General features: G+C 44.2%; 110 protein-coding genes, 5 pseudogenes and 1 riboswitch (2 of these 116 cut by a window edge). Of the genes and pseudogenes, 55 read left to right on the top strand and 60 right to left on the bottom strand.

Features of this window, described 5'->3' with window-relative positions; all coding sequences use genetic code 11:
- Positions 1–459: the final stretch of a GTP 3',8-cyclase MoaA gene (gene moaA, locus BBH88_RS09710; protein ID WP_006831378.1), read on the top strand. It extends 558 nt beyond the left edge of the window; only the last 459 of its 1,017 coding nucleotides appear in the window; its start codon lies beyond the left edge, outside the window; its stop codon occupies positions 457–459.
- Between the two features lie 127 nt (positions 460–586).
- Here moaA and citZ read toward each other — a convergent pair whose 3' ends face one another.
- Positions 587–1,702: a citrate synthase gene (gene citZ / locus BBH88_RS09705; RefSeq protein WP_065536876.1), complete on the bottom strand. Its 1,116-nt coding sequence runs from the start codon at positions 1,700–1,702 to the stop codon at positions 587–589.
- Between the two features lie 520 nt (positions 1,703–2,222).
- Between citZ and BBH88_RS09700 the strand changes: the two genes are divergently transcribed.
- Positions 2,223–3,518 (top strand): L-lactate MFS transporter, encoded by a 1,296-nt coding sequence (locus BBH88_RS09700; protein ID WP_006831584.1) that lies wholly within the window; start codon positions 2,223–2,225, stop codon positions 3,516–3,518.
- Positions 3,519–4,194: 676 nt separating this feature from the next.
- Here BBH88_RS09700 and pgeF read toward each other — a convergent pair.
- The 3 genes from pgeF to BBH88_RS09685 all read right to left on the bottom strand — a co-directional run bounded on the left by pgeF (position 4,195) and on the right by BBH88_RS09685 (position 7,577).
- Positions 4,195–4,953: a peptidoglycan editing factor PgeF gene (pgeF, locus tag BBH88_RS09695; RefSeq protein ID WP_065536877.1), complete on the bottom strand. Its 759-nt coding sequence runs from the start codon at positions 4,951–4,953 to the stop codon at positions 4,195–4,197.
- A 131-nt stretch (positions 4,954–5,084) separates the two neighbouring features.
- Positions 5,085–6,215, bottom strand: a complete 1,131-nt coding sequence (gene ald / locus BBH88_RS09690; RefSeq protein ID WP_006831586.1) for an alanine dehydrogenase — start codon at positions 6,213–6,215, stop codon at positions 5,085–5,087.
- 120 nt (positions 6,216–6,335) lie between these two features.
- Positions 6,336–7,577 carry a PucR family transcriptional regulator gene (locus BBH88_RS09685; protein ID WP_006831587.1) on the bottom strand — a complete coding sequence of 414 codons (1,242 nt, stop codon included), beginning with the start codon at positions 7,575–7,577 and terminating at the stop codon, positions 6,336–6,338.
- 1,704 nt (positions 7,578–9,281) lie between these two features.
- Between BBH88_RS09685 and BBH88_RS09680 the strand changes: the two genes are divergently transcribed.
- Both BBH88_RS09680 and BBH88_RS19805 read left to right on the top strand, forming a co-directional pair.
- Positions 9,282–9,881 (top strand): TetR/AcrR family transcriptional regulator, encoded by a 600-nt coding sequence (locus tag BBH88_RS09680; protein ID WP_006831588.1) that lies wholly within the window; start codon positions 9,282–9,284, stop codon positions 9,879–9,881.
- 160 nt (positions 9,882–10,041) lie between these two features.
- Positions 10,042–10,170 (top strand): hypothetical protein, encoded by a 129-nt coding sequence (locus tag BBH88_RS19805; RefSeq protein WP_269147324.1) that lies wholly within the window; start codon positions 10,042–10,044, stop codon positions 10,168–10,170.
- A gap of 56 nt (positions 10,171–10,226) precedes the next feature.
- Here BBH88_RS19805 and BBH88_RS09675 read toward each other — a convergent pair whose 3' ends face one another.
- Together BBH88_RS09675 and BBH88_RS09670 are read right to left on the bottom strand one after the other, a co-directional pair.
- Positions 10,227–10,424, bottom strand: a complete 198-nt coding sequence (locus BBH88_RS09675) for a hypothetical protein (protein ID WP_006831589.1) — start codon at positions 10,422–10,424, stop codon at positions 10,227–10,229.
- A 252-nt stretch (positions 10,425–10,676) separates the two neighbouring features.
- A complete protein-coding gene (locus BBH88_RS09670; RefSeq protein ID WP_006831590.1) occupies positions 10,677–11,339 on the bottom strand; it encodes a TetR/AcrR family transcriptional regulator in 663 nt (220 codons plus the stop codon).
- Positions 11,340–11,802: 463 nt separating this feature from the next.
- Between BBH88_RS09670 and BBH88_RS09660 the strand changes: the two genes are divergently transcribed.
- From BBH88_RS09660 to BBH88_RS19200, 7 genes are all read left to right on the top strand, one after another.
- Complete coding sequence (locus BBH88_RS09660; RefSeq protein ID WP_006831592.1) at positions 11,803–12,540, top strand: SDR family oxidoreductase; 738 nt, start codon at positions 11,803–11,805, stop codon at positions 12,538–12,540.
- A 26-nt stretch (positions 12,541–12,566) separates the two neighbouring features.
- Positions 12,567–14,039, top strand: coding sequence for an aldehyde dehydrogenase family protein (locus BBH88_RS09655; protein ID WP_065536878.1), 1,473 nt, complete (start codon positions 12,567–12,569; stop codon positions 14,037–14,039).
- Positions 14,040–14,262: 223 nt separating this feature from the next.
- A complete protein-coding gene (locus tag BBH88_RS09650) occupies positions 14,263–14,862 on the top strand; it encodes a class I SAM-dependent methyltransferase (RefSeq protein WP_006831594.1) in 600 nt (199 codons plus the stop codon).
- A gap of 47 nt (positions 14,863–14,909) precedes the next feature.
- On the top strand, positions 14,910–15,164 hold the full coding sequence (locus BBH88_RS09645) for an ATP-binding cassette domain-containing protein (RefSeq protein ID WP_050977261.1): 255 nt from the start codon (positions 14,910–14,912) through the stop codon (positions 15,162–15,164).
- Positions 15,165–15,212: 48 nt separating this feature from the next.
- Positions 15,213–15,473, top strand: coding sequence for a hypothetical protein (locus BBH88_RS19205; protein ID WP_154669146.1), 261 nt, complete (start codon positions 15,213–15,215; stop codon positions 15,471–15,473).
- 32 nt (positions 15,474–15,505) lie between these two features.
- Positions 15,506–16,000 carry a hypothetical protein gene (locus BBH88_RS09640; protein WP_154669145.1) on the top strand — a complete coding sequence of 165 codons (495 nt, stop codon included), beginning with the start codon at positions 15,506–15,508 and terminating at the stop codon, positions 15,998–16,000.
- Positions 16,001–16,135: 135 nt separating this feature from the next.
- Positions 16,136–16,282, top strand: coding sequence for a hypothetical protein (locus BBH88_RS19200; protein WP_006831595.1), 147 nt, complete (start codon positions 16,136–16,138; stop codon positions 16,280–16,282).
- Between the two features lie 237 nt (positions 16,283–16,519).
- Here the strand turns inward: BBH88_RS19200 and BBH88_RS09635 are convergent, their stop codons facing one another.
- Positions 16,520–17,380, bottom strand: coding sequence for an NmrA family NAD(P)-binding protein (locus tag BBH88_RS09635; RefSeq protein WP_006831596.1), 861 nt, complete (start codon positions 17,378–17,380; stop codon positions 16,520–16,522).
- Positions 17,381–17,614: 234 nt separating this feature from the next.
- On the opposite strand from BBH88_RS09635, the gene BBH88_RS09630 reads away from it, so the two are divergent.
- From BBH88_RS09630 to guaC, 6 genes are all read left to right on the top strand, one after another.
- A complete protein-coding gene (locus tag BBH88_RS09630; RefSeq protein WP_006831597.1) occupies positions 17,615–18,181 on the top strand; it encodes an RNA polymerase sigma factor in 567 nt (188 codons plus the stop codon).
- The gene (locus tag BBH88_RS09625; RefSeq protein WP_169314383.1) at positions 18,171–18,893 is read left to right on the top strand and encodes an anti-sigma factor; all 723 of its coding nucleotides are present in this window, start codon (positions 18,171–18,173) and stop codon (positions 18,891–18,893) included. The genes BBH88_RS09630 and BBH88_RS09625 overlap by 11 nt, the downstream gene beginning before the upstream one ends.
- Before the next feature lie 107 nt (positions 18,894–19,000).
- Positions 19,001–20,362: a copper amine oxidase gene (locus BBH88_RS09620; protein WP_065536879.1), complete on the top strand. Its 1,362-nt coding sequence runs from the start codon at positions 19,001–19,003 to the stop codon at positions 20,360–20,362.
- Positions 20,363–20,670: 308 nt separating this feature from the next.
- Positions 20,671–21,147 (top strand): gluzincin family metallopeptidase, encoded by a 477-nt coding sequence (locus BBH88_RS09615; RefSeq protein WP_154669144.1) that lies wholly within the window; start codon positions 20,671–20,673, stop codon positions 21,145–21,147.
- 581 nt (positions 21,148–21,728) lie between these two features.
- On the top strand, positions 21,729–22,340 hold the full coding sequence (locus BBH88_RS09610) for a Type 1 glutamine amidotransferase-like domain-containing protein (protein ID WP_006829620.1): 612 nt from the start codon (positions 21,729–21,731) through the stop codon (positions 22,338–22,340).
- 467 nt (positions 22,341–22,807) lie between these two features.
- Positions 22,808–23,791 (top strand): GMP reductase, encoded by a 984-nt coding sequence (guaC, locus tag BBH88_RS09605; RefSeq protein WP_006829619.1) that lies wholly within the window; start codon positions 22,808–22,810, stop codon positions 23,789–23,791.
- Between the two features lie 16 nt (positions 23,792–23,807).
- Here the strand turns inward: guaC and BBH88_RS09600 are convergent, their stop codons facing one another.
- Positions 23,808–24,365, bottom strand: a complete 558-nt coding sequence (locus BBH88_RS09600; RefSeq protein ID WP_238323298.1) for a TVP38/TMEM64 family protein — start codon at positions 24,363–24,365, stop codon at positions 23,808–23,810.
- Between the two features lie 254 nt (positions 24,366–24,619).
- On the opposite strand from BBH88_RS09600, the gene BBH88_RS09595 reads away from it, so the two are divergent.
- The 3 genes from BBH88_RS09595 (at position 24,620) to BBH88_RS09585 (ending at position 26,877) form a co-directional block, all read left to right on the top strand.
- Positions 24,620–25,690 (top strand): DmpA family aminopeptidase, encoded by a 1,071-nt coding sequence (locus BBH88_RS09595; RefSeq protein ID WP_006829617.1) that lies wholly within the window; start codon positions 24,620–24,622, stop codon positions 25,688–25,690.
- Between the two features lie 435 nt (positions 25,691–26,125).
- Positions 26,126–26,596: a hypothetical protein gene (locus BBH88_RS09590; protein WP_006829616.1), complete on the top strand. Its 471-nt coding sequence runs from the start codon at positions 26,126–26,128 to the stop codon at positions 26,594–26,596.
- A 14-nt stretch (positions 26,597–26,610) separates the two neighbouring features.
- Positions 26,611–26,877, top strand: coding sequence for a hypothetical protein (locus tag BBH88_RS09585; protein ID WP_006829615.1), 267 nt, complete (start codon positions 26,611–26,613; stop codon positions 26,875–26,877).
- A gap of 114 nt (positions 26,878–26,991) precedes the next feature.
- Here BBH88_RS09585 and BBH88_RS09580 read toward each other — a convergent pair whose 3' ends face one another.
- Complete coding sequence (locus tag BBH88_RS09580; RefSeq protein ID WP_006829614.1) at positions 26,992–28,653, bottom strand: ABC transporter substrate-binding protein; 1,662 nt, start codon at positions 28,651–28,653, stop codon at positions 26,992–26,994.
- Between the two features lie 97 nt (positions 28,654–28,750).
- On the opposite strand from BBH88_RS09580, the gene BBH88_RS09575 reads away from it, so the two are divergent.
- The 7 genes from BBH88_RS09575 (at position 28,751) to BBH88_RS09545 (ending at position 36,182) form a co-directional block, all read left to right on the top strand.
- Positions 28,751–30,013, top strand: coding sequence for an MDR family MFS transporter (locus BBH88_RS09575; protein WP_006829613.1), 1,263 nt, complete (start codon positions 28,751–28,753; stop codon positions 30,011–30,013).
- Positions 30,014–30,044: 31 nt separating this feature from the next.
- Entirely contained in the window at positions 30,045–30,533 is a 489-nt protein-coding gene (locus BBH88_RS09570) for a GNAT family N-acetyltransferase (protein ID WP_006829612.1), read from the top strand.
- A 205-nt stretch (positions 30,534–30,738) separates the two neighbouring features.
- A complete protein-coding gene (locus tag BBH88_RS09565; RefSeq protein ID WP_006829611.1) occupies positions 30,739–31,860 on the top strand; it encodes a GGDEF domain-containing protein in 1,122 nt (373 codons plus the stop codon).
- 170 nt (positions 31,861–32,030) lie between these two features.
- On the top strand, positions 32,031–32,816 hold the full coding sequence (locus tag BBH88_RS09560; protein WP_065536881.1) for a cytochrome c oxidase assembly protein: 786 nt from the start codon (positions 32,031–32,033) through the stop codon (positions 32,814–32,816).
- Between the two features lie 496 nt (positions 32,817–33,312).
- Positions 33,313–34,266 (top strand): HNH endonuclease, encoded by a 954-nt coding sequence (locus BBH88_RS09555; protein ID WP_006829609.1) that lies wholly within the window; start codon positions 33,313–33,315, stop codon positions 34,264–34,266.
- A 55-nt stretch (positions 34,267–34,321) separates the two neighbouring features.
- Positions 34,322–34,520, top strand: a riboswitch (cobalamin riboswitch).
- A 172-nt stretch (positions 34,521–34,692) separates the two neighbouring features.
- Positions 34,693–35,238: a hypothetical protein gene (locus tag BBH88_RS09550; protein ID WP_006829608.1), complete on the top strand. Its 546-nt coding sequence runs from the start codon at positions 34,693–34,695 to the stop codon at positions 35,236–35,238.
- On the top strand, positions 35,238–36,182 hold the full coding sequence (locus BBH88_RS09545) for an ABC transporter substrate-binding protein (protein WP_006829607.1): 945 nt from the start codon (positions 35,238–35,240) through the stop codon (positions 36,180–36,182). Before BBH88_RS09550 ends, BBH88_RS09545 begins: the two co-directional genes overlap by 1 nt.
- A gap of 69 nt (positions 36,183–36,251) precedes the next feature.
- Here the strand turns inward: BBH88_RS09545 and BBH88_RS09540 are convergent, their stop codons facing one another.
- Positions 36,252–37,010 carry an arylamine N-acetyltransferase family protein gene (locus BBH88_RS09540; RefSeq protein ID WP_065536882.1) on the bottom strand — a complete coding sequence of 253 codons (759 nt, stop codon included), beginning with the start codon at positions 37,008–37,010 and terminating at the stop codon, positions 36,252–36,254.
- A gap of 192 nt (positions 37,011–37,202) precedes the next feature.
- Between BBH88_RS09540 and BBH88_RS09535 the strand changes: the two genes are divergently transcribed.
- The gene (locus tag BBH88_RS09535) at positions 37,203–38,207 is read left to right on the top strand and encodes a LacI family DNA-binding transcriptional regulator (protein ID WP_006829605.1); all 1,005 of its coding nucleotides are present in this window, start codon (positions 37,203–37,205) and stop codon (positions 38,205–38,207) included.
- A 138-nt stretch (positions 38,208–38,345) separates the two neighbouring features.
- On the opposite strand, the gene BBH88_RS09530 is transcribed toward BBH88_RS09535, so the two are convergent.
- The 3 genes from BBH88_RS09530 to BBH88_RS09520 all read right to left on the bottom strand — a co-directional run bounded on the left by BBH88_RS09530 (position 38,346) and on the right by BBH88_RS09520 (position 41,851).
- On the bottom strand, positions 38,346–39,080 hold the full coding sequence (locus BBH88_RS09530; RefSeq protein ID WP_006829604.1) for a YqcI/YcgG family protein: 735 nt from the start codon (positions 39,078–39,080) through the stop codon (positions 38,346–38,348).
- Between the two features lie 106 nt (positions 39,081–39,186).
- Positions 39,187–40,863 (bottom strand): DUF2207 domain-containing protein, encoded by a 1,677-nt coding sequence (locus BBH88_RS09525; protein WP_238323297.1) that lies wholly within the window; start codon positions 40,861–40,863, stop codon positions 39,187–39,189.
- 52 nt (positions 40,864–40,915) lie between these two features.
- Positions 40,916–41,851, bottom strand: coding sequence for an acetamidase/formamidase family protein (locus BBH88_RS09520; RefSeq protein WP_040852224.1), 936 nt, complete (start codon positions 41,849–41,851; stop codon positions 40,916–40,918).
- A 201-nt stretch (positions 41,852–42,052) separates the two neighbouring features.
- Between BBH88_RS09520 and BBH88_RS09515 the strand changes: the two are divergent.
- A pseudogene (locus BBH88_RS09515) lies at positions 42,053–42,622 on the top strand (YdeI/OmpD-associated family protein).
- 45 nt (positions 42,623–42,667) lie between these two features.
- On the opposite strand, the gene BBH88_RS09510 reads toward BBH88_RS09515, so the two are convergent.
- Both BBH88_RS09510 and BBH88_RS09505 read right to left on the bottom strand, forming a co-directional pair.
- Positions 42,668–43,384, bottom strand: a complete 717-nt coding sequence (locus BBH88_RS09510) for an NAD-dependent deacylase (protein WP_065536884.1) — start codon at positions 43,382–43,384, stop codon at positions 42,668–42,670.
- Between the two features lie 37 nt (positions 43,385–43,421).
- Positions 43,422–44,417, bottom strand: coding sequence for a potassium channel family protein (locus tag BBH88_RS09505; protein WP_083387771.1), 996 nt, complete (start codon positions 44,415–44,417; stop codon positions 43,422–43,424).
- A 179-nt stretch (positions 44,418–44,596) separates the two neighbouring features.
- Here BBH88_RS09505 and BBH88_RS09500 point away from each other — a divergent pair, with 179 nt between their 5' ends.
- From BBH88_RS09500 to BBH88_RS18875, 4 genes are all read left to right on the top strand, one after another.
- A complete protein-coding gene (locus BBH88_RS09500) occupies positions 44,597–45,292 on the top strand; it encodes an SGNH/GDSL hydrolase family protein (RefSeq protein ID WP_065536885.1) in 696 nt (231 codons plus the stop codon).
- A gap of 693 nt (positions 45,293–45,985) precedes the next feature.
- A complete protein-coding gene (locus BBH88_RS18885) occupies positions 45,986–46,678 on the top strand; it encodes a MarR family transcriptional regulator (protein WP_083387770.1) in 693 nt (230 codons plus the stop codon).
- Between the two features lie 103 nt (positions 46,679–46,781).
- A complete protein-coding gene (locus BBH88_RS18880; protein WP_006829597.1) occupies positions 46,782–47,012 on the top strand; it encodes a hypothetical protein in 231 nt (76 codons plus the stop codon).
- A gap of 72 nt (positions 47,013–47,084) precedes the next feature.
- Positions 47,085–47,279: a hypothetical protein gene (locus BBH88_RS18875; RefSeq protein ID WP_006829596.1), complete on the top strand. Its 195-nt coding sequence runs from the start codon at positions 47,085–47,087 to the stop codon at positions 47,277–47,279.
- A 545-nt stretch (positions 47,280–47,824) separates the two neighbouring features.
- Here the strand turns inward: BBH88_RS18875 and BBH88_RS09485 are convergent.
- Positions 47,825–48,247: a YgaP-like transmembrane domain gene (locus BBH88_RS09485; protein ID WP_006829595.1), complete on the bottom strand. Its 423-nt coding sequence runs from the start codon at positions 48,245–48,247 to the stop codon at positions 47,825–47,827.
- A 211-nt stretch (positions 48,248–48,458) separates the two neighbouring features.
- Here BBH88_RS09485 and BBH88_RS09480 point away from each other — a divergent pair, with 211 nt between their 5' ends.
- Entirely contained in the window at positions 48,459–48,923 is a 465-nt protein-coding gene (locus BBH88_RS09480; protein ID WP_006829594.1) for a low molecular weight protein-tyrosine-phosphatase, read from the top strand.
- Between the two features lie 56 nt (positions 48,924–48,979).
- Here BBH88_RS09480 and BBH88_RS09475 read toward each other — a convergent pair whose 3' ends face one another.
- Positions 48,980–49,831: an NAD(P)H-hydrate dehydratase gene (locus tag BBH88_RS09475; protein WP_006829593.1), complete on the bottom strand. Its 852-nt coding sequence runs from the start codon at positions 49,829–49,831 to the stop codon at positions 48,980–48,982.
- A gap of 714 nt (positions 49,832–50,545) precedes the next feature.
- Between BBH88_RS09475 and BBH88_RS09470 the strand changes: the two genes are divergently transcribed.
- From BBH88_RS09470 to BBH88_RS09465, 3 genes are all read left to right on the top strand, one after another.
- Positions 50,546–51,490, top strand: coding sequence for an MBL fold metallo-hydrolase (locus BBH88_RS09470; RefSeq protein WP_006829592.1), 945 nt, complete (start codon positions 50,546–50,548; stop codon positions 51,488–51,490).
- Positions 51,491–51,620: 130 nt separating this feature from the next.
- On the top strand, positions 51,621–51,791 hold the full coding sequence (locus BBH88_RS19195) for a hypothetical protein (protein WP_154669143.1): 171 nt from the start codon (positions 51,621–51,623) through the stop codon (positions 51,789–51,791).
- A 322-nt stretch (positions 51,792–52,113) separates the two neighbouring features.
- Positions 52,114–52,833 (top strand): 3-ketoacyl-ACP reductase, encoded by a 720-nt coding sequence (locus tag BBH88_RS09465; RefSeq protein ID WP_006829591.1) that lies wholly within the window; start codon positions 52,114–52,116, stop codon positions 52,831–52,833.
- 48 nt (positions 52,834–52,881) lie between these two features.
- Here the strand turns inward: BBH88_RS09465 and ptsP are convergent, their stop codons facing one another.
- Together ptsP and BBH88_RS09455 are read right to left on the bottom strand one after the other, a co-directional pair.
- On the bottom strand, positions 52,882–54,600 hold the full coding sequence (gene ptsP / locus BBH88_RS09460; protein ID WP_006829590.1) for a phosphoenolpyruvate--protein phosphotransferase: 1,719 nt from the start codon (positions 54,598–54,600) through the stop codon (positions 52,882–52,884).
- Positions 54,597–54,866, bottom strand: a complete 270-nt coding sequence (locus tag BBH88_RS09455) for a phosphocarrier protein HPr (protein ID WP_006829589.1) — start codon at positions 54,864–54,866, stop codon at positions 54,597–54,599. Before BBH88_RS09455 ends, ptsP begins: the two co-directional genes overlap by 4 nt.
- A gap of 192 nt (positions 54,867–55,058) precedes the next feature.
- Here BBH88_RS09455 and BBH88_RS09450 point away from each other — a divergent pair, with 192 nt between their 5' ends.
- From BBH88_RS09450 to BBH88_RS09430, 5 genes are all read left to right on the top strand, one after another.
- Positions 55,059–55,811, top strand: coding sequence for a DeoR/GlpR family DNA-binding transcription regulator (locus tag BBH88_RS09450; protein ID WP_065536886.1), 753 nt, complete (start codon positions 55,059–55,061; stop codon positions 55,809–55,811).
- Complete coding sequence (gene pfkB, locus BBH88_RS09445) at positions 55,808–56,740, top strand: 1-phosphofructokinase (protein WP_065536887.1); 933 nt, start codon at positions 55,808–55,810, stop codon at positions 56,738–56,740. The genes BBH88_RS09450 and pfkB overlap by 4 nt, the downstream gene beginning before the upstream one ends.
- Positions 56,737–58,644 (top strand): PTS fructose transporter subunit IIABC, encoded by a 1,908-nt coding sequence (locus BBH88_RS09440; protein ID WP_065536888.1) that lies wholly within the window; start codon positions 56,737–56,739, stop codon positions 58,642–58,644. Before pfkB ends, BBH88_RS09440 begins: the two co-directional genes overlap by 4 nt.
- Before the next feature lie 345 nt (positions 58,645–58,989).
- A complete protein-coding gene (locus BBH88_RS09435; protein ID WP_154669142.1) occupies positions 58,990–59,361 on the top strand; it encodes a nuclear transport factor 2 family protein in 372 nt (123 codons plus the stop codon).
- A gap of 423 nt (positions 59,362–59,784) precedes the next feature.
- Positions 59,785–60,372, top strand: coding sequence for a histidine phosphatase family protein (locus BBH88_RS09430; protein WP_006829584.1), 588 nt, complete (start codon positions 59,785–59,787; stop codon positions 60,370–60,372).
- A gap of 47 nt (positions 60,373–60,419) precedes the next feature.
- On the opposite strand, the gene BBH88_RS09425 is transcribed toward BBH88_RS09430, so the two are convergent.
- Positions 60,420–60,608: a hypothetical protein gene (locus BBH88_RS09425; RefSeq protein ID WP_006829583.1), complete on the bottom strand. Its 189-nt coding sequence runs from the start codon at positions 60,606–60,608 to the stop codon at positions 60,420–60,422.
- A 187-nt stretch (positions 60,609–60,795) separates the two neighbouring features.
- On the opposite strand from BBH88_RS09425, the gene BBH88_RS09420 reads away from it, so the two are divergent.
- From BBH88_RS09420 to BBH88_RS09395, 6 genes are all read left to right on the top strand, one after another.
- Positions 60,796–61,248, top strand: a complete 453-nt coding sequence (locus tag BBH88_RS09420) for an SRPBCC family protein (RefSeq protein WP_006829582.1) — start codon at positions 60,796–60,798, stop codon at positions 61,246–61,248.
- Positions 61,249–61,265: 17 nt separating this feature from the next.
- On the top strand, positions 61,266–61,715 hold the full coding sequence (locus BBH88_RS09415) for an SRPBCC family protein (RefSeq protein WP_006829581.1): 450 nt from the start codon (positions 61,266–61,268) through the stop codon (positions 61,713–61,715).
- Entirely contained in the window at positions 61,712–62,080 is a 369-nt protein-coding gene (locus BBH88_RS09410; protein ID WP_006829580.1) for a shikimate kinase, read from the top strand. The genes BBH88_RS09415 and BBH88_RS09410 overlap by 4 nt, the downstream gene beginning before the upstream one ends.
- A 472-nt stretch (positions 62,081–62,552) precedes the next feature.
- Positions 62,553–63,401 carry an MBL fold metallo-hydrolase gene (locus tag BBH88_RS09405; protein ID WP_065536889.1) on the top strand — a complete coding sequence of 283 codons (849 nt, stop codon included), beginning with the start codon at positions 62,553–62,555 and terminating at the stop codon, positions 63,399–63,401.
- Positions 63,398–63,814, top strand: coding sequence for an NUDIX hydrolase (locus tag BBH88_RS09400; RefSeq protein ID WP_065536890.1), 417 nt, complete (start codon positions 63,398–63,400; stop codon positions 63,812–63,814). The genes BBH88_RS09405 and BBH88_RS09400 overlap by 4 nt, the downstream gene beginning before the upstream one ends.
- Before the next feature lie 131 nt (positions 63,815–63,945).
- Entirely contained in the window at positions 63,946–65,949 is a 2,004-nt protein-coding gene (locus BBH88_RS09395; RefSeq protein WP_065536891.1) for an ABC1 kinase family protein, read from the top strand.
- Between the two features lie 1,623 nt (positions 65,950–67,572).
- On the opposite strand, the gene BBH88_RS09385 is transcribed toward BBH88_RS09395, so the two are convergent.
- A complete protein-coding gene (locus BBH88_RS09385; RefSeq protein WP_006829576.1) occupies positions 67,573–67,959 on the bottom strand; it encodes a VOC family protein in 387 nt (128 codons plus the stop codon).
- 272 nt (positions 67,960–68,231) lie between these two features.
- On the opposite strand from BBH88_RS09385, the gene BBH88_RS09380 reads away from it, so the two are divergent.
- Positions 68,232–69,047, top strand: coding sequence for a helix-turn-helix transcriptional regulator (locus BBH88_RS09380; protein ID WP_065537380.1), 816 nt, complete (start codon positions 68,232–68,234; stop codon positions 69,045–69,047).
- Between the two features lie 182 nt (positions 69,048–69,229).
- A complete protein-coding gene (locus BBH88_RS09375) occupies positions 69,230–71,338 on the top strand; it encodes a sensor domain-containing protein (RefSeq protein WP_065536892.1) in 2,109 nt (702 codons plus the stop codon).
- A gap of 48 nt (positions 71,339–71,386) precedes the next feature.
- Here the strand turns inward: BBH88_RS09375 and BBH88_RS19645 are convergent, their stop codons facing one another.
- The 3 genes from BBH88_RS19645 to BBH88_RS09365 all read right to left on the bottom strand — a co-directional run bounded on the left by BBH88_RS19645 (position 71,387) and on the right by BBH88_RS09365 (position 73,379).
- The gene (locus BBH88_RS19645) at positions 71,387–71,833 is read right to left on the bottom strand and encodes a thiamine pyrophosphate-dependent enzyme (RefSeq protein WP_238323446.1); all 447 of its coding nucleotides are present in this window, start codon (positions 71,831–71,833) and stop codon (positions 71,387–71,389) included.
- A complete protein-coding gene (locus tag BBH88_RS09370; RefSeq protein ID WP_238323445.1) occupies positions 71,809–72,987 on the bottom strand; it encodes a thiamine pyrophosphate-binding protein in 1,179 nt (392 codons plus the stop codon). Before BBH88_RS09370 ends, BBH88_RS19645 begins: the two co-directional genes overlap by 25 nt.
- 134 nt (positions 72,988–73,121) lie before the next feature.
- On the bottom strand, positions 73,122–73,379 hold the full coding sequence (locus tag BBH88_RS09365) for a hypothetical protein (protein WP_006829571.1): 258 nt from the start codon (positions 73,377–73,379) through the stop codon (positions 73,122–73,124).
- Between the two features lie 205 nt (positions 73,380–73,584).
- On the opposite strand from BBH88_RS09365, the gene BBH88_RS09360 reads away from it, so the two are divergent.
- Positions 73,585–73,995, top strand: coding sequence for a YhfM domain-containing protein (locus BBH88_RS09360; protein WP_065536893.1), 411 nt, complete (start codon positions 73,585–73,587; stop codon positions 73,993–73,995).
- A 166-nt stretch (positions 73,996–74,161) separates the two neighbouring features.
- Here BBH88_RS09360 and BBH88_RS09355 read toward each other — a convergent pair whose 3' ends face one another.
- From BBH88_RS09355 to BBH88_RS09290, 14 genes and pseudogenes are all read right to left on the bottom strand, one after another.
- Positions 74,162–75,388, bottom strand: coding sequence for a Bcr/CflA family efflux MFS transporter (locus tag BBH88_RS09355; RefSeq protein WP_065536894.1), 1,227 nt, complete (start codon positions 75,386–75,388; stop codon positions 74,162–74,164).
- Positions 75,389–75,475: 87 nt separating this feature from the next.
- A complete protein-coding gene (locus BBH88_RS09350; protein ID WP_065536895.1) occupies positions 75,476–77,263 on the bottom strand; it encodes an SMP-30/gluconolactonase/LRE family protein in 1,788 nt (595 codons plus the stop codon).
- A 220-nt stretch (positions 77,264–77,483) separates the two neighbouring features.
- Complete coding sequence (locus tag BBH88_RS09345) at positions 77,484–77,852, bottom strand: dihydrofolate reductase family protein (protein WP_197684186.1); 369 nt, start codon at positions 77,850–77,852, stop codon at positions 77,484–77,486.
- Positions 77,853–77,872: 20 nt separating this feature from the next.
- Positions 77,873–78,262 (bottom strand): hypothetical protein, encoded by a 390-nt coding sequence (locus BBH88_RS09340; protein WP_065536896.1) that lies wholly within the window; start codon positions 78,260–78,262, stop codon positions 77,873–77,875.
- Between the two features lie 645 nt (positions 78,263–78,907).
- The gene (locus BBH88_RS09335; RefSeq protein WP_006829567.1) at positions 78,908–79,351 is read right to left on the bottom strand and encodes an ASCH domain-containing protein; all 444 of its coding nucleotides are present in this window, start codon (positions 79,349–79,351) and stop codon (positions 78,908–78,910) included.
- A gap of 68 nt (positions 79,352–79,419) precedes the next feature.
- Positions 79,420–80,016, bottom strand: a pseudogene (locus BBH88_RS09330) (DUF3885 domain-containing protein); the annotation flags it as partial.
- A gap of 371 nt (positions 80,017–80,387) precedes the next feature.
- Positions 80,388–80,946, bottom strand: a pseudogene (locus tag BBH88_RS09325) (shikimate kinase).
- A 245-nt stretch (positions 80,947–81,191) separates the two neighbouring features.
- Positions 81,192–82,659 (bottom strand): annotated as a pseudogene (locus tag BBH88_RS09320) (long-chain-fatty-acid--CoA ligase).
- Positions 82,660–82,937: 278 nt separating this feature from the next.
- Positions 82,938–84,533 (bottom strand): long-chain-fatty-acid--CoA ligase, encoded by a 1,596-nt coding sequence (locus BBH88_RS09315; RefSeq protein ID WP_065536897.1) that lies wholly within the window; start codon positions 84,531–84,533, stop codon positions 82,938–82,940.
- Between the two features lie 171 nt (positions 84,534–84,704).
- Positions 84,705–84,977, bottom strand: a complete 273-nt coding sequence (locus tag BBH88_RS09310) for an iron-sulfur cluster biosynthesis family protein (protein ID WP_006829560.1) — start codon at positions 84,975–84,977, stop codon at positions 84,705–84,707.
- A 144-nt stretch (positions 84,978–85,121) separates the two neighbouring features.
- Positions 85,122–86,894 carry an arsenical pump-driving ATPase gene (gene arsA, locus BBH88_RS09305; protein ID WP_065536898.1) on the bottom strand — a complete coding sequence of 591 codons (1,773 nt, stop codon included), beginning with the start codon at positions 86,892–86,894 and terminating at the stop codon, positions 85,122–85,124.
- Entirely contained in the window at positions 86,891–87,268 is a 378-nt protein-coding gene (gene arsD / locus BBH88_RS09300) for an arsenite efflux transporter metallochaperone ArsD (protein ID WP_065536899.1), read from the bottom strand. The genes arsA and arsD overlap by 4 nt, the downstream gene beginning before the upstream one ends.
- 20 nt (positions 87,269–87,288) lie before the next feature.
- Positions 87,289–87,708: an arsenate reductase (thioredoxin) gene (arsC, locus tag BBH88_RS09295; protein WP_065536900.1), complete on the bottom strand. Its 420-nt coding sequence runs from the start codon at positions 87,706–87,708 to the stop codon at positions 87,289–87,291.
- Positions 87,709–87,916: 208 nt separating this feature from the next.
- A complete protein-coding gene (locus BBH88_RS09290) occupies positions 87,917–88,264 on the bottom strand; it encodes an ArsR/SmtB family transcription factor (protein WP_006829556.1) in 348 nt (115 codons plus the stop codon).
- A 174-nt stretch (positions 88,265–88,438) separates the two neighbouring features.
- On the opposite strand from BBH88_RS09290, the gene BBH88_RS09285 reads away from it, so the two are divergent.
- On the top strand, positions 88,439–88,759 hold the full coding sequence (locus BBH88_RS09285; RefSeq protein WP_006829555.1) for an ArsR/SmtB family transcription factor: 321 nt from the start codon (positions 88,439–88,441) through the stop codon (positions 88,757–88,759).
- A gap of 368 nt (positions 88,760–89,127) precedes the next feature.
- Positions 89,128–90,417 carry an NAD(P)-binding domain-containing protein gene (locus BBH88_RS09280; RefSeq protein WP_065536901.1) on the top strand — a complete coding sequence of 430 codons (1,290 nt, stop codon included), beginning with the start codon at positions 89,128–89,130 and terminating at the stop codon, positions 90,415–90,417.
- A gap of 226 nt (positions 90,418–90,643) precedes the next feature.
- Here BBH88_RS09280 and BBH88_RS09275 read toward each other — a convergent pair whose 3' ends face one another.
- From BBH88_RS09275 to BBH88_RS09250, 6 genes are read right to left on the bottom strand one after another with little or no spacing between them, the layout of a single operon-like run.
- Positions 90,644–91,720, bottom strand: a complete 1,077-nt coding sequence (locus BBH88_RS09275; protein ID WP_065536902.1) for an ABC transporter ATP-binding protein — start codon at positions 91,718–91,720, stop codon at positions 90,644–90,646.
- A gap of 12 nt (positions 91,721–91,732) precedes the next feature.
- Positions 91,733–92,548: an ABC transporter permease gene (locus tag BBH88_RS09270; RefSeq protein ID WP_065536903.1), complete on the bottom strand. Its 816-nt coding sequence runs from the start codon at positions 92,546–92,548 to the stop codon at positions 91,733–91,735.
- Entirely contained in the window at positions 92,548–93,432 is an 885-nt protein-coding gene (locus BBH88_RS09265; RefSeq protein ID WP_006829551.1) for an ABC transporter permease, read from the bottom strand. The genes BBH88_RS09270 and BBH88_RS09265 overlap by 1 nt, the downstream gene beginning before the upstream one ends.
- Positions 93,416–94,663: an ABC transporter substrate-binding protein gene (locus BBH88_RS09260; protein ID WP_006829550.1), complete on the bottom strand. Its 1,248-nt coding sequence runs from the start codon at positions 94,661–94,663 to the stop codon at positions 93,416–93,418. Before BBH88_RS09260 ends, BBH88_RS09265 begins: the two co-directional genes overlap by 17 nt.
- Before the next feature lie 37 nt (positions 94,664–94,700).
- The gene (locus tag BBH88_RS09255) at positions 94,701–95,360 is read right to left on the bottom strand and encodes a TVP38/TMEM64 family protein (protein WP_065536904.1); all 660 of its coding nucleotides are present in this window, start codon (positions 95,358–95,360) and stop codon (positions 94,701–94,703) included.
- Positions 95,357–97,240: an FAD-dependent oxidoreductase gene (locus BBH88_RS09250; protein ID WP_065536905.1), complete on the bottom strand. Its 1,884-nt coding sequence runs from the start codon at positions 97,238–97,240 to the stop codon at positions 95,357–95,359. The genes BBH88_RS09255 and BBH88_RS09250 overlap by 4 nt, the downstream gene beginning before the upstream one ends.
- A gap of 193 nt (positions 97,241–97,433) precedes the next feature.
- Here BBH88_RS09250 and BBH88_RS09245 point away from each other — a divergent pair, with 193 nt between their 5' ends.
- Positions 97,434–98,015, top strand: a complete 582-nt coding sequence (locus BBH88_RS09245) for a CDP-alcohol phosphatidyltransferase family protein (RefSeq protein WP_006829547.1) — start codon at positions 97,434–97,436, stop codon at positions 98,013–98,015.
- A gap of 16 nt (positions 98,016–98,031) precedes the next feature.
- Complete coding sequence (locus tag BBH88_RS09240) at positions 98,032–99,123, top strand: FAD-dependent oxidoreductase (RefSeq protein WP_006829546.1); 1,092 nt, start codon at positions 98,032–98,034, stop codon at positions 99,121–99,123.
- A gap of 113 nt (positions 99,124–99,236) precedes the next feature.
- Here the strand turns inward: BBH88_RS09240 and BBH88_RS09235 are convergent, their stop codons facing one another.
- From BBH88_RS09235 to BBH88_RS09155, 16 genes and pseudogenes are all read right to left on the bottom strand, one after another.
- Positions 99,237–99,524, bottom strand: coding sequence for a hypothetical protein (locus BBH88_RS09235; protein WP_006829545.1), 288 nt, complete (start codon positions 99,522–99,524; stop codon positions 99,237–99,239).
- 462 nt (positions 99,525–99,986) lie between these two features.
- Positions 99,987–100,685: a ribose-5-phosphate isomerase RpiA gene (rpiA, locus tag BBH88_RS09230; protein ID WP_065536906.1), complete on the bottom strand. Its 699-nt coding sequence runs from the start codon at positions 100,683–100,685 to the stop codon at positions 99,987–99,989.
- A gap of 13 nt (positions 100,686–100,698) precedes the next feature.
- Positions 100,699–100,965 carry an HPr family phosphocarrier protein gene (locus BBH88_RS09225; RefSeq protein ID WP_006829543.1) on the bottom strand — a complete coding sequence of 89 codons (267 nt, stop codon included), beginning with the start codon at positions 100,963–100,965 and terminating at the stop codon, positions 100,699–100,701.
- A gap of 17 nt (positions 100,966–100,982) precedes the next feature.
- Positions 100,983–101,978, bottom strand: a complete 996-nt coding sequence (locus BBH88_RS09220) for a C-terminal binding protein (RefSeq protein WP_065536907.1) — start codon at positions 101,976–101,978, stop codon at positions 100,983–100,985.
- 37 nt (positions 101,979–102,015) lie between these two features.
- Positions 102,016–103,164: a galactonate dehydratase gene (gene dgoD / locus BBH88_RS09215; protein WP_006829541.1), complete on the bottom strand. Its 1,149-nt coding sequence runs from the start codon at positions 103,162–103,164 to the stop codon at positions 102,016–102,018.
- 349 nt (positions 103,165–103,513) lie between these two features.
- Positions 103,514–104,158 (bottom strand): bifunctional 4-hydroxy-2-oxoglutarate aldolase/2-dehydro-3-deoxy-phosphogluconate aldolase, encoded by a 645-nt coding sequence (locus tag BBH88_RS09210; RefSeq protein WP_006829540.1) that lies wholly within the window; start codon positions 104,156–104,158, stop codon positions 103,514–103,516.
- An 18-nt stretch (positions 104,159–104,176) separates the two neighbouring features.
- The gene (locus BBH88_RS09205) at positions 104,177–105,142 is read right to left on the bottom strand and encodes a sugar kinase (RefSeq protein WP_006829539.1); all 966 of its coding nucleotides are present in this window, start codon (positions 105,140–105,142) and stop codon (positions 104,177–104,179) included.
- Between the two features lie 36 nt (positions 105,143–105,178).
- Positions 105,179–106,453, bottom strand: a complete 1,275-nt coding sequence (locus BBH88_RS09200) for a TRAP transporter large permease (RefSeq protein ID WP_006829538.1) — start codon at positions 106,451–106,453, stop codon at positions 105,179–105,181.
- A 32-nt stretch (positions 106,454–106,485) separates the two neighbouring features.
- Positions 106,486–106,995, bottom strand: coding sequence for a TRAP transporter small permease (locus tag BBH88_RS09195; protein ID WP_006829537.1), 510 nt, complete (start codon positions 106,993–106,995; stop codon positions 106,486–106,488).
- Positions 106,996–107,304: 309 nt separating this feature from the next.
- Positions 107,305–108,360, bottom strand: a complete 1,056-nt coding sequence (locus tag BBH88_RS09190) for a TRAP transporter substrate-binding protein (RefSeq protein WP_065536908.1) — start codon at positions 108,358–108,360, stop codon at positions 107,305–107,307.
- 80 nt (positions 108,361–108,440) lie between these two features.
- A complete protein-coding gene (gnd, locus tag BBH88_RS09185) occupies positions 108,441–109,337 on the bottom strand; it encodes a phosphogluconate dehydrogenase (NAD(+)-dependent, decarboxylating) (RefSeq protein WP_065536909.1) in 897 nt (298 codons plus the stop codon).
- Positions 109,338–109,447: 110 nt separating this feature from the next.
- On the bottom strand, positions 109,448–110,254 hold the full coding sequence (kduD, locus tag BBH88_RS09180; RefSeq protein ID WP_083387769.1) for a 2-dehydro-3-deoxy-D-gluconate 5-dehydrogenase KduD: 807 nt from the start codon (positions 110,252–110,254) through the stop codon (positions 109,448–109,450).
- Between the two features lie 405 nt (positions 110,255–110,659).
- The gene (gene spoIIP, locus BBH88_RS09175) at positions 110,660–111,736 is read right to left on the bottom strand and encodes a stage II sporulation protein P (protein ID WP_006829533.1); all 1,077 of its coding nucleotides are present in this window, start codon (positions 111,734–111,736) and stop codon (positions 110,660–110,662) included.
- Between the two features lie 75 nt (positions 111,737–111,811).
- Positions 111,812–113,191 carry a murein hydrolase activator EnvC family protein gene (locus BBH88_RS09170; RefSeq protein ID WP_006829532.1) on the bottom strand — a complete coding sequence of 460 codons (1,380 nt, stop codon included), beginning with the start codon at positions 113,189–113,191 and terminating at the stop codon, positions 111,812–111,814.
- 275 nt (positions 113,192–113,466) lie between these two features.
- Positions 113,467–114,153 (bottom strand): annotated as a pseudogene (locus BBH88_RS18870) (HAD-IC family P-type ATPase); the annotation flags it as partial.
- A gap of 773 nt (positions 114,154–114,926) precedes the next feature.
- A protein-coding gene (locus BBH88_RS09155; protein ID WP_006829531.1) for a glycosyltransferase family 2 protein crosses the window boundary here: on the bottom strand, positions 114,927–115,343 show its end. Its footprint extends 558 nt past the window's final position; 417 of the gene's 975 nt are visible here — the last part of the coding sequence; its start codon lies off the right edge, out of view — the gene reads right to left on this strand; its stop codon occupies positions 114,927–114,929.

Here is a 115,343-nt window from a genome sequence, read left to right as displayed (position 1 = left end):
GAGCGTGGCATCACGTTGCGTTTTATCGAATTCATGGATGTTGGCAATGACAACGGCTGGAGCTTTAAAAAAGTAGTAACGAAAAAGCAGATTCTTGAAAAGCTGCAAACCGTCTACAAACTAGAGCCTGTCGACAAAGATTATTACGGTGAAGTGGCGAAACGCTACCGCTTTGAAGAAGGAGAGGCGCAAGTTGGATTTATCACGTCTGTGTCAGAATCTTTCTGTTCATCTTGTACGCGTGCCCGTTTGTCTTCGGACGGAAAATTCTATACTTGCTTGTTTGCAACAAATCATTTTGATATTCGCGAACTGATTCGGAGCGGGTCGAGCGACCAAGAATTAGTAGAGAAAATTTCTGCCGTTTGGGAGCATCGAGATGATCGCTACTCAGATGAACGAACTGAATTGACAGCTAAAAACCGTAATAAAATCGGCATGTCGTATATCGGTGGCTAATACCTCTTAAGGACAGACAAAAAGACGTTTCCTATTTTTACAGGAAACGTCTTTTTGTCTGTTTATTTTAAGCTGGGAGACACTGACAGTCTGAATTGAAAGATGTGACAGATATCCTAGTTGTCGTTTATCTATCTTCAACCGGCACATACGTTTGCATGCCAGGCCCGATGTATTCCGCGCGTGGGCGGATCAAGCGGTTGTCTGAGTATTGCTCTAAGATATGAGCCAACCAACCCGATGTGCGGGAAACCGCAAAAATCGGTGTGAACAAATCATGCTCGATGTTCAAGCTGTGGTAGACCGATGCCGAGTAGAAATCCACGTTCGGTGGCAGGTTTTTCTGGCCGGAAACGATGTCATCGATTTTTACGGACATCTCGTACCATTTCTCTTCGCCGCGGATCTTCGTCAATTTCTGGGACATGTCACGCAAATGCTTCGCGCGTGGGTCGCCTTTACGATAGACACGGTGTCCGAAGCCCATGATTTTTTCTTTGTTTTCCAGTTTGTCATTGATGACTTTTTCGACGTTATCGACCGAGCCGATTTCTGTCAACATCTTCATCACTTGTTCGTTTGCGCCGCCGTGAAGTGGACCTTTTAAGGCACCGATTGCAGCGGTTACACCTGAATAAACGTCAGACAGTGTCGCAACTGCCACACGTGCCGTGAACGTTGATGCGTTCAACTCGTGGTCGGCGTGAAGAACCAACGCTTTGTTAAACGCTTCTTCTTCAATAGCTTCTGGCAATTCACCAGACAACATGTACAGGAAGTTTGCGGCAAAGCTTAAGTCCGTTTTGGGTGCAACGGGTTCTTGTCCGTTGCGGATGCGACCGAAAGCGGTCACCAATGTCGAGATTTTCGCTTGGATTTTGATGGCTTTGCGGTAGTTTGCTTCCGGTTCCATGACTTCGGCTTCTTCGTCGAATAAGCCGAGCATCGAAACCGCTGTACGAAGCGCGGCCATCGGGTGGACATGCTTGATGTCGTACGTTTTGAAATGGTCCAGCACGGCTTGAGGAACCGCCATGTTGTCCGCTAATTGCTGCTTGAGTTCCGCCAATTCGTCTGCTTTTGGCAAACGCTGGTGCCACAACAAGTAAATCACTTCTTCAAAGCTTGCGTTGACGGCCAAGTCGTCAATATCGTAGCCGACGTATGTAAGTGTGTCATCAATGATCGAGCTGATGGCGGATTGTGTTGCTACTACACCTTCTAAACCTTTTGACGATGTCATTTAAATCGCTCCTTTTAACGTATTTAGCTTCCGTTTCGGCTGAATCACTAGGCGATAAAGTTATACGTAAGCAGGCAGTAAAGCGTTTACATTTTAATTCTTCAGAAATCGTCGAATTCGGGCCAACCCGAAAGTTTGGTTTAATTGTGACTATTTGGTGCTATTTAGTTACTTTAACGTACTTCCATGAACTCTCTTCTTAAAATGACTGCAATTGTATTTATTTTGACTAAAGCAGCAGAATCGATGTCTGAACGAGAGGTTTTAATTTTTTTTGAAAAACATTAGCTGAAGAGAAAAAAGAAAACAAAAAAAGAAAGAATTATTTTGGGGATATTTATAATAATATTTTTTTCGTGGAGCTTTTCCTTACTGCCAGCTGGTTTTCTAGGCTGAATAATAAGCTGTTACTATTTTTATTTTTAAAAAGTATTTGTTTTATTTTGAATAAGGATGTATTGTCTGAAGAATCGCTTCTGAAACAATGAGGTGAATTTTTTACGTAAAAGGAGGATATTTGATGGGAAAAACAAAAAACAGATGGCTGATCGCGCTGTCAGCGATTGCTATCCAATTATCAATCGGGGCGGCTTATGCCTATAGTGTCTATACGACGCCAATCAGCAGCGAAATGGGCTGGGCACCTAAAGAAATCACTTATGCTTTCACAATTATGATGGCACTTGGTGGGATCTCGGCTGCATTCTTCGGCGGATTTGTCGAAAAGAATGGACCCCGAAAATCAGCAATTGTAGCAGCATTCTTATTCGGTTTCGGACAAGCCGGTGCAGGGTTTGCCATCCAAATTGATTCGCTGGTATTATTTCTTCTTACATACGGTTTCTTAAGTGGTCTTGGACTGGGAGTAGGCTATATTGCACCGATTTCGACTCTGGTCAAATGGTTCCCGGACCGCAGAGGACTGGCTACCGGAATGGCGGTCATGGGCTTTGGAGCTGGTGCATTGATTACCGCGCCGGTTGCAGCTAATTTGATCGGTTCATATGGTGTCAGCACGACATTCTATATTCTCGGAATCAGCTATTTTATCTTGATTTTGCTTGGTGCCTCATACATTGCACCGCCGCCGAAAGAATGGATGCCGCAGGGGCTGCAGCAGGCAATCGACTCAGGGAAAAAAGTGATGAAAAAAGATTTGGCGCAGTTGACTGCTAAAGAAGCAGTGAAAACTCGCCGCTTCTGGATGGTTTGGTCAATGATGCTGATCAATGTCAGTGCTGGTATCATGATCATCTCTGTTGCGTCACCGATGTCACAGGAAATGATTGGACTGTCTGCAGCCGGTGCTGCCACTTTAGTCGGCATCATGGGCATTTTCAACGGTGGAGGCAGACTCGGATGGGCTGCAATTTCCGATTACATCGGACGCCCAACCGTCTTCACAATTTTCTTTGTGCTGCAGATAGTGGCATTCACAATGCTTCCGAACGTCGCCAATATATTGGTGTTTCAGGCTTTAATATTGGTCATTGTCAGCTGCTACGGCGGTGGATTCTCCAATCTTCCGGCATTTATCGGCGATCTTTTTGGAACCAAGCAATTGGGCGCAATCCATGGCTACTTATTGACGACCTGGTCAATGGGTGGCATCATTGGACCAGCAATCGTTTCGCAAATTCGCGAGCGGACAGACAGCTATGTGCCAGTATTCTACGTCTTCATTGTTTTGGTTTCCATTGCTTTCCTGATTTCGCTGTTGATCCGCTGGGACATCAAGCGAATTGAAGGGCATCAGGATTCACAGAAGACAGCATCTGCTTCAAAAGGACTCAATCTTCAAGAAGGCAATAACTGATTTAACTAGATAAGTTGAATGAAAAAAGTATCCTATTTAAAATCGCTTCGGTCGCTTTGAGCTTGGCGCCCGCGGCAAGAGGAGCTGTTTTGCGGAATATCGATTATGAATATTCACTAGTTCAATTTATATAGGTCTATTATCTCTATCGGTAAGAGTTTGAAAGGTTATAAAGTAGTATTTCTTGAAACCTTGAATTTCTTACAAGCTCATAAACTAAACAAAAAAGTCGATTCCAAAAACCATCAAGGTTTGAGGAATCGACTTTTTTTAGTGAGAATAGCGAATATTCATAAGCCATATTCAAGCTTGGTAGAATTGATGAGACAGGTGTATATACCACGAAAAGTGAATTTTATCGATTTTTTCTACATCGCTAACTCAACTTGCTTTATTGTATAAGTTGAATTTGAGAATCCTCTTTTTTCCTCCGTTTTGAGTAACGTATAAACAATTGCTACTGCGCAAACTCATCGCCAAGGAGGACCCGGGATTTCTCGCTCTCTCTGTGGCTTTCGCCAAGATCCGAGAGACTACTCATCTTATTGCTTTACCTAACCCTTGGATTCACCAGAGCTAACTTGGCTCATTGGAAATAAGAAACTCAAAAGCCTGATGCTATCTTTCGGGGGATAAGCAGATAAGAATCATCAGTTCAACATACAAGAATCGATCCTCATTTTTTCATTGCGAATATCAAATGTCTGCCACTTTTTCTGTCCTGACGGTAAGAGAAGCCATCCGGGCTTAAAAACGTACAAGTCGGATCAATATGAATCTGTCCGGAAGGGACGCCTACCAGTTCGCATTGTCTTTTGACTGTGGCTTGATTGTCGATATGGTATTTCTTGGTCATGTTATTGAAATACATAAACTCACTGGCATAGCCAAGAGAATCTAACTTCGAATAAACGTCTTGATCCACTTCGAATTGCTGTTGGCTGATGGCTGCGCCAATCTGTATGTCCAAATCAACCGGATCGCATTGTTCGAGGTCGATTAGCTGCTGAAGCAGTTTAGACATGATTTCTTTGATCGTGCCTTGCCATCCGGAATGGACAACCCCAATCAGACCCGTTTTTCTGTCATGAATGATGACCGGTACACAATCAGCCGCAAAACTGCATAACACAACTCTGGAATCATAGGTATACAGTGCATCCGTATCGGAAAAGGCATCCTCCGTGTCATATGCTCCGCGTCCTTTATCTTTTGCCGATACTCTCCGGAAGTTGGCGCTATGCGTTTGCTGTGCACAGATAAAACTAGACACTGGAGCACTGATGAAGTCGGCCAATTTTTTACGGTTCGCCAAAACTGATTGTGGATTTTCACAGGCATGTAGCGCCATATTATTGCTTTCAGGTTCAGCAAGATCTTTCAGAGTCATGCCTGAGACATATTGTCCATCGTTTACATAGAGTTTTGCTTTCATTTTTATCACCTTTTCTACATATAAAACAACTTATAACAGATGTACAGGATAGAGAGAGAGTGAATCTGATTGTATATAAAAGCCCCGCCACTGCATAATGCACTGACGGGGTATTTATTATGGATTGGTTCTTACACCAATGATGTCGGTTTAGCTAGAGCTTCATCAACGGATACAAAATCAAAGCCAAGATCTTTAGCTACCGCTTCATAAGTGACGCTGCCGTTTGCCGTGTTGACGCCAAGCTTCAATGCCGCATTTTCAGCAACCGCTTGTTGAACTCCTTTGTTGGCCATTTGCAGTGCATAGCCGACAGTAACATTCGTCAATGCGATGGTCGATGTGCGTGGCACAGCTCCAGGCATGTTGGCAACTGCATAATGGACAACTTCATGTTTTACATAAGTTGGATCATCATGCGTACTGATGCGATCTGCCGTTTCAAAAATTCCGCCTTGGTCGATAGCAATATCTACAATAACAGACCCTGGATTCATGGCTTGCACCATTTCTTCCGTCACCAATTTAGGTGCTTTTGATCCTGGGATTAACACAGCGCCGATGACCAAATCAGACTCTTTAACTGCTTGTGCGATATTGAATGGGTTGGAAATCAATGTCGTTACATCAGTTCCAAAGATATCATCCAATTGGCGGAGACGTTCCGGGCTCAAATCGATGATCGTTACTTGTGCGCCAAGGCCAATTGCCATTTTCGCCGCATTTGTTCCTGCGACGCCACCGCCGATGATCGTCACTTTGCCGCGTTGTACACCTGGTACACCGGACAGGAGGATGCCTTTGCCGCCATAAATTTTTTCGAGGAATTGAGCACCGACTTGAGCAGCCATTCTTCCAGCCACTTCACTCATTGGTGTCAACAGTGGAAGTGTACGATTAACCGATACCGTTTCATAAGCAACCGCAGTCACTTTGCTATCCACTAATGCATGCGTCAAGGCAGGTTCAGCTGCAAGATGCAGGTAAGTAAACAATAATAGATCTTCACGGAAGTATTGATATTCAGTAACAACAGGTTCTTTTACTTTCATGACCATTTCAGCAGTCCAAGCTTCCTGTGCTGTTCCGACCATTTTTGCACCAGTTGCAGTGTAATCTTCATCTGTAAAGCTGCTGCCAAGACCAGCTCCTGCTTCGATGATGACTTGATGTCCAGCTCTTACAAAAGCATCGACACCAGCAGGAGTAATCGCCACGCGGTTTTCGTTGTTCTTGATTTCTTTTGGAATTCCAATAATCATTTTTCTTCCCCCTATAAAACGAATGGTGTATATATCCATAAGTATAGCGTGAAGTCTGTCGTTCTTCATTGTATAAAAAAAAGAAAAAAAGCGGTTTCTTTTGTGAAATTTCACAAAGACCTATTTCCCATCTATTTTTCTTGCTTTTAAATCAAGATAAATCCCGATTTTTTCATGCGTATTGTTTAGACGGATACCGCCGATTTCAGATATTCGCTTGATTCGGTAATGGAGTGTATTGGTATGAACAAATAGCTTTTTAGCTGCATCGTTCATATTGCTGTCTTGTTGGATAAAGACTTCAAGAGTCTTTAGCAAGTTGGATTTATGGAGACTGTCGTATTCTTCAAGCTTGGCGATAGCTGGATGCTCGTAATGTTTGACCCGCTGTTCTTTTGGGATAAGATCCAAATACCTAAATGCGCCAAGCTTGCGGAAATGATGGATGTTTTTCAACTCCTCAGGAAAACGCTCTTTCATCTCCAATACTTTTATCGCTTCTTGATAGCTCGATTGCGCCTTGTCAAAATTATTATAACTAGCCCCGGCACTTCCTTTGATCTCGTGGATAGAAAAGCGATTGGCCATTTCAGAGATGAAAAACGAAATAAAATCGTCGAAAGCTTTGTCATCGAGTTGTGAGGAGTGGGGAGAAGCGATTAAGATCAATTCTTCATCCATGACTACCAGAAAATGATTGGTGATTTTTTGGCTGGTTGTAATTAAATAAGAAATCTGTTCCTCTATTTTCCGCGATATATCCTGTTCAAAACGGAAAGCAAGTACAGAAAAACTGTCTGGCATCTTTAGGTTTAGATCATAGAATTTGTCATGAATTTCTTGCAAGGTCTTATGTTGGCCATTCAGCAACTGCCATAGGAAATCCTGGTAGTTCTCCTCTTTTCGCTTACGGTTCTGATGAAGCTTATCCATTAAAGGCATAGCTGCAACGGCTGCATCCTTTAGTAAATCCAATTGGGTATCATTTAGTTTCGTGTGTCCTTCGACTACCCAAATATAGCCCAGGATTTCATTGTTTTTTCGAATGGAGATCGCCACACGGTCGCGAAGTCCGATGTCTTCAATGTGGGGGATGCGTAAAGCGGAATCCGATTGCATCAATTTCGGGATAACGCCCACTTTCCATAGGCGATTGATAACTTTTTCAGGAACGCGCTGTGAGATGATGGTGCCAATTCGAGCGGAATCAGTGTCATCTTCATGGGAGCTGTAGGCATGTAAACGGTGATTGGTATCTTCAATCGTTGCTGGGCACAGCAAATTTTCTTGAATGCCGTCGACCAGTTCCTTCAGGTCAAAAAATGTTTTTTTAAATGGGTTCTTCTGGTGCATTTCGTGCATGGAGCAACTCCTTTTGCGGTGCTTTCTTACAAAGCCGCATTCATTAATACCTATAGTCTAGTATAACGAAAAAAGACGGTTTACTCTAGGGCAGTCAAGGAGACTATGAATTATTTGGTGACACACGGAAGGTGCAGGGAGCCGCTTTTTATTTTTTTTGGCAAGGTTTAAGGTTAAGAAAAGTTTTGGATTTTCTAATGTTGTTCGACCAATAATCTGTCCGTCCTTTGTAAAATCAGAAAATGAGCAAAAGTTGCAATTCCGATAAGGGAATGACTTCTTGTTAAAGGGAATAGAATTTATATTTCTGAAGATAAGTGGCAGTCGATTGTAGCTAACTGAAGGCCATATTCGATATCGACTGTAATTTCTAGCGAACAGGAATAGAGTCGGAAATAGTGGATGGACAACTACGATTCGGAAACTTTGATGAAGCAGATCTGAAAATATCTATTAATCGATAAGTACTAGTATTCCTTTGTTTTTTGAGACTGTCAATCTCGATCAGGTTATTTGAAATTCCCCGAAAAGACTCTCCTTCTTCAATCGCGTTTAGGGCAAAGTCCGAAGGTAAGGGAGGAAGTAGCGGCTAGTTCAAAAAAGTCGATCGATTTGCAAAAGAAATGTAAGCTGCGGGTTATCTGAGGAAACACAAGAAATATTGAGAAGCTTTATAAAAAAAACAGCTAATAATTTCTTACAGTGATTGACGAGTAGGAAGCCTTTTACGCTTTGTGACGGGATTCATTTTTGTTGAAGAGTTGATGTGAAAAAAAGCAGAATTTTATATTTTTGAATGAGTTTTGTCTGTGAAAAGAACCTGCTGTTTTACTTGTGAATGTCTTGAGCTCTGACATGACTGGTATCAGCCTTTTTTTTTGAATAAAAACTGAAGAGGGGAGGGGACTTTTATGAAGAAATAACCGAAAATAGATATCTCAGGTTCAGTCTTTAAGAGATTTCTGAATTCTGTCTTAGGGCTGTTCTTTTATTCGATGCTCTTGTTTGTGGTTGTTCAACATGGTGGGTTGCCAGACCAAGTGCCGCGACATTATAACGGAGCAGAGGAAGTTGATCGATGAGGAGAAAAAAAGAACTTTTCCTTTTTTCGATAATCGGAGCTGGGTTACGGATCGTCAAGACAGTACTTGAAAAGTATCCGCACACTTACACCTACCTAAACCTAACGAAGGAAAATGCAAAGGTTCACTATAAAAAACGGACGGTTGGTTATGCATATAGTGAAAAATGAGATGGTGGTTTTGTTCAGCTTTATTACTGTCCAAAACATCAGGGTGGCTTCTGGAGCTGCGGAAGTACCTATATAAGTTGAACTAGTGAATATTCATAATCGATATTTCACAAATTGCCGCTGGCGAGAGCCATACAATGCGACCGAAGCCATTTTCAATAGGATACTTCTTTCGTTCAACTTATATAGTGTTTTTTTATGCCCATTTTATTGCTCGCTGTGTTCGGTACGATAGTGTTTTTCGTAGCCGCATGCTCTGTAATTAGGTAGCTCGCATCCAGCGTGGGCTGTGCAGACAGTTACAAACAGATAAGGATGGTTATCCACAAAGACTGAAAGTTGTTAAATTTATGACAATACAATCGTATTGCCAAAATGGTGGGCCTATAATATGTATGGTACAGTCGTGTTAAATAAATTGAAAATTATTATTATTCTGATAGTATTGAGCTATGCCAAAACTAATTGATCCTATCGAACGAAAACAGTCGATTGCACAAGCCACTTGGAACATCATACTGCAACAAGGTATCGAAGGCGTTTCTGCAAGAAATATTGCAAAGGAGGCCAGTTTGTCTTTAGGTGCATTGCGTTATTATTTTTCATCACAGGAAGAACTAATGCTTTACGCAGAAGCGCTGGTTTTTGAACGGCTGACAGACAAAACGAACGAGATCTTCCAAGAAGACCAACCCCCATTGGAGAAAATTATTGGCGTGCTACTGGCCTTTTTGCCTGTCAATGATGAATCAGCAACGGAAGCCGAGGTGAGGCTGATTTTCAAGCTGCATAGACGCCAGAGCAGAATGACTTATTCCGAAGTACAGGATGTGGCCTTGCAGGCAGTCAAGAATATCATTTCGAATTTAATTTTGTTGAATCTGCTAAAAAAAGGACTGGATGTTTCGCTTGAAACAGACAGGTTGATTCATTTGCTAGACGGCATGGTTTTGGACGCGATGGTTAGGCCGGAGCGGTATAACAAGGAACAGCAGCGGATAATGATTGTCCGTCACTTGAATGCCATCTGTAAAGAAGACGTAGATTGTTGAAATAACGCGGTGAGAGAGTTCAGAATTTGCTACTCAGCTTCCACAAGTCAGTCCAGCGGAAGCAAGGTATAATTTTTTTGAGAATTTCTCATTTGGTAATAGTTTGTTCATATTTAATCTGTATACTAAGATTATCTAAAATCTTTGGAGGTTGAAGGAAATGAGCGGAATCTTATTTTGTGCAAGCCCAAAAGTGAAAAAAGCCAGTGACATCGTAAAAAAATTGAATTTGCAGGGAATCAATGCGGAGTTATGCAAAAAAGTGGCGAACTTACAAGAAAACTATTAAAAAACCTCGCAGGCCAGATAGGCCTGCGAGGTTTTTTTGCTTTATTTCAAAGCTGTTTAATAGCTCAACGCTTTTTCATACATCCATCTCTTTAAATTGCCAATCGATTGAAAAGAGATGGCTTCTCCTGTTTCCTTATGCTCCGCTCTGATGATGACGTCGAATTCATTAGGAGTAAATAACCAGCCGTCTTCTCCTAATGCACGCGCCATCTTCACGATCATACTTGAGCCTTTAATTGAGTCTAAGTTCATTTTAACCATCTCCTTTTTAAGTAGTTGCTAATCAGTATAGTCTATTTATCAGAATTTTTAAACTATATTTTCGAGAATAGAAAAATATCCTTAACTTGTTTTAATCCATTCCCAGTGCTCAGAGAATCCAAACTACTTTGCCTGGTTCAAATGCAGAGGAAAAAGGCTTTGTCACAATTCTGTGACAAAGCCTTTTTTAGGTGACCAAACCGAAATAGGAGAGCAGTCCAGTCTGGTTGAATATGCCATTCATTATTTTTTCTTCAACTGGCTGACGATGACTTCTACCACATTTTTGATGTAAGGATCTTGTCCGCGTTTCATGGAGGCAGGAGTAAATGTGCGATGCTTCATAATCTCATAATAACCGTACATACCATCTTCCAAAGACAGGCCCACATCTGTTAAAAACGAAGAGTTCAAGATTTTCCGTAAAGCAGCCTCGTCCTGGGCAACGATCAGTGCAGGGTGAAGTGGATTGAAGTCACCGTCAATGATACCGTTTTCATAAAATGTATGAAGAATGGCTATTCGTTCATTGGCCAATTTTAACTTCCGATCGTAGAACGCAGGGTAGACAGACCTTAATTCACTCAAATAAATTTCCGACGCATAGACAGCTGAAAAAGCAGACTGTTCAAAAACGGTCGGCAATCGTTGAACATAAGAAAAGCGAGAGTTGTTAATGAATTGATTGGTTTTTTTCAAGTAATCGATATAAATTTCCGTAACTTCCAGGATGATGTCTTCTTTTGATGCGAAAAAATTATATAAGGAAGCTCTGCTGATACCCATTAAACAAGCCAAATCTTGAATCGTCAATGTGATGAATCCTTCTGTACTGACAGTCTCCATAATTTTTTCGGCATAGGAGCGGCGCATAATCTGGCGTTCCTTCAGTGAAATTTTCCGCATGAAAACACCCCCGTCTTTGTGAAAATTATAACACAAGAGAGTTAGTTAAAGATTCTTAATTGAAGGTTTACCGAAAGAAGTTACTTTCTTCAGGCGTGTGCAGAGCAACAGCTATTTCATTGTTCGAAAGGGTATTTTCCTATGAGTGGAATCTTTTCATACGTCTGTAATCGAAATTGGAACGCCGCTCCCAACCTCAAGAAAATGAAGAACAGATGTTGGCTTTGTCGTAACGCAACAATGCATAGAACAATGAGAGAGCTCAATCAATTTTCTTTTGCTACTGAAGGCGGCGACAAGTTGAAAATGCTCTATTTTAAGAAGAGGCTAGAGCTTATGTAGTGGACAGTTCACTGGAGTTTGTTTAAATGATGAGGCATGGTGGGTAAAGAGGTAAGACGCATATAATAATAGACTGTTTTTCAAAAAAACATCTAAAATGTGGAAACGGAGATGAATCGATATGACAAAAGGCAAAACTGCAATCATCACGGGAGCCAGTAGCGGGATAGGTCAGGCGACAGCAAAAGAATTGGCGGCAAAAGGCTATCACGTTCTTCTCGCTGCACGACGTGAAGATCGTTTAGTGGAATTAAAAAAAGAAATTGAAGCAGCAGGAGGAACGGCGGATTATAAAGTAACAGATGTGACATCTGCGGACCAAATGAAAGCACTAGCAGAAGCAGGGCTTGAGAAAAACGGGACAATTGATGTGCTGGTAAATAATGCCGGACTAATGCCACTTTCTTTCATGAACAAACTGAAAGTCGACGAATGGGACAAAATGATCGACGTCAATATTAAAGGCGTCCTTTATGGGATTGCCGCCGTTTTGCCGATTATGGAAAAGCAGAAATCTGGACATATTTTAAATATTTCTTCAGTGGCAGGCCACACCATCTTTAAAGGAAGTGCGGTTTACAGCGGCACCAAATTTGCTGTTCGAGCCATTTCAGATGGGCTGCGTCAGGAAATTGATCCGTCAGATGAAATCCGCGTGACGATCGTTTCACCAGGTGCGGTCGAAACAGAATTGACCAACACGATCACAGATGAAGATATAATGACTGCCTTTAAAGAAGGCAAACCGATGGAAATGCTTAAAGCACAGGACATCGCAAATGCCATTTCCTATGCAGTAGAACAACCGGCACATGTCGACGTCAATGAAATTCTGATCAGACCTAGACAACAGCCGTAAATCGAAAAAGAATGGAGAAGATCAAAATGAAAACCGACTATTCAAAGATTTATATAAATGGTGAATGGATTTCAGGTTCGAGTGATAGCCAGATGAAAAATACTAATCCGTTTACAGGTGAAGAGTTGGTAACGACTCAGGTTGCCGATAAGAGTGATTTAGATGCTGCCTATAAAGCCGCTGCTGAAGCGCAAGTTGAATGGGCAAAAGAATTGCCTCAGAACAAGCGGGCAGTCATTGAAAAAGCGTTGGAAGTCATGCAGGAAAACAAAGAGTTGATTATCGACTGGCTTGTCAAAGAAGCAGGAAGTACCGTCACTAAAGCAACAGTCGAGTTCGGAGCATCGATGAACATCTTGAAAGAAGCGGCAACATTCCCTTACCGCATGGAAGGCAAGATTCTTCCTTCACAGCAAGCAGGCAAGGAAAACCGGGTCTACCGCAATGCATTGGGTGTCATCGGTATCATTAGCCCTTGGAATTTCCCGTTCCACTTGGCAATTCGTTCCATTGCACCAGCACTCGCAACAGGCAACGCTGTAGTCATTAAACCAGCAACAGACACACCGGTAACTGGCGGATTACTGTTCGCCAGCATTTTCGAAGCAGCTGGATTGCCTAAAGGTTTATTAAATGTAGTCGTCGGACGCGGCTCTGAAATTGGCGATGATATCGTCACGCATCCTACACCTCGTTTGATTTCCTTTACCGGCTCAACACCTGTGGGTAAGCATATCGGAGAACTAGCTGGTGGCGCTTTGAAAAAAACGGCATTAGAACTGGGCGGTAATAATAATTTCATCGTGCTAGAAGACGCCAATGTTGATCAAGCTGTAGATTCTGCATTATTTGGTAAATTTTATCATCAAGGACAAATTTGTATGTCGATCAATCGCATTTTTGTTCATCAGGATATTTACGATAAATTCGCTGAGCAGTTCATCGCTCGTGCAGGCAAATTAAAATTTGGTAATCCAGCTGAAAAAGATACGCAAGTCGGTCCGTTGATCAACCGTGATCAAGTGGACCGGATCCTCAAAGAAATCGACGCTAGCGTCGAACAAGGTGCAAAAGTTCGCCTTGGCGGCAAGGCTGACGGCAATTTAATGGAACCTACCGTGTTGACAGGAGTTACCAACAACATGCCGCTTGCTGAAAATGAAATCTTCGGTCCTGTAGCGATTTTAATTCCGTTCGCTAGTGATGAAGAAGTAGTGGAAATGGCGAATGCTTATCCATACGGACTGAGCGGAGCCGTCCATTCGGCAAATATTGAGCATGGCACGAATATTGCACATCAAATCCATACGGGCATGATTCATGTCAATGATCAGCCGGTTAATGACGAAGCGCATATGCCGTTTGGTGGAGAGAAAGATTCAGGTCTTGGCCGCTTTAATGGAGAATGGGTACTAGAAGAATTTACTACTTTAAAATGGCTCTCGGTTCAGCAGCAACGCCGTGAATACGGACCATTTGTCAATAATACAAAAAAGTAAAAGAACGCTGCGACGGCAGCCTCAGCATTGAGGTTGCCGTCATTTTTGTGTATAAAAAAGGGGTCGTTCAATGACATTAGTCCAGCTGTTTTGTTTTTATGGAAGTTAGATCCGTAGGGGATAAAAGCTTGCCAGAGCATTTCGATCCACAACAAGGGAAATGGGAAAGAAGAGTCGAATTCTACACCAAACAGATATAATAGAGAACAGGAGTTGAGCTATAATGGCTGGATTGTTTCCACATATATACGACACCGCAATGAAACCGCTGGAAAAAATGCGTTTCGAAAAGATTCGTGCGGGCCTTGTCCGTAAAGCACAAGGAAAGGTTTTGGAAATCGGTTTTGGAACAGGCGCCAACTTTCGCTACTACCAAAACGTCGAACGGGTCGATGCCATTGAACCGAATCCGGCAATGGGCCACCAGGCAGTCAAACGCATTAAAAAATTAAGAATCCCTATGTATCTTTATCAAGCAAAAGCAGAACAGCTACCGTTTGTCGACAATAGCTTTGACAGTGTGGTCGCGACTTTGGTTTTTTGCACGATTCCGGATCCGGAGCTGGCACTTCAGGAAATCCGTAGGGTCAGCAAGCCAGGCGCAAAGTTTTTATTGTTTGAACATGTCAAAATGGATCAAAAAATGATGGGGAAAACCCAAGAGGCATTGACACCTATCTGGAAAAAGCTCTGTGACGGATGTCATTTGAACCGTGATACCCTTGGACTAGTGAAACAATCAGGCTGGGACATACAGAAAGTGACTTCCCATTATGATGGGCTTTTTTTGACAATTGAATGCCAAAACCCTCGTGTTTTTTAGCTGCTCACCATACAATAGATAGCTATTGGAGAAAGAAAACGCTGCATGTGACTGGCTTTATTCGCATTGGAGGAGCTTTTGAAAATAACTTAAAAAATGTTGCTGTCGCGATTCCGAAACAGCAATTCGTGATGATTACGGGTTCTTCAGGATCAGGGAAATCGACGTTGGTATTGGATATCATTCAACAGGAAAACCAGCGTCAGTACATGGAATTGAACGGCTTGACCACTCACTTCATCAATAAACCCAAAATGAAATCAATTAGGGGACTGTCTTCATCCATCGGCACCGGCCGGTAACAGACCAGCAGCCGCAATCCCCGGTCTGCTGTTGGGACAGTGACAGATATGTATACCTATTTACGGGTTATTTATAAAAAAATGGGTGTGCGGCGGTGTCCAAATTGTCACCAAGTGATCAGAAAGCCGCGAGAACTGGATGAGAGAAGTGAAACGATCCCTTGTTCAGCTTATGGTTTTGAAGTGAACAACTCAAAGAAAGATCATTTTTCATTTAATACGATTGAAGGGGCTTGCAGAGCCTGCTCCGAACTCGAAAAAAGGCTGGAGATCCGGATAGATGGGGTGGTGGATGTTGAAGAAATTTAAATGATGGAGCAGTGGCCATCTGGAATGTCGCAATGAACGATTATTATAGCAATTCCGTCGTCGCATCGGCCAAATACTATGGCTTTTTTGTCGATAAAAGTCTGGCAGTGAAAGACTGGAAAGCTGTACAAAAGGATTTGCTGTTTTATGGAGTGGAAAGCGAAAGATTTATAATACATTCTTCCAAAACCCAGCCTCCTAAAACTGTTGCCAAAGGAAAATTTGAAGGTGTTTTGACGGGTATGCGGAGACGGTATCAAGAAAAATGCGGAAACTCAGGAGAAGCGGATTTCTTCTTCCAAGAGACCTGCCCAGAATGCCGAGGGACCAAACTGAAAGAAGAAAGTCGCCAAGTCAAAGTCGCCGAAAAATCAAATTCTGACGTTTCCTATATTCCGCTGGATGTATTGAGGGAAAATCAAAGAACTTTGAAGCGTACGACAAGTCAGTATCTTTATCCCTCGTTTATGAACTGGCTGAAAAAATCAAACGGATCATCCGTGTCTGTATTGGCTACTTGTCTATAGAGCGGCAATCCGGGCGGTGAAGCACAGCGCCTTCGTCTGGTAACCATACTGGGTTCCAGTTTGACGGGAGTCTTGTATATATTAGATGAACCAACTGCCGGATTGGATCCGTAAGATACTAAGGGGTTGGTCGATGTGTTGAAGCAATTGCATGACTTGGGAAATTCAGTCCTCGTCATTGAAGACGTAGACGTCATGAAACAAGCAGACTGGATTATCGACCTCGGTCTAGGCGCCGGAATAAATGGCGGGCAAATTGTCGGTAAAGTCACGTTGGACTAACTGATTGACCAGAAAGATTCGGTAACAGGTGCTTATCAGAAGGAACAAGAACAGCCTGTTAAAAATGCGCCGGACTGGCAATGGAAACCAGATAACTATTCACGACGCCTATAAGAATAGGTTGAAAAACATCAGTGTTTCACTTCTATTAGATTGCTGGATTTTAATCGATTTAATTTAGGGAATATAGTTGGAAAAACCGAAAAGCCAAATTAGCTTTTCGATTTTTTGATTCGATTAAAACAAGTTCCGATATTCGCGTTCCATATAAACGGACAAATCTTCCGCTTTTTCTCCTGTAATACGCTCAAAATCTTCGGTAACTTCTCCCATCATGCCTTTAGAAGCCGCTTCATACAACGAGACAAGTACCGGTCCAAAGCCCTTGGGTTCGTCATAGAGCTCTGAGAACTGTTCCTTGCTAAGAGGATCATAGACGATTGGTGAACCGCTGATTCGGCTCATCAGTTCTGCAAGCTCATTCATTGACCATGCTTTGGGTCCGGTCAGCGTATACTCTTTGCCGTGTAACTGTTCTCTAACGGCAATTTGTACTATGGCTTTTGCCAAGTCCTTTCTGGAAATAAAGGAAATCCGTTGATCCGCTACCGGATAAAGAACTTTTCCTTGCCTGGCTAATTCCGGCAGATAAGGCGGCAAAGGGTCGGAATACATGCCGTTTCGAATATAGGTGTATGGAACACTTCCAGACGCTAGTCTGCGCTGGACATAGCCAAAAAAAGGGCTCATCTTAAAAGGGTTATTCCCGTGGTCTGCCATAAATCCTATAAAAATAAATTGTTTGATACGTGTTTTTTCTGCAGCCATTACGGCATTTTCGAATTCCATGATTCGCGCGATGCTTGGAAACGTTAGACTTGGAATGTAGATGAGAACATCCGTGCCGCTGAAAGCTGCGGCTAGTGCTTCTTCAGATCGATAATTTGCTTGTTTTAAACCGATGCCTTTCTGGAAATGAGCAGCTTTATCCAGGTTACGCACGGTCAACACCAGGTTTTCAGGAGCGACATAATCTAAAAACTGTTCCACGATTTTGACGCCAAGATTTCCAGTAGCAGCGGTAATATTATAAATCATACGGACTCCTCCAGTCACTCTATCCCTTTCCACAATTATAATCCCATTTTTACGTAAAAGTGAACTATTTGGCAGGTTTACACGTATTGTATGTAAGAGGAATGAAAGAAATAGCTGCACTACATTTCTCGAAATATTTTTCATATCAGTACATTCTATTAAAAGAAAAGATTTTCCTGTAGCGGGAAGTATAGTAAGCTAGAAAGATGAAATACGTAATAAAGGAGACAGGGGATGGAAAAAAGTACCGATACAAGCTTATACTTGCGTGTCAGTAAACAGGATAAAGCTGCGCTGGAACAATTATACGACCGCTATGAAAAAATCCTTTTTTCATTTCTATATAAGATGCTGGAGGATCGTGGTCTGGCAGAGGAAGCGCTGCAAGAAGTATTTATCAAAATTTGGCGCGGCAAAGGGGTGTACGACGAAAGTAAAGGAAAATTTACTTCCTGGCTTTTCAGAATGGCTCAAAACACGGCTATTGACTTGATACGGAAACGTAAAAAACCTAGCGTGCCGATCGAAGAGGCTGCTCAAATGGTCAGCAATGACAAACCTGTGGACCAGCAAATGGAGTGGTCGGAAAAGCAGGAGCAGATCCAAACGGCTGTTCAGCATCTTTCAGCTGAACAACAAAAAATGATCAACTTGTTTTATTTTAAAGGCCATACGCATGAAGCAATCGCTGAGATGTGCGACATTCCACTTGGAACTGTCAAGAGCCGAATCCGGCTGGCTTTAAAGAAATTAAAAACATCGCTGCACGGGATGCAGGAAAGGGGGGCTTATGATGACTAATATGGATTGTGACCGTTTAGTAGATTATCTGAATGGAACGCTGTCGGCAGATGAAATCCAGCAATTTGAACAACATTTGAAAACATGCACAGAATGTCAGGAAATGATAGAAGTGACTGGCGAGCTCCCTTATCTTGCAGATCCAGTGGAACCGCCAGCAGATATGAAAGTACGGATCCTGTCCAATGTCTTTGAAGAAATACCGGAACAGAACAATCCGCCCGCAGCATTAAAACCAACAATGTCACCGATACCGTTGCACAAAAAGAAAAGTAAGGCGAATATCTGGAAACCGCTTATTGCGGCTGTGCTCCTGGTGTCGCTCTTGGGCAATGGCTACGCTTTCCAGCAATTGTCAGATCAAGACGATGCACTGGAAACGGCCATTAAATCATTCGAACTGCAGCCGAACGAAACATTTTCAGGAACTGCTACTGCAGCGCTGATAGAAGAGGAAGGTTTGTTGAATCTGGTCGTACAAGCTGATCAATTGGCCGAACTAGATGCCAGCCAAGTTTATCAGGTATGGCTGATCAAGGACGGCCAACCGATACCAGCAGGCGCATTTTCGCCCAATCCGAACGGTGAAGGGGCAAGCTATTATCAGCTGGAAGAAAATACAGAGGAATGGGATACGATCGCCATTACGCTGGAGCCCGAGACAGGGAATGAAACGCCTGAAGGAGAAATTGTATTGAGTTCTGAGATTTAACTGGCCGCTGTTGCGGTCAGTTTTTTTTTTTTTTAAAAAATTATTGTGATCTAAATGAGAGCGCTCTCCGTTATGTCTATAGAATCTAAAAAAAAGGAGAGATTGAAATGAAATTAAACAAAGTTCTTTTAGCCTTACCACTCAGCCTATCTCTACTCGTACCAACGGCGGCACTGGCAGACAGCCACGGCCACTCAACGCCAACAAGCGAATCTGCTATGGAAGCAAGCACGATGACACCTGCTGCAGAACTGCGCATCGCACTCGATACGACCTTAACCGAACATGCCTTCTTGGCAGTCGAAGCGATGAGAAAAGGCGTCGATGGCGCGGAAGATTTTGACCAAGCGTCGGGTGCATTATTGGCCAACGCCGATGACCTGTCAGCTGCCGTCGGTTCCGTTTACGGCGACGAAGGCGCTGCACAGTTTGACGAAATATGGAAATCACACATTGGGTATTTCGTGGATTATGTCACAGCGACCGCTGAAGACAACCAAGAAGGCAAAGACCAAGCTCTAGCCGAATTGGAAGAATACAAAGTGGAACAGTCGAAGTTCTTTGATACGGCCACGGACGGACTATTGCCAGCCGCAGCGGTTCAAGAAGGTTTGGACGTGCACGTGGATCAATTAATTATGGCGTTTGATGCCTATGTTGCGGGTGATTTTGAACAAGCGTACTCGCTTGAACGGGAATCGATTCAACACATGAGCATGTTTGCAGAAAGCTTGTCGATTGCCATCACGACACAGTTCCCAGAGAAGTTCGAAAATACCAATCCCGATACACCTGCCATTGATTTGCGTGCGACACTGAACACGACGTTCACGGAGCATGCAGGACTTGCCGCAATGGCGATGCAAGACGGTGCCGATGGCGCTGAAAGTTTTGACCAAGCATCCGCCGCGTTGCTGGCCAATGCCGATGACTTGTCGGCCGCTGTTGGTTCGGTCTACGGCGAAGAAGCCGGTGCCCAATTTGAAGAAACCTGGAAGTCGCACATTGGCTACTTTGTCGATTACGTAGTGGCGACCGGTGAAGAAAATGCAGAAGGGCAAGAACAAGCACGTGCGGAACTGGATCAGTACATCCTAGACCAGGCGGCCTTCTTGGATTCAGCGACAGAAGGACGCGTTCCGGCTGATGCCTTAGAAGAAGGCTTAACGGCACATGTGGAACAGCTACTGACGGCATTTGACTCATATGTTGCAGGCGATTACGAAACCGCGTATAGTTCGATTCGTGAAGCGTATGCCCACATGCAAATGCCGGCAGCGGGCTTATCCGCCGCGATCGTAGACCAATTCCCAGAAGAATTTGGCGCAACGGAAATGCCATCTGAAATGCCGAAAACAGGCATGGGTGGAACAGCAGACACCGGATCATTCCCATTCATGTGGGTATTGGCTGGTTTGATGCTTGCAGCGCTTACGACTGTTGTTGCGGTTCGTACACGTAAACAGTAATTAAAGTGAGTTTACGAAACAACGATAAATGAAATTAAAAAGGATTGCCTTTAAAAGTCATGAAACAGGACTTTAGGGCAGTCCTTTTTTTGCATCAATATTGAAGAATGTCTGTCATCCAGCACAAGCGTTAAAGTTCGTTGGAAAATAAGCTGATTACTGTTAAAAGACTATTTATTGAATTAATAAACCGCTTGATAATGTCTGTTTTTCTTTCCCTACCAAACTTATCGGAGTTTTAAATGAAAGGTCCAGTTAAATAATTTTTCTTACTTGCTGTACACTCATATCTGATATAGTTCCTCATATTGAATCGAGGGTTTATTATCGGGCCGATGATTTTTGGGATGTTCCATTTGGTTCCGACAGATGGAAATTGGAAGATGATCTTGGTGCATGAAAATTCCCGTTATCAAAGTCATATTTTCTCCAATCAGCACAGCTTGTTGATCACACGAATGCCTTCCTGGTTTGAAGAAGGCATTGCCGATTACTTTACCAGTGAATCCAGTGGGTGGTATAACTTGGGAGACATTAGACTAATCGATTTCCATGACCTCGACAGCCAGCAGGACTTTGACACTTCTGCTACAGATGTATATGATTCTTATGCGCAAAGCTTTTTGACTGTAGAATCTCTGGTGGAGGCACATGGACAGGACATAATCCCGGACTTATTGATGTCCAGATCAACAAACATATACTGTAAAAAAACGGAATATTCGATTTGCATAGGAATTGAGGAATACAAGGCAACTTTCCTTGAACAAATGATTGTGCAATAAGATCAGCTGCATGACTGGTTTAACCAAGCTTATGAGCAGTTGGATAAGAAAAACTATGCAGCAGCCAAAAAACAAAAGTGGCTATAAAAAAGCAGGAGACATTTACGATGGAGACGCCGCCGAATGGATACTGGTGGATGCTCAATTGGCTTAAGGGAAATTCGGATAAGCGGAAGATTTGCTGAACAAGAAAATTGCGGAAGGCACGGAAGAATTTCTCATTGAAGATTTATTGCTTCTTGCTGAAGTTTACCTGTTCATCGATCCTAAGGTTTCGCTGTAGGAAAGTGAATTCGATCATGTTGAAGAAGACCTCGTTACCCATTACGAGAAAATCAAATCTGATGAGCCGCTGGCAGGATATCGTCAATTATTGAGTGAGAGGAACGGGTGTATAATCTATACATGCTGGAAAGCCTAAAAGACAAATTGAAAAAGCAATATTCCGAAGCGTTCTAAAAAAGTGCGGAGGCATTTTTCATGTTTTGTCTTTTGTTCCAGTTCTAAAGCAGGCATGCAGAAGATATGTTTAGCCTGGCATGGCTTTGCGAAACAATATAGTAGAAAAGAGGAGACTATCCATGTGCAGAATCTTGCTGACTTCTAACGGATTTGGGACTGAACAAATAAAACAAAAGTTTTTAATGCTTTTGCCCAAACCTGCATCAGCGATTAAAGCAGTAATCATTACAACCGCATCTCCAGAGAAAGAAGCAAGCAAATCTGCGGTCAAAGCAAAACAGGATTTGATTGAAATGGGAGTTGTCCATGTTACCTTTTTTGATTTCGAATACGAAAGTCCAAAAGCTCTTGGTAGTTATGATGCCGTTTTTCTCAATGGAGGAAATCCCTTTCAACTGCTTTATTGGCTAAAGAAAAGCGGCGGCTCCGAAATCATGAACGAACTCGCTCAACAGAAAACAGTATTTGTCGGCGCCAGTGCTGGTGCAATGGTTCTTGGGGGGTCTATAGAAGTTGCAGGTTTTTTCAAACCGGAATTGAATACGTTGAAACTGGCCGATTTTAATGCTTTAGGCCTCACGGAAAAGCTGCTGTTTCCCCATTATGATCGGGAAGATTTATTTCCGGATGGGATAGGAAGAACGATAGAACAACGGATAAAAAGATTTGAATTAGACAAAAATGAAACAGTAGTAAGACTGAAAGATCATGAATATTTGTCGATAAACTAATACTAAAATCATAACTTGGAGGGTCTTAGGAATCATCCTTTATCTTACGGTGAACCAACAGGCAAGAATTAGTAGTTAAACATATACAGTAAGGTCATCCGACTACTGGAATCGAATAAGGGCTAGCTTAAAGAATCGGACAGATTGGTGCTGACAATGCCCAGCTGATTCTACAAAAGCCTATGTCGAAACCTTTTTGGGCAGAGCGGAAATTTCTACGCTCAAGAATCATTAGTTGAAACAGTCCTACATCATGAACATGATTAATGGAAAAGTTTGATCGAACCAGTGTTTGAAAACACAGTCTCAAAAGTCAGTAAAAGATCTCTTAGCTTCCTGTTAAGCGGGTGAAACAGATGGTATGAATTTTGCTCTTTGACATCTCATCTGAAATAAAGTACATTATCATATGGACGAACAATTATGAAAATATATAGATATATCATTCGTGTATAGGGGTGTAATTTATGGAAAATGTATTTGATTACGAAGATATTCAGTTGGTTCCTGCAAAAGCGGTGGTAGATAGCCGTTCAGAATGCGATACGTCGATTGAGTTTGGCGGACGGACTTTTAAATTGCCAGTCGTTCCTGCAAATATGCAGACCATTATAGATGAAAAAATTGCCGGATTTCTGGCTGAAAATAATTATTTTTATATTATGCACCGCTTTGAACCTGAAAAACGGTTGGCGTTTGCAAAAGACATGCAGCAACGCGGCCTATACGCTTCCATCAGTGTCGGCGTAAAACCGGAAGATTATGAGTTTGTGCAGCTATTGGCAGATGAAAAGATTACGCCGGAATACATTACCATCGATGTGGCTCATGGTCATTCCAATGCTGTCATCAACATGATTCAGCACATAAAGAAATTGCTTCCAGAAAGCTTTCTGATCGCTGGAAATGTCGGTACGCCGGAAGCAGTACGTGAATTGGAACACGCTGGAGCGGATGCAACGAAAGTTGGCATCGGGCCCGGAAAAGTATGCATTACCAAAATCAAGACCGGCTTTGGAACGGGCGGCTGGCAGCTGGCAGCACTTCGCTGGTGTGGAAAGGCAGCAAGTAAGCCCATCATCGCAGACGGTGGCATCCGGACACATGGCGACATTGCCAAATCGGTTCGCTTTGGTGCTTCGATGGTTATGATTGGTTCTCTTTTTGCGGGACATGAAGAATCACCTGGACAAACGATCAATCAGGACGGCAAGCTGCTAAAAGAGTATTTCGGATCAGCCTCAGAATTCCAAAAAGGTGAAAAGAAAAACGTCGAAGGCAAGAAGATGTTCGTGGAATATAAAGGAATGTTAAAGCACACCTTAGTAGAAATGGAACAGGATCTTCAATCTGCCATTTCATACGCCGGAGGAGACAAGTTGCTGGCGATCCGCAATGTGGATTATGTTATCGTTAAAAACTCCATTTTCAACGGCGACAAAGTCTATTAAACTTCGCAAAAAGCCCTCAATCAGCTGATTGAGGGCTTTTTTTTTGTTTGGCGGTTTTAATCCGTTCTAGCTGCCACAGCGCTATAGAAACAACCAAGATGATGCCAAACAAGAAGAGTTGAATGTTTACCGGTACAAATTGTACAACTCCATAAACGGCAGCCAGTTCCAGAACGACAGCTGGAATTTTGCCGATGGTGCTGGCGATCCAAAACAATTTCCCGCTTATATTCGTAAGTGCTGCACCTGCTGTAACGAAGCCGGACGGCATAAAAGGCAGCACGCGAAGAAGAATCACCAAGCTAAAAACACGTTTTGTCGATTGATGCTGAAATTTCTGCCAAAAAGGATGACGCAGCCATTTCGGATTTGCTTTTGAAAATCCAAAGCGGTATAAATAAAATCCGAGTAAAGCACCAACTATTTCACCTATAAATGTTAAAGCTGAGCCGCCATAAAGGCCGAAAGACTGAATATTGACGGCAGTCAAGACAACACTCGGAATAAATCCCACGGCTCCGACTACTAAATTGACGAAAAGGAGAAACAAAAATTCCATTGAAGCAGGTAACAATTCGATATACGACACCTCTTTTTCTATAAACTGAATTTTTATCGTAACAGCTGGAAGAGTCAAAAATTCTGCAGAGAGCAAGCATTGCTTTACTTCATCATAACAGCAACCGGGAGTTATGAAAATTCAGTTGACAGCTGAAAGAGGCTTTCGTTAAACAACACTTTAACTGTATGATGGACAGAGGGGGTTATGGTCATTCCTGCGAGATGAATCGACAGCGAGCCATAATAAAATGATTAGGGGGTGGGCATTTGCACAATCAGAAAAGAATTCGAGATTACGGTGTAGAAATCGGCAGTATGAAGCCGGGTTCGCTAAATGCCATAACAGATGTGTCAGGTGTCACAGTGGGCCATGTCACATTGAGTAATGGCAATATGCAGACCGGAGTAACGGCCATCTTGCCGCATCAAGGAAATGTATTTCACGAAAAACTGATTGCCTCAAGTCATGTTATCAATGGCTTCGGGAAAACAATGGGGACCATTCAGTTGGCAGAACTCGGTACGCTTGAAACACCAATTATTCTGACCAATACATTAAATGTCGGCACAGCAGCCAATGCTGTCATCGACTATATGCTGGAGAAAAATGCCGACATCGGCAACACAACTGGTACGGTAAATCCGGTCATCGGCGAATGCAACGATATGTTTCTGAATGATGTACGGGGCCGTTTTGTCAAAGAAGAACATGTGCGGCAAGCGCTGGACCATACCGGTGTGGAATTTGAAGAAGGTGCAGTTGGCGCGGGTAGAGGAATGCTGTGCTATTCGCTGAAAGGCGGAATCGGCTCCGCTTCGCGCGTTCTGGCGCTCGGACACGGAGAGTATACGATCGGCGTTTTGGTGCTATCGAATTTTGGGATACTGAGCGATTTGACAGTTAGCAACAAGCCAATCGGCAAAGAATTGAAGAACAACATTCTACAATCCTATCAGGAAGAAGACAAAGGCTCGGTCATGGTCATCGTGGCCACTGATCTTCCTTTATCCGAACGGCAATTGAACCGTATCCTGAAACGAGCGGTCACGGGCCTTTCCCGCACCGGCTCCATTATCACCAATGGCAGCGGAGAAATTGTACTCGGCTTTACGACGGCCAATAAAATTCCACATGTCAAACCATCGCAATGCTTAGCAATCGAAACCATCCATGAAGAAGACATGGACGAGGCATTCAGAGCCGTCGGCGAAGCGGCAGAAGAAGCGGTGTTGAATTCATTGATTACTGCCGAAGCCGTGGTCGGACGGGACGGCAATGAAAGGCCAACGTTAAAAGACTTGCTTGAAAAATTCGCTTTATCACTTAAGAATCCTTAAAGGATTCTTTTTTTTTTTTGAGAGTAAAGCAAAAAATACGTTAATTATGAAGTTTCTAAAGCGTAAAGTGAATAATTACATTCTAGAGGAAGAGCTGTTTGATGGGCGAACTTTCTAGCTATGTAAACAATCTAAGATGAATTTACTTTGAACAAAAGATATATAAAGATAGAAGGATTATCAGCAATAATACCAAAAAAATATTGTTGCTGCATTTCAAATGCAAAAAAATGATAAAATAATGTTAATCTATTTACAATTTGCATAATTCATTGTAGTCTAATAGTATTGTTGAATGTACACTATTTCAAATTATTAGTAAAAAATATAGGTTATAAGACTTTTCTTCTAAAAAGATTAGAAATATATTAATGATGCTCTTTAACATTTTTTTATTGTGTTAGCTGACAATGAATATCTGAAGGGATGAAGGAAATGATACTAGCAGACCCGATTAAAGAGATGACGATGATTCTGGAGAAAGCGTTGGATGCTGAAGTAGAAGTGATCGGCAATCTCTTTTCAGTAAAAAAGTTTCGAACTTTAGTCATTCAGTCTGATGATGCTAAATTCTCATTCGAGATGGGTTGCGATATTACATTCCAGACAATGCTACAGTCAAAAATGACAATTAATAAAGCAGAAATTCTACTGCTGCCATCAGAGCTTTCTGTATTTTTATCCGCTTTGATTAGCCAGGTGAACCCCTTGCCAAACAATTATTCACAACGTCTAGTGGTGGAACTGAGTGTTTATTGCCTATACCTGGAAACACAAGAACTTCCTGAACCCTTTGCCAAGCGTCTAGCGGCATCTCTGAAGGCGATCGATGGATTGCCTTTCCCTAGTGAACAGCCTTTCTGTTTTTCTTTGCCATGGACTTGCGCCAAAGCCAACGAACAGTAAAAGGTGGTTTTCTTATGTATAAGAAATGCTTTTCATGGATCTCGGCAGGTCTGTTGCTTTTGACCATGCTGCCGCTGACGTTGGCGGCGATTCATTGGTTTCACAAACCACTTGAACTTCTGCTTGTCTTTCATCTTCATTTTCCCTGTGTTCTAAGCGGATTAGGAGTTGTGGCGGCGCTGATCGGGGCAAAAGGCGACATAAAATTCAATCTTGTCTTATTTAACTTGCTGACATTGTGCTTATACCTGATTTTCTCAACAGGGTTACACTTCTTATAATTTATCACACTCATCAATATTAGTGGTTTGCGATTTGATGTGACCGACCAACTATTCACATTCCAATTAAGAATGGGATACAGCCTATACACATGCTGTATCCCATTTTTCTATTTAATCCCTTTTGACCGGACGCACCCAGAGCTTTGAAAAGTCGACATAGCCAAAATGGCTGATAGAAATATTCATCAAGTCCACTGAAAAAGGAATTTGCCGTTTTTCGTAGTACAAGGGAAGCATGATGGACGATTCGATTAATTCCCGCTCGATTTTCAGGTTCAACGCTGTCCAATTTTCAAAAGGCGCAGTTGCGTATTGCTGCATATAGTTGCCGAACTTTGGCTGGGATTTCATAATGGTGGCTAGTGGCGAATAGCCATTGGATAGAAAGTAAAAAAACGAGAAATTCTGATTCATTTCAAACACTTCTCCGTGAACAAACAAATCGGCTGTTTGGTCTTCTTTTGTATCCATCATCTTGTCCCGGAAAGACAACCACTGGATTTCAACAGGAATGCCTTCACTTTCAAGCGCTCCTTTCAGCCAACGAGTGGCTCCATTCGTGTAATTGGCTGCCTTGATGATCAGAGGCTGTTCCAGATGAGGTTTCTTGGGCGCAGGCAGCGAATACGGTTGTTCCTGGCCAATCAGGCAGCTCTGGTGATTCGCCATCGCTCGCGGATGAAACAGGCCAATTTTATGACGATGTTTGGCGATCGCATAATGGACATAATCACGCACTTCTTGTCGGTTGATGGGGGAATCCCGAAATGCATTCAAAACGACGACGCCAAACCCCGAATCGCTTTCCACTTGAAATGTCTCTTCCGTTTTATCATTCGCTGAAGTACGGTAAGCAAAGTCAAAATCTTCAGGCACTTGGATAAACTCTACAGTATCGAGCAATGGCCGTTCTTTAAAATAATCCCCAAATGCAGTCAACGTGGTTTTCAGTTCGTGATTTTCTTCGACAAAAAAGCTGCCAGAACCGATTGGTTGCACAGCCGTTTCTTTGTAAATGCTGGCATTTATCATGCCAAGCATCTGTAGGCAATAGCTGCAGCCGCCGGGAAAAGAAATCTCCAAAATATGTGGTGAAATCGTCTTGATGGTGGTGATCGGCTTCCACAAATCCACATAGGAAGCATGCGTTCGCAACCGGCCCAGGCATTCCACTACGTCTTCTACAGTCAGAAACGAACCATTGTGGAAGTGGACTTCTTTTCGTAGATAAAGGCGGAGGCTAGTTGAGGTCAAATCCCAGCTATGTGCTAGTTCCGGAGAAACGTCGCCTTGCTCATTGACTGAAACCAAACGGCTATAGACAGCAGCGACCATATTGACACTATGAACATCTGCAGCGTAGAGTGGATGGAGCGTCAGTAACGGATATTTCCTGGGGATGATTAGCTTGTCGTTGTCGCTTTTACTGTTTTGAACGTAGCCGAAATTTGAACGAAATTTATGCATCAAACGCTGTTTAAGTTCGGGTGACCAGTCGAATAGAAGATATTTGCTGGCAGCTTCGACAGTCTGTTCTTCAATCAATTTCACAAGTTGCTGTTCGTATATATCTTCTACATTTTTATGCCACTCTAAATGGGAAGTGTTTCCTCTGCCGCGTCCTGAAGTAAAAGTGAACCAGCCTTCGTCGGACCATTTGCGCAGAAGGCGCGTCGTCTGCTTGCTGCTTAAGCCGAGCAAGTCAGCCACCTGAGTTTGCTTGATGTTGCCGGATGGGACAGTCTGCCATAAAGCCAAAAGAGTTTTTTCCATGATGCCTCCTTTTAAAAGTGGACATGATTTTAAAAATTGTCTATTTTTAGTATCTTTCGTCTAGTTTAATATACATAAGACGAAGGAGGCTGACAAGATGAAATGGACAGACTATCCACAAAATATTAAAGTACGTTTAATTACTTCTTTTTTTAACCGGGCTGTTACTTCAGCTGTCATGCCGTTCATGGCCTTGTTTTTCGCACAGGAAATGAGTAAGGTTTGGGCAGGTTCCTTTCTGATTATCACGGTGTTTATCGGTTTTTTTGTCAATTTGATCGGTGGTTATATCTCCGATCGTTTTTCGAGAAAAAAAGTACTGGTGTTGACTTCTTCACTTAGCGCTGTCATGTTCCTGCTGATGGCACTCAGTCTGTTGCCGAGTGACAAATGGATCGGCTTGTTTGCACTAGCGTATGTAATTTTTATCATTACCAGTAGCTTAGGCAGGCCGGCGATGCATGCTATTATTATCGATTCAACGACTCCTGAAAACCGCAAAGCAATTTATGCCATCGATTACTGGATGGTCAATCTGTCAATGGCGATCGGCGCTGCACTGGGCGGCTTACTGTATCTCAATCATCAGATCGAACTGTTCGTTCTCTTGACTGTGACATCTGCCAGCCTGCCGATTGCCTACCAGATTTGGCTGACAGACGAACGCGTCCAGAGTTTGAAAAAACAGCATAACAATGTCCTGATCGATTTGCTGCAAAATTACAAAGTCGCATTTCAAGATCGCCCTTTTGTTAAAGTGGTGATCGGCTCCATGTTCATCTTTTCGGCTGAGTTTTCATTAAACAGCTATATCGGCGTCCGGCTTGCTGAAAGTTTTGAGACGTTCGCCATCGCAGATTTTAACGTCGCAGGAGTTCACATGTTGAGTTTGTTGAATATCCAAAACATGCTGCTAGTCGTCTGCTTGACTTTCATGATCAATAAATTTACGGACCGTTTTTCCAAACAGCACGTCCTGTTGACCGGGCTATTGCTTTACAGCGTCGGCTATATTACCATTACCTCTGCGAACAGCTGGTACTTATTGATCTTGTTCAACTTGATCGGCACCATCGGCGAATTGATTTATTCACCGGTCCGCAATGCAGAAATGGCGAATATGATTCCGGAAGACAAGCGGGGCTCTTATTCTGCTTTCTCAAATTTTTCTTTTAGCGGAGCAGATTTGCTGGCTCGTTCAACCATTATCTTGGGTGCCTTTCTGATTCCGACTATGATGTCCGTCTATATGGGCGTGTTGTTGATGATTGGTACGCTGCTGGTCTACACGGGATTGTTTGTTAGCAAAGCTAAGAACGATCAATTGACTAAGCGGGAAATTGTCCAAAAAATAGGATGAATAAAATACAATAAATGCCAGGAGGAAAATCATGAAGATTAGACAAGCGGTTCCAGCCGATGCCCAGCAATTAGCAGATTTAATGAAGCGTGTGGAAAAATCAGGTTTTATGCTGTTTGAGCCGGGAGAGCGAAAAACCACGTCCGAGCAGCTACAGAAACGGCTATTTTCCATGGACCATAAATCGATCGTTTTAGTAGCAGATGAAAAGATTGAGTTGAAAGGCTATTTGTTTGCAATGAATGAAGGCGTCAAACGCAAACAGCATTGCGTTCATGTAGCGATAGGTGTGCAGCAAGGAGAGCGGGGTAAAGGAATAGGGACACAACTGTTTCTGGCCTTGGAACAATGGGCAAAAGATTTGGAACTTCATCGCATTGAACTGACTGTACTAGAGCATAACCAATCCGCGATTGCTTTGTATAAAAAAATGGGGTTCGCAGTGGAAGGGCTAAAGCGAGATTCGCTACTGATAGACAGCAAGTATGTCAACGAGTTGTACATGTCGAAACTGCTATAATGTTTTAACTCTATTAAAGCTCTTCAACCAGTCTGGAAAGATAGCTGGTGGAGAGCTTTTTTTGTTCAAAGGAAAATACTCGTTGGAAATAACTAATTACTGTTGCATTCTATACATAAATTTGGCTAATATTGTAGTTTATCTGTATTTCGAGATGTAAAAAATGTAAACTGTTAAAGGAAAGCTTTTATTAGGAGATGCATCAATGAATTCATTACTTTTTTTCTTTCTTGAGAATATGGCATTAATCATTGCTTTATTGTATTTAGCTTTAAAGGTAAAAGAAGTGCTATTTCCTGATTTGACTGAATCGAAAATGTTAGTGGCATTGAGTGTATTATTTGTTAGTTTTATGACTTTTTCGGTGATGTACAATCCGTTTTTCTATAATGGCATGAGATTGGATCTGCGGGAAGTTCCGCTTTATTTCATTTCCTTTGTCGGTGGATGGAAGGTCGGGGTCCTGTCTGCGATTTTCCCTTCCTTCTACCGTTTTTCTTTTGGAGGACCCACTGTAATTGAAGGGATTCTACAGACGATAATATTCCCGGTCATTCTGGGCAGTCTGTTCCGGGACAAAAAAACAGCTAACAAATTTTTTACTTTACTAGATGTCAAAAGGATGATGGTTGGTTGGTTGATTTTCGAACTTTTGAAATCAGTATGGATGTTGACTACAACACCCGCCACATTGTTCATCACTATTACGATGGCTGTTTTCGCAGGAATTGCTGTTCTGTCAATGGGCTTGATCGCCAATGGAGAAAATCATCACATTCTCCTCCGGAAAGAACTGGAGTCTTTTTCGAATCAGGATCCTTTGACGCAATTGCCCAATATGCGCTATTTTAGGAACAAAGTTCAGACCTTGGTCGCGCAACACGTCCCAGTATCCATCGTCATGCTAGATGTAGATTACTTCAAATCTTATAATGATCACCACGGGCATCAAAAAGGAGATGTTGTGCTGCGGTCGATTGGTCAATTAATGCAAGACAATACGCGCAATAAAGATTATGTGGCGCGGTACGGTGGTGAAGAATTCATCTTCTGTATTACCGATCCGTCTGACAACTCTGAAGCAATGGCAATTGCTGAAAAAGTGCGTATTGGAATCGAACAACATCATTTTGACGGCGAAGAGCTCCAGCCTGAAGGTAAGCTGACGGTATCGATGGGGGTCAGCCTGGATTCCTACCATAAATCTCTTGATCAGTTGATTGATGAAGCAGACCAAGCTTTATACCAATCCAAACGGAGCGGTAGAAATCAAGTATCAGCTTTTGCTGCAACAGAGGATAGGGAAGTTCTCAAAGCGCAAGCTTGAAAAACCAACTAAAGCAAGACAGCCGCTTTTTCAGTAAAGTGGCTGTCTTTTCTTATTGAAATCGACTGCTCGTACATAGCATGCAGCCAATTCGGGTAGAGTAGATAAAGAGAAAGTTAAATCAGAGTGAAATGGACCGAGATAATGGAACGAAGGATAGGGGATGTCGAATGGAGCATAATTTGCAACCAGGAATAGCAAGTCTGGAGGCAGCGGTTGTCGTTTTGCTTTTCACGGCATTTCTGCTGTATCCACTGGCTGCTGTATTGACGAGTCTGCGGTATAAAGCGTGGCCTCTGTACCGCATTTTTTTATGGAGTTTTGGAATTTTTACCATTGCCATTACCTTTACAGGGCCCTTAGCAGATTTTGCACAGGCCCATTTTGTTGGTCATATGTGGACGCATTTGCTGCTCGGTATGCTGGCACCTTTATTGCTGTTGCTAGCGATGCCCATGACTTTACTGTTGAGGTCGCTACCTGTCCGAGTGGCGAGAAACGTGTCGTTCATTTTAAAAAGTCGGCCCTTCATGCTATTGAGCAATCCGGCTGTTGCTTTGGTTCTCAATACTGGTGGCTTGTACATTCTGTATCTATCCAACTTGTTCGGATGGATGCATCAGTCATTGATTGTTTATGCCATTGTCCATCTCCATGTCTTTTTAGCTGGCTACCTGTTTACCGCTTCCATTATTTATATCGATGTGACAGCACATCGCCTAAGCTACCTGTTTCGTTCGATTGTTCTTATTCTGTCTTTGGCAGCACACAAAATCCTGTCGAAAATTATTTACGCCAATCCTCCTGCAAATGTTCCACGGGCACAGGCGGAAGCGGGGGGCATGGTCATGTATTATGGTGGCGACTTTATCGAGCTGGCCATTATCGTCATCCTTTGCTATCAATGGTATAAAGCTACCACTCCTCGGAAGACAGCTTCGATTGGAGAGATATAAAGAAAAGGTTAGGATTGGGAATAGAGTTATGGATTATTGCGGTGTTAAACGGGCACTTTCGCTTTTCAATGTCCAGGCTTCAGCGCCCAGCTCTTTGGGTCATAAGAGCTACACGGGCACTTCCGCTTTTCGTTGTCCAGGCTCCAGCAGCCAGATTCTAGGGTCATAAGCCACGCCGGCTGTGCGGCTGAAGAACGACGCTTCGCCGGCGCGTCTTATGCCCGTCGAATCTAAACGGCTGCTTCCGCTTTTCGTTGTCTAGGCTTCAGCAGCCAGCCCCTCGAGTCGCTTAAGCCTTACCAGCGATGGTAAAAAACACCATCACCGGTAAGGCTTCCAGCGCTTGTCGGGTCTAAACGGCTGCTTTCGCTTTTCGTTAACCCGGCAAATGCTTTTGATTTGGGTTAAACTAGAGATAAGCGTTTAGATTCGAATAATCTGTTTTACTACATAGAATTGAATGGATTTGAGCATCAACATCATTAGGAGGATATTCATGAATAGTTTTATTGTTATGCAAGGGGAGACCTATCAGGGAGAACAGAGTGCCGGGGTTCTTTGGACGCCACAGATCGACAAGTCAGGCATGGTGCCGCATTCTTGGTACCGGATGCAGGAGTTGAAGAAAGGCGATATCGTATTTCATTATGTAAAAGGATTTTTGGTAGCAATCAGCCATGTACGAGAAGATTGCAGAAATGGGACAAAACCAAAAAATACGGATGAGCAGCAGGACGGTACTGAAGATGCATTTATCGCACGGGCCGTTTATCGCGAATTGGAAAACCCGTTATCGGTCAAGGAGTTTTTCCGGGAAATTGAGCCTTTGTTGCCAGTAAAATACGCGGCATTTCAAGAAGATGCTAGTGGAAATTCAGGCTATTTATATCCGTGCAATGAAGAACTGGCGATGAAGTTTTTAGAACTGATCAGTTCGTTAAATATTTTTACTTTGGAAGTAGAACAGCTAGAATTATCAATGGAAGTCGTCAAAAAAACTGAGCATGACCCATTACTCAGCTTGATTGCTGAAGCAGAATTGGAAATTAAAACGAAAATGCGTAGAGGAAAAGAACAATTTAGGGAAAGCTTATTGCCGCTTTGGAATGGCGAATGTCCACTTTGTGGAATTGCCATTGTCGATGTGTTGAAAGCGACTCACGCGAAGCCTTGGAAAGACAGCTCAGCTGAAGATCGGCTAGATCCTTTTAATGGCGTCTTACTTTGTGCCAACCATTCCGCTTTATATTCAGCCGGGTTCATCGCTTTTACCGGGGGAGGACGTCTCCATGTCTCGAGTCAAATTCCAGAAGAGGATTACTCGATCTACCGATTGAAAAAAGGTGTGAAAATACCCGTATCACCAGAGCATGCTCCTTATTTACGTTGGCATAAACGAATCGTTTTTGCTGAACCAAGAAAAGTGAAACTGCTGACAAATCAAGAATAATCGTTTTTTAAGTACGTCTTTTCTCGTAAAGAATATGCTACACTTGGATTAAGTGAATAATCATGCAGAAAAAAGGTGCTGATTTGTCAGCATAACAGGGAACCCGGTTAAATTCCGGTGCTGTTTCCGCAACTGTAAGTGCGTATGAAATAAGAAAATGCCACTGTCTAGATGATTTAAATCATCTAGACGGGAAGGTTCTTAGAGTAAATCGATGCACAAGCCAGGAGACCTACCTTTTTTTGAACGTATTTTTACTCTTCGGAAGATAAGGGAATCATACGGCAAAATGTCTATTTTTGACTACTGAAGTATGTCTCTGAATAGCTATGCCGCCGCCCTTTTTTGAGGGCGGCTTTTTGTTGTTTTACGAGAGCGTTCAATGCAGTGATTTTCACCAAACCAAACCAGAGTGAGGTGAAATTGATGAAAAAAGACATGCGTTATCTTTGCTATCCATTTATGCGGGAATCCGCAGCCACTGTGGATTTTGAAATTAGGACTGATTCGTTAACCACCCGAATCGGAGAAGCCTTGTCATTGACCCAAGATGTAGAAGCTGTACAACGAGATCTGCGGATTCTACAACCTATGGCTTATCATTTAAACGGCTCTGTTCGCGGTAAAATAGCCGTTCATGAGGAAGATCTGATCGAGCTAAGTGACATGTATGATTATTATGTAAACTTCACAAGGGACAAAATCGGCAATTTTGTTTTGCCGCAAGGAACTCAAGCTGCCTGTGTGTTACACGTATGCCGCAGCGAGGCAAAAAAATCAGTACGTGCCTTACATAAAGTGAGTTTGGAACGTGAAGTGCCTGAAATCCTCTTTGATTATGCCAATCTTTTAGCGAATGTCCTATTTACGATGGCTGTTTATGTCAATCAGCATCATGACGTGCAAGAAATCCCGTTTGTCAGCAAATCTTATCCAACAAAACCCAAAAAGAAAGAAGTGGCTAACAACTAATGAAAACAACCCTATTCAAGTACGTATCCATCGGAGCAGTGGCTTTAGCTCTAGGAGCATGCCAATCCAATACTACTGAAACAGAATCTCCTGAAATAGCAACTGAATCCGAAGAGCAGTCAAGTTATTCAGTAACTGATGACTTGGACAAGGAACTGACATTTGAAGAAGTTCCAGCAACTGTCGTGTCGTTAATCCCAAGCAATACCGAAATTCTTTATGAAATTGGAGCAGGAAATCAAATTGTCGGCGTGACAGATTATGACAATTACCCGGCTGAAGCATCTGAAGTGGAGCGTGTTTCCGATTCCGTGGCGTTTAACGCAGAACGCATCATTGAAATGGAGCCTGATGTTGTCATCGGCTATTCTACAGGGGCACCAACTGGCTATGAGGATTTAGAAGCAGCAGGAATCCAAGTGTTTGTCATTGAGTCAGCCCAATCCTTTGAGGATGTATATGGGGACATCGAACAAATTTCCACTGTCATGGGACTTGAAGATAAGGGCGAGGAACTGATTGGCTCTATCCAACAGCAAATTGAAGGCGTTGAGGAAAAACTGGCTTCAGTAGAAGAAAAAAAACAGCTCTATTTCGAAATTAGTCCTTCGCCGGAAATCTATACTGCCGGCCAAAAAACTTTCCAGCAGGAGATATTAAACCATGCTAATGTAGAAAATTTGTTTGGTGATCTTGAAGGGTGGCCGCAGATTTCTGAAGAAGAAGTTATCGATCGGAATCCAAAAATCATTGCCACAACAGTTTCTTATGTAGAAAATCCTATTGACGACATCAAAGCTCGTGAAGGCTGGAACGACATCGAAGCCATTCAGAACGATCAGGTCTATTTCCTGGATTCAGACATTACTTCACGCCCGGGACCGAGAATTGGAGATGCCGTTAAATTAGTAGCTGAAACTGTGTACCCGGAAGCATTTGAATAAAATCGGCAAAAATCCCCGCTGTAAAAAGCGGGGATTCTCTATGTCAATAAGTATTCTTTGTTAGAGTACTTATTTTCCGAGGGCATCCCAGTCAATGCCAAATTCTTCTTTCAATACACGTTTTTTATCGGCTGAAGAGAGTTCGATTTTTTCTTTATTGCCATTTTCTGAACGTGTCAACTGATGGCCAGATAACGTGATACGGCCATCCGCAGTTGTCCGCGTGATTAGATCATCATGGGTGAATGGAGAATTTTTTGAAACCTGATTGAAAACACAGCCTTCATGAAAATCAGCCAACTGTTTTTCTGTTGTTGCGAACCTGTAAAGCAGCTTTTCAGTGTCGTCTTTTTCTCTGATCAGATCGTAAAAAAGTTCATCCGCTTTTTCGACACGGTATGTACCGCTGTGATCGGTATGACGTTCACCGCCAATTGGAATTGGACTGATGGTGGAATCACCAAATCCGGCGTCGACAAGATAGAGAGTATCAAGCTTTACCAGGATTGCAGCGTGTGTATCGGCTTTTGACCAAGTGCCATCAGGTTTTTGGACAGTGGCAGAAATCAGTTTTGCATCAAAATTCAGTTGCTTCAGCAACCAGTGGAACAAGCCATTCAACTCATAGCAATAGCCGCCGCGGTGATGGTTAACGATTTTGTCATAAATATTTTCGATATTCAAATAAATCGGCGTCTTGCGGATGACATCTAAATTTTCAAAAGGGATATTCTGCATATGCAAAGATTGGAGCTCAGCCAAATTCTGCAAGAAATTCTCCTGAATAAGGGCAGCGTTGAATCGTTCAAGGTATTTTTCTTTATTCATGAATTTTATTCATCCCCTTCTTCTTGATGTTTGAATAATTATTAACTATTCAAATGTAGTTTATGGTACGATTTTTATTTTTTACATGTGTAGATTACGCATTGGCGTGGTATAATGAATAAGTAAATAAAATTGTAATGACTCGGAAAATGAATGGTTGGGTAAGGTGGACAAATAAAAGAAAGCAGGGTGATGAATTTGGTATCAACTACTGATGTAGCAAAGCGTGCAGGTGTTTCACAGACAACTGTTTCACGTGTACTGAACAAACCGGATCAAGTGAAAAAAGATACGTATGACAAAGTGATGGCTGCCGTCAATGAATTGAACTATTCGGCAACAGGTACTGAAGATACGGTGCCTGTAGCCAGAACCATCAAAACAATCAGCCTGATCGCAGGACCTTTGGATGATCCAATCTTCATTGGTTCTGCTCCTTCGATTATAAGCCTTGCAAAACAACAAGGCTACCAAGTCAACGTTCATTTTGTTACGAAAGAAAATGAACTTGAAACCTATGACACTGTGCTTTCAAGTAAAGCAGATGGTTTAATTTTGACGTCGGTTCAACTTAATGAGGCGGTTTATGAAAGGATGCTTCAGTCAAAAATTCCTTTCATCCTACTCAATTCAAGCTATCCCGGCAGCCAGCACTCAATTGGGCTAAATAATGTGGAGGCTGGCTATGTTGCAGCAAGCCATCTGCTCGGCAGCAATCATCAGGAAATCGCCTGGGTCGGCGGACCGTTAAATAACCCCACTTACAAAGAGCGCTTCCAGGGATTTATCCATGCACTTCAGGAAGTTAAAAGTAAAATACGTAAAAAGCGGCTGGTAATTGCTGATACAGATAAAGCTTCTCTGTTGAACGTGTTCGAGGACCTTCAGGTTTTAAAGAAAAAACCGACCGGTATTGTAGCTGCTACAGACGAAATCGCCATCCAGCTGATGGATTTCTACCAAGAAGCAGGCTATCAAATTCCTGAAGACGTCAGCATCATCGGCATTGGTAACACAGAAATGGGACAGCATTCAGCCTTGAGCTTAACTTCTGTCGGCACGGCGGACAGCCTTGCCAATCTCGGGATAGAAGCCATAACAAGGCTGTTGGATATTTTGACACTCGATCAAGACGAAGCATTCAATGTGAGCAGGGAAGTTCTTCTGTATGAGCGGAAAACGACTGCATCTCTTTAACAAATCCCAAAAACCTAAAGGCTACATTATAGTCTTACCCTAGTATAGAGTATCTGTAAACCGAAAAAAGAGCTGTGCCGGAATTGCTTCCGGTACGGCTCTTTTTCAGTTAGTTAGAAAATAGTGAAGTATCGCCTATTATTTCATTTCTTTATGGGTAAATGGGCATTTTCCTTGAATCGGCTCGCTATCGTCTCCGATAAAAAATTGTTTCCATTCGTTGTGTTCCGGATCGCCAAAGTGACTGATGTCGGGATGTGTCGGCAGATGGTCCCATGCTTCCACACGTTGGCGGACTTTGTCGCGAGACATGACACCGCCTTTTTCGGTTCCTTTCAATCCCTCAAAGATGCGGCGGGGCTGGAAACCCAACACCATGGCGTTGCCAAGGTCACGTGTTTTCCGCTGCTTGTAGGCTGGTGTGTTACCAAAGATGAAGATCGGCTCGCCCTGAAAAGTAAAGTCCCATAAATAATGACCGGGATCGCGTGGGGCGTCTTTTGGCCATTCCATTTTATCCTCGTCATGCAAATATTGAAGAATGTCCCAAAATTGCTGGCGATAGGTCTCTAGTGAGCCTTCTTCCTTGACAGGTTCTACAAAAACGAATAATCCGTGGCGTTTATGCTTCGGGTCATTAAATAGTGTCAGAAACGATTCGACCGCGACGGGCAAATTGCTCCAGTCCTCCTGGGTGATATAGGTGTAGCGCAATTCTCCCTTTAACTCGCCACTCATTCCGAAATAGCAAGGGAAGGTCGTATCGGTTACAGTTTCGTGAAAAGTCTTGTATTCACCCAAAAGCCATTCCGGCAAATCGGTCCGTACTAAAAAATCCTCTTTTGTTAATAAAGGTGAGTTAGTTGTAATCATTAATCGTTCCTCCATATGAATAAAATAACGTCTTCTTTGTAGTTCCCTAAGAAATGCTGAGCAAAACAAAAACGGCTGAAATTTTTTCAGCCGTTTTGCGTATTGTTTAAAAAGCACCAGAGCCGCCGCCACCACCACCGACACCGCCGCCGGCAGACATAGAGCCTGTTCCGCTAGCCGAAGCACTGCTACTGGAATTGGCAGCAATGAAAAGTCCCGTCAGCAGGACTGGATTGTAAAACACGCCAAAGTCTGCAAATGCTGATTCACTGTAGGCATTGGTGAAACTTTGCGTTTTTAGATTTGCCGATTTTTCATCGTCTCCTAGAACGTAGGCAAAGGCACGCATTTTTTCGTCCGATGTTAATTGGGTCCATTCCGCTCCGTCTAGGTTTTCCATGGCCACGCGCAATTGTTTCCATTCTTCCCGGATTACATGGCCCTCGTAAGTGATGGGGGAGTAGAAGCAGAAAGCAATAAACAAAATACCGACTACGATAGAGAAAAACATCAACGCAAACAAGTTTAAGAGACCGAAAAAGACAGCGACTGCAAATAACGCCAGTCCAATGGATCCGACTGTCCAGCGAAACAGGGGATGTTTTTCATATAACTTGTGCTGTTTCACTTCTTCTGCGACACTTTGTTGCCATTCGCTGATGGATTCGTTGTAGGACGCATGGTTCAGTTCATTTTTTGTATAACTTTCAAGGTCTTTTGTTTCAAAAAACTCGCCGTCACCGACCTTGTCGAAAAGCAAATCGATTAACACCGCTTCATGTGCAAATTCAGTGTTGCGGTCAATCAACCGAAAGTGTTCTTCTGAAAGCTGTTCGACATTCTTTTTGCGCACCAGTTCCATCAAGGCGGCAGCCGTTGTGGCAGGGGTCAAAACGGAAGACTTGGTGAAATACAAAGTTGCCGGAATGCTCATCTTTTGCTTAGGGACGAAAAAGGCATCAGTAGCAGGTTGTGCCTGCTGTTTAATCTTCCGTGCACGATTCCAGGCCCAAGCGGTCAGTGCCAACAAGAGTGCACCGGCAGCAGGTATCAGCCCATTGCCGATAGAACTACCGGTGTCTTGTCTTGCCGCAAAAATGGCGGCTTCGTTTTCCAGCCGCTCTTTTTCAACAGCCAACTCCTCGCGGATAATGCCGTCCTGTTGAGGCAGGGCGGGGAACAATTCGGCATCAAAAATGACGCGAATATCTCCGTTGGTGCCTGCTGGTACCATACCCATTTCGAACAGGACCGCTCCGTCGTTTTGCAAGCTGTCTGTTTGGTAGGCTGCGTCATAGCCGACAAAATCTGTCTCTTCTGACGGAGCGGGAGGGCTGACCGCAATCGTCAGTTGTTCATATTCACTGTCGTTACGGTCATCAAAAAATGGCCAATAAAACTCAGCACCATCTTCGAATTTTTCGATGGATTTCTGGATTTCATAGCGCAATTCAATTGTCACGGTTTCATCTTCACCTTCACGGAAAACTTTGTATAGATCGCCATCACGCTCGACCTCCAATGCCGTGCCGTTTTCATAACCGTTAAAATTTTGAATCGAAGTTCCATCTTTTGGAGCTATTTCCCGTGTGATGCCGTTAAAATCGCCATCAAACTCGTACGTGTGGTTCTCGACTACTTGCACCGTACCATCTGCATTTACCTGCGCGTCGATTGTCACTTCGGGAATCGTATAATCGACGGCCAAAGCTTGGATGGGGAACAAAGCAACAACGAGCAACACCATAAAAATTATGAAAGATCTTTTCTTCTGCACTTTCATCACCTCTTTCTTTATGTACGGAAACGGCAAGCAAAAGTTTCAGAAATATCTTTTATCGAATCACTGCATGAGGCAAAATCGCATGGACGCCTTTAACATTATTGACGACTTGAGTGATGTGCAGATCGACTGCCACACTCGATAAGGCTGTTGCTTCAGTCCGGGAAATGCCATACAATTGCTCCATGAAAGAGACCATATCAGAAAGTGCGACGGATGCCGCTTCGTTGAGGTCCTCAGCGAATCCAAAAGTGATCCATCCGGCTGGCGTATTAGCACGCGGCATGGAAAGTGTCATATCTTCATGGAGGGTTAGCGTAATATCGGCCAAATCCATTGGGCATTCAATTGCCGTACCAGAACTTTCACCATCTCCTTGAAGTGCGTGGCCATCGCCCAATGAAAACAGCGCACCATCTACTGAAATAGGCAGAAACAGGCTGCTGCCTGGCACCAATTCCTTGCAGTCGATATTGCCGCCAAAATAGCCAGGAGGCTTTGTCGGAAAGCTACCGGCTTCGGCAGGTGCTACGCCCATTAAGCCGAGAAAAGGAGACAAGCCGACTTTGAATTCCTGACCGCTCAGTTCACAACTGCCGGTCATTCTTTCTGCATCTAGCTTCCAATCCACTTGTAGTCGTTCGCTATCGACAATGCCCAGTTTTTCATTTTGCCAGGCGTGTATTCCGCCAGCCCAGTTGCGCCCATACCAGCCGGGTATCAGCTTGTTGGTGCGAACTTCTAGCACCATGCCGGGTTTAGCGCCTGCGATTGCAATCGGGCCGATAATAGGATGGGCAAGTTTTTCTTCGTTTTCGCGTGATGTAAAGATCGTCCGTTCGTCGGTTTGGGATGCCGAATAACCCCATTGGATGTCGAGTGTTTTCAACTGAATAGTGTCTCCTGAAGCGACGGTCAGAATCGGCTTGTATTCCCGGTTAAAGGAAGAATGAAGCTGACTTGAATTGAGTGGTATAGAATGGATCACAAAAATGCCCCTTTCAACTGAATAGATTTTCATTTAGTTTCTTGATTATACCAATTAACTTGCTTAAAAGACTGAAAAATGAATTGTGGCAAGACCAGAAGAAAAGTGTCGGGATCCAAAAAGGAAATGTCCTTGATAATGAAAGAGAAAAGTAGTCCCAGTCAAAATTCAATAATGAGATCTAGAAAGGATCTGTTCAAAATAAAAATTGAGAAGTTGCTTAACGTCAAGACAAAGCAGGAGTTTAGAGACTGGCTTGAGGAAAATGCAATCACAGAAAAATTTTGTTGGATACTCGTTAGTGTGACGAAAAAACCAAGTGTCATTCAGTAGCTAGATGCAGTTGGAGAAGCCTTATGCTTTGGGTGGATTGATGGCATAATGAAGAAAAAATCAGATACTGAACTAGCTCAAAGGTTTTCTCCGAGAAAGAAAACAAGCAACTGGACAGAGCTGAATAAGGAGAGAGTAAGAAGACTGGAGAAATTAGGTTTGATGAAAGGGGAAGGAATGAAAATTCTACCTGACATGCGTCTTGAATCTTTCGTTATAGATAAAGAAATTGAAATTCGTTTAGAAGAAGACGAACAGCTATACCAAAACTTTCTTAACTTTCCTGAACTGTATAGGAGAATCAGAATTGATACTATTCAAAGTTATAGCAACGATCCTACAGTTTTTGAAAAAAGATTGAACAAGTTTATCGAAAATACGAAAGAAAATAAAATGTACGGCCAGTGGAACGACAATGGTCGCCTACTCGATTATTGATGAAATGAATAATGAAGATTAAACCACCAGCCAAATGCTGATGCTTTAATCTGTCCAAAAGCGATGCCATTCTGACAAGACATCGCCGATTTGCCGGTTGTTGATCACCAGGTCGGCATAGCTATCGAAGGGTGTCGCTTCCTGGTTGACAATGACAAGTTTAGAGCCGTTTTCTTTGGCAATGAGCGGAAATTGGTTGGCAGGCGTGACAGACAACGAAGAACCGAGAACAATGAATAAATCGGCCCGAATTGCTTCGTTAAATGCTATTTCGAAAGGTTCTTCCGGCAGCATCTCCCCAAACAGCACAACAGAAGGACGAAGGAGGCCGCTACATTCGCAGTGGTACGATTCACCGAGGAATTCTTCGCTGCTGTAAGAAGTTCCGCATGATTGACAATGAACCTTTTGCAATGTGCCGTGCAACTCGGCGACGTTTCTGTTGCCTGCCAGTTGGTGGAAGCCGTCGACGTTTTGGGTGATGATGGACTGGAGCCGTCCGTCGTTTTCCCATTCCGCTAAGATGCGATGGCCATTATGCGGTTCAAACTCCTTTACACCAAGTACACGTTTTCGGTAAAATTCGATAAATTCCTCGACGTTTGTATTCAATGCCTTGACGCTTGCTACTTGACTTGGATCTTTTTGTTGCCACAGCCCCGTGTTCGCTGAGCGGAAGTCGGGCAATCCGCTTTCAGTGGACATGCCGGCACCGGTAAACACCACCATATACTTAGCATTTGTTAGCCAATCTTTAATCATTCAGTTCACCCCTATATAAAACACCTTCTAAATCTATTCATCGTTTTGGCCATGGCCTCGCATCCGCTTCAATGACCCCCAGTAATTTTCTGCGGCGTTCTCGCAACTGTTTATAAGCTTCTTTGAACTCTTCACTCGGAACGAGAGGGATTCCAGCATTACTGAGAAATTTGAAATCCGGCAGCTCGGGTACATTTTTTGACGGCTTATAAAAGGATTTATTGAGCGTTTCCAGGTAAAGCTGCACACTGGACTGTGTTTCTTTCAACAATAGCTGATTGGGATGGCAGTCTCTTGGTACACCCATGATGCTTAGTGCTTCGTCAAGAACCACGACCGCTGTCGGCATGGACGACACATTATTTGCTGCGTGATAGTAATGCAGTACAGGATAAGCAATGTGCTGAGCCGTTAACGAGCTTAACTGCTCCGAATAAGTAGTCAGCAGTGAATCGATGTCGTGGAAATTACTGCCGTTCCATGCGCTTTCAACCAGCTCTTCCGCAGAGTGTCCCAGTCCCTGAATGCTGGCTGAGAAAGAACGTTTAACTGTTACCGCACTCAATATAGAGATTAAGTAAGTGACGCCAAAGGTGATGAACAGCATTCCTGTTCCAGTAGCGAGAACTGTGAGGATTTGCCAAACTCCTTCAGTCGGACTGAAATCGCCGTTTCCTAATGTGAAGATTAAATAACCTGCAAAATAAATGCGATCAAACCAAGAAATCGGGTCATTTCCATGAGAAGGTGAAATCGACCCTTCTAGTCCAGCAAACACCAAAGTCCATCCTGCCCACAGGATGGCGATCCACATCGTAAGAGAAGCGCTCAATACGACGGGTCCGGCTAAACTCAAAGACTTTGAATGGTCTCCTACAAATAGGCGGAAGGTTCTCCAGATGAACGATGACAAACGGTCAGTAACCGGTCCTGCTCCGCCGTCAATCCACAGCGTGGTCCAAGTAAAATCAATGATGCACAGGACAATCAATAGAATTCCAATTACTAAATAAAGTATATCCAGAAAAATCATTCCTTTCACTCAGATGAATAAGGGGGAACTATGGAAGAAGATTCATCTCCTTCCATAATAAAGCTTTTGGTGAGTATTGTATAAACTAACGATTTTCAGCCGAAAGCACGATAAGAAGAAAATGAGCTGAAATATGATAAAATAACAGAGAAAAACAGCAAGAGGGGACGTGCGGCAGAGTGATTAACATTCGATCCAGTGCCCTTTTTGGAAGAGCACCTTTTTTCGCTACCAAAAAAGTTGAAACAGCGCTTCGTATAGACAATATCGTCATCTTAAGTGACTCTGTAGCTTATGGCTATGGCACTGAAGGCGGCATTGCCAATTACTTGAAAGAAACCTTTCCTTCAAGCCACATCACCAATCTCGGCATCAACGGATTGACTAGCAGTGGACTAGTCCAGAAAATGCGAACAGACTCCTGGCTCATACCGCTTCAACAAGCCGACCTTGTACTACTGAATATTGGCGGGAATGACTTGCTTCGTGGGTTCCGGAACGGCGGAGCTAAGGGCTTGATTCGGCAATTCTCCATCTTGAAACGCATCTACCGCCAAAATTTACTTGAAATCTATTGGCATCTTCGGGAGGCTAACCAAAGAGTTATTATCGTCCAGAATAACTTATACAATTCCATGAAAAAGGAAGAGCAATATTTTGGTTTTACCAATCTACTGTTCCGCTTATGGAATACGGCCATTGGCGAAAAAGGCATTATCGTTTCTAAAACAGAGACAATGGGAAAAAATCCGTCCATTTGGTTGGATTCTATTCACCCCAACGATGAAGGTTACAAGCTTATGCATAAATTGTTGATTCAAACCTTATCGACAACCGGTTTTTCCATTCAGTCGGAAAAAAAAAGTGAGCTATAGTTGTCTGGTAAAAACGATTAAAAGAGGCTATCCCATAAGTTTTGAACCATAAAATAAATGGAGAAAAATCAAATATTTTTCTCCATTTATTTTTGCTTTCTCTCTATTTTAAGAATAGGCTAATTGGAATGGAGGCGGCGAAGAACAAAGATATGCTCTTGCATCACCCCGCTAGCTTCGCCGTCTTACACTCTTTCTTCTAAGCATCCTTGAGTAACTAATCATCAAGATACGGAGCAAACTAGCGGAGACTGTTATGAGAGTAGCGTAAGTGACATGGAAAGAAATCCACTTGGACAGCCCGAGTTCGTTCGGCGCCAGCTCTTAGCAGCTGATTGGCGGAACATTAACAGCCCGGAATCATTCGTTCAACTTATATAGTAGCGAAGTGACTTGTGCTGAATACGTTGGACTGAGCAGAGTGAGGAGACCGGAAGAGGTCTTGTCCGGGCAACTGGGCATCGCGACATCTTATCGCGCCAACTGCGTGACACACATATTACGAGCCGATAGCATCCGTTGCACCAGAAATTAGCCGATCCTTTCGAGAACGGCCAAAAGGTTGTCACCAAAGATTATTTTTTATGATCTTTTGGGACAGCTCTTTTTTCTTTTTCTCCAAAAGGATGGGTGAATGACTTTGTTATAATGATAATAGCAAGAGTTTTTTCATAAAAGGAGCGAAGGAATCGAATGAAAAAAGTTGTTATTTTTTGTACATTCCTTGTTTTTCTTGTTCTTTTTTTGCAGGCCTGCAGCAATGACAATAGCAAAGTAGAGGAGAAGAAACCATTGCCGAAAAATGAACCATTGTCGAAAATCGAAGGGAACTGGGAAGGGGCGATCCAAGTGCCCAACCAACCATTACCAATTGTAGTCGCATTTGACGGACAACAAGCTGCGATTTCCATACCTGTACAAGGGATTACAAATTTCCCTCTCACGGCCATCGACTTCAAGGATCCGGCTATTCATTTTGAAATGACCATTCAAAATCAACAGCTTGTATTTGATGGTACGCTTCAGCAAGGAACCATTACGGGTACATACATACAACAGGGACAAGCCTTTCCGTTCGAGCTGATCAAAGCGGTTACGGCTACAGAAGAAGTTGGCGCCAAGGCAGAGATTGACGTGGCAGGCAGAAGCATGACAGCGTTCATCCTAACACCACAAGGCGATGGGCCATTTCCAGTCATGCTGATGCTGTCAGGTTCTGGGCCGACTGATAAAGACGGCAATTCCCCGGTGATGGCTGGCAAAAACAATAGCTTGAAAATGGTGGCGGAAGCGCTAGCTGAAGGGGGAATCTCCACCATTCGCTACGACAAGCGCAGTTGGAGAAAATGCAGCACTGGCCAGGAACGAAGAGGATCTGCGGTTTGATGATTACGTCAAAGATGCTTCTGCTTGGATTGACTATGCAAAATCTCAAGAAAACTTTTCATCGGTAGGGGTTATCGGCCACAGTGAAGGATCGCTGATCGGTATGATAGCGGCCGAACGTCAAAAAGCCTCGTCGTTCGTTTCAATAGCGGGTCCAGGTCGTGCGATCGATGAAGTTCTGATGGAGCAGTTGTACGAGCAGCTAAACGAAAACCTACTGGCCGAGTCGGGGGAAATCATTGCCGAATTGAAAAAAGGACAGACTGTAGAGCAAGTCAGCACAGAACTGGCCAGCGTCTTTCGGCCGTCAGTTCAACCTTACTTGATTTCTTGACTAGCCTATGACCCCCAGACAGAACTGGCCAAACTCGATATTCCTGTCCTGCTTATAGGTGGGACCACTGACTTGCAGGTACCCATAAGAGATGCAGAACTGCTTCGACAGGTTAATGACAAAGCAGAAATTGTCATTATTGATAACATGAACCATGTATTGAAAAATGCCTCTGCTGATCCTGCGGAAAATATCAAGACCTACAGCAATCCCAACTTGCCACTCGCAGAAGGATTGATGGAAGGAATATTGGTATTTTTAAAATGATTATTATCGGTTTGGTCCTGACCGCCATCGTCGTTGTGCTGTTCTATGGCAAGGCCAGAGAAAACCGAAAAGAAGACATTCAAACTGTAGTCACAGTCGAATAGAAAAAAGCAGGCTCCAGTAGCCTGCTTTTTTCTATAGTAATTTTCTCTGATAAATACAGCGAAATAAAAAACTCTTTATTTATCCTGTTTTTTTGATAGAATTAGACGTTGAGATGATTAGAAGCTTTCGCAGAAAAGCCGGTCGCTCTTAAAAAAGGGAGGAACAGTCAATTTCTAATAACTGGTTATGGTTGCCGGTATTGATTTTTTCAATGAATTGCATCCGCTATACAGAAACTATGATGCATAGCGCTCTGACTTCTTACCAGGTCATTTTGTTTTCATTGAACATCATCGGTATCCTTTATTTGCTATGGGTTATTTACAAAGGAAAGTTAGTACGCAATAAACCGACCGGTAAACGACATTTCAAGATCTGAATACCGGTATAAAAACGGCTTGCCTTATCTAGATGGGACAAGCCGTTTTGTCATTTTTCAATCAAACAGGGTAATGTTCATCTTGTAATAGATTTTCCAACGCTTGTTTTTCAAGTTTGATTTCGCTTGCCGTACGGACTCCTTTTCGACGGATCAAAGAAAGTGGGGGGCACCAGCCCTGTAACGCGTGCTGCAGCATAAAGAAACTGACGGTGCTACTTAACAATGCCCATTTTTTACTAGCTGTAAGTGTCAGGACCGAAGAGGACAGTAAGAGAGTAGCCATTGTGACTTCAAGCACACGTTCCGTATCCCATTCGTGATCCAGCGCTGAAATGCGTTCCTTAATCGCTCGGGATTCTTGGCGTTTAAACGTGTTAATGCGAGCTTCAGTTTCACGTTCGATTTTTTGATTGATGTGGTCAGGTGTCGCTTTGTTAACTTTTGTCTGTGTAGACGGCAATGCCTGGATTTGTGTATCCATAATCGATTCCTGGCTTTCGCTGTATGTTCTTAGTATTCCGCACTGAGCATCCACTAAACCCATTTTCGTTCATTAGCTGGTTTAAGGATGGAAACAAAGCCCTTGCTGCTGAAATTCAGCGTAGAATGCTATAATTGCTTTTATAAAGTCGGGAGAGCTCGATGGCAAGGTGTGAACATGACTATCCGATCGATAAAAAGGAGTGCTTGATATGATTCAGGTGTTGTTTGTGTGCCTTGGGAATATTTGCAGATCTCCGATGGCAGAAGCAGTTTTGCGCGAGCAGTTATTTCAAGAAGGCTTGTCCGAAAAAGTAGCGGTGGACTCGGCCGGAACGGGAAACTGGCATATCGGCAAAAACCCGCACCCCGGGACACTAAAAATATTGAATGATTACGACATCTCGTCCGACGGCTTGACAGGGCGTCAGCTGCAAAGGAGCGATTTTGATAAATTTGACTACATCATCGGCATGGACCGAACGAATATTGACGACATCCGCTCCATGCTGGGACAGCCAGATCACCCGAAGATCTTTCGGTTCCTGGATCTGACCGATCACCTGAAAGATGTCCCGGACCCTTATTTTACTGATGACTTTCAGGAAACCTACCAACTGATTGATGAGGGCTGTGAGGCCTTGCTGGGGAAAATAATGGAAGACCATAAATTTTAATGAATGAACCAATGAAAACCGGCCAGGAAAAAATCCTGCCGGTTTTTTGATGGATTTTACGCTTCAAATCCTGCCCAAACCCCCGGCAATAGATTGGTTAATTCATGTGCTAGCAGGGTATGTGGAGAGCGATGCTTGGTCCATTCGTCGGCACAAGCTCCGTGAAGATGGACCGCGTTTAGCACCGCGTGTTTCCAATCGGTATGACAGCACAGCATGCCGAGCATCATGCCGGTCAAAGTGTCACCGGTGCCGCCTTTAGCAAGCGCGCTGTTGCCGGTCGGGTTTGCCCAAACTTCTCCATCCGGAAACGCCACGATGGTTTTTTGGCCTTTTAATACAATAGCGACGCCTAATTTCTTGGCCCAGACTTTGGCATATTGAACCCTGTTTTCCTGCAGCGTTTCCACTTCAACACCGGTGATGCGGGAAAATTCAGCAGGATGTGGCGTTAGAATGATCGGTGCTTCACGGTCGGGATAAGTGCGTTTACTTAAAGCACCAGCATCCAGAATGACCGGAAGCCCGCTTCCGAGAAGAACCTCTATGGCATCTTCCATCAAAGCGTCCGGATTGGTGCCAGGTCCGATGGCTGCTGCGCGGTAGGAATCGACCGTCACCTGCTTTTCAGCGATCTGCTGCAAGCCGTTCTGTAGGTAGGTTGCTTCCGGCAGCCGTTGGACAATCATCGCCATCGCTTGAGCTTCTGTCGCAATGACCAGTTTACCGACACCGCTTCTCATCGTGCCGAGCCCCGCAAGCAACGCAGCGCCTGGCATTTCTTTCGTTCCGGCAATCAATAAAGCGGTTCCATAGCTTCCTTTATGGCTGTCTGAGCCTCTTTGCGGAAGTGATGCTTTAACCTGCACTTTTGTCCATAGGCGTGGTGTTGCAATTGATGGGGACATTTCTGATTCCTCCTGTTCGCAAATCTATGCATCTCTTATTCCTCATAACAGTACGCATTATTTTTTCAAATTGCAAAAATTATCAGTTCATTATCTTCCGGTTAATCGGATAGTGAAATGATGCTACCTGAGTTGAATTATCGATTTTCGTCTGCTGTTGAAGGCTTGCACCGAACAAACCCGGGCGATACGCTCAAGTGGACTTTTCACGTAAACGCATTGGCTGCTGCGCTTTCCCTCGCGAGTCTTCTTTGTTTTGCCTTCTGTTTTTTGTGGGAACAGTGAAAAGACATAGGCTTTCTTCTGGCTTAATAAAATTCTCAGCGCCGGGAGCGTCCATGGGCTGGGCGGAGCGGAGCGATGAATACAAGCTGGTTTCTTTAGTCCAGCTTGTATAAGACATAGAATATACAAGCTGCACAGCCGGTAATTTCCTTTCAGTCACCATCGTGGATTTTAATGATATCCCTTCGATGTGCACCCTGACAGAGGCGATGCTAGTCAAGCCCGACAACTGGCTCGAATATCCTATGTCTGCTAGCTGAATGACTAGGGCCGAAGCAGCTTGTGAAGAATGTCTATTATCCAGTGAGGACTTTACCAAAAAAACGTCTAAGCTATCAGCAAAGTGGTAGACTATTCTTAATATGACCAATTGCGAGGCAAGTTATTGTACGATCATTGGCTGTTCAAAAAGCAAAGGGGATGGATAGAGTGAAAGACAAGCAACCGATTCGCTTAACTGAACGCCTGCACCTGATCGATGGGTTCGATTTGGGGCTGCCGGAACGAACCGGCACTTACGTCATCGGGGAGAAAGAACTAACGCTAATAGATACCGGACCGAGCCCGTCTGTCAAATATGTCAAAAAAGGGTTGGCCGCTTTAGGCTATACGCTCGAAGACGTCAAATACATAATCGTCACCCATGTCCATTTGGATCATTCCGGAGGAGCAGGCCTGTTGCGTTCGGATTGTCCGAACGCAACAGTGGTGGTTCATCCGAAAGGCGCCCGGCATCTGGCGGATCCGAGCCGTTTGACTGCGGGAGCGCGGATGGTTTACGGAGACCAGTTTGATCGATTGTTCGATCCGATTGTCGCTATTCCAGAAGAGCGTCTGCTCATCAAGACAGAAGGAGACCGGCTGGAAATCGGCCCTGGTTGTACGTTGGAATTCTGGAATACACCAGGTCATGCCAATCACCATTTCAGCATTTACGATCCTGTCAGTAACGGCATATTTGCAGGGGACACGGTGGGCATCCGCTATGACCAATTGGTGAGGGAAGGCATTGACTTGTATCTGCCTTCCACATCTCCTAATCAATTCAATCCAGAGGCTATGCAACATGCAATTGAACGGATGTCTGCTGCAAAGCTAGATACCATCTATTACGGCCATTTCAGCAAAACGGACCAACCCGAGCGGGCACTGCGCATGTCTGGGGAATGGTTAAAAGTGTTCGTTGATGAAGGACGGGACGCTTTTGCCACTCACTTGGAGTCCAGTCAATTGGCGGATCGTTTGTTTGACCGAATCCAGGCTTATTTGAGAACACAAGATGTGCCGGACGATCATGAAGTTTATCCGTATATTCGGCTGGATATGCAGGTCAGTGCCATGGGGATAATGGATAGGCTATCGAAACAAGAATAAACCTGTGCAGTTGAACAGGTTTATTCTTGTAGGCAATGAAAAATTTGATCAATGAACTTTCTTATGCTGGATTAAAGAAATCAAGAGAGGGTAATCTATGGGTAACAACAGTCAAAAGGGGTGAAACGGAATGCTGGATAATGAAAAAAAGAACAAGAGCGAAGAAAAGGACAAAGAAGAATTTACTGGCACCCCTGAGCAGCAGTTTCCGGACTTCGAAGCCGAAGGTCAAAAGGGCCAGCAGAAAGAGCAATACGAAAACACAGCACAGAACGGAAAAAAAGAAGGTTCCGATAACTGAATAATAATGTTCGTTATTCAATGGGGTCGAATAATAAATTGCTGCAGGAAAGTCGATCTACCTATTGAATGAATGTGGAGAAATTTACAGTTATTCAAAATAACTCATTCATTATTATGTTTAATGAATGAGCAAACTGGACTATTCATTCTAATTTCGACCTTGACCATGATGCAAGTGATTTCAACATCGCTGTTTATCTATTCATCTCTTAAGGGTAAAGAAAAAGTATACAGTTGGAAAAACGTCATTTTTCACTTTAGCAAAATTGTCAGAGCGTCAAATGAATAAAAGCAATCAATGAGAGGTGGAATTTTTAGTTATGCAATTATTGACAGAAAAAACGGCTTTTATAACAGGAGCGGGAAAAGGGATTGGGCGTGCGACAGCACTTGCTTTGGCAAATGAAGGTGTTAACGTCGGCCTGATTGCACGAACGGAAGCGGATTTAGTGAAGCTCACCGCAGAAATCAAATCATTGCGCGGCCGCGCATCTTTCGCAGTGGCGGATGTATCTGATTTGGCACAAGTGGAAGCGGCTATCGAAAAATTGACGAACGAACTCGGGACTGCTGATATTTTGATTAATAATGCAGGCATTGGAACATACGGCCCATTTTTGGAGTTAGATCCAGAAGACTGGAAACGGGTCATCGATGTTAATTTGATGGGTATGTATTATGTCACCAGAACCGTGCTGCCGCAAATGATTAAAAAGAACGGGGGAGACATTATCAACATTTCTTCAAGTTCAGGTTTGCGGGGAACAGCCGGCTCGAGCGCCTATAGTGCTTCCAAGTTCGGAGTGCTCGGAATGACCGAATCTTTGTCACAGGAAGTCCGCAAGCACAACATTCGAGTCTTTGCTTTGACGCCAAGCCGAGTGGTAACGGAGTTGACGTTTAAAGAAGGCGAAACAGATCAGCAAAAGGAAAAATTCATGCAGCCTGAAGATTTAGCAGAATATATGGTAGCGCAACTGAAGCTGCATCCACGAATTTTTATTCCAACTTCCAGCCAGTGGGCAACCAATCCATTTTGATCCATAGAAAAACGAGCCGGGGAAAAGTTCCCTCGGCTCGTTTTTTGTTTATTTAGCGGATAATTTCGTAACGTAGTCTTCAACTTCCTGTGAATTGCTTAGTGCCAGAATGCGGTCTGTATGCTGTGCCATTTCAGCTTTGGAAAGCTTGCTGATCTGTGAACGGGCTTTGAGAATCGATGAAGCACTCATTGAAAACTCATCCAGACCTAGACCTAGAAGGATCGGAATGGCAATTTCGTCTCCTGCCATTTCACCGCACATGCCTGTCCATTTGCCTTCAAGATGAGAGGCATCGATTACCATTTTGACCAGGCGCAAAATAGCCGGATTGAATGGCTGGTACAAATACGACACGCTTTCGTTCATGCGGTCCGCGGCCATCGTGTATTGGATCAAGTCATTGGTACCAATAGAAAAGAAATCGACTTCTTTGGCAAACGTATCGGCCATGACAGCCGTCGATGGAATCTCGACCATAATACCGACTTCGATCGATTCACTGACTTCGGCGCCTTCAGCCTGCAGCTTCGCTTTTTCTTCCAGTAGCAGGGCTTTCGCCTCTCGGAATTCATCCAGTGTTGCAATCATCGGAAACATGATTTTTAAGTTTCCATGGACGCTGGCGCGCAGCAAGGCACGCAATTGCGTTCTGAACATATCCGGCATTTCCAGGCATAGGCGGATTGCGCGAAGGCCAAGAAAAGGGTTTAGTTCTTTCGGCAGATCCAGGTAGGACAGCTCTTTGTCGCCGCCGATGTCTAATGTACGGACTACGGTCGGTTTGCCTTGCATGCCTTTTAAAACTGCGGCATAAGCTTCGACTTGTTCGTCTTCTGTTGGGAACTGGTCCCGTCCCATGTAAAGGAACTCGGTACGATACAAGCCGATTGCTTCACCGCCGTTATCGAGGACACCAGCAATGTCTTTTGGCGTGCCGATATTGGCGCCGATTTCAACGGCTTGTCCGTCAGCGGAAACGGTCGCTTCGTTTTTCAAGACGGCCCATTCCACTTTTTGCTGGGCATAAGCCAGTTGTTTGTTTTTGTATTCTTCGATGACACTGTCTTCAGGAGCAATTAAAATCGTCCCGTCCAAACCGTCCACAATGACGATGGTGCCATTCTGAATGTCCGTCATCGCAGTTTTGGCGCCGACCACGGCCGGGATTTCCAGCGTACGCGCAAGAATCGCCGAGTGGGAGGTGCGCCCGCCGATATCGGTGATAAAGCCTTTGACGAACTGGGCGTTTAACTGAACCGTATCAGAAGGAGTCAAATCTTCCGCAATGATGATCACTTCATCTGAAATCATACTTGGGCTTTGGATGCTGACACCGAGCAAGTGGGCAAGTACACGTTTTCTGACGTCACGGATATCCGCGGCGCGTTCTTTCATGTAGTCATTGTCCATCTCTTCGAACATGGAGATGAACATATCTGTCGTTTCCTGCAGTGCAAATTCCGCATTGACATTGTCTGCAGTGATTCGCTCTGTAATTGGACCGACCAGTTCAGGGTCGCTTAAGACCAACAAGTGGGCACCGAAAATCGCTGCTTCCTTGTCACTGATTTGTTCTGCTGTTTTCTTTTGAATCACTTCAAGTTCGGCAACTGATTTGTCCAAAGCCGATGTCAATCGCTCCAATTCGCTGTCGACATCCGAAATCGTCCGCTTGTCCACATTCAATTCCGGATTCTCTAAGCGAAAAGCTTTAGCGATGGCTATTCCATTCGATGCTGCTATTCCGGACATTGTTTGTGTCATTGGGTTGAAATCCCTTCTGTATTCATTACGTCAGCTGCTTTTTCGATTGCTTCGTTCTCGTCTTCTCCATCAGCTGCAATGGTGACCACTGAACCGCTAGGAACGCCTAAAGACATGACGCCCAAAATGGATTTCAAGTTTACTTTTTTGCCTTTGTGTTCAATCGTAATGTCTGACTTGAATTTTGACACCGCTCCAACTAATGCGGATGCCGGACGTGCGTGCATTCCTGCTTCATCTGTAATTGTAAATTGTTTTTCGACCATGATTAGTTTCCTCCTTTAGTGGGTGCAATCATTTTTGTTCATTCGCTGACCGAATGTGACGGTTTTTGAGTGAAAAGAAATAAAAAATGACGTTTTTTGATTGCTTATGAACGATTATGATTGATTGTGGAAGCGATTTCAAGTATTATCTATTTAACAGAACTTTTACTCTATTAAATAGAAGGTGATAACTTGCTGACCAACGAACGGCATGCCTATATTTTAGGGCTGCTGGAAGAAAAACAGACAGTCAAAATACAAGAACTGGTGGAATCGACGGGTGCATCGGAATCAACGATCCGAAGGGATTTGACCGATCTCGAGCAATCGCAAAAACTCGAACGCGTTTTCGGCGGCGCGATTTTGCCAGGGCGGAATCTGATGGAACCCAGCATAATGGACAAATCCACACGGTTTCTAGAAGAGAAAATCAGGATAGCGGAATATGCGTCCTCGCTCGTTCAACGAGGAGACAGTGTGTTCCTAGATGCCGGCACCACGACATTCCAACTGATTCCGTTTCTAAAAGATAAGGATTTGGTGGTCGTCACCAACTGCCTGACACTCGTCGAAGCCCTTAACGAGCAGGGCATTACCACCTATTTGACCGGTGGATTAATGAAGCCGCGAACGGGTGCCTTTGTTGGTTCCCATACGATTCAAGCGTTGCAGAACTACCGGTTTGATGTCTGCTTTCTCGGCATCAACGGCTTCCATCCAGACTATGGCTACACGACACCAGATCCAGAAGAAGCAGCGGTTAAAGAGTTAGCCAGTTCTTTGGCGCGAAAAACCTATGCGCTTGCTGATCATTCCAAAGCCAATAAAATCAGTTTCGCCAAGATTATGGATTTGGGTCGTGCCACTCTAATTGTAGATGAAATTACCGAAGAAGCCAATGCCAGGCTCCAAAAAAAGACAATAGTAAAGGTCGTGACACCATGATATACACCTGCACGATTACACCGTCCATCGATTACACAGTATATGTACCCGAATTTGAAAGTGGGAAACTGAACCGCTCTGAAGAGGTCTATTATTATCCCGGCGGAAAAGGCATCAATGTTTCCCGTGTCTTGAAGCGGCTGGGCGTTTCCAATCAGGCGCTTGGCTATGCTGGGGGTTTTACAGGACACTATATAGAAGAGTTTTTGAAAACTGAAGGCGTCGCTACCGATTTTATTGAAACAACTGAAATCACCCGCATCAACGTCAAAATTAAAGCGGACGAAGAAACCGAGCTGAACGGCCCTGGTCCTAAATTGACAGCTGAGCAACTAGCAGTATTGACTGAAAAAGTTCGCTTGATGAACAAAGATGACTGGTTTGTGTTAGCGGGCAGTCTGCCACACTCTATAGCGACAGAATATTTTTTAGAACTAGCAGAAATTTGCCAAGCCAATCAAGTTCGATTCGTACTCGACACATCGGGTCCTGCACTGGAAAGCCTGTTGACAACGTCGGTGTTCTTGGCTAAACCCAATCAACAAGAATTAGGTGAGTTGTTTAATGTGGAAATTAGCAGTTTGGTTGCTGCTTATCGTTATGCCAGTAAATTAGTAGCAAAAGGTACACAGCACGTTATCGTCTCCATGGGAGGCGACGGGGCGTTGCTGGTAACAAAAGATATTGCGCTCATCGCGAAAGCACCACAAGGAACTGTCGTCAATACGGTCGGCTCTGGGGATTCGCTGGTGTCTGGCTTTATTGCATCGTATGCGGCGCACCAAGATCCAGCGCTAGCATTCCGCTATGGTGTCGCGAGCGGCAGTGCGACCGCTTTTCGTTCAGATTTATGCCGCAAAGAAGACGTTGAGCTGTTGCTTGATCAAGTAGAGATTTATCCATTCAAAGAAAAGGATGTGACAAAATGAAAATCACTCAACTATTAACAGAACAAACCATTATCCTGAACCTTTCAGCCACAACAAAACAAGAAGTGCTTGAAGAACTAGCGTCGCAACTTGACCGGGCCGGAAAATTATCAGACAAACGCGCATTCACTGCAGCTATTATGGAGCGCGAAAGCCAAAGCACGACCGGCATTGGGGACGGCATTGCGATACCTCATGCCAAGTCCGCAGCAGTCAAGTCACCGGCTATTGCCTTTGGCCGTGCGCTCGACGGGCTGGATTTTGAATCACTTGACGGTCAGCCAGCTAATTTATTCTTCATGATCGCGGCCAGTGAAGGCGCCAATGACGATCATTTGGAGGCGCTGTCACGCTTGGCTACGTTCTTGATGGACGAACAGTTCCGCACGAACATCCTTGCCGCTAAGTCGAAGCAGGAAGTACTGCAAGTGGTATCTGATAAAGAGTCTTCTATGGATGAACCAGAAGCTGAAAGCAGTCCTGCTGACAGCGCACAAAAGAAAATTCTGGCGGTCACCGCTTGTCCGACGGGCATTGCGCATACTTACATGGCCGCTGAAAAACTGAATGAACGCGCTAAGGAGTTGGGGATCGCTTTGAAAGTGGAAACCAACGGCTCGAGCGGCGTGAAAAACCAGTTGACTGCTGAAGACATTGCCGGAGCGGATGCCATCATCGTAGCGGCAGACACCAAAGTGGAAATGAGCCGTTTTGACGGCAAGCCGGTCATTCAAACAGCGGTCGGCAAAGCAATCTACGAAACGGATAACTTATTAAATCGTGCCGTTACGGGTGACGCACCGACGTATAAGCACGACAAATCAACAGACGAAGCGGATACAGGAGAAACTAAAGGTGGGTTCTACAAGCACTTGATGAACGGTGTATCGAATATGTTGCCGTTTGTTGTCGGTGGCGGTATTCTCATTGCCATCTCGTTTTTCTGGGGTATTAATGCCGGGAATCCCGACAGTCCTGAATACAATGAATTTGCTGCCATGCTCAACACCATCGGCGGCGCCAATGCCTTCTTCCTGATGGTTCCAGTACTTGCCGGCTTTATCGCCATGAGTATTGCCGACCGTCCCGGATTTGCACCGGGTATGATCGGCGGTTTGATTGCCATCACCGTCACCGGTGTTGAAGAAGCAAGCGGCGGTTCCGGTTTCCTTGGCGGATTGATCGCCGGTTTCCTTGCCGGTTACGTAACGCTGTTGGTTAAAAAAGCCTTTTCCGGTTTGCCGAACTCCCTAGAAGGCTTGAAACCCGTTTTGTTCTACCCGGTCTTTGCCATTGCCATCACCGGTATCGTTATGATGCTTGTCAATCCACAGCTTACTAGAGTCTATACGGGCATTTCTACATTCCTTGAAAGTCTTGGCGGTACGAATTTAGTGCTTGTCGGCTTGCTTCTTGGGGGGATGATGGCGATCGATATGGGCGGTCCCATCAATAAAGCAGCCTATACATTTGGCATTGCGATGTTGGACGCGCAAAACTTCAATTTCATGGCTACGGTTATGGCGGCAGGGATGGTTCCTCCGCTCGGCTTAGCAATTGCTACAAGCTTGTTTAAAAACAAGTTCAGCAAACCGGAACGTGAAGCCGGCAAAACGGCGTACGTGCTTGGTGCCTGCTTTATTACTGAAGGCGTCATCCCATTCGCTGCAGCCGATCCAGCGCGCGTCATTCCGGCTTCAGTCGCTGGAGCGGCAGTTACTGGTGCCTTGGTCATGCTGTTTGACATCGGACTGCGTGCACCGCATGGCGGCATTTTCGTCATCGGACTTGTCGACGGAGGAATTTCTAGCATCTTGCTATATGTTTTGGCCATTTTGGCAGGTGCCGTTGTTACTGCACTCGTTGTCGGCTCTTTAAAAAAACGTGTGGCATTAGCCTCATAATCTGTACCCGCTTCAGGAAAAAACACCTGGAGCGGTTTTTTTGCGCCTATTCGCAGAAACATAAAAATAAATCTTGCAGAAAACGGGTTTCACGACTGATCTTAATCGGAAATGGGTATTGAATACTACAGTTAGAACAGCGGTGCCGAGCCCATTATTAAGACAATCGAGAAGGAAGAAGTGAAGTAATCTGGTAACAGTGTTTTTTTGGATGGAATCGGGCATGACGGCAGTTGCTCGGTTTCTCAGGAAATGACCAAGCAAAAAGCTGCAGAATGTTTTCAAAATCATCAGCAGAAGCTTAAACTGGCGATAGGAAATGACGACTGGAAGGAGCGGCTAGTAATGAGCGTAGCAAAAAATACAGATTTTTTCTGTCATTTTAATCGTGCTTTTTTTCAAGGAGACCGACAATTCATCGAAGAGCACATTTCAGAGAATGTTGTATGGACTATCGTCGGTTCACAGTCAATCACAGGGAAACAGGCTTTCCTCGATGCAGCATTTGGTGTCGAGGATGGCTATCGAGATGTGGATTTCAGCATCGAACTTTCTGTTGCTACCAATGGAGAAGCGGCAGTCAAAGGTACCATGAAAAAGAATGGATTAGCGGGCGAGCAGAAAATATATTCTTATTGTGATTTTTACGTGATGGAAACGGAACATAGTGAAAAAGTAAAAGAACTGACTACCTTTATGATCCAAATAAAAGAATGATGAATAGGTAGTTATTGCCCCTATTAAAAAGTAGGGGTTTTTCTTACAAAAAGAATAGTAATGGGGAAAGCGGGGGTAAAGTTTTAAATGTAATTATTTACATAAGGATATCAACGAAAAATTCAAAAACAGCAAATAAGCTACTATATGAGTATAGACAAGTAAGACATTCACATTTAATACTGCTTTGTCGATTCTCTGGTGAAAAAGCGTTTGGAAGTGGTGATTGAACGGAGATGTCGTAACACGTGAGAAGAGTAGAATCGACTGTTTGTTTCAGAATTCTGATAGCAATTTAACTGATTGACAGACGTCCTCTTTAAAGACTATCTGACGGACTTTTCAAGTGAGTAGGATACCTTTTTGTGGTAAAATGAAAAAATAGTAATAATCTATAATAGAAGGATAAAGGGGTGACTAAATATGACCATCGTCTGCCTGATTCGCCACGGCGAAACGGATTGGAATGCATTAGGGAAAATCCAAGGGAAAACTGATATCCCCTTGAATGCTGCCGGCACACAGCAGGCAAGGCAATGCGGGGCGTATTTAACAGCCTCTGATTGGGATCTGATCATTACAAGTCCGCTTCAGCGTGCACGGCAAACCGCTGAAATCATCAATGAAACATTGGGACTGCCATTCGTCGAAATGGACGAGTTTGTGGAAAAGCATTTTGGTGACGCGGAAGGATTAACCTTTAAAGAGCGGGCCTTTACTTTTCCTGACCGGCATTATCCGAATCAGGAAGACAATGGCTCCTTCAGCGAACGACTCGCAACCGGTCTGGAAATCATCAATGACTGTTACCTGGATAAACGCGTATTGCTGGTCTCCCACGGCGGCGTCATCAATGCCATCCTTGGGAAGTTGTCGGACGGTGAAATCGGGTCCGGAAAAACTCGTCTGCTGAATGCCTGTCTCAGCCACATTCATTTTGACGAAAACAATTGGATCATTCGAAATTATAATCAGGTCAGCCACTTGGAGAAATCGATGAGTGAACGATAAGTTTTGAACTGAAAAAGCAGCAGGGGCGGAAAACGCCCTGCTGCTTTTTATTTTTTCGCTGTCGCTGCTTTGTCTTTATCCATGCGGTAGACATAAACTGCCAACGCTCCCATAAACAAAGCCGAGTTGAACCAAAAGACGAGATCCCCCAGCCCGCCATCAAAAATCAAGGCATTTACTGCAGTGATCAATTGCATCGCAAGGATAAATAAAATCAATATTGTCGAGGTCTTCATTGCACCACTCCGTTCCATTCTTCATTATAGACATGCTGCCGATTAATTCAAGCAGCTACAAAACTCGGACTAGTCAAGCGCCTTTAACTGTCGGTCTTTTCCTCAGACTGAAGCAATTGGACGTGAATGTTAGTTGCACTCATGGGATAATGACAGAGAGTCCGTTAGTTACAGAGGAGGAGCAGCCATGGTTAAATGGAAAGAGGAAATGGTGATTGGTGCATCGATCGAAAAAGTCTGGAGTTTGTTCAAAGATGACAACATCAAACTATTGATGCCGAAAGTGGAAGAGCATATCCTGCTAGAAAATAGCAATGACCAGCTGGGTGCCAAGCATGCCCAAAGTTATCATGAAGGCACCCAGCTGCAAACCTATATCATCGAGACGGTGGGCTATGAAGACCTACCGGACAGCAAGCTTAAACAGACCCAATTCGATATGGGTCAGAGCTTCGGGGTGTTTTATTCGTTTACGCTGCTGAAAGAAGACGAAAACCGCACGAGGTTCATTTATGAAGGGGTCAACAAAGGCAAAGGACTGATGGGCAAGGCGATGCTGCTGTCAGGCAGCAAAAAGACCCGCCTGCAAACTGTCACGGCTTTCATGGAGCGGGTAAGAGATGAAGCGTTGAAATTGTAAGACAGGGGGAAGACGAAATGGTCTATTGGAATGAGCAATGTGTAATTAATGCGTCCATTGACAAAGTATGGGCATTGTTTTCGGATGAGCAGCTGCAGACCATTATGCCACAGTTGGAAAAACATCAATTGGTTAAAGGACCGCCAAATCAAGTTGGGTCGAAATATGCGCAGCAGAACCGGATGGGCAACCGTTTGGTCAGCTATGTCATGGAAATTACTGCCTATGAGGATTCGCCGGAGCAAAAACGCAAAGATATCGGGTTCGTGGCGGCTGGGCTATTCAAAATCTCCTTGAGCTTTGCACTGACACGGATAGACGACGAAAAAACGCTTTTCGTTTACAGTGGCTCCAATGCAGGCGCTAATTTATTCGGACGGACCTTACTGAAACTCGATCAGCAAAACAGTAGCAAGCAGGAAGTGGAGGATCTGATGGAGCGGGTTGCAATGGCTGCGGAATCATGAAGATTTACATCATCGGTTCAGTGGGGAGCGGTAAGACCACATTGGCACGCAAGCTGTCAGCACTTTTGGAGATTCCGCATTTTGAAACGGATAATTTTGTCTGGCAGCGACAGGGTGGCGCAGACGTCAGGAGGGTTGAGTCTAGTAGAGATGGACAATTTTTTTCAGCATCACATGAGGACGTTGAGGTTTGTTTCCCGGTACTTGAAACAAAAGATGGGGAAGGAGCGGTCCAATTACAAGCCCAGTTTCTCGATGCTGAGGAAAATGTTCGGTTGGAACCAGCCCCTGGAAAAGTGGTCATCCTTAAAAACCAACAACAGACAAAAGAATTTATAGCGGATTTAGTTCAATTCTATATATAAAGCTCGTTTTCATTAAATATGTAACATTCTACTTAAGGATCATTGAATAAAATCAAAAACGCATCTACTAAAAAAATCCAAAAAACTTATAGAGAATACATTAAACAACCTTAAAATCTTTGAGTCTATACTTTATAAGAATTGAACTAATGAACATAGCTTTTACAAGGCTTTATAGCCGCTTTGAGAATGGCTCCAGTAGCCCATGGACTTGCCAGCATTAAGGCAACGCGAAAAAGTGACCATTTATCTTTTACTATTTTACTAGAAGATATGGAGTAAACAATGGAGAAGTCTGCGTTAGCAACGCAACGATGTCCAAGAGACCTTCAGAGAGCGTGTCTGGTTTGCAGAATCTCATTAGGCATAGTATTGGTTCGATATAAATAGAAATCAAATTATAACTTTTTGCGGCTGCAAACTGTAAAATTCTGTATCATGAAAGAAAAGGGCAGGTACTTCATTATTAATTATGGGGGAATGGTACACGATCAAGGTCTATGAAAAAGAACACGTGCTGTGTGTGGAAGGGATTCTCGAAGAAACCCGCAACAAAATATTTGTCTATCTGGTTGACGGCATGCTGATCGATACTGGAGCAGAAAAACTGCAAGAAGAGTTGGTTGGTTTTTTCAATGGTCATTCATTCGATCAGGTGGTTCTCACGCATCATCATGAAGATCACACTGGAAATGCAGCATGGTTACAGCGAGATCGGGAGGTTCCGTTTTTTATTCATCCGCTCGGCACGGAGATACTTAAAGAAGATGGCGAATATCCAGACTACCGCAAGATTACGTGGGGAAATCGAAAAGCAATTAAAACACAGCCGCTTGGTGACCGCATCCGCTCACGTACACTCGAGTGGCAGGTCATTCATGCACCAGGACATGCAGAAGACCATGTAACTTTGTTTCACGAGAGTTCGGGGCGCTTGTTTACTGGAGACCTATTTGTGTCACAAAAAACGCGTGTCATGATGAAAAGTGAATCAGTCCCGCTCCTTGCGGCATCGCTACGGACCTTATTGGCTTTGCCATTTCAGTCGGTGTTCTGCAGCCATGCAGGTTTTCTGGAAAATGGTCGTGCTTTGCTGGAACAGAAATTGCAGCACTTGGAAACGCTTCAGCAAAACATCGTCCAGCTTTACGAAGAAGGCCTGCACCCAAGCGATATTGATCGCCAGATTTTTCAAAAAATTTATCCGATCATCCAGTTTCCAGAAAGAGAATGGGACACCATTCATATTGTTTCATCTGTCGTTGCAGACTATGACGATAGAAAAAGCCGACATTTGCGGCCAAGAGCCAATGCTTTGTGAGTCTTAAGACGGGGACAGTCCGTTATTTACTGCTCATTCAAACCGGAGAGGGGCCCTTTTACTGGCCATTGGGCGGAACCATCGAGCTTTGGGAACCTTCCGCTAATGCGCTGAAGAGAGAATTCAAAGAGGAAATTGGTGCCGATATTCAAATCGTGCGCTCCTTAAATGTACTGGAGAATATCTACGCGCTGAAAGAGCAAACCTTTCATGAAATCACGCTTATTTACGAAGTCGAATTTGAAGAACGTCACCTTTTGGAACGAGATTACTTCGTGGTTACCGGAGCAGGCAAAAAAACCACAGCAAAGTGGGTCAGCTTGGAAGAGTTATCGCTTCAAGAAACGACGCTTTATCCGGTCGTCCTGCTCGACCTCATTAAAAATATGGCTGATACTATCAAATTGAAGTGATGACCGGTACATATGAATCAGATGCTGTTACACTGAGTGTTTCAAGAATATATAGCAAAATTTTGGTATACTGAAGAAATTAAACCGGTTCTTAGCTGGTGTGGACTGGTGGCGAGAGGAGGATGTCTTCCATGAACTTTTTGATTATGTTACTGGAACTGCTGGCAGTGGTCTTATTTATTTATTACGTAAGCGGTCGTTTGATGGGTTCTAAGATCAATTTCACCAAAAGAATCCTTTCTGTCCTGTTGGGAGTCAGTTTAACGACTTTCGTTTATTGGTATTCTTATTTACGCTATACGGATTTTTTAACTGAAAACATTGGCTTTGCAGTCGCTGACGCCAGTGCCATCATCTGGATTGGCAGCATGCTGTTGATTTCGATGTTGTTTTATCTCTTCTTTGAGTTGTTCGATCCAATTGAGCTCGGGGAGCGCGGCGAGCGCATCACTGGTCAAAAATTTATCATCCAGCGGCTTAGACATCGGTGGCGGCGCCAGAAGCGGCTGAGCCAAGTTTTGGAAATCGCTGTCAGGAACGGCTTTTCTCGTACCATTCGCTATGCGAGGCACCGGGAAAGTAACCGGGATTTCGCTATCGCTTTCCGGGATACGCTGGAGCAAAGTGGAGGAATCTTCATCAAATTTGGGCAAGTGTTGTCCACGCGCACCGAGCTTTTTTCCCCGGTCTTCATCGAAGAACTCGAGACACTGCAGCAAGATGTCAAACCGCTGACAAGTGACCAAGTCACATTAATTTTAAAGAACTCTTTATCAACGAGTGTGGAAGACGTTTTTTCGGAATTCAATATGGATCCGCTGGCTGCCGGTTCTATTGGCCAAGTACACCAGGCTGTCCTAAGAAAAACACAGGAAGACGTCGTGGTTAAATTGCTGCGTCCTGAAGTCAAAGGTAGCATGCGCAATGATTTGGATATCCTCGTTGAGTTCGCCGATTGGGTCGCCAGCAAATCAAAATGGGCCGAAAATATTGGCTTCCGCGAACTGGCTATCGGCTTTGCTAATGGTCTGCGTGAAGAAATCAATTTTGAAATTGAAACCCGCAACACCATCCAAGTTGCCAACGCGCTGAAAAAAAGTGATTACCCCGTTAAAATACCACATGTTTACCGGGAGTACAGTAACGCCAACCTGATTGTCATGCAGTATTTTAAAGGAAAAAGCGTTTCACGGGGACAAGCAGTTTTTGATCACTTTCAAGTCGGCCCAAAAGAGTTTGGACGTATCGTATTGTTTTCCTTTTTCGAACAAATGCTGTTTTCTGGAATTTTTCATGCCGATCCGCATCCCGGCAATATCTTTATCGATGAACAAGATGGACAGCCCATTCTGCTGGATTTTGGTGCTGTCGGACGTCTTGCTGCTCCACAGCAAGACGGATTGAACCTCTTCATCATCGGTGTCCAACAAAATGACGCGGAGGTCATTTGTGACGCCATCAACGCATTGGTGGAAGACAATAGCCAGATTGATCGCCAAAAGCTCGAACAAGCGGTTGGGCAATTGCTGTTGAAGATCTCCTACGTCGACAAGATTCAGACTGAAGAACTGATCCACTCCATGTTTGATATCGTCCGAGAATTCGGCTTGGCGTTTTACCCTTCTGTCGGAATGGCGTTGCGCTCCTTGATCAGTTTAGATAGCACGCTGCATACCATCGACCCGAAATTCGATATGTTCACTGAAGCCAAGGTCTTTGCGAAAAAATACAAGACCGCTGTCTTGAAAAAACCATTCAAAGAACCACGCGAAACAAAGCAGAAAATTGAAGAAGAACTGGCGCTACTGATTCCGGAACTGATGAAATTGCCGAAACGAGCCGATCAGTTGATTCAACGCATCGAAGGCGGTAAGATGATACTCCATCATGACGTTTTCTCCGATAAGCACAATGCCAACTTTGTCCTTCAACTGTTCTCTCGGTTTGTGTTATTGTTTTCTGGGATCACTTTCGGGCTAATATCGGCAGCCCTACTAGCCATTGCACAGTTCATCAATACCGCCTACGCTGTTTACTTGAATACAGCCGCCTATACCGGATTGTTCCTGTGTGTTATCCTGCTCGTCAGGTTGTCCATTCAGGCGATACGCGATATGAAGCGAAGCACCACCTAGAAAAGCATGTATCCCAGTCTTCTAGGATAAAGCGAAGTCCATCAAAAATTAAAAACTCTTTGCCTGTACTTAACTCCTGAAAAGGAAATGTACAGGCATTATTCAAAAGAAGAACTAGAGAAGACAATGAAAGATTCTACTTGTGTTTATGTTAGGGTCAAAAAAGAACTGGAACAACACTACGTATGCATGACCTATCGTATAGGTCATGCATACAACGCTAAAAAACATAAGAGGGTGAAGTATATGGCAGTCGCAGAGGTTAAGCTTTAGAAATGGGGTAACAGCCAAGGCATCCGACTATCGAAAGATTTACTTGAACAAATTGGCATAGCAAACTTTAAAGACGTTTCTTTTGGTGTACAAGTAAACGGAAGCGAAATCGCTTGAAAGCCGGTAGTAAAACGATCTCCTTTTGACTAGCTATTTGAAGGCTACGACGACAATCAGCCAAGAATCCAGTTTGATTGGGACGATGAGCCGGTAGGCAAGTAAATCTGGTAAGAAGCAACATTGTTTAGCGCCTTCTCTTCTAAGAAGGCGCATATTATTCACGAGTGGAGGATTTTGATGGCGAAATACAAAACTGAAGACATTATTATGATGGACTTTTCACCAACTAAAGGACATGAACAGAATGGTAGTTTCTGTTTCTGGACGTGAAGACAAAACAGGAATGGTTTGGGCCGTAACTATCACAAGTGCTACAGATAAATTTCCAACACACTTTTCAGTAGAAACTAAAGAAGAAAAAGTTACGGGTACGGTAGAGAACATGTGGAAATGCAAAAAATTATTGACAGCATATTATACATACCTAAGTAGGGGATATTGAGCTTGGGAAAGTAAGTTTCCTTCCTATGCTTTTTTTTCTGTATAAACTCGACGGAAGATGGATGCCACGATATCTATTGTGAAGTATTATTGCTAAAACTGATTGCCATCAAAAGAGGTTGATTTCGAATTTTCTCGATGGCTCTTGATTGACGTATCGAACAAATTCGATGCGTCAATCCGGGTATGGATAATTTAAATGAGTTGGATGTATTTAAAGCTTTGTCGAACAAGACACGTCTGGATACAAGGTTAAGGGTTATAAACCAAAGTGACATTCAGCAGATTGATGGGTGTTTTTTATATTCATTCGAAGATCAGTGGCGTGTCCTATGAATATTTTACTCAGCGTGTAATGGATGAACCAGCTGATAAGAAAAAGCTAGAAAAAGTTAAACGTGAATAAAGCACATTTACGTTAAGCAGTAGAAGCTTCAAATGTTTGAAGGAAAAAGAAAGATTGGAGCGATAGAAGATAAGAGCACTAAGTCGAAGTAAAGCTGCAATTCTTGAAATTTCTTTTTAGTTTACATAATATATATTATCGGAAGTATCGTTTCACTTAATAAGTATACTTAAGACAGTGAGACGAAACTGTTTTTTTTTTCTGTTTTGGCTCATTTCAAGGATTTCTGTTTATGGCGTGTTTTCTGTGCATCGCTGTGTATTTCTGCAGAACTTATTACTGGATTGATTTGCTGAAGAATTTTTTCTCACCGGAAAATTCTTCAGCAAATCAATTCTGCATATGAACTTTAGTTAACTTGTCATACAACAAACTTCATTTAATCACATCACTAGCAAATTCCATCGGTGTCCGTCCAAATCCGCAAATCCTGCGCCGTACAATCCATTCCGTTCTGATGGTTTGCCAAATACGAAACCGGCTGCTTGTTTTACTTTTCCGATGATTTCATCAAGTTCTTCTTTTGTATCTACTGAAATCGAAAATAACACTTCTGTCGATTGATTCGTGTCCGTCAATGCGTTTTGCGTAAAGCCTTTGAACGTCTCATCTGGAAACAGCATGACTTGCACTTGATGATTGCCGATGACTAAACCGACCAGTTGATCGTTGTCCCCTCGTTGCTTCAGGAACTTAAATCCGATGTCTTCGAAAAACACTCTTGATTTGTTTAAATCCTTAACCGGCAAGTTGATCCACAGTTCTTTCATGATTTTTCACCCGCTTTCTCAGGGTAGATTCTATGCGACCGAATCTCACCTTTATTCGCTTCTTCTCTTCGATTCTAATATAATTAACAGAATATTCATACTGAAAATACCCCTTTTTGACACTGAAGATAGACAGCTATTACAACTTACTGATGATATTTCCTATTAATTCTTGTGATACACTCTGCCTGTTGGAAAAAAACTACCGGTATTATACAAAAAATCTTATTAATTCTTGATAAAATAGAAGAAAACAGAAATGAGTGATCTTCTTGCCTAATGTTCCAGACTCTACACCCTTTTCTTTCGTATTTCATGCCATCCAGTCTTTTTCGTATCCACAAGGACACTCACAACAGCAACCGCTCCACCGTCACCCCGAAACCATGGAATTGCTGTTAGTGTTGGAAGGAAACGTCCATTGCACAATTGACACTAAAACCTACAAAGTCTCTTCGGGTACAGTTTTGTTCATCCAGCCAGGTTCCTGGCACGAACTAAAGTATACCGCTGCAGAACAGCAAAACGGTTATCGGCTGTCTTTTATCCGAAATCTTTCGACAGAGCATGCTCCTGAGGCTGAATTGCCGCCTGTCATCCCAATAAGCGACCTTACGGGATTGGAAGCGCTGTTTGTCCAGTTGCATCAGGAAACTGATCATCCACAGGCAGATTCCAAACAGATGGTCCATCACCTGATTGAAATGATAGTAGCTCTGCTAAGCCGCTTCGGAGATAGCCGTAGTTCCATTGACTACCGCAATTTCGCAGAAACTATCCGGAAGGTCAAACACTTTATGGAAGAAAATCATTGCCGCTCTCTGACGCTAGAAAACCTTGCCGATGAGTTCAGCTTGGACAAATATCAGTTGGCGCGCCTCTTTAAGCAGCACACCGGCATGAGTCCCCTCCAATACATCATTTTCTGCCGCATGGACACAGCAAAACGGCTGCTGAGTACTACCGGAAGTTCGGTGGGTTCCATTGCGGCTGCAATCGGTTATAAAAGCGATACGCAGTTCCATGCTGCATTTAAGAAAGCTGTCGGGGCTACACCTAGGTATTATCGGTTGGCATCCAAACGATAAATTCGAACTTATATTAAAAAATCCTTATTTGTTAATATAAAATATAAATGGCATTCGTTTGAAGATTACTTTAACATACATAACAAGAAAGCATATTGTTGTAAGGAACGACAGGTATTTACTCAGCTGTAAACGAGCAGCTTTTGGAAGTCATTAATACAAGTCACCAGGAGGCCAGATTAGTGAAAAATGGTAAAAGCAACTTGAAAAACTCTCTAATATGTGGGCAGTCTCCATCGGATGACTCTCTGTATGAGGATCTATTTGATGGGATGATTCATCAGGGGCCTGTCAGCATGTATATCGTGAGTGGTGGGTCTTATTCCTATGTGAATCGGCATTTCTGTGAACTAGTGGGTTACGGCCAAAGCGAACTGCTGAGTGGCAGCATTACCCCGGAGAACTTAATTCATCCGGAGGATCTGCCTATCATTCAAACACGAATTTCGACTGACTACGACGCTCAAAACATTTATGCGCGCTATCGTGTCAGAGCATTTAGGAGTGATGGACAGTTGCGCCATGTTGAAATCCATTCGACTAAAAAGCAATGGCAAGGTAAAAACGTCCTGTTCGGAACCGTTATTGACATTACATCCGAAGTGACGGCCAATCTGCAGTTAAAAGAGAATGAGGAGCGGCTGAATTCTCTTTTCGCCTACAATCCGGACGCTGTCTTCACTTTCGATATAGAAGGAAATTTTAAAACGGCCAATTTGGGGTGTGAAACTCTATCCGGCTATTCAATTGCAGAAATTCTTCAATTAACTTTTACGCCTATGATTGTTGCACAAGATTTGCCTACCGCCCTGCTTCACTTTAGCAATGCTCTAAATGGCATTACTGAGACCTACGAAATCACCATTATCCGAAAAGATGGGGACAGGCGGAATATGCTGGTGACCAATTTCCCCATGAAAGCAGGTGGAAGCATCATAGGCGCTTACGGCATTGCCAAAGACATCACCGCTGAAATAAACTACAAAAAACTGATGGAAGAGCTGGTGTTTTTCGACCCGCTGACCCGGTTGCCGAACCGTAAATTATTCGAAGACCGAGTCAAACAAGCAATTGAAAAATCCTGCTATGAAAAAACACAACCCACTGTGCTGTTCCTGAATTTGGATCGCTTTAAATTCATCAATGATTCGTTCGGCCACCAGTTCGGCGACGAATTTTTAAAGGACATCGCGCAACGACTTCTGGACCATGTCGAACAGAGCGGGACAGTGGGACGGTTTGCAGGTGATGAATTTGCGGTGCTGCTGCCCGACCTCGCCCCCCCGCAAGTGTTAGATCTTGCTGAACGGTTGAATGAAGCTTTGGCAAAATCCTTTGAAGCACTCGGCCATTCCGTATCCATCTCGGCAAGCATCGGCATCGCCTTCAGCATCGGACCGGAAGAAACCGCCGATGGGTTGATCAAGAAAGCAGACGCCGCTATGTATTATACAAAAAAGTACAAGACCAATCAGTACACGATTTATTCCGAAGAACTGGATCAACAGTCTGCTTATCGACTGACCATTGAAAGAGAACTAAAGTCAGCCATCACGAAACAGGAGATGGTTCTTCATTATCAACCCATTACAGATTTAAAGAGCGGTCAGTTGAGTGCCATGGAGGCCTTGATCCGCTGGAACCATCCAGAACTGGGCTTAGTACCGCCGGATTCCTTTATTCCGGTGTCGGAGGAAAGTGGACAAATCGTCTCCATCGGCCGCTGGGTCCTGCACACCGCCTGCGCGCAGAACAAAGCCTGGCAGGATCAGGCCTATCCGCCCATTAAAATCTGTGTCAACATTTCCACCATTCAGTTGCAGCAGCCGAATTTCGTCCAGACCGTCAAAGCAATCCTGCAAGAAACCGGACTGAGCGCAAAGTGGCTGGAACTGGAAGTGACCGAAAGTATTTTATTGGTAGACACCGATCTTCTCAAATATAGTTTGCAAAGCTTGAAAGAATTAGGCGTCTCGATGTCCATTGACGATTTCGGCACCGGTTACACGTCCCTCAGCTATTTGCGGCAATTCTCGTTTGACCGTGTCAAAATTGACCGCAGTTTTATCGAAGACATCAGTAAAGACCTAAACGGAAAAACTATTACCGCCACCATCATTTCACTCGCACACCAACTGAACATGACGGTCGTAGCAGAAGGCATTGAAGACAAAACGCAATTGACCTTCCTGCAAGGGGCACATTGCGATGAAGGTCAAGGCTATTATTTCGGCCGCCCCTTGCCAGCGGAACTGCATGATCTTTCCACTCAATTTAAGATACGACCATAAGAAAAAAGGCGATCGGCTAAAAACCGGTCGCCTTTTGCGTTGTTTTTATTAAGAAGGCGGGGCACTGTCTTCGACGTAAGCGTCAATAACCACCGGTTTCCGACTAACCTTAGCTTTTGCCAGGGCATCTGTCAGTTCACTGCGGGTCTTAGCGGTATAGCCTTCTCCGCCACAAGCCTGAGCAAACACTGCAAAGTCGATGTTTGCCAAATCGGTTTGTGTCGCTTTGTTGCCCATTTCTTCCTGTTCGTGTTCGATCAGCTGAATTTTCTGGTTGTTGAAAATGACCAGGATCATCGGCAAGTCGTATTTTACTGCAGTAACAAAGTCTTGCATGCCCATGGAAAAGCCCCCGTCGCCGAGCAGTGACACGACCTGTTTGTCCGGATAGGCCAGTTTTCCGGCAATCGCTCCGGGTAATCCGCAGCCCATGGTACCGAGCCACGCTGAGACGACGAGTTGCTGCTGGGTCAGCTGCAGGTAACGCGCTGCCAAAGCGTCACACTGCCGACATCAAGCGATACCACAGCGTCCCGCTCCAGGACATTTTGCACTTCCGCGATAACCTGCTGAGGCTGGAGAAGCTCGGTTTCTTTGGCCATGTCGCGTTTCAGGGTATTATGCCATTCCTTGCGTTTCTCCTGATACTTCAATAGGAACGCATCTTCCTTCTCGTTTAAATGTTCCGTCAGCCAAGCCGCAGCCGGCGCTAATTCCCCGACCAGTCCGACGAGTACCGGATAATACTTGCCGATGACTTTTGGATCGACATCAATTTGAATGGCCGGCACGTCGTCAGGCAAATACTCGCGGTACGGAAAAGCTGTCCCTGCTAAGATCAACAAATCCGTTTCCTTCATCGCTTGTTCGGCCGGATCGGTCCCGAGCTGCCCCAATTGTCCGAGGTTGTGCGGGTGATCGTCAGGAATCAATCCTTTTGACGGAAATGAGGCAATGAGCGGCGCTTTCAGTTTTTCCGTGAATGCCAGCAATTCCTTCGTGCCGCCAGCTGCGCCTTTACCAGCTAAAATCACCGGTTTTTTCGCAGCCTGTAGCAGTGTCAGCGCACACTGCAAATCTTCTTCTCCTGCTCGGATATTCGGTGTGGCATAAGCCGGAGACGTCAGTGCTTTGTCCCGCTTGATTTTGGTGCCAAACAAGTCATCGGAGACAATCAGCACCGCCGGCCCTTTTTCGGCATAAGCGGTCCGGATGGCTTGGTTTAGCATATCCGGTAATTGTTCCGCCTTTTGGACGCGTCGGTTGTAGACGGCCACTTCCCCGAACAGCGATTCCAACTTCAGCTCCTGGAAACTGTCCGTGCCAACCAAATCGCTGCTGACTTGTCCAACAATCGCCAACACAGGCGTCTTGTCTTTTTTCGCGTCATACAGACCGTTCTGCAGATGAACCGCTCCGGGACCCGCAATGGACAAACAGACGCCAATCTTGCCGGTCAATTTTGAATAAGCGGATGCTGCGAGCGCACCGGTTTCTTCGTGGCGAATCTGGATAAAACGGATTTGTTCTTCTTTTCGCAACTCTTCCATAAATTCATTGATGGAGTCTCCCGGCATTCCGTAGATATGGTCAACACCCCATTCTTTCAACAAGTCGATGACATAGCTCCCTGCTGTCTGGTCAAACATGGACATCCCTCTCTTTCCAAGGTTTTGACACAAACCTTATCTTTTGCTCATACCTCCAGTCGGTTAGCGTTAAACATGGGGACATGAAAAAAAGAGCTTTTTGCTGCTGATATGCAACAACAAAGCTCTTCTACTTACTTGGAATCTTTCCTATAATTCTGGTAAAACTGCTCTTCACGCTTTTTGTTAATTTCGCTCCAGACGAGGTAGGTGACCGCCGCAATTGCAATCACTAGAAGTGAAGCGTAAAAAACAAAATCGAAATCCATTTTACGAACAACGACTTTCTCGACTCCAGAGACATTTAGCTGGTTGTAAGTGATGTCTTCGTAACCAATCCACCAAAACGCCAACGGCAAACCGATCAACAATGAACCAAAAAACTTCTTCATTTAATAGCCTCCCTTTTCCTGGCATGAACTTTGTTCTCTCAATTTCCTATTTCTATCTTCTTCTAGCGGCACAAAAGTCATTATAATTAGTTTACTAGCAACAGCCCACTATAACAGCAATCAAAATGAAACGATTAAATGCTTTTTTAGGTCTGATGTGTTTATAATAAGGATAAAGAAAAATTGGTTATTGAAGGAATTAAACATGCGGAAATTAGTGAGTTTTCTCTCTCTGTGCCTGCTGTCAGCGATAATGATGGGGTGTCAGAATGAGTTGTTGGCGCAACAGGAAAAGGACGTTGACTCACCGGTGTTACTGTATCGAATGGTAAGTTTCGGCGAAATTGAAGAAGACTCCTTTTTCACAGTGTCTGATGAATATACGATTCAACTATTCAAAGAAGCAATCTCTAGCGCTAAGAAAGTGTCTGGTATGGCGGATGTAGTAGACCCCCAGTTCCAAGTAGAGTTCGGTGAGAAAGTATACTATTTATGGATAGACCAAGACCGCAGTTCTGTCATGGATTCAGAAGACAGCAATACCCTCTATATGATCAAAGATAACAATGCCGATCAAATCTACGACTTTCTGAGCGCTACCGATTTGATCGACTAATCCCCCAAGTTGGATGACTAAAAAATATTCTTTCAATTCAATAGCTGACTAAAAATCATCAAAAGTCTTGAAAATAGTTTTTTTACAACAACAGACAAAAACAGGAGCGGGAAGATTTTTCTTCCCGCTCCTGTTTTTCTTTAAAGCCTCCACAACGAGTACTCTCTTAATTAGCTAGTTTTTTATCCGCTGCAACTTTTTGCTTGTGCCCAGTCAAACTGAAAAAGGCAATCGTACCAAGAACAGAAGTACCAAAAAGAATAGCACCCATCGGAACTGCGGAAGTTTCATTAATGCCGACAAGAGGTGAAACGATTGATCCGATGACTAACGGCAGCATGCCGACCACTGCACTGGCACTTCCCGCACGATGTCCCTGTCCTCTCATAGCCAAGGTAAAGGAACTGGTGAAGATCATACCGATTGCAGTCATGTAGACAAAAATAGCAATAACTAATGACACGAGCGGCCCTTGAATCATCGTCATGACCAAAAGTACAAATGTCGCACTAACCGCCACAACAACTGCCCCCTGCAAGAGGCGATGCTCAGAAACGATGCCGCCGAACTTGCCAATGATAAAGCTTCCCATAATCATCGCCAAGCCATTAATGCCAAACAGCACACTGAAAACTTGAGGCGACACGCCGTAAATCTCCTGATAGACAAAAGGCGTTCCAGCAACATAAGCAAAGCTGCCGCCATGAATCAGCCCGACCACCAAGGCATAACCAATAAAGGGGCGTTCATTAAATAAGCTGATCATGGTTTTGACAGAATGTCCAATCGAGCTCGGGACGCGTTTTTCTGGTGGTAAGGTTTCCGGCAGCCGCAGTATGACAACCACTACCATAAGCAACCCGAGGAAGCCAAGGAAATAAAAAATCGTTTCCCAGCCAGCAAATGGCAACGTCAAAATCGCGCCACCGGCAATTGGGGCAGCCATCGGAGCCACTGCATTGATGACCATCAACAACGCAAAAAACTTTGTCATTTCACGACCGGTGAACATATCACTAACCACTGCTTTAGACAGGACCACTCCGCCTGAAGCGGTAAATCCTTGAAGAAAGCGGGCAACAATCAGCATTTCGATAGTCGGCGCCACTGCACAAAGGAGCGACGACAACGCAAACAAAATTACGGAAACAATCAGCGGTTTGCGTCTACCATTAGCATCACTGAGAGGTCCAATGACGATTTGGCCGGCAGCGAGCCCGATCAAACACGCCGTCAAGCTGAGCTGCACGAGTGAGACATGCGCATCCAGTTCGTCTGCGATAGACGGGAAAGCTGGCAAATACATGTCGATATTCAGTGGCGCCAAAATTCCTAGCATGCTGAGGATCAAGGCTAAGCCGAGCCGTTTTTTTCCTTTGGGGTTTTGCATCATATCATGAAAACACCTTTCACTTCTATATAAATCCTTATTAACTATACAATATTCTGTTGAAAGGTGTAATGCTATTTCAAAGATATCCTAGACTGTGCTCGTTTTTTGGGGGAATTCTGTGTAAAAATTTGCGGCCGTTCCCGCGTCACTTGTTAATCTAACTGCTAGCAGTGCGCCTTGTTCTATACTGGCGAAATACACTGTTCCACTAGACTCCACCACTCCCGTCACGCCGTGATAACCAATGGCTGAGTGCTGCAGATCCACTAGGCAATTGCCTTGTTCATCAATTTGCATTGCCCAGACCGTTTTGGTTGCTGCGGGCTGCCAGCGCTCAGGAATTCGCCACAGCAGTCGGCGGAGAAAAGCCGGCATCGTCCCAAGCCGGTCAAGCAAAGAGTTGCGATTCGTCATTATGGCCACCCAGAATTTTCCGTCCTGCAGTCGGGAGATGTTGTCTGGAAAGCCTGGTAAATTATCCACCAATAGCTCTCTCTTTCCAACATTGGTTCCCTGTATCCACAGACGATTGATGCGATATCCGCCCGTTTCAGAAAAAATAACTGCCTGTTCGTCGTCGGACAAGATCAGACCATTGGCAAAATGTAAGCCTTCAAGAACCACTTCTACTTGGCCATTCGGATAGCGCTTGAACAGACGTCCCGAAGGCCTGTGTTCAAGTAGCGCACCCGTATACTGTTCGAAGTCGTAGCGGTCGCTCGATTCAGTGAACCAAATCGTTCCATCTTTGGCCGCGGCAGCATTGGAGCAAAAACGGAGCGGGATTCCGTCCACGTACTGGACCAAGGTTTCTATCTTCCCTGTCTCTTTATTCAATTGAAGCAGTCCTTTGTGGGCGTCGCATATCAATAGCTGTCCGTCAGGCAAAAGTTCAAGTCCTAACGGGCGGCCACCTGTGTTTCCAATCACTTCTTCGGAACCCCGCTCCGGATGGATGCGAAGAATACGCCCGTCTTCGACTCCGCATAGTAAACGGCCTTGGTCATCCGCAATAACATCCTCTGGCCCGTAACCGCTTAGCGGGATCCGTTGTACTGGGGGAAACGGGATTCCACTTGATGTCCGTCTTGCTCGTGCAGGTGCAGGTGGTAACTTTCGGCGAACTGGCTCGAGGGGTGGCTTGCGCTCTGCTTTCGTTTGAGGCAAGGTAGGCCTGCCACTCTTTGTAAAAATATAACTGTCCTCAACCGGATAGGCATGTATCGCTTCGCAATAGGCTTGCTGAGCGGATTCTGTCGCTTGGAAACTCGTTGAAGTCAATGCCTTTTTCAACATGGTGGAGTCCACTGCACCAATTATCAGCATGGCCTGGTAGCTTGAACGTGCCTCGCGCTGTTGTGAAGATTCAAATAGGTGATAGTGCATTTCAGCAATGCCGGGAGCTGATGCAATAGCTGGAGTCAGTAAGTGATTGATGAACGCATGAAACTCCGGCAGTTGGACGTGTGGCTTTCGACGAATCAAAACGACTTCACGATAACTTGCTTTACGACTTTGCGCGAAAGACAGCCAGTGACTAGTTGCCAGTTTTGTCACGTGCCACTCGATTTTCTTAAATGCTTCTACCGCCTCTGCGCTAGTTAGCTTCCGGTGATATTTTACCGCTCTTGTGTTCAATATAACCTCTTCCACGCCATCGATTCGATGTTCAGGATGAATCTCGGTGTCTATTCCGGCAACTAGTGGCCAGTGTCCAAGGGAGTTTTGGTCGAAATGATGCTGGCGGTATTCCAAAACCCCTCTGGTTCTCGCTGCTTTTTGGGCATGCGTACTGCGCCAATAAGAAAGTTGCTGTTCTCGTGGAACGTCACGTCCCAACCAAACTAACGCCGCAATCGCTGATTTATTTGTCATGTTATGTCACATCCATTTCTTTTGGGAAAAAAATGAATAACTATATTCAGGAAGAAGTGATTCATAAACGCTATAGTTGTATTTACTGAATGACTTTATACCAGATTTCTACTTGTTGATTGGTCTCGTTTGTCTGGATTTTCTCGAGTTTGATTTCTAGCCCTTCCAGATGGTCGAAAAACCGAAGTCCTTTTCCAAGTAAAATCGGTGCGATGGCAATCTATAGCTCATCTGCCAGCTTGATTCGAAGCAGCTGCTGGCTGACATTCGCCCCCAGCACCAATACATCTTTTCCATTCGCGGCGACTTTCGCCTGACGGATGGCCGATTCAATACCATCTGTTACAAAAGTAAAAGTGAGCTTGTCGTTTTCCTTTGGATGCTTTGCCGGTGATTTATGAGTCATCACAAACAAAGGCACCTGGAACTCATAGTTGTCCGGATCACTGGCCATATCAAAGCTATTGCGTCCCATTACGACAGCACCGAGAACCTCCTCGCGCGGTTCGTAACTTTCATACAGTTTCTCTATCCCGCCATTGCGGTCGTTGACGAACCCATCAAGTGAAACAAGCATGCCAAAATACATTTTGCCATATCGATTCCTCCTTAAACTGTATTTCGAATCAAATCCCTCACTGGTTCCATAGCTTCTTTGTTCCTGGATATCACAACGAATTCATCGTCATCCACTGTCAGCAAATAGTGATCATTATAAAAACCGATAAAAGAAGATTGTTTCCCGCGCACAATCGATTTACTATAGGCAAGAACTTCGAGTGCGTTGATGTGTTGTATTGTCACATAAATCAACCGGGGTTCGTTCTCCTGCTTGAGCACAACATGTTCACGCCAATTCCGAATGCAAATAGCTTGGTGCAAGGATTGCTTTTCAAACCGTTTGAAGTGTTTGCCACTACTGGTTTTGTAGGACTTTAAAAAAGTAAGGTCGATTTGTGAATTTCCGGCAAATAAACATTCTACGATGGATTTCTGCAAAGATGGCTTTCCTTTTAATTGCTGAAACGGAATAGCTAATCGCCATGCGTCATTTACTTGAAAATAGGGGCTTTTTTCGTCTGAAAATAAACAGAAAACTCTTTTTCGATTCTCTCCATTTATCTTCTCCTACTTCCCTATGGCTTAGGTTTAACGGATTCGCAATAACCTGTTTACTTAACCATACCTTTTTTCTTTCTTTTATATGCCTATATGAAACACATGTAAGCCAATTCTCACATTGGATTAAACGGCAAGTTCACCAATTACTCCCGCAACCATCAACAAAATAAGGATTGCCGCAAAACAGTAATAATAATCCTTTTTTCTTCATCAAATTCACACCTCGAACTCTTTAAAGGCATTTGTTGTGCAGTTGCTCTAGTCTTCTCCTCCTTTTTTACATCTTAACGTTACTTATCATTTTTTTGTAATGACAGTTTTGGATTTTGGTGATAAATCCTTAAGTAGATTATTACATTTATAATAAAAATCTATTTAACTTCTATTAAACTGTTGCATAAGTTAAGCTTTTACATGAATATAGAAAGGAACCTGTTGAGGTCCCTTTCTATATGCTCCGCAAGTTTTCCAACTATAAACTGATGATGTTCTTACTCAAGAAATCCATCAATTTCTATATAATCAAGATTTGTGAATAACTTTAAATCGCTCACAAACGAGCAATAGATTTTCCGAATAACTTAAGCCATGCACTTTCAGTTCCTGCCCAAAAAAATTCTTGTGTGCATGCCACCAGTATGTATAATCCCCCTCTCCTTCTGCTAACGCGAAAGCTTCCGGTACTTGATTCATTTGAATTAACGAAACGCTTGTCACCTGAATGATTGCAACTGGAACGTCACTGGAATTGAGCACCACACTATATTGGCCGGCTTGCGGCAAAGGTTCACCTTCCAACTCATACAGGATATGTGCTGAACAAGTAGCCGTTTTCTTTCCATCTGCAACTAATTTAGCCAACCAATCAGCATCAGATCCAAATTGAAAAGCATCAAATTCAGCGGTCGGAGTTTTTTTATTCAGCGTCCAGTATTCATTCCAAAAATTAATCGTTTTTTCATTCATAATAGATACCTCTATTCATATTACGAGTGTTGACACTCGTTTTAACATTATTCATCTATCTAGAACTATTATTTAAACAACTGGTCAATTTCTTTTCTATCGTAATTCAGAATCCATTCATTGTGTTTTTCATATAGAAACCGGATAGCTTCCTTGTTTGCAGCCAAAATATCACAGCCACGATCATCATAAAGGTGGAAAACGAAATTCTTGGACTGGTTGATAAAATAGACATTGGAGCCACTCTCAGGATTGCTTTTAAGAATTCTAGAAGAATGGCCGAAGTCCTCATAACAGATTGCCTGCAGCAATTGCGGGTAGCGAATGTCACCCTTTTTACATGTTAACCAAAACCGATATCTCTTCACTTCGTCTTCCAAATCTTCGCTTTCGCAAAGTTGCAATTTGTTTAGGATTTGACGGTCTTTGATATACTTACGATATACGTTCAATGGCTTTTTGTGAAGAAAGTTATTCTCTGATTTCGTAAGTATATCTGTCACTAAAAAAAGGTCATCCTCCGGTTCAAACACTTCGTTGAATAAGGTTTTAGAACGATAGAACGCCTGCTGCATAACTGCAGAATTATCGTATGCAATCTGTGGATCCGAAATTTCAAATCGGATGCTGTTCTGCCACTCGTAAAATAAAGCGGGTTCTAGCTGGAGACCACCAAAACGTTAGGCTAAATAATGTTCCGGCGATTCTATCATCTGATCACTCATTTCTTTGAGCTGTTGTTCGCATATGCATAGAACACTGTAAATAATTGGTTCATCGTTTTAAAAAAGATTGTACGTATCTAAATGATTGATTACCGAATCTTTTCAACAGACGTTACGTTAAGTGAGATCTCTGAGCTAAATCAAGATGATCATGTTTTGGAAGACGAAATCAGCCACCGAGGACAAATCAGAGTAATCTTACGCCATTTAAAAAATAAACCTGTAAATGAGTAACTCTATTTTCTTATTCATTGCATTTTAGTTTTTCAACCTACTTTTATTGGTGCTCCATAGACCTTCCCATACATAAATCAAAAACCAAGATGCGCTTTAATCCTAGCAGCAACAGTTCCCGCCTCCTGATTTGTACTATCAATTCGTAGGTAGCTTTCTTCTTCGATTTCGTACGGCAATGAATTCAACCGATGCTTGTTCTTGGTTTCGATTAACTCCAGTTCAGATTCTGCCACATTCCGCTTGGTTGGTTTGTGTTTGAGTCGATGAGCAGACTGGTTCCGCTGCAATCGCTCACTTATATTCGCTTCTAGTTCGACAAAATAAACCTCTCCGCCGGCAGATTCAAAGATTGACTGAGTCTTTTTCACAAAATCCCAATCTTCTTTACAATCAAATGCCCATACATAAGTGAAGATCATTCCTTCTTCGTTACTACTGGCGACCGATTTGAATATCTCTTCACGAAACAAAGTGGAAAGACGCCAGGTTTCTGCACTAAAACCGAATAATGGATACAGCATATCGATGGTCATGTGATTATGAAACAGTTTCAAGGCCGTGATTTTTTTCAAGTTCGTGTCCGACTGTCATTTTGCCGACGGCTTGAGGACCAAATAGCATAATAAATTTCATAATACCTCCTACTGATTTTATTTTTTTATTGATCGAACATTCTATGTAAAAACCTTATTTTACTAAAATATACCATATTAGTGGTCAGAAAATCTAACTGGTTTAACTATTTATTATCGTCTCGTATTGTCACTTTAAACCACTTTTAAAAATCACTCCTTTTATGTCAAAAGTCGAAAGTGAAAAACGTCCGTAAAATGCTAAAAAGCATTTACGGACGTTGTCTTTTCTATTCCTTCAACACGTCAATTTACTTTCTTCGGTCCGCTCCAATACATTTCACGCAAACGAAATTTCTGCAGCTTGCCTGTAGCAGTTTTTGGCAGCGCCTCGACAAACTCAATTGACTTTGGCGCTTTAAAATGAGCCATATTGTCGCATGTGTAGCTGATTATTTCTAGCTCTGTGACAGTCGCTCCCGGCTGCAGGACGATGATGGCTTTTGGTACTTCTCCCCATTTCTCGTCCGGTACCGCAATAACGGCCACTTCCATAACATCGGGATGCTTGTATAGAATTCCTTCAATTTCAGTAGAAGAGATATTTTCACCTCCTGAAATAATCATGTCCTTGATGCGGTCCTGGATTTCAATATAACCGTCCGGATAAGTCACAGCCAAGTCCCCTGTATAGAACCAGCCATCCTTGATTGCTTCCGCGGTTTTTTCTGGGTCTTTGTAATAGCCGCTCATGACGACATTGCCTCGGGTGATGATTTCCCCCAATTCCTGGCTATTCCATGCAACTTCTTTGCCGTCTTCCTGGTTTACGACTTTGGTTTCGCCGTTAAACGCCAACTCAATGCCTTGCCGCGCTTTGATAGTCGCTTGTTCATCCGGCGTTTTATCATCAAACTCCTTTTTCCATTCGTTGTATAGGATAAATGGTGAAGTTTCTGTTAGACCGTAGACATGCATCATATTCAAGCCCAGCAATTCTTGCGCTTTGCCGATTAACGCAGCAGCGGGCGGAGCGCCAGCTGTTCCCATTCGCGGATTGGTGGTAATGTGGATAGTTTTCGCTTTGGGTTCATTAACTAACATATTCACAACAGTTGGCGCCCCGCACAAAATTGAAATTTTATGCGTTTCGAACAGATCCAAAATAAGCGACGGATCTACTTTCCGCAAACAGACATGGGTGCCGCCCGCCGCGGTAATGGCCCAGACGCCGCCCCAGCCATTAGCATGAAACATCGGCAAGGTATGCAAATAAACGTCATCGTGCACCACTTTCAGGTGGTACAAAAAATTAGCTGCATTCAAGTAATTGCTGCGATGCGTCAGCATGACTCCTTTTGGATTGGATGTGGTGCCGCTCGTGTAGTTCAATGTCAGCATCTGATTTTCATCGATTCTTACTTCAGGAAGAACAAATTTACTGTCCTGCTGGATAAAGTCTTCATAGGAAACACCATTGAGCTTTGAGTCGTGGCCATCCATTTCCACCATGATGTACTTCTCAATTAGTAGTTTATCCTGAATTTCTTCAATCAACTTGCCAAACTCTGCATCGACGATCAAGGTTTTTGCGCCGCTATGGTTAATGATGTATTCCAGGTCTTTAGCTGTCAGCCGATAATTGAGCAGCACCATGACGGCACCCCTTTGACTGATTCCATAAAAACATTCCAGCATATAGTGCGTGTTCAGCAGCATAACCGCGACATGGTCACCTTCCTGGAATGCCCGATTTATATAAAGCGAACGCCAGCTGGTCGGTCCGCTCGCCGAATTACTTGTATGTAAATGTTCTCTCTTCGTCGATGATGGCCACTTTCTCCGGATAATACTTGACGGCTCGGCGCTTCCAATCGAGTGGTGTTAATGGTGCAATCATATCTCTCGTTCCCCTTTCAATCTCTGTATAACAAGCCTTTTCTGTTTTAGTATAAGAATGCATTTATTGACTGTCAATCAAACTTTTGGAGTTTTAGGACAGTTGAATAATGTAACACAGGCGAAGATTGCTCTTCGCCTGTGCCCAACTCATCAATTCACTTTTTTCCCCTTGCCCCAATACATTTCACGCAATTGGAATTTCTGCAGTTTGCCGGTTGCCGTTTTTGGCAACGTCTCTACAAAATCCACGGATTTCGGCACTTTGAAGCGGGACATATTTTCACGTGTATAATCCAAAATCTCCTGTTCAGTTACGTTGGCGCCTTTGTGAAGGACGATAATGGCCTTCGGCACTTCTCCCCATTTTTCATCTGGAACTGCAATGACTGCGACTTCGGCAATGGCCGGGTGTTTATACAAGACGCCTTCGATTTCCGTCGAGGAGATGTTTTCGCCACCAGAGATGATCATGTCTTTGATACGGTCTTGGATCTCGATGAATCCATCCGGATGGGTGACAGCTAAATCTCCCGTGTAAAACCAGCCGTCGCGAATAGCTTCAACGGTTTTTTCAGGGTCTTTGTAATAGCCGGCCATGACGACATTGCCACGTGTGACAATCTCGCCAAGTTCTTTACCGTTCCAAGCGACTTCTTCTCCGTCTTCCTGGTTGACAACTTTGGTTTCGCCGTTAAATGCCAGTTCAATGCCTTGCCGCGCCTTGATGGACGCCTGTTGATCAGGATCCAGTTCATTGAATTCATTTTTCCATTCGCAATAAAGAATGAATGGAGAAGTTTCAGTCAAGCCGTAAACATGCATCATATTCAAGCCAAGAATGCTTTGCGCTTTGGCGATCAATGCTGCAGCAGGCGGTGCGCCCGCAGTTCCCATGCGAATTTTTTGCGTCAATTCAATTTCTTTAGCCTTCGGTTCATTGACTAGCATATTGACCACGGTCGGTGCGCCGCATAGTGCAGTGATCCCGTGACTTTCAAAAAGATCCAAAATCAGCGAGGGATCGACTTTGCGTAGACAAACATGGGTTGCGCCGGCAGCCGTAATGGCCCAGACTCCGCCCCAGCCATTCGTATGGAACATCGGCAGTGTATGCAGATAAACGTCATCATATTTGATCTCCAAGTGATGCAGGAAGTTTGCTGCATTCATGTAATTCGTACGATGCGTCTGCATGACCCCTTTGGGATTGGAGGTCGTACCGCTGGTGTAATTCAGAGACAGCATTTGATTTTCATCAAGCTCTGCAGTCGGAATTTTTGCGTTTTCCGGCACATCGTTGATAAAGTGTTCGTAGTCAACACCTTTGATGGCCGATTCACAGCCTTCTACAGCTACGATGATGTATTTTTCAATTGGCAACTCGTTCTGAATTTCTTCGATCAATTTACCGAATTCTGCATCGACAATCAGCATTTTGGCGTCGCTGTGCTTCAGAATATACGCCAGGTCTTTTGTCGACAGGCGATAATTGAGCGGGACGATAACCGCTCCGAGCGGTGGGATACCATAAAAGCATTCCAGCATCGTATGCGAATTCGGCAGCATGACCGCCACATGATCTTTTTCAGTGATACCAGCGTTATGTAAAGCGACAGAAAGCCGGTCCACCCGGTTACCGAACTCTTTGTATGTAAACTTCTTGTCTCCGTCAATAACCGCAACTTTCTCTGGATAGTATTTGACAGCGCGGCGCTTCCAATCGAGTGGCGTTAATGTTGCCAGCATAGTATGACCCCTTTCGTCTAACGATTGCTTACCTGTTATATATCAAGTATAGGTAGTGCCCCTAACTGTGTCAACACAGTTTTCGGAATCGATTGACAATTCAGGAAGACCTAGAAAAAACCGACAGCTCCTTTAGCGAGATGCCGGTTTTTTGTGGTTTGTTTTATGCAATTAGCAATTGCTTTCTGGAAGACCTTCCAGTACCAGCCCGCCATTTTTAAAATCAAGCGACACTTCGTCCACCATCGTGCTGACGCGTTCATCAAGCGCCACTTGGATGCCGTTCACTTCTTTGATGACGTCGCTTTTTTCCGGCGCGTCCATCGACAGGCCGAATTGCGGTCCGCAGCAGCCCTGTCCCGCGAAATAGAAGCGGATGCCTTGTGCTTTGTTTTCTTTCATGGATTCCAAAAGCATTTCTTTTGCCGGTTGTGTGATATTCATTGAAAATCCCCCTTTTATCCTGTTTTAACGGTTAGTAAGACTCCCACTTCTTAAAGTGGGAGATCCACTCGCCGTAAAAGTCCGATTGGATCAACTAACAATCAGTAGGGGCTGAAGAGCCTCCCCACTGTTTGAAGTTTCTCTTTATTTAGTTATGAGTTGCTTCATTTTATCATAGCCGATGCTGTCCTGTGCCTGCCACGGAATCAAGGCCGTTCGCTCAGCCAACTCACCGCTGACTTTGCGGATCCATGGCCATTCGCTAGAAGCTTTTGCCTGCAGGAGTGCTTCGGTCGTTCCGGTACTGGCCAGGCTTTGATTGACGACCCAGTGTTTCGCCTGGATTCCTGCGCGATTCAAGTCTTCCTGCAGGCGCGCCGCTTCAAAAACAGGCGTCGCTTCAGGCAGTGTGACGAGCAGGACATCGGTTTCTTTCGGATTGCGCAGACGTGGCAATAAGTTTTGGACGTTTTCCGGAATTTCTCCGGTGGAACGTTCCAATTCCTTGTGATAGGTTTGCGTTGCATCCAGCAGCAATAAGGTATGGCCAGTCGGCGCAGTGTCGATGATGACGATTTCTTTGTCCGCCTTGGCGACCACTTCCGCAAATGCACGGAACACCGCAATTTCCTCAGTGCACGGGGAACGCAGATCTTCTTCCAAGTAAGCGCGGGCTTCATCACTCAGCGGCCCTGTTGCTTCCATAACTTGTTCTTTGTAGGTTTCGACCTGCAGCTGCGGATCGATTCGTGAAATCGTCAAGCGGTCTCCGCCTGTTCCTTCAAAGCGGTCAGCCAAATGAGCTGCCGGATCGGTCGTCGTCAAATGCACAGGATGCCCTTTTTCAGCCAAACCGACAGCGAGCAGCGACGCAACGGTCGTCTTGCCAACCCCGCCTTTGCCCATTGTCAGAATGACGCGCGTACCCTGCAATGAATAATGGTCGACCAGGTCCTTCAGGCTATCCAGTCCAGCGAGCGGATGATCCGCAATTTCCGCTGAAACGGGACGCCATTCCGGTTCATTGAAGAGGCGTCGTAAATTTTCAAGCCCCGTCAATGAAAAAGCAACAAACGGCAGGCTGTATAACGGCAAGCCCTTCAGATGAGCAGGCATCTGATTTAATGCCTGCTCATGCTGAACAGCAAATGCCTGAGACACCTGGTCTCCGTTTTGAACCGGTGAATAGACGCCGTTCAAAATCAGCACCTGGTTCCCGATGCCGATAGTTTCAAGCTCCAGGGACGCGCGAGCAGCTTCTTTAAACGAAGCAGTATCCGGTCGCGCCACCAGGACCAGCGTGGTCTGCTCGGAATCGGCTAACGCCTGTACCGTTTTGGCGTAAAGATCCTTTTTGGCATCCATTCCTACAAGCGGCCCAAGACAGGACGCGCCGTGTGCAGAATCGCCCAGAAAGCCGCTCCAGGCAGTCGGTAGCTTTAACAGCCGCAAGGTATGGCCAGTCGGTGCCGTATCAAAGAGGATATGGTCGTAATCGTCCATGACCCGTCTATCGGCCAACAGCTTGGTGAATTCATCGAATGCGGCAATTTCAACTGTACAGGCACCGGACAACTGTTCTTCCATTTGGTTGACAACCGCCTCCGGCAATTTGCCGCGATATGGTCCAACAACCGAATCGCGGTAAGTGCGAGCCGCTTCCTCTGGATCGAGGTTGCAGGCAAACAGGTTTTTGATTCCTTCAATAGCTTGCGGTTCGTTGGTTAGTTCCATGCCGAAGACATCCTGCAGGTTCGAGGCAGGGTCCGTACTGACCAGCAGCACCCGTTTGCCGGAGTCCGCTAAAGCCACGGCTGTCGCAGAAGCTGTCGACGTCTTGCCGACACCGCCTTTTCCCGTAAAAAACAGGAAAGGTGTTCCGCTAACATCGGCTGGTTCGAATGTACGGCTCTTCATTTTTCACCGGAGGAAACGATTTTGACGTTTAAAGGGTTGCTTGGCTGTTTTACAGCTTGCAACTCTCCTGCTTCTACTCTGAACCATTGGGCGAATTCTTCGACTGTCGGGTATTCACCCATTTTGGCTACTTCGCCATCGACCAAAATCAACGGCAATGACTCGATGCCGTTGTCGAACAATACCGAATTGACTTTCTTGTTTTCCACAAAAGCAGCAGGATCATTGCCCAAATTGAAACGTTTGATGCTAAATCCTTTTTTTTTAAGCGAAAAAACAGCGGCGGCTACAGCGGTCAGTTTGGGATCCACTACTGGTCCGCAAACACCGGTGTCGCAGCACATAGCTGGGTCGTATATCGTCACTTTTGTCATGATTTATTCTCCTTAAAGGTTCAGTTTCCGGTTTCGGCGAAAGTTGCGATGCGTGTGCCGATTGCGTCGCGGACCATCTGGAACACTGCCCATTTTTCTTCATCTGTCCCTTGGGCTTTCGCTGGATCTTCAAAGCCCCAATGTTCGCGTCTGACGTGAGGTGGTGTCATCGGGCATTTATCGGCAGCATCGCCGCAAAGTGTGACGACGAAATCTGCATGGTTCAGCAAATCCGTATCGATAGTGTCCGAAGATTGATTAGAGATATCGATGTTCACTTCGTTCATGGCTTTCACCGCATTCGGATTTAATCCGTGGGCTTCGATTCCTGCACTGTAGACAGCCCATTCGTCCGCTAAATGCTGCTTTGCCCAGCCTTCAGCCATTTGGCTGCGGCATGAATTTCCGGTGCATAAAAAATAGATGGTTTTTTTAGTCATGAAGAGATCTCCTTTTTGAATAGCTTAAGAAAATATGTTTATTTCCTCTTTGTTTATTGTCCAAACTCTAAAGTCATAAGCCACTCCCGTGTCCGGTTGCAGTGCCTAGCTCTTCGGGATGTAACCTCTGGCTGTGCGGTTGAAGACACACTGCTTCACCAGATCGTCTTACTCCTGTCAGAGCTGGACAGGCTACTTTCACTTTTCGTTAGCAGCAGTCTACGGGTGCTTCTTTGGCCCGCAAGGCCAGTAGCTGCGAATCTGTGTCTTCAATATGGCTTAAGATATTTTGCAGCAATGGGGCATGAATCGATTCCTGATTCATGGAATAAAACCGCCATTGCCCTCTTCTGCTTTCCTTTACGAGTCCCGCGTGCTTGAGCTTGCGCAGATGCTGGCTGATGGCCGGTTGGCTCATATCAAACATTTCGACAAATTGGCAGACGCATAATTCATTCGCCTCCACCAATTTCATCATCAGCAGACGAGTTGGATCGCTGACTGCCTTCAGGCACACGGTAACGTCAGCTGCAGTTTGTTTTGTTAAAGTCTCCATTGGAGGATCCACTCCTTCGCGTGTAGTATATAATAATTCGGTTATATAAGTCAATCGTTATAGAAGGTTCTTGCGATACATCAAATTATTTTGATTTAACTCTTGCGCTCTACCTCCCTGACCACTACACTTAATTAATCAAATAAAATTGATTAATAGAGAGTAGGGACTAGAATGGCTCAACAATTGAGACAAACAACAGCAGACGCTGAACTATACGAAGCTTATGCTCAAAAGTTCAAGGCATTGGCTGATCCAAAACGGCTGGAATTACTAAAGTTTATTGGCAAAAAAAAATCGGTTTGTGTCTGTGAGCTGGTTGACGAAATAGCGATGCCTCAATCGAAACTGTCCTACCACTTGAAAATTTTGTTGAATGCCGGTCTTTTGACGAAAGAAACCAAAGGCACTTGGAGCTACTATGCCCTAGAAAGCGCGGAAATGGGGCGGCTATTGCCTGAAGAGCTCACTCATTTAATCAGCTCTAGATCCTAAATTACTGTATTGTCAAATAATATTCTATAGAAGTAAAACTAAAGAATGTCGCTTGCTGGTTTGCGGAATATCTTAACTAAAATACCAGAACAATTGAAGCTCCTCCATGGTCCAATGAGCTGACCCAGCGCTGGCGCGTCCACGGGCTGGGCGGAGCGATGAGACGGGTGTTCTCCCCGGCTTATCGTGTGAGTCAAGCGGGCAATCCTGGGTCCTCCTTTGCGACGAGCTTGCTTAGGAGCAATCGTCTTTGCTCTGTCCAAAGCGGCGTCTGAAATGCTGATTCTTAAGTTCAACTTATATAATATGTATACCTGTGAAACGCACTATCAAAAGAAAAACTTATACTATAGAAGGAGCGTGTGAAAATGACCACCATATTACCCGTAGCAATCATCGGCGGAGGACCTGCAGGACTCGCCGCCGCCGCCCACTTGGTCCAGTATCAGCAACCATTCGTTTTGTTCGAATCAGGTCCCGCACTCGGAACCCATTTTCTTGAATATGGCTATGTGCGGTTGTTCTCGACCTGGCGCTACAATATCGATGCAGCGTCCAAAAAACTATTCGAACAGCACGAAATGGCTCTGCCTGATCCTGACCGACTGCCTTATGGCAAGGAGATTGCGGAACACTACCTGCAGCCGCTTGGCCAGCTGCCAGAACTGAAACCGTTCATTCACTTAAACAGCCGCGTCATTCACCTGCAGCGGCAGGGCTTAGATAAAATGAAAACAGCGAACCGTGATGATAAACCATTCGAGCTCGTTATTGAAAACGGAACAGGTACATGCCAAACTGTATTGGCGCGGGCAGTCATCGATGCGACCGGCACATGGCAAAACCCTAATCCGGTGGTGTCCGGCGGCGCAACTAATGCAGCAGCAGAATTTGTGGATTACGGTATTCCATCAATACTGGGAGCCGACCAAAAACGCTTTCAAAACAAGCGTGTTGTCGTAGTAGGCAGCGGTCATTCCGCCTTGAATTCACTGATTGACCTTGTCCAGCTGAAGGAAAGATTTCCAGATACAGAGATTACGTGGATCGTCCGAAAAGCATCTCCTGAACAGGTCTTAGGCGGCGGTGAAGCTGACCAACTGCCGGAGCGGGGAGCTCTCGGGCAACGGATCAAGGCTTTATTGACTGGTGAACAAATCAATGTTCAAACTTCAAGCTTTATCCAATCCATCAGCCTAAATGATGAGCAAGTCCTGTTTGGTGCTGAACAGAGAGGGCACAAAATTGACTTTGGTCCATTTGATCAGGTAATCGCCAATACCGGTTCCCACCCAAGTTTTGAGTTGCTGCGCGAGGTTCGCTATGCCTTTGATCCCGCACTTGAAAGCGTGCCAGCGCTGGCACCTCTCATCGATCCGAACGTCCACAGCTGCGGCACTGTTCGCCCGCACGGTGAGCGGGAACTGCGGCAGCCGGAAAAAGACTTCTATATCATTGGGGCTAAAAGTTATGGACGCGCCCCCACTTTTCTGATGGCAACGGGTTTTGAACAAGCACGTTCGGTTGTTGCTCATCTTTCTGGTGATCGCGAAGCGGCAGAGCGCGTGGAACTGGATCTGCCGGAAACCGGCGTCTGCAGCAGCCGGCCACTTGCATTTACCATCAACGGAGCGGATCGGGGAACCAGTTGTTGCTAGGTTCGGAGTGGATTAGTAGAGACGCGGAAATCCCAATGTCTTTTTTATTCTCTTTATTCATTGATGAGTTGCGAATGAATAAAGATTAAATGTAGTTATTCTTTGCGGATTCAAACTTACCTGATTGTACCTATTCATATTATCCAGCGCTTCCTATTATACCCTTTTATTTATGAATGCATAAAAAAACCTGCACTCCATCATCTAGGAGTGCAGGTTTTTATATTCACTCTTCTGTTAACCATGCATTATTCAGACTAACCATTAAGTCAATTTCTTGTCCGACTGCAGCACCTTCAGCCTGTTGGCTAGTAAAACTACAGGCTAATGAATAATTTCCCATTTTAATTTTAACTGAATAAAATCCGTGGTTGAATTTCATTTGCTGGATCACTCCGCTAAACTGAATAGAATCTGAATGGGGAATAGTATTGACTGTTACAAGCTGCAACACTTCTGGTCGCAGAATCAGGAAACAGTGTCCAGCTTTAGTATTTTTAGCAACCGGAAAACTAAAAGCGTTGTCTTTTGAAGTAAAATATCCACCCGTGACTGAACCTTTAATGATATTCTTCAACCCTAGAAAAGAGGCGACTTTCGAACTGGTAGGACGTTCATGTAGCTCTCGGGCTTTGCCTACCTGCAGTAAAGCTCCTTCACTCATTACACCAATTCGGTCCGAAAGATAAAATGCTTCTTCGCGGTCATGGGTGACAAACAGAACTGTCACGCGGAACTCTTTTTGAATCCGACTGAGAAGCTCCCGCATTTCTTCCCGAAGGCTCGGGTCCAAGGCGCTAAATGGTTCATCCATCAACAGCACCTGCGGATTTGCAACCAACGCTCTTGCCAATGCCACACGTTGCTGCTGACCTCCGCTCAATTCATCTGGAAAACGTTGACCGTAGCCCTTGAGACCGACATGTTCTAGCATGTCCTGTGCTTTCACCAATCGCTGTTTTTTGCTGACTTTCTGCATTTTTAATCCGAATGCCACATTGTCTTCAACCGACATATGTGGAAACAGCAGCGATTGCTGAAACACCATGGCAAATCTCCTGGCTTCTGGGGGGACTGTTGTTACATTAGCGTCCCCGACCCAGATTTCGCCGTTATCTGCCGGCATCAGTCCTGCCACTAATTTCAGCAAGGTTGTCTTGCCGCAACCGGAAGGGCCGAGCAATGAGAAAAATTCACCTTCGTTGATGGTCAGCCGAAGCGGCTGCAGTGAAAATGCAGGGTCGCTTTTTTGCTGCCTTTGCTGGTATTGCTTTTCAATGTTGATGATGCGCAAATCGTTCATTTCTCCACTCCTTTAGCCCTTCCCTGTGGCGGCATTTTTATTTTGATAGTATTTTTTCAAGGCGATATCCATTCCCAACAAGGTCAAAATAGCAATTCCGGCATACAGCAACGAATAGACCGAAGCAACTGCCGGATCTCCACCGCTGATAAATGGAAACAACAAGATTGGCAAGGTTACGACCTGCCCAGAGCCGATGATAAAAGTAATCAAGTATTGGCTTAAGGAAATCAGGATGCTCAAACTTGCCCCTGCAGCAATGCCAGGCAATAAATGTGGCAGCACCACATGGATAAACCGGGAAATCGGCCTCGCGCCAAGCATTCGTGCCTGGTTTTCCCATTCGACTGATAAAGTATTATAGCTGATCATCACGGCGCGCACCATATACGGCAAAGTTGGCGAGATATGCGCCAGGACCACACCAAGAATGGTCTCCGTCAAGCCAAGCCGCAAAAAGGTCAAATGGATGCCTATCACAGCAACAAATGGCGGGATGATGATAGGTGCGAAAATGATCGCTTCGATTAGCCATTTGCCGCGAAGGTGATTACGCACCAGGGCATTGGCAGCCGGCACGGCCAGAAGAATATTCACTGCCGTGACGATAAAAGCGATTAACAGGCTAACCCCTACTGCCTGCCAGGTCCCGGAACTGCCGGCCAATACATATTCCCAGGCACGGAAGCTGAATGATTCGGGCAACACATTTGGCCATTGCCACCCAAAGGACACACTCGATAGGATCAAAGGGATAAACGGCAAGCCGATGACAATGAATAACAAAAGGAATAAAGCTGAACTCAATAAATGACGGGGATTTTTCATCAATCCCACCCCTTAAATACATTCCAACGTTTGCTGAAGTAATAGACGACAAGCCCCAGTAAGATGGTGAGAACCGCGAGTACAATGTTAACAGCCAACGCTTCTGGCCGGTCAGCCAAGGTACCGCTTGTGTACAACTGATAGGAATAAACCGGCAGCATGCTCGGATACGTGACGCCCAGCAAAAACGGTACTTCAAAAGCTGAAAAAGTGAAGACAAAAACGACAAACGTCGCAATCGTCCACGCCGGAAGCATCACCGGCAGGACAATTTCACGGATAAACTGCCAGCTGCCGGCTCCAAAAACACGCGCTACATCCCGCCACGAACGGTGAATCCGTGACAGTACCGGATAGATCATCAACGACACAAAAGGAGCCTCTTTCCAGGCATAGGTCAAAATGATTCCCCAGCCAAACGGATCATTGACCAGCACCGGAAAATCCGTGATTTTATCAATCAAACCGGCAGAAGCAAGAATTTTCGACAAAAACCCGCTCTGCATGAACAACAGAACAATGATATAGCCTCCGACCAGATGCGGAATGGTCAAGGGCAGCTGAAACAGCCGGTGCCAAAATTGAGCACTACCTGTTTTCGCTAATTTATTCAGCATGAACAAAGAAATTGCAATAAAAGCTCCCAACACAGCTGCAATCACTGAAGACAATGCGGCGACTCTCAAAGTCAGAACCAGTGATTCCCAGAACTCGGATGAGCGGAACAGATCCGCGTAAGCCGTCGTTTCAAAGCGGGTTTCTCCAATTGCAGGAAAATAGCCAAAACTTTTCAGAAGTCCATCAAAAAGTCCTCCAAAAAACAGGAGGACGATGGTACCGATGGTTGGCAGCAGCAAAAGATAAGGTTTAGTCTTTTGCCACATGTTCCATCCATCCTTTTTCAATGATTTCGATGTAATCTGCCGACAGTTCTGGCAGTTGGTGACTTTCTAATTCTTCCAAAGACAGCGTAGCTTTCCCTAAGTCCACATCGTTCATGGCCTGCTGCTGTTCGGGAGACAATTTGTCCAGATCCAATGCCGACAAATCGCCCCAGTTTTTAGGGGACAGTTTAGCAGTTTGGGCTGCCGGCGACATCATTTCGTTGATGGCCACCATCGCTCCTGCTTTAGCGGAAGAGTTGAATGGAATTGATAGGAAATGCGTATTGGCTAGCGTTCCGCCATCGAGCAAGAAAGTGCGGGTCGACTCAGGGAATCGGCCCTTCAGCACTTCACTAGCTGCAAGCGCGGGATCGTAACTCATGGTCATGCCAATCTCGCCGCTCGCAAATAACTGGTCCTGCTTGGCCAGACTTTCCGGATAAGTTTCCCCTTCACGCCATAGAAACGGTTCGATCTCATTCAAGTATTGCCACATCGGCTCTAAACGAGTTTCCAAGTCAGCAATTTCTGCGGCGGGCTGCTGGTATTGCTCATATCCGCCGGTCGTTTCATAAAGCACGTGGCGAACAAATGCACTACCCGTAAAGTCAGGCAAAGCCGGATACGTAAACTGTCCGGGATTTTCCTGGACCCAATCGGCCAACTCATCCATCGATTTCGGTGGCGTTTCCGACTTATTTACATCATGGACAAAAACAAATTGCGCTTTGCCCCACGGCGCCTCCAGGCCATCGACAGGTTCCCCAAAATCAGTGGCGATTTCAGGCGCTTCCTGATTAATATAATCATTAAAATTCGGCAATTGACCCGTAAAATCTCCCCACAGCAACTCGTTGTCTTTGGCAGCTTTAAAATTTTCGCCGTTGATCCAAATGATGTCCATGCTGCCTTCACTCTTGCCGACTGATTTTTCGTCAACCAATTGATTGATGATGTCCTGTGAATCGTTCATCGGTACCCGGTTCAACTCGACATCATGGTCTTCTTTCAAGCGGGGAGCTACCCATTCATCGAGGTAACGATTGATGTTGTCGTTGCCGCCCCACATGTACATATTGACTTTCTGTCCCTGCGCTGCCTCGGAAACTTCTTGCCATTCGCTTGTCAGTAGGCTTTCCGCCTCTTCCGCTGCATCGTTTCCGGTTTCCTGGGAGCATGCAGCGAGCGTAAGCGCCAGTATCCCAGGTACTATTAATAGAATTTTTTTCATATCTTCCACTTCCTAAATTCGTTGATAAACTTTTTTATTACTTATCGAGCGGCTGTTTTTTATTCCAGCGATTTCGGATGACAATCGGTACAACTGTCAAGACAACAAAAACCACTACAGCTAAAAGAATGATTGTTGGGTTTCCGCTGACAAAGCTGCTGCCCAGAAAATTATAGGCAAAAGTTCCAGGAATAATGCCAATTAAAGTTGCCAGTGCAAAAGAACCAAAACGGACTTTTGCAAGGGCAGCCATATAGCTGATCAAGTCAAAATTGATGACCGGTATAAAACGGAACAACAAAACATAGAGAAAGCCATTTTGCTCCATTTGAGACTGGATTTTTCTGGCATTTCCAGTCCATTCCTTTCGAACTAGGCTCTTGCCTAAGGTTTTGGCAACGAAAAAGGATAACATCGCGCCCAGTGTTGCACCAATGATGGTGTAAAGCGTGCCAAGCCAGGCACCAAAGGCTAAGCCACCGGCGATCGACAAAACTGACGCCGGAAAAAAGATCAACGGCCGGATCGTGTAAATAAGGATGTAGATAACCGGTGACCATATTCCAAATGACAAAATCCAGTTGCGGAGGTCGTTGGCATCGACTTCGAAAACTGACCGGCTGAGCCAAATGACCAGACCGACTGCAACAGCAATCACCAGCCATTTCCCTATCTTAAGACGGGTGCTCTTGTTCATGAGTTGCGGGTGTGCGCCGAAATGTTCGAGTAACGGGTACTCATTTCATCATAGCGCTTGCGGTTGACGCCTGCATCTGAATAACCGATGCGTGAAGCCGAGCGAAACTCAATCTGCTGAGCAGTATCGTTAAAGTAGAATTCGATATCATCTTTAAATTTCATCGTTTTAGACTTGGCAACTGCATAGACATAATTCTCTTCATTTTGAACGATTATCACGCCTTCATAGCCCTTTAGCATGCCGGTCAGGTTCTTTTTCGCATCGTTTTTGCTGCCGTTATACGACCAAGCTGCGACATACTTATCTTTTGATGAAGATTGTGACGACACAGCATTGGGTGTTGATGGCATTCCTTTCAGACGATCGTTCTCCACGCCGAGCTTTGGCTTGACATTGTTTTTGATCACCATGTTTGTGATTCCCACCCCTGCTGCAGCGGCTACGCCGTAAATAGCAATCTTATCTGCCGGCAGCTCGCCCGCTTTTGCTTTGTTAAAAGTTTTGACGACCGGTTGGTTCAACAAATTATCCACATAGACTTTTTTGCCGATTTTTACCAAAACTTCGCTATAAGTTGGGTACGGGTGAATAACGCCTGATAATTTGCCAAGGTTGATATGCAGTGTTTTAATGGTCTGGATTTGGCTGATGATTTCTCCAGCGCGGTCACCAAGAATGCTGGCTCCTAATATATAGCCTTTTTTATCCAGAATGATTTTGACTTTGCCGATGCTGTCTTTTTTCGTATTGGCACGGTCAATATCAGCATAATCATGTTCATAGATCCGAATCGAATCACCGTATTTCTCGCGCGCTTCTTTTTCAGATAACCCGGATCTGCCGAGTTCTGGGTCCGTGTATGTACACCAAGTGACATGTTCATAATCCATTTTTTTGTTGATTGGTAAAATCGCATTTTGAGTTGCGGTAATTCCTTGGGTGTTCGCCATATGCGACAATTGGTAGGGTCCGACCACATCGCCAATCGCATAGATGCCTTTAGCGGTAGTCTCCAAATGATCGTCCACCTGAATGCTTTTCGAATCAAATTCTACGCCTGCTCCTTCTAAATTGTAGCCTTTCACATTCGCCTGGCGTCCAAGCGCGACCAAAAGTCCTTCACTGGAAACAGTCATTTCACTGCCGTCTTTTTCGATTTTCAACTCAATTTGTTCGCCATTTTGCTCGGCTCGAACAGCAGTAGCACCTGCATGGATCGTCACACCTTCGTCGATCAGGCGTTGCTGAATCATCAATACCAAGTCTTCTTCATCTTTTGGCAGGATCCGTTCGAATTTCTCAACAAGTGTCACTTTCACACCAATTCGGTTCAATGCTTGGCTCATTTCGACGCCAATGGCACCGCCTCCAAGAATAGTCATGGTTTTCGGGAACGATTTCTGAGTGAATATAGTTTCGTTCGTTAAATAAGACACTTTGTCCAGGCCGTCGATCGGAGGTACCATTGGTGATGATCCTGTGGATAGAATAATTTTTTTCGCTTCAATGCGTTCGCCGTCCACTTCTACTGCATGCGGTCCTACAAATTTTGCATAACCGTTAATGAAATCAATGCCGGATTGCTTTAGCACCTCTGGAGATTCGCCTGCGTATACTTTTTGAATTACGTCCTGTATATCTTTCAAGACGACCGATGTATCAACTTGCAGATTCGGAGTGTACTTCATGGCATGATGGACTTCTTTGGCGATATTGATCAGTGATTTGCTAGGAATACAACCTGACCAAGTACATTCTCCCCCGGGCAGATTCTTATCGATTAGCACGACACTTTTTGAAAATCCCGCTCCTGTAAAAGCGGCTGTCAGTCCGGCTGCGCCGGCTCCAATTATGGCGATATCATATTTTTTAACCATCTTTACCATTTCCTTTCTTTTCTTGAATTAAGACCATCTTAACAAAAAACACAAAAGACTTTCTCTTAATCACCCTCGGAACTTTGTGATTATCCTAAATTCACTTTTTTTTCGGAAGCCGAGTGGGATTACGGGTGACTGCCAAGAACATATTATATACTGAAATTATCTTTAAAATGAAAAGGTGAAACCGATGTTGGACACACATGCACGAAAATATGTTCAGCCAGTCGTTGGAAAAACGGCTGATCTATTTCTAAAAATGGGATTTACTGCTGACAGCGTGACGAAAATTGCATTTGCCATCGGCATGTCTTCAGGTATCTTCATTTACCTGGATCAACCTTTCTGGGCCGTGTTGGTTCTCTGGCTTTCCGGCTTTCTAGATGTTGTTGATGGAACTATGGCGCGGAAAACCAAGCCATCTTCCTGGGGAACTTTGCTCGACATCAGCTTTGACCGACTCGTGGAAATCAGTGTCATTTTAGGACTGGCTTTTCGCTTTCCCGATTCAATGTGGGCGTTGTTGCTGTTGAGTGTTTCCATTATCGTAGCAATGACCGTCTTCTTGACTGTGGGAGCACTTTCCGACAAAGAAGACATGAAATCATTCTATTATCAAGCAGGACTGGCTGAAAGAACAGAGGGCTTTATACTCTTTACCCTGATGATTGTTTTTTCAACATACTTAACAGCCATTACGCTGATTTTTTTCGCGGTGCAGCTTGTTACGATTTTCCAACGCATGACTGAAGCCAAACGAATTTTGAAATAGATGGGAGTGAAGTAGGATGAAAACCCTTGTCTTAGTGGGAGGCGGACATGCGCATTTGCACTGCCTAGAGCAATTGAATACTGATTCTCCGAAAGATTGGCGCGTTCTACTAATTTCCTCTTCCCCCTATCAGTATTATTCCGGCATGTTCTCAGGGTACACAGAAGGTGTATACAGCTTGGAGGATATCCGAATCGACCTGAAAAAGCTTTGTGAAAAGATTGGTGCAACATTTACCGAGGATGCAGTAATGGCCATCGACTTGGAAGCAAAAGAGCTAACGGGTTCAGATGGTGTAGTTTATCCTTATGATGTGGTGTCGTTTGATATCGGTTCGCGGACTGATATCCCAGAGACCGTTGAAGAGCATGCTGCATCGATCAAGCCCAATTACCGGTTTCCGGATCAGCTAGTTCGCACGCGCGACTCCGCTCATCCCGTGATTGTCGGAGGTGGCGCTTCGGGTGTAGAGTTGGCCTTTTCCATCCTGTCCTGGAGAAAACAGCACGATTTGCCCGTCAACATAACGCTGTTTAGTTCCACTTCTCTATTGATTGGACAAGGAGCAGTAGCCTCGAAGAAAATCGAAGCCATCGCTATAAAGAAAGCTTTAGCTTTTTTCCCGCACACCTCCATCCAAGCAATCGATGGACAGAGCGTCACGACCAGTGCCAGCCAAACGTTTCCGCAGTCAGATGTTCTATGGCTGACAGGGCCCAAAAGTGTTGCTTTGTTCAGTCTCGCGGGATTGCCGACGGATGCGGGTGGATTTCTACTGGTTAACGAAGCGTTGCAAAGCGTTCAGCATCCTGAAATTTTCGGTGCCGGAGATTGCATTACTATCGACCGTTACCCAACGCTTGCCAAAAACGGTGTCTACGCTGTTCGTCAAGGTCCGATTTTATGGAAGAATTTAAAAAACAGCCTATCCAAAGATAAGCTGTTGCCATTTGATCCACAAAAAAAGTTTGTATCCATTCTGTCTACAGGTGGAGGTGAAGCTTTCTTGTCATATGGTGAACAGCATTTTCATGGCAGGATTCCATGGAAAATCAAGCAGCACATCGACCGGAAATTCATGAAACGCTATAAGGATCTCTACGAATGAAAAAAAGCTGCCTTTGGGCAGCTTTTTTGTATAGTTGAATGAATATTTTTGTATTTTTGAAGAAACTTCAATTATGTAGCTTTCATTCAGCCGTTGACGATAGCTGGAGATGCTCAAAGTTTCTCCATATGTAAAGGATGAGTTGCTAGTTTCTTGTATCCAACCAGGAGTAGGTTGCAGACAATAGCTGTCGCTAAAAAGGTCACAACATACAAAACAGGAGAAGTCGCATAGACGAATTCCACTGTACTTGGCAGGTTTTCTGCATTTTCCCAGACGTTTGAAAAATTAGGTTTGTAAGTGATGGTTTTGACATATCCGACAGCCATTCCAGCAGAGAAGTATAGGATATGAATAACTACAGCCCCAAGTAGCGACTGCCAAACATATTTCATTTCCATCTCTCTTTCTCTTATTCCATATTTTGGTATATCAACTCAAGAACTCTATGTATATAGATTAGTGAATTTTCTTTCATTTACATCTAAAAAATTGCATATCAATCCTATACTTATCAAAAATGTGAGATTGAAGTTATTCAAATTGTAGCTATTGGAAAAAGGGATAAAGAAAAATTTCATAAGATGTCCGCAGATTGTCCGAGCTAATATTCAATGAAAAAAGGACTCGCACATAATGCCCTTTTTATAGTGCTGATTTGCGCGTCCCTTTTTTGTAAACATATCAGTTGTCAGATTCAGTCGCCCTTTTTTCGCTTTTTTCGGATTATCCTAATTCAATTTTTGTACATAGCTAAGTTCCTTTCGAATTGTTTTTTTTATAGGGTAACGAATTGGAAAAGAGAGTCCCTAAATGTCCCCCAAGACACTTGACGAACGTTCTTTTATTGACCAAGTACATTGCTAAACCGAATCATCTTCGTTTTTGTTAATCACCTGTGCCCCTCCAGGCCCTGCTAGGATTACTCGGTCGGTCATGTCGATAAACAAACCGGTCTCAACGACGCCTAAAAGAAGCTTGAGCTCGTTATGCAAGACTTTCGGATCCTCAATAGACTCGAATGCACAATCGAGGATATAATTGCCGTTGTTCGACACGAAGACCTCACCGTCCCGCACCCGCAAGACCGACTTAGCCCCGAAAGCCTCAATTTTGTCAACCGTACGCTGCCAAGCAAACTGAACTATTTCCACCGGCAACGCAAAGCTGCCAAGACAAGCGACCATCTTCGACTGATCCGCGATAATTATGACTTGTTTGGCATGCGCATTGACGAGCTTCTCGCGAACGAGCGAACCGCCTCCGCCTTTTGTGAGTTGGAAATCCGGATCGATTTCATCCGCTCCGTCAATTGCTAAATCGAGCTGTTCTACTTCAGAGAAATCGGTCAGCGGAATGCCGAATTCCTTCGCCCAGCCTTCTGTCCGAAGCGATGACGGAATGCCTTTGATGTTGAGGCCCTGATCGACGAGTGCACCAAGACGTTTTAGCAGCCAGTAGACGGTTGTACCGGAACCGAGTCCGAGAACCATGCCGTCTTCGACGTATTCCACAGCTTTTTCAGCTGCAGCTTTTTTGTACAGATCCTGATTTTCTACCACCTTAAACGCCTCCTTATGTCTGGCTTAAATAGGAAACGACGTCTGCCATCGCTTCTTCTGCATCTTCACCGACCGTGCGGATATTGAGTTCGTCGCCGTTGCGCAATTGCAGCGTGATAAGGCCGAGGAAACTTTTCAGATTGATTTCGTAAGGCGTGCCGTTGACTGATTTTTTTAGGTAAATCTCCGACTGATATTTCTGCGTTGCTTTGCTGACTTCGACGATCGTCGTCTTATCCGAAATATCGACGGTAATGTCTTTCGATACACTTTTCTCCATGGAAATTCCTCCTTTTTTTACAGCTTGTTCTTTAATTCTACTTTATTTTTGACGCTTTTATTGACCAGATAGGTTGGATAATAGCCGGACAGCACATCGGCAACATTTTCTGCCGTCTTGCGTTTCAGCTCTGTTTCAGCTTCTACAGAATAAAACGCAGAATGCGGGTTCAGAATGACATTGTCCATTGCCAACAGCGGATTGTCAGCGACGATCGGTTCCGTTTCAAGCACATCGAGGCCTGCGCCGGCAATTTCTCCTGCTTGCAATGAGCTGATCAATGCCCGTTCATCGATGATCGGCCCGCGAGCCGTGTTGATGATGAACGCTTCTTTTTTCATCATAGCGAACTCTTTCCGGCTTATCATCCCTTCTGTCTGCTCATTGAGCGGCACATGGATAGAAAGGTAATCAGAGTGCTGGCAAAGTTTTTCGAGCGTTACCAATTCGACGTTTCGTGCAGCAGCTACTTCCGGCGCCACGAATGGATCATAAGCAATAACGTTTAAGTCAAATGCTTTCGCTTTTTTAGCAACTGTCTGCGGGATATTACCAAAGCCTATAAGGCCGAGCGTCTTCCCTTGGAGACGATAAATCGGCACGGCAACTTTAAAATCCCAGACGCCATTTTTCACTGAGTTGTTCAAAAGCGTCACTTTACGCGCGAACGATAACAGCAACGCCATTGTGTGGTTTGATACTTCATCAAGGCAGTAATCAGTGACGTTGGCAACGATAATGCCTTTTGCAGTGGCTGCATCGACGTCAATCGTGTTAAAGCCGACACCATAACGAGAAATGACTTTACAATTATCAAGCTGTTCGATAACTTTGCCTGTGATCGGCGCGTACTGATTAATCAACGCATCTGCATCTTTACAAGTTGCGATAACGTCGTCTTCTGTATTACATTGTTCAAAAGTCAGCTCGATGCCGAGTTTATCGAAAACAACCCTTTCTGGGGCAAATGTGCTGTATTCATAATCAGTGACGACCACTTTAAATGGGCTCATTTTGTTCTCTCCTTCAATCTTCAATTCTCTTCACTATTTACCATTCAGCGATCGTGCCATCTTTATGGCGCCAAACGGGATTTTTCCAGTTGTGGCCGATTTTTGCTTGTTCGCGAACAAAGTCTTCATTGATGGAAATACCCAGACCGGCATTTTGCAGCATATCGACATAGCCGTCCTTGTATTCGAAAACCGTCTTATCGTTCAAGTAATCAAGAAGATCGCTGCCCTTGTTGTAATGGATGCCGAGGCTCTGTTCTTGAATAAAGACGTTATGCGATGTGGCATCGACCTGCAAGCAAGACGCCAGCGCAATCGGACCCAGCGGGCAATGTGGCGCAACGGCGACATCATAGGCTTCTGCCATCGCAAAGATTTTTTTGCATTCAGTGATTCCGCCAGCATGCGACAAATCGGGCTGAATGATGTCGACATAGCCGTCAGACAGTATTTTTTTGAAATCCCATTTCGAGAACATGCGCTCACCTGTCGCAATCGGAATATTAGTGATATGTGCAATTTCCCGCAGAGCTTCATTGTTTTCCGGCAACACTGGTTCTTCGATGAACATCGGGCGGAATTGCTCGAGCTCTTTGACGAGGATTTTTGCCATCGGTTTATGTACACGACCATGGAAATCAATGCCGATGCCGATATACTTGCCCACCTCTTCACGGACTGCCGCGATGCGCGCAACCGCCTGGTCGACTTTCTCATACGAATCGATGTATTGGAGTTCCTCTGTTCCGTTCATTTTCACGGCAGTGAATCCAGCTCTAACAGCCTCTTTGGCAGCGGTGCCTACATCATTCGGACGGTCTCCTCCAATCCAAGAGTACACGCGGACCGAATCGCGAACTGCTCCACCCATCAATTCCGAAATCGGTGCATTATGGTACTTCCCTTTGATATCCCATAGCGCCTGGTCGATTCCGGCGATGGCGCTCATCAAAATCGGGCCCCCGCGATAAAAGCCAGAACGGTACATAGTTTGCCACAGGTCTTCAATGCGGCGCGGGTCTTTGCCGATCAAGTAATCGCTGAGTTCGTGAACTGCAGCTTCTACTGTAGCTGCGCGGCCTTCAACAACTGGTTCTCCCCAACCGACAATCCCTTCGTCGGTTTCAATTTTTAAAAACAGCCATCTCGGTGGAACAATAAATGTTTCCAGCTTCGTGATCTTCACAATAAAACCCCTCGTTTCTTTTGGTTGATTGACTTGATGTTGTTTCATCGTTTTTAAATGAAATCGCTCAAGGTGGACGCTTTCCGCGGACATGCCCACAGCCTCATCGTTGCTTCGCTCCTAGGGTCTTCGCCACATGTAGCTCCATCGCTGTGCTCCGTCACTGCTCCCGCAGTGAGCGAATTGACCAACTGCAATTTGCCTGATCTGTTTGCGACGAAGCAGCTTAGCGATGCAGGAGCACGGGTTTTGAGTTAGCACAGCGCAAGCCCGCTATTTTGCGGAATATCGGTTATTGAATTTATGTTCAACTTCTGCTAATGACAAACAAACGCTGGCGTTAGTGTAGTTAGCTTCTAGCTTTTTTGATTTTTTCGATAAATTGGCGGGAGATGTCGGTCAATACTTCGTAGCGTTCTTCTGCGATCGCTTTGCTGTCGATAAGAGAGCCGCCAACTCCGACGGCAACTGCACCATTTTTGATGAACACTTCGACGTTTTCGAGCGACACGCCGCCCGTCGGCATCATCGGAATGTGGCCAAGTGGGCCTTGTAGATCTTTGATATAGGCTTCTCCTAGTGCCCCACCCGGAAAAATTTTCAATAGGTCGGCCCCTGCAGAATAGGCGTTGACGATTTCCGTTGGTGTCATGACTCCGGGGATTGAGATGCGTCCGTAGCGGTTAGCCATCTGAATGGTTTCGATGTCGAAGCTTGGGCAGAAGATAAAGTCCGACCCGGCATCGATTGCCATTTTTGCAGATGGTGCGTCAAGAACGGTGCCGGCGCCGACAAGTACGCGATCACCGAACTTTTCTTTCAGTTCACGAATCATGCCGAGTGCACCCGGAGTGTCCAATGTGATTTCAAGGGCTCCGGTTCCACCTTCGATAAGCGCTTCCGCGATGTGGTGAATCTGTGATGGTTTTGGTTTACGGATGACTGCGATGAGTCCCGATTCTTTCAGGCGGATAAGGTTTTCCCATTTTTTCATGGTTGCTTCCTCCTCTGTTTAGCGTTTTACATCGCGGTTTGCACCAGCCGGCTTCATGAAACGCTCGACTGCTTCAAATGTCGGCAGCCCTTCGATGTCACCGCTGACACCAACCACCATTGCACCTATTGCGTTGGCGCGGCGGACAGCCTGTTCAAGCGGTTCTTCGCGCAAGAGTCCACTGATGACTCCAGCGGCAAAGCCGTCTCCCGCTCCGACAGGGTCTACCACGGAATCTACCGGAAAGCCTTCGATATAAGCCTTCTGATCATTCGCATGCAGGTAAGCACCTTTATCACCAAGTTTAATGACAATGATTTTTTCACTGTCTCCAGCGAGTTTCTCTGCTACTGCTTTGACATCCGTTTCGCCGGTCATTAGTTGGCCTTCGTCGAGTCCAGGCAAAATGACATCAGCAGTTGCAGCGATTTCATTGAATATCTTTTTCGCTTGTTCGGCACTCCACAGCTTCAGCCGCAGGTTCGGATCGAATACGATTGTTATGCCGTTGCGTTTTGCGATATCGATCGCTTTCATAACAGTCGCGAAGGCTGATTCGCTGAGCGCTGGTGTGATCCCACTGATATGCAAGATGCGCGCTGCGGCGATTGCCTCGGCGTCCAGTTCTTCCGGTTGCATCATGCTAGCGGCGGATCCTTTCCGGTAATAATAGACGTTCATGTCCTCCGGTGATAATTGTTCTTTGAACAGAAGGCCCGTTGGTGCATTATCTGTCAGCAGGCAAGACGAGACGTCGACACCTTCTCCGCGTACACTTTTCAGCACAAAGCGGCCAAACGGGTCGTTGCCCAGTTTACTGAACCAAGAAACCGAATGGCCGAGTCTGGTGAGGCCAATGGCGACATTTGATTCCGCTCCCCCGATTTTTTTCGGAAACTGGTGGATGTATTCTAGCGGCAGCATCTGCTCGGGCTGGAACAGCACCATCGTTTCGCCAAATGTAAAAACTTCTGATTTTTTCATAAGACACAACCTTCTCAATCGGTTTTCCGAATTTTATTATTCTGGAATGAAGAGCATCGTGATAGCCGGAACGAATGTCAGGAACAATAGCGTGATCAGCATTGAAATGACAAACGGCAATACGGCACGCGACAGCGATTCGATGGAAACGCCAGAAATTCCGGAAGCGACGAATAAGTTAACCCCAACCGGCGGCGTGAAGAAGCCGATTGCCAAGTTGACGACCATCAGGATACCGAAATGGACCGGGTCATAACCGATTTCAATCGCAATCGGCAGCAAGATCGGCGTCAAAATGATGATAGCGGCGAGTGTATCCATGAACATACCGACAACCAATAATAACAACATGATCAACAGGATGATGACGTACTGGTTTGTGGAAATCGACAATAGCGCATCGGCAATTTGGACCGGCACTTGCTCGATTGTTAATAAGCGACCGAAAGCATTGGCTGTTCCGACGATGATCAGCACAGTCGCTGTCGTCAATGCTGAATCGATGATGACTTTCGGTAAATCACGGATTTTCAAGGCGCGGTAAAGGACCATCGCTGCGAATAAGCCATAAACAACTGCAATAACCGCAGCTTCTGTCGGCGTGAAAATACCGCCGTAAATACCGCCTAAGATGATGACAGGAATGAGCAATGCCCATTTCGCATCCCAGAAAGCGAGTGCGATTTTTTTCAATGACGTTTTTTCATCAAGGCCTTTATAGCCTTTGCTCTTCGAATAAAAATAAGCCCACGCGATCATTGATAGACCGACAAGAATCCCCGGGATGATACCAGCGATGAAAAGATCACCGATTGAAACGCTTCCGGTTACCCCGTAGATAACCATTGGGATACTCGGCGGGATGATAACGCCGATCGAGCCGGCTGCCGCTACGGTAGCTGTTGCGAATTTGATGTCATAACCTTGGCGTACCATGGCAGGAATCATAATTCCACCGATTGCCGCAACTGTAGCGGGGCCAGAACCAGAAATGGCAGCAAAGAACATACACGTGATGATTGTCGCAATAGCGAAGCCGCCGGTTCTGTTACCGACAAGGGCGTTCGCTACATTAAAGAGACGTTCGGAAATGCCGCCTTTGCCCATGATTTCACCGGCAAGAATAAAGAATGGCACAGCCATCAACGGGAAGGAATCGACCGAAGTGATCAATTCTTTCGCCAAGAATTCAACCGGTAAGCTGCCGGTGTACATAATTGTGATAAGTGTTGATAAACCGATTGCGATACCGATTGGCACCGTCAGAATCAGCAAAAGCGCAAAGCTGCCAAATAACACTGCAATAGTCATTCTATAAACCTCCTAGATGTTTCATTCCGGGCTTACCCTAGTTTTTCGACTTTCTTGTCTTGTTTCATTTCATGCATTAGCGCTTTAATGTGTTTCACCAAGTTCTGCACCAAGCGAATGAGTGTCAAGCCCATGCCGACTGGTGTAGCCAGGTAGATAAGCCCCATCGGAATCTGGTTGGCTGGAGATTTCTGACCGAAAGAAAGTAATTGCATCGCAATATCAAAGCCGTAGCGGATAACGAAAACGGCAAACGCAAGAAACAGCAGATTTGCGATAATCGTTAAAATGATTTTGCCTTTGTTTCTCAATACCAATAATAGGACATCCACTTTGATGTGCCTGTCTTTTTTTACTCCGTAGCTGATGCCGATATAGACGAGCCAGATAAAGCAATAGCGCGCCAGTTCTTCAGTCCAAGATAGAGAGTTGTCGAATTGTCTCATGACCACTTGCATAAAAATGACCGCTACCATTACCGTGGAAAAAAGAACCAATAACACTTCCTCGATATGCCGGTCTAACCAGTGTAAGATTTTCATGTTGGTCTCCTTTGTCAATAAGTATTTATATGTTTATAGGGGGGGGAAGGTTTTGTGGCTAAAATAAAACTCCCCATCGATATTCCGCAAAACAACTTCGCAACGAAACGTGGAACGCTACAGGAGCAGTACGATTTCCTTCGCTGTTTTGCTCCAAATCTACTTACATATACTTAAACATAAAGCGGAAATCGTCCGTTTGGAGCGATCTCTTTCCTCTTATTTAAATGAACAATTCTTTTGTACATGCTAAATAGCAAGAAAACGGCTTTGAGGAAAAAATCCTCCCTCAAAGCCGTTTATTATTTATTACTCTAACTCTGCTTCAGCAGCTTCGATTGCATCATAGACTTCCTGAACAGTTTCTTGACCAATTTGTTCTGCGTACTCGTCAAGAACAGGCTGAACGATTTCAACCATTTCCTGGCGTGCTTCTGGAGTTACTTCGTTGTAGTTCATGCCTTCAGCTTTCAAGTCTTCAACGTTTTGTGCGGTCGCTTCACGGTTTAGTTCACGGTTAAGCTCTCCAGCTTCAACAGCCGCTTCTGTTACGATTGTTTGTTGCTCTTCAGTCAATCCATCAAAAAATTCTTTGCTCATTAAGAATACGAACGGGCTGTATATGTGATGTGTTGCAGAAACGTAATCCTGAACTTCATAGAAACCTTGCAGATAGATTGTCGGGATGGGGTTTTCCTGTCCATCGACTGTACCTTGCTGCATTGCTGTGAACAATTCACCGAATGCCATTGGCGTCGGGTTAGCTCCAAGCGCGTCGAAAGCGTCAAGATGTAACTGATTTTCCATTGTACGAAGTTTCAAGCCTTCGAAATCGCTTGCTGATTCGATTGGACGTTCGTTATTCGTGATGTCACGGAATCCGTTTTCCCAGTAAGCAAGGCCAACAAGGTTCTGATCTTCCAATTTATCAAGGAATTTTTGTCCAACTTCGCCGTCCAATACTTTATCCGCAACTTGTTCGTTCGGGAACAAGAATGGGAAATCAAATACACTGAATTCTGGTACAAAGTTAGCGATTGGTGCTGTAGAAGGAATTGTTACTTCCTGTGAACCGAGTTGCAACGCTTCAGTCATTGCGCGGTCATCGCCCAATTGGCTGCTGTGGTAAGTTTCAACTTTAATCGCGCCGTCAGTTTTTTCTTCCACAATTTCTTTCCACTTCAATAATGCTAAGTACTGTGGGTGTGAATCGTTAAGGCCGATACCTGCGCGGATTGTTTTGGTTTCGCCTGAACCCTCGCCTTCGCTTCCAGAACCTTCAGCTGCTTCGTCGTTGCCGCCTCCGCATGCTGCAAGAACCAATACCATCATAGCCAATACGAATAAAGAAAAAATCTTTTTCATGTTAGTTTCCCCTTTTCCATGTTTTTATTTGGTGAAAAATTTGTAACCCTTTTTATTTGATGAAACTTGTGTAACCCTTTTTATTTTTTGACGACGTCGTGGCCGCCGAATTCATTGCGAAGCGCTGCTACGACTTTACCGGTAAAGGTATCGTCTTCGAGTGAACGATAGCGCATCAATAGGGACATCGTGATGACCGGAGCCGGCACTTGAAGATCAAGCGCCGTTTCGACCGTCCATTTCCCTTCCCCTGAAGAGTTCATGACGCCGCGAATTTCTTCCAGTTTTGGATCTTTTGAAAATGCATTTTCAATCAATTCCATCAGCCAAGATCGAACGACGGAACCATTGTTCCAAACTTTCGCTACGCCTTCCAAGTCGTAATCGTAATTACTCTTTTCGAGAATATCAAAGCCTTCAGCCATCGCCTGCATCATGCCATATTCGATGCCGTTATGGATCATTTTAAGGAAATGTCCGCTACCAAGTTCACCAGTATAGAAATAACCGTTTTCGACAGATACATCTTTGATGACCGGTTCGATGATTTTGAATGCCACCGGATCCCCGCCAATCATCGTACAGATTCCTTCGCGCGCACCGGAAATTCCGCCGCTCGTTCCGCAATCCATAAAGTGTATACCGTTTTCTTTCAGGCTCTCACCCAGTCTCACTGATTCTTTGTAATTAGAGTTTCCTCCGTCAATGATGATGTCGCCTTCGTCTAGAAGCGGTTTTAATGTCGCAATGACATTTTCCGTAATCTCGCCGTGCGGCACCAGCATCATCAGAACACGTGGTTTTTCCAATTGTTGAACAACTTCTTCCAGACTATTTGCACCAATCGCGCCATCTGCAACAATTTTATCAACTTGCTCGCTGTTTGCATCATACGCAACCACTTCGTGACCATTGTCCATCATATTCAACGCCAGGTTATACCCCATCTTTCCAATACCTATCATTGCTAATTTCATATACGTAACCCCTTTCTTTTTACTTCAAAACCATTTTTGATACTCATCAAAATTCATAGTATGCAGTGGTCAATCTCAAAAAATTCTTGCTGTTTTACTGTTTCATAAAATCATCTTCCCAGCCAACCACCATCAACGGGAATCGTTATGCCATGGAGATAATCCGATGCAGCCGAAGCTAGAAATACTGCCGCTCCCTGCATGTCCTCGGGTTTCCCCCATCGTCCGGCCGGAATACGTTCAAGAATCTGCCGGTTCCGCGTTTCGTCTGCCAGCAATGCTGTATTCATCTCCGTGTCCATGTAACCCGGAGCGATGGCATTGACGTTGACGCCGCGATGCGCCCATTCATTCGCCAAGGATTTCGTGAATTGAATCACCGCTCCTTTGCTCGCCGCATAAGCGGCAACTCGTAGGCCGCCTTGGTAGGACAGCAGCGAAGCCAAATTAATGATTTTGCCTCCGCCATTTTCCAACATATGCGCACCGAATGTCTGGCACATAAAAAACGATGCATTGGCATTGAGGTCCATGACAAAATCCCAGTCTTTCTTCGGAAATTCCGTCGAATCATGCCGCTTTTGCACACCCGCGTTATTGACCAGGATGTCAATACTTCCAGTCACCTGTGTACAGCGCTCCAACAATTCGCCGTATTGCTCAAAATTCAGCAAATCGAATTCCACTTTCCCCGCTTTCACGCCGAGCTTTCGAATTTCTTCAAGGACCTCTTCGTCAATCTTTCTTGCGACGACGATGATATCTGCACCTGCTCTCGCGAGTCCAAGAGAAATTTCTTTCCCTAGTCCCCGGTTGCCGCCTGTGATAACAGCAGTCTTCCCTGTCAGATCAAAAAGTGAATGCTTGATAATGAAACCCCTACTTTCTGTCATCCGTTTTTTCTGTACTATCAACATGCTGCCAACGTACTTCGTGGAAATAAATTCCGACTTGCTTTTCAGTTAAGCAAAGCTCCTAGATTGCTTTGTTTATTGGCATTTCATAACTGAAAGTTCAGAATGTAAACCCTTCCATAAGCTTCATTATAAAGGGTAAGGAAATAAATTCAACCATTTTTTAGAATTATGGAAAAATATTTTATCTATTTTTATTAAACTACCACTATATAGTCCAAAAAGTGGCCACTTGATTACTTTTGTGCTTTGCTGTTTGATGCATCGAAGAACTGCAGCGGCAGTAAGAATGATCTTCTAAACGTCGCAAATTAGTCTTTTATCAAAAAATCGCACCACCACTGTTAGAGTGATTTCTAACAATGGTGGTGCGATTCAGTATATTTTTACATAATTTCGAACGTCTTCTTATTGTTCTTCATGCCAGTAGTAATTACTTAACACATCGGCCAAGGCTTCGACTGTCCGGTGAAGTTCTTCTACCGTATTATCGACTCCGCCAATTTCAACAATAACCGAGTTAGGAGACAAGTTCTGATTGTAGACACCGTTCCCTTGACTGCTGTCTTTTTCAAGTGTTCCTTTGGATAACCCGGGATATTGAGTTTCAAGCTGTTGATGCAACTCTTTTGTGAATGCAAGGTTTTTAGCGAATTCTTTGTGGCTTGTGCCAACAACAAACAGCAGACGCGCATAATCTTCATTATTTAGTTCTACAGTAGTAGAATTTTTCCGCAATGAATCCCGGTGGATATCTAAGAAAATTTCCAAGTTTCGATTTTCCTTTTGAGCCGCCTTTACATGTTCTCCCGATAAAAAATAAGAACGACCATAGTTTAATCCTTTTGAATCTAGCTCTTGGACAATATCAGTGGAATTGACTGTCGTTCCTAGTCCTCTTCGTTCCAGAGCTTTCCCTAACATCTCTCCGACCAAAGTGATATTAGCCTTAGAGTGATAAGCATCTTCTGGTTGATTTGTCTTTTTTAAATACGGCAAAAAAGATTCTCTACTATGAGAGTGATAGATGTAAATGACGTTTTTTCCGAAAGTAGAATGCCCGGTGTCAATCTTATTTCCAGACGTTATATTATCAACCAATTCTTCGATATTCTCTGATGATAGATCTCTTTCTTTAAGCAAGTCTTTCATGGAAGGTTGAAATTCGTCTCTTGTTGGCTGCCCTATGTGCAGCATTGAAACTTGGTCTGGGCTAAGTATGGTTTCTGGAGAAGCAGATGTTCCATTTTCTGGTTTGAGAAATTCAAAATAGAAATTTGATGCACCCGAATCAGCTGTAGCTTGGGATTCCAATTTATCCGCCACGGAATTTCCACTGGCATTTTGTTTTATATTGAAGTAAATAAATGCCAAAGCTACAATCAGTAAACTAGTCGAGAGAGCAAGTGCTAAATATAATAAATCAGTTAATTTAGATTTTTTATTTTTGGTCTTTTCAGTATACTCTTTATTTTTTGATGACATAGTTTCACCTCTCTACATTCAATTTCTTAGAAAAAAAGCAATCAGCATTTCCTGCTATGCCGATTGCTTTTAGGGTTATCTTATATATCGGGCTGGATCTACAGCATTCGAACGTGAACCATTCCAAGGACCTATATGAACTTCAAAGTGGACATGAGTTCCTGTAGAACGTCCCGTATTGCCCATCCCTCCAACTTGTTCCCCTTGTGAAACAGCTTGACCATTCGAAACCTTGATCGAACTCATATGACCATAAACTGTCGCATATGTTTGTCCTTCAATCGAATGTGTAAGAATCACTACATTTCCATAGCCATCCATTACCCCAGCATAGGATACATATCCAGTTGCCGCGGCCACTATAGGTGTGCCAGTCACGTTCGCAATATCATATCCTAAATGCGTTTCAGCTCCATCTCCAATATCCCGTCCGCCAAATCCTGAAGTATGTCGGCCACCAGCCGGGCTAATGAAAGGGGAGCCAACTACTGGAGCTATGTCAGGTGGAGTTACTATAGGACTTACTGTGTTTGAAGTACTCGTTTGACCAGCTTTTTTTGCTGCCTCTGCCGCTCTGCGCTCTGCAGTTAATCGGGCTTGTTCAACTTCTTTTTGCTGCTTTTTTTCGGCTGCTAATTTCCGCTTACGCGCTTCTTCAGCTTTCCTAGCCAACTCAGCTAGACGTTCCTGTTCAGCGGCGATTTGTTGTTCTAGTTCAGCGCTGATTTCTATTTCTTCCTCAAACTGATCTTCAAGATTAGACTTTGCTCCTGCTAAACGTTTCTGTTCCGTTGTTAACTTTTTTGCGAGTCTGTCTTGTTCATTCTTTTGATCAGCAAGTGAATTGGTAAGTGCCTGAAGTTCTCTTTGATTGTCTCTTTGTTGAGTCAGTTTTGTTTCCACAATCGTTCTTTGTTTAGCTAAAAGCGCTTTATCTTTTGCTTGTTGTTGCATGATTTCTCGGTCTGCTTCTATTATCGAATTTACTGCCGAGAACCGATCAATAAAATCAACAAAGCTATTGGCACCAAGCAAAACATCTATGTAATCCACCGATCCCCCACTTAACTGAATTGCACGAGCACGTTCTTGTAAAAGTTCCGTTCGTTCTTCAATTTTCTTTTCAAGTTCTTCAATTGATTTTTCTAACGTGTCAATTTCAATTTGGGTTTGGTTCATTTTTTCTTGTACGTCTGTAATTTTAAATTCAACTTCTGAGATTTTGTTCGTTAGTTCTGTGATTTCTTTCTTAATCCCAGTTAACTTTGTTTGATTTTTATTCATTTCATTTGATTTTTCTTTGATTCCAAAATCCAATTCGCTCTTTTTTTGTTCAGTGTCTTGCTGCTTTTGCTCAAGCTCACTTAATGGACTCGCATCTGTTGTTGGCAAGCATATGATAAGGGCTAATACAGATGAAAGTCCAGTCACTATCCATTTTGATTTCAAGTTCAACTTCATATTCCCCTTCCAATTCCTTATTATAAGCTAAACTTTTTAAGTCTTTTATTACATAATACAGGAAAATAATAGAGAATCTATTGTGAAAAAATAAATAGGTAAATATTCATACATCCTATTGCGATATACACTGACAATAACTTGGTACATAAAAAACCGTTCTCTCATTGGTAGGTTTAACTAACGATGAGGCACAGTTTTCTAACCGACTATATTTCGTTTATCAAGATCCCTCAACGTAACTTTTCTTAAACTTACTAAAATTCATTTCACACATTTAATAGTTTTGAATTAATCGCAACTATAATCGTACTCAAACTCATAAGCACGGCACCAATCGCTGGACTTATCACAACTCTCCACGGAGCCAGTACACCCGCAGCTAATGGAATGGCAAAAATATTGTATCCGGTGGCCCAACATAAATTTTGCACCATTTTCCGGTAAGTCTTTTTCGATAAATCGATTAATGCAACGACATCGTTCGGATTACTCCGGACTAGTATCACATCTGCCGTTTCCATAGCAACATCTGTTCCTGCTCCAATGGCAATTCCAAGATTGGCTGTGGCAAGTGTGGGTGCATCATTCACACCATTTCCGGTCATCGTTACTTTCCAACCTTTTCTTTAATCTTTTTGATTTGATTGGCTTTATCATCCGGCAGTACTTCTGCATAAACTTTGTCGATACCTACTTGTTTTGCTACCCTATCTGCCACTTTCTTATTATCACCCGTCAGCATGATGGTATGAATTCCTTGTGCTTTCAATTTTGCGACTGCTCCTTTAGCCGTTTCTCGAACCATATCGGCAAGAGCAAACATTCCAGCTAGCTCTTCTTCCACTAAAACAAAAACGACCGTTTTCCCTTCTTTTGAATAACTCATTAAATTGTAGTTGATCGTAGCTAAGTTTATTATCATTCACATATACAGGACTGACAACATTGACTTCTATCAAAAACAATCGCATTTAAATTGCGTGCATCTTCGAAACCGGTCCGATTCCGAATTGATAAACCTTTTTCGTTGATAAAGAGGTCCTTTTGTCAGTTAAGTACACCTATAAAAGGTCTTCGTTCGTGAAAAATCTGACTTTAACGTAAAATCAAAGTCAATTTAATTTTGTAGATAAAACGGTATGAATTTCAGATATCGCAACTAATCTGATCGTCTTTTAAGCTGTTCGTTTCAAAAAGAAACGTTCGCCTGCGAAAATTATAAAGATAAACAAGTTGAGTAAAAATCCATAGAAACTGAACAATTTATCATGAATGGATTCGCGTCATAGAAAACGTCTTTCATTAGCATATCTAAACTTCATCTGACTTTTGAAATAACGATTGAAAGTGGAGTCTGTTTACGTTGTGCTGTAAACTGATTTATAAAGAATGGGGTTATCTGTGAATTGGTTGTGGTTTCTTAATTCTTCAAGAAGAGATCTTCCTTTTTCGATTTATTCATTTATACAATCTATTTTGCGCTCTCAAAACTTAGATTCAAAAGATGATAATTTAGAGAAGAAATTTTAGTTAATAAAATGGATATGTAAAAAGAGGAAGACAAATGCTAATAGAAAAGCACCTGTCTTCCTCTTTTTTTCTCTTCAGAACATTTTAGTTACTTAAGATACATTTTGGAAAGTTTACTAGGAACTTGAAGAGTACAGTTTTCTCAAATGATATTCCAGCTTGATCATTGCCGGGATATCTTTTCTTTTTTTTTTGACTAAAAAGGCATTCTTTTTGATTTTCTCGTAAAAGAAATTGCTATCCCGTTAATATACGTTTTAGTTTTTGCGAGTTTTTTTATACTTCTTTTTAAGAATTCTTTATGCAGGTAAAACTCAGCATATTCTTTACTGAAGGCTTCTTTGAATCTACGCTGTCTCATTAATAAGTAAAAGCGATTTTTCTTTTTAGTCACAACAATTGTTTTGTTGTATTGAAAATTTGTATGGCTGTCTATTGCATCCAGCAAATTTGTTACTTCTTCATGTCGTTGGACTTCCTTAGAGGCGTTAGACAATGTCTCTTCAGACCAAGCCCCTTTTACGTCTACTCTGTAAACCGACATTGCTTTATCCATATAATGCACCCTGCCATTATGTGCCAGATGAATCGTAAGCGGATAGTCTCCGACACC

The sequence above is a fragment of the Planococcus antarcticus DSM 14505 genome, assembly GCF_001687565.2.
Classification (GTDB): Bacteria; Bacillota; Bacilli; order Bacillales_A; family Planococcaceae; genus Planococcus; species Planococcus antarcticus.
Note: the sequence above shows the minus strand (reverse complement) of the source record. Positions and strands in the feature narration are given on the sequence as shown.

Coding starts and splice junctions, on each gene's coding strand:
- citZ (WP_065536876.1), bottom strand. CDS start 1,702: ATGACATCGTCAAAAGGTTTAGAAGGTGTAGTAGCAACACAATCCGCC.
- BBH88_RS09700 (WP_006831584.1), top strand. CDS start 2,223: ATGGGAAAAACAAAAAACAGATGGCTGATCGCGCTGTCAGCGATTGCT.
- pgeF (WP_065536877.1), bottom strand. CDS start 4,953: ATGAAAGCAAAACTCTATGTAAACGATGGACAATATGTCTCAGGCATG.
- ald (WP_006831586.1), bottom strand. CDS start 6,215: ATGATTATTGGAATTCCAAAAGAAATCAAGAACAACGAAAACCGCGTG.
- BBH88_RS09685 (WP_006831587.1), bottom strand. CDS start 7,577: ATGCACGAAATGCACCAGAAGAACCCATTTAAAAAAACATTTTTTGAC.
- BBH88_RS09680 (WP_006831588.1), top strand. CDS start 9,282: ATGCCAAAACTAATTGATCCTATCGAACGAAAACAGTCGATTGCACAA.
- BBH88_RS19805 (WP_269147324.1), top strand. CDS start 10,042: ATGAGCGGAATCTTATTTTGTGCAAGCCCAAAAGTGAAAAAAGCCAGT.
- BBH88_RS09675 (WP_006831589.1), bottom strand. CDS start 10,424: ATGAACTTAGACTCAATTAAAGGCTCAAGTATGATCGTGAAGATGGCG.
- BBH88_RS09670 (WP_006831590.1), bottom strand. CDS start 11,339: ATGCGGAAAATTTCACTGAAGGAACGCCAGATTATGCGCCGCTCCTAT.
- BBH88_RS09660 (WP_006831592.1), top strand. CDS start 11,803: ATGACAAAAGGCAAAACTGCAATCATCACGGGAGCCAGTAGCGGGATA.
- BBH88_RS09655 (WP_065536878.1), top strand. CDS start 12,567: ATGAAAACCGACTATTCAAAGATTTATATAAATGGTGAATGGATTTCA.
- BBH88_RS09650 (WP_006831594.1), top strand. CDS start 14,263: ATGGCTGGATTGTTTCCACATATATACGACACCGCAATGAAACCGCTG.
- BBH88_RS19205 (WP_154669146.1), top strand. CDS start 15,213: ATGTATACCTATTTACGGGTTATTTATAAAAAAATGGGTGTGCGGCGG.
- BBH88_RS09640 (WP_154669145.1), top strand. CDS start 15,506: ATGAACGATTATTATAGCAATTCCGTCGTCGCATCGGCCAAATACTAT.
- BBH88_RS09635 (WP_006831596.1), bottom strand. CDS start 17,380: ATGATTTATAATATTACCGCTGCTACTGGAAATCTTGGCGTCAAAATC.
- BBH88_RS09630 (WP_006831597.1), top strand. CDS start 17,615: ATGGAAAAAAGTACCGATACAAGCTTATACTTGCGTGTCAGTAAACAG.
- BBH88_RS09625 (WP_169314383.1), top strand. CDS start 18,171: ATGATGACTAATATGGATTGTGACCGTTTAGTAGATTATCTGAATGGA.
- BBH88_RS09620 (WP_065536879.1), top strand. CDS start 19,001: ATGAAATTAAACAAAGTTCTTTTAGCCTTACCACTCAGCCTATCTCTA.
- BBH88_RS09610 (WP_006829620.1), top strand. CDS start 21,729: ATGTGCAGAATCTTGCTGACTTCTAACGGATTTGGGACTGAACAAATA.
- guaC (WP_006829619.1), top strand. CDS start 22,808: ATGGAAAATGTATTTGATTACGAAGATATTCAGTTGGTTCCTGCAAAA.
- BBH88_RS09590 (WP_006829616.1), top strand. CDS start 26,126: ATGATACTAGCAGACCCGATTAAAGAGATGACGATGATTCTGGAGAAA.
- BBH88_RS09585 (WP_006829615.1), top strand. CDS start 26,611: ATGTATAAGAAATGCTTTTCATGGATCTCGGCAGGTCTGTTGCTTTTG.
- BBH88_RS09580 (WP_006829614.1), bottom strand. CDS start 28,653: ATGGAAAAAACTCTTTTGGCTTTATGGCAGACTGTCCCATCCGGCAAC.
- BBH88_RS09575 (WP_006829613.1), top strand. CDS start 28,751: ATGAAATGGACAGACTATCCACAAAATATTAAAGTACGTTTAATTACT.
- BBH88_RS09570 (WP_006829612.1), top strand. CDS start 30,045: ATGAAGATTAGACAAGCGGTTCCAGCCGATGCCCAGCAATTAGCAGAT.
- BBH88_RS09565 (WP_006829611.1), top strand. CDS start 30,739: ATGAATTCATTACTTTTTTTCTTTCTTGAGAATATGGCATTAATCATT.
- BBH88_RS09560 (WP_065536881.1), top strand. CDS start 32,031: ATGGAGCATAATTTGCAACCAGGAATAGCAAGTCTGGAGGCAGCGGTT.
- BBH88_RS09555 (WP_006829609.1), top strand. CDS start 33,313: ATGAATAGTTTTATTGTTATGCAAGGGGAGACCTATCAGGGAGAACAG.
- BBH88_RS09550 (WP_006829608.1), top strand. CDS start 34,693: ATGAAAAAAGACATGCGTTATCTTTGCTATCCATTTATGCGGGAATCC.
- BBH88_RS09545 (WP_006829607.1), top strand. CDS start 35,238: ATGAAAACAACCCTATTCAAGTACGTATCCATCGGAGCAGTGGCTTTA.
- BBH88_RS09540 (WP_065536882.1), bottom strand. CDS start 37,010: ATGAATAAAGAAAAATACCTTGAACGATTCAACGCTGCCCTTATTCAG.
- BBH88_RS09535 (WP_006829605.1), top strand. CDS start 37,203: ATGAATTTGGTATCAACTACTGATGTAGCAAAGCGTGCAGGTGTTTCA.
- BBH88_RS09530 (WP_006829604.1), bottom strand. CDS start 39,080: ATGATTACAACTAACTCACCTTTATTAACAAAAGAGGATTTTTTAGTA.
- BBH88_RS09525 (WP_238323297.1), bottom strand. CDS start 40,863: ATGAAAGTGCAGAAGAAAAGATCTTTCATAATTTTTATGGTGTTGCTC.
- BBH88_RS09510 (WP_065536884.1), bottom strand. CDS start 43,384: ATGATTAAAGATTGGCTAACAAATGCTAAGTATATGGTGGTGTTTACC.
- BBH88_RS09505 (WP_083387771.1), bottom strand. CDS start 44,417: ATGATTTTTCTGGATATACTTTATTTAGTAATTGGAATTCTATTGATT.
- BBH88_RS18885 (WP_083387770.1), top strand. CDS start 45,986: ATGAAAAAAGTTGTTATTTTTTGTACATTCCTTGTTTTTCTTGTTCTT.
- BBH88_RS18880 (WP_006829597.1), top strand. CDS start 46,782: ATGATAGCGGCCGAACGTCAAAAAGCCTCGTCGTTCGTTTCAATAGCG.
- BBH88_RS09485 (WP_006829595.1), bottom strand. CDS start 48,247: ATGGATACACAAATCCAGGCATTGCCGTCTACACAGACAAAAGTTAAC.
- BBH88_RS09480 (WP_006829594.1), top strand. CDS start 48,459: ATGATTCAGGTGTTGTTTGTGTGCCTTGGGAATATTTGCAGATCTCCG.
- BBH88_RS09475 (WP_006829593.1), bottom strand. CDS start 49,831: ATGTCCCCATCAATTGCAACACCACGCCTATGGACAAAAGTGCAGGTT.
- BBH88_RS19195 (WP_154669143.1), top strand. CDS start 51,621: ATGCTGGATAATGAAAAAAAGAACAAGAGCGAAGAAAAGGACAAAGAA.
- BBH88_RS09465 (WP_006829591.1), top strand. CDS start 52,114: ATGCAATTATTGACAGAAAAAACGGCTTTTATAACAGGAGCGGGAAAA.
- ptsP (WP_006829590.1), bottom strand. CDS start 54,600: ATGACACAAACAATGTCCGGAATAGCAGCATCGAATGGAATAGCCATC.
- BBH88_RS09455 (WP_006829589.1), bottom strand. CDS start 54,866: ATGGTCGAAAAACAATTTACAATTACAGATGAAGCAGGAATGCACGCA.
- pfkB (WP_065536887.1), top strand. CDS start 55,808: ATGATATACACCTGCACGATTACACCGTCCATCGATTACACAGTATAT.
- BBH88_RS09440 (WP_065536888.1), top strand. CDS start 56,737: ATGAAAATCACTCAACTATTAACAGAACAAACCATTATCCTGAACCTT.
- BBH88_RS09435 (WP_154669142.1), top strand. CDS start 58,990: ATGAGCGTAGCAAAAAATACAGATTTTTTCTGTCATTTTAATCGTGCT.
- BBH88_RS09430 (WP_006829584.1), top strand. CDS start 59,785: ATGACCATCGTCTGCCTGATTCGCCACGGCGAAACGGATTGGAATGCA.
- BBH88_RS09425 (WP_006829583.1), bottom strand. CDS start 60,608: ATGAAGACCTCGACAATATTGATTTTATTTATCCTTGCGATGCAATTG.
- BBH88_RS09420 (WP_006829582.1), top strand. CDS start 60,796: ATGGTTAAATGGAAAGAGGAAATGGTGATTGGTGCATCGATCGAAAAA.
- BBH88_RS09415 (WP_006829581.1), top strand. CDS start 61,266: ATGGTCTATTGGAATGAGCAATGTGTAATTAATGCGTCCATTGACAAA.
- BBH88_RS09410 (WP_006829580.1), top strand. CDS start 61,712: ATGAAGATTTACATCATCGGTTCAGTGGGGAGCGGTAAGACCACATTG.
- BBH88_RS09405 (WP_065536889.1), top strand. CDS start 62,553: ATGGGGGAATGGTACACGATCAAGGTCTATGAAAAAGAACACGTGCTG.
- BBH88_RS09395 (WP_065536891.1), top strand. CDS start 63,946: ATGAACTTTTTGATTATGTTACTGGAACTGCTGGCAGTGGTCTTATTT.
- BBH88_RS09385 (WP_006829576.1), bottom strand. CDS start 67,959: ATGAAAGAACTGTGGATCAACTTGCCGGTTAAGGATTTAAACAAATCA.
- BBH88_RS09370 (WP_238323445.1), bottom strand. CDS start 72,987: ATGTTTGACCAGACAGCAGGGAGCTATGTCATCGACTTGTTGAAAGAA.
- BBH88_RS09365 (WP_006829571.1), bottom strand. CDS start 73,379: ATGAAGAAGTTTTTTGGTTCATTGTTGATCGGTTTGCCGTTGGCGTTT.
- BBH88_RS09360 (WP_065536893.1), top strand. CDS start 73,585: ATGCGGAAATTAGTGAGTTTTCTCTCTCTGTGCCTGCTGTCAGCGATA.
- BBH88_RS09355 (WP_065536894.1), bottom strand. CDS start 75,388: ATGATGCAAAACCCCAAAGGAAAAAAACGGCTCGGCTTAGCCTTGATC.
- BBH88_RS09350 (WP_065536895.1), bottom strand. CDS start 77,263: ATGACAAATAAATCAGCGATTGCGGCGTTAGTTTGGTTGGGACGTGAC.
- BBH88_RS09345 (WP_197684186.1), bottom strand. CDS start 77,852: ATGTATTTTGGCATGCTTGTTTCACTTGATGGGTTCGTCAACGACCGC.
- BBH88_RS09335 (WP_006829567.1), bottom strand. CDS start 79,351: ATGAATGAAAAAACGATTAATTTTTGGAATGAATACTGGACGCTGAAT.
- BBH88_RS09315 (WP_065536897.1), bottom strand. CDS start 84,533: ATGCTGGCAACATTAACGCCACTCGATTGGAAGCGCCGCGCTGTCAAA.
- BBH88_RS09310 (WP_006829560.1), bottom strand. CDS start 84,977: ATGAATATCACACAACCGGCAAAAGAAATGCTTTTGGAATCCATGAAA.
- arsA (WP_065536898.1), bottom strand. CDS start 86,894: ATGAAGAGCCGTACATTCGAACCAGCCGATGTTAGCGGAACACCTTTC.
- arsD (WP_065536899.1), bottom strand. CDS start 87,268: ATGACAAAAGTGACGATATACGACCCAGCTATGTGCTGCGACACCGGT.
- arsC (WP_065536900.1), bottom strand. CDS start 87,708: ATGACTAAAAAAACCATCTATTTTTTATGCACCGGAAATTCATGCCGC.
- BBH88_RS09290 (WP_006829556.1), bottom strand. CDS start 88,264: ATGGAGACTTTAACAAAACAAACTGCAGCTGACGTTACCGTGTGCCTG.
- BBH88_RS09285 (WP_006829555.1), top strand. CDS start 88,439: ATGGCTCAACAATTGAGACAAACAACAGCAGACGCTGAACTATACGAA.
- BBH88_RS09280 (WP_065536901.1), top strand. CDS start 89,128: ATGACCACCATATTACCCGTAGCAATCATCGGCGGAGGACCTGCAGGA.
- BBH88_RS09275 (WP_065536902.1), bottom strand. CDS start 91,720: ATGAACGATTTGCGCATCATCAACATTGAAAAGCAATACCAGCAAAGG.
- BBH88_RS09270 (WP_065536903.1), bottom strand. CDS start 92,548: ATGAAAAATCCCCGTCATTTATTGAGTTCAGCTTTATTCCTTTTGTTA.
- BBH88_RS09265 (WP_006829551.1), bottom strand. CDS start 93,432: ATGTGGCAAAAGACTAAACCTTATCTTTTGCTGCTGCCAACCATCGGT.
- BBH88_RS09260 (WP_006829550.1), bottom strand. CDS start 94,663: ATGAAAAAAATTCTATTAATAGTACCTGGGATACTGGCGCTTACGCTC.
- BBH88_RS09255 (WP_065536904.1), bottom strand. CDS start 95,360: ATGAACAAGAGCACCCGTCTTAAGATAGGGAAATGGCTGGTGATTGCT.
- BBH88_RS09250 (WP_065536905.1), bottom strand. CDS start 97,240: ATGGTTAAAAAATATGATATCGCCATAATTGGAGCCGGCGCAGCCGGA.
- BBH88_RS09245 (WP_006829547.1), top strand. CDS start 97,434: ATGTTGGACACACATGCACGAAAATATGTTCAGCCAGTCGTTGGAAAA.
- BBH88_RS09240 (WP_006829546.1), top strand. CDS start 98,032: ATGAAAACCCTTGTCTTAGTGGGAGGCGGACATGCGCATTTGCACTGC.
- BBH88_RS09235 (WP_006829545.1), bottom strand. CDS start 99,524: ATGGAAATGAAATATGTTTGGCAGTCGCTACTTGGGGCTGTAGTTATT.
- BBH88_RS09225 (WP_006829543.1), bottom strand. CDS start 100,965: ATGGAGAAAAGTGTATCGAAAGACATTACCGTCGATATTTCGGATAAG.
- BBH88_RS09220 (WP_065536907.1), bottom strand. CDS start 101,978: ATGAGCCCATTTAAAGTGGTCGTCACTGATTATGAATACAGCACATTT.
- BBH88_RS09210 (WP_006829540.1), bottom strand. CDS start 104,158: ATGAAAAAATGGGAAAACCTTATCCGCCTGAAAGAATCGGGACTCATC.
- BBH88_RS09205 (WP_006829539.1), bottom strand. CDS start 105,142: ATGAAAAAATCAGAAGTTTTTACATTTGGCGAAACGATGGTGCTGTTC.
- BBH88_RS09200 (WP_006829538.1), bottom strand. CDS start 106,453: ATGACTATTGCAGTGTTATTTGGCAGCTTTGCGCTTTTGCTGATTCTG.
- BBH88_RS09195 (WP_006829537.1), bottom strand. CDS start 106,995: ATGAAAATCTTACACTGGTTAGACCGGCATATCGAGGAAGTGTTATTG.
- BBH88_RS09190 (WP_065536908.1), bottom strand. CDS start 108,360: ATGAAAAAGATTTTTTCTTTATTCGTATTGGCTATGATGGTATTGGTT.
- gnd (WP_065536909.1), bottom strand. CDS start 109,337: ATGAAATTAGCAATGATAGGTATTGGAAAGATGGGGTATAACCTGGCG.
- kduD (WP_083387769.1), bottom strand. CDS start 110,254: ATGTTGATAGTACAGAAAAAACGGATGACAGAAAGTAGGGGTTTCATT.
- spoIIP (WP_006829533.1), bottom strand. CDS start 111,736: ATGTCATCAAAAAATAAAGAGTATACTGAAAAGACCAAAAATAAAAAA.